This is a genomic window from Marinobacter aromaticivorans, from assembly GCF_002806975.1.
Lineage (GTDB): Bacteria > Pseudomonadota > Gammaproteobacteria > Pseudomonadales > Oleiphilaceae > Marinobacter > Marinobacter aromaticivorans.
Map to the genome: position 1 here is coordinate 1 of NZ_NIHD01000010.1, position 113,716 is coordinate 113,716.

Sequence of the window (113,716 nt, forward strand, 5' to 3'; positions counted from 1 at the left end):
GGCGCGTCACCGTGGTGGTCGGCAATCATCAGGCCGGGCTGTTCGCTGCCATCCACGCTGCCGTGCTGGTAGCGGTAGTGCCAGCCTTCCTCTGCCGCCAGCCGTTCAATAAACGCCAGATCGCTTTCCCGGTGCTGTACGCAGTATTCCCGTTCCTGGGGGGCACGCTTGAAATCAAACACGGAATCCACAATGCCCCGCTCTTCCAGCAGGGTGCGCAGGATGCTGTCTGTGGTTTGGGTCTGGAAGATGCGGCTGTTGTGCATCAACCCCAAACGCCACAGGGGTGGTTGAATCACAATCTCGTAGCGGGTGCGACGGTGGCCGGAATCGCCCCGGGCAAATTCGTTGACCACGCCGGTGAAGCGGCGAAGGGGCATGACATCCTGCCACACCACCAGATCGACTTGCTGCTCCAGAACTTCGGATGCATCTATGTCCGGGTCGGTGCTGGCCAGTTCAAGGCAACCATGGAAAAGCCCGGATAAACGTTCGGTCAGCGTGAAGCCAACAACGGCGAATAGATCAGAGGGGAGTTCGCCAACACGGGCGGTAAACTGCAGTCCGCTTGCCTGGGGCATGTCTTCGGTCCCTGAAGAAATGGTGTGTTAATCGCGCTCATCCTGAACGGAAGCCAGATTATAACCTCCAGATTCGGGAATGTAACCCCGCCGCGCAGAACCACTTAAAACATGAGAGGTTGACCACAGAAGCATTCTGCTTCAGTCTAATCTGGTTTCATTACGCAACCCAAGGGCAAGGTTGCTCCAGGTGACCTCGCGTCAGTTGCGTACCAACCATTTACAGGTAGAGGGAAACACCATGAGCCAATATCAGAATCGTGCCATTGTGCTAAAGCAGCGCCCCGACGGAGAAATTCAGGAAGGCGATCTGGTTATGGAAGAGCGCCCTGTGCGCAAACCCGAAGAGGGCGAAGTTGTTGCGCAGGTACTCTGGCTTTCGCTGGATCCCTACATGCGCCCCCGTATGAATGATGCCAAAAGCTATATGGACCCTATCGAAATTGATGAGCCCATCGTTGGCGAGAGTGTGGCGCGGATTGTGGAATCCCGGTCAGACAAGCTGAAAGTCGGTGATCTGGTCACCTGTTATTCTGGATGGCAGGAGTACGTAACCTTTCCCGCCGACGCGCCGATGGTTTACAAAATCCATCAAAAAGAAGGCGTTCCGGTGCAAGCATACCTTGGGGTTGCCGGCATGCCCGGCCGCACCGGCTACTGCGGTTTAACCTATGTGGGTAAGCCCAAACCGGGTGAAACCGTGGTGGTTTCTGCCGCATCCGGCCCTGTGGGCACAGTGGTTGGCCAAACCGCCAAAACCGTAGGTTGTCGCGTGGTTGGCATTGCCGGAGGCCCGGAAAAATGCAGTTATGTGGTTGATGAACTGGGGTTTGATGCCTGCGTGGATTACAAGGCCGGCAATCTGGAAGCCGATCTGAAAGCCGCCTGCCCGGACGGCATCGACATCTACTACGAAAACGTGGGCGGTGCTGTGACCAGAGCTGTTGCCCCGTTGCTGAATCCCGGAGCGCGAGTGCCCATCTGCGGTTTTGTCTCGGCTTACAACGCCAAAAGCACAGACAAAATAGAGACACCGTTCGATATTCTCAAACGCCTGGACCCGGTTCCGGAGCACCGTTTCTTTCTGGTGACCGAGTGGCAGGACAAGCACCAGGAAATCACCGATATTCTCACCAGTCGCATTGCTTCTGGTGAGCTTAAATACCGTGAAACGGTTGCTGAAGGCCTCGAAAATGCCGTTGAGGCCTTCAAGGGAATGCTCAAGGGCAAAAACTTCGGCAAGCAACTGGTTCACATAGCCGATTAACACGGAATGGCGTGTAACGCTGGGAAGGCTACTCCCCTATCTGAAGGAGCACCTTCCCGGTGTTTTTGTTCGCCTCCACATGTGCCATGGCCTGTTCAACCTGCTCAATGGGCCAGGTGCTGTCAATCACTGGCTCAATCTGGCCGGCAACCAGCAATGGCCACACATGGCGATACAGTTCCTGCATCACCCGCCCTTTATCTGCTACCGAACGGGACCGCAATGTAGAACCAATCAACCTGTGGCGCTTCATTAACATGATGCCCAGGTCCACTTCCGCGAATCGCCCGCCCATCAGGCCGATCAGGATTATTCGGCCGTCAGCATTCAGCACTCTCTGATCTTCCTGGATGTAGCCCCCGCCGACCGGATCCAGCACCATGTCCACACCACCCCAGCTCTTCACCGCATCCACAAACGAACCGTTCTTGCGATTCCAGATGCCGGTTGCACCCAGTTTGCGACAAACCTCCAGCTTTTCGTCATCACCGGCAGTTGCAAACACCGGGTTACCAAACGCCGTGGCAATCTGGATAACCGTGGTTCCCAGGCCACTGCCTGCTGCATGCAGCAACACCCGTTCGCCGGGCTGCAGATCGGCTTCCTGATAAAGGTTCAGCCAGGCCGTGGCAAACACCTCGGGAATAGCCGCGGCTTTTTTCAGGGAAAACCCCTTGGGCACCGGCAATACCTGAGCGGCGGGAACCACAACCTTGGTTGCATAGCCACCACCGGTAAGCAAGGCACACACCTCGTCGCCGGGCTCAAAGCCCGTTACCGCCTCGCCAACCGCTGCAATACGGCCGCTCACTTCCAGCCCGAGAATCTCGGATGCTCCCGGGGGTGGTGGGTAAACCCCGGCCCGCTGGGAAAGGTCGGCACGGTTCACAGCACTCCAGACAACATCGATTTCCACGTGATTTTCAGGCAGTTCCTCGAAGCCCGGGCAATCTTCCCAGACAAGAGAGTCACCGGTTATCTTGATTGCTTTCATCATGTATCAAATCTCGACACTGTTGCGTGTACAGTTATAAACAGGATATCTGTTGAGGATACCCCATGTAGGTGGGTCGTTGTAATGAGTATGTTTTCATAATCGCGAACAGGCGGTCAGGCCCCCTGGCGTTCCGGCGCGCCGCACACAATTCTTAGCGGTGTTGGCAGCCTGCGTCATTGGCAGAGGACAGGGGTATTCCGGGCTTTGGTCGTTCAGCCTGAAAACGGGGGCGGCCAAGGGAATGATCGCCGGAGACCTCAATCAGCACATCCGCGCGGCCTGGCAGTTTCTCAAGGCAGGATCGGGTTACCCGCTCATAATGCATAATGAAGCGAATCACTTCCTGATCACTCATGATGCGCGAATCCCGCTCAGCGTGCGCGGAGGTGTGTTCGCCTGTTTTTGCCGCCAGTTTGTGTTCCTGCAGGGTACGCCATTCCAGAACCCGCGACATCGACGGTGCCTTCAGCATAACCAGGCTGTCCAGCCTGGCAAAAAACGCCTGATACCTGCCTTTGAGGCACTGGTTCACATACCCTCGCCAGGTGCCCGCGGAATCCTCTTCCGCCTCCAGTGTATTGATAGGCTCGGCCAGAGCATTATCGTCTTCCGGCAGGGCACCAAGACACCAGCCTTCAATCAGAATAACCTCTGCCCTGCCATCAAAAACAGGCCACTCGTTCAAAGGCGCGCGGTCGTCACGGGACTTGTCAAACGCAGGAATACGGGTCTGATCGGCTGGACCAGCCGTTTGAAGCTGATCAATAACCTGCTCGCCAAGTGCCAGGTCGTGAGTTCCGGGCACCCCCCGGGTGATAAACAGCGGATGCACCTGCTCCGCGAGTGCCCGGCGCCCGGCTCTGGTAAGGTAAAGATCGTCCAGCGAAAAGCTGGCGGTCGGGCATTGCCAGTGATCGCACAGCAGCCTGGTCAGGAACAGCGCCAACGTGGATTTCCCCGTACCCTGGGCACCGTGAATGCCCACAACCACGGTTCGCTTTTCGGAGCGCCTTAACGCGACAATGTACTCAACCAGGGGCAGGATGGTCTGTTCTACGGTGGCCGCGTAATTGTCAGGAAGCCCTTCCTGTTTAATCAGGGCTTCGAGGGTTGGTTCAAGCTCACGGTCAGACACGTTAAGGTTCCCGTACTTGGTGAATCGGTTAATTGAGTATTTAACAGAATACCTACCACATGGGAGTATAGGCTTTTATGAGTAGCAACGATTTTCGTGTAGAACACCGCTACCTGGAACTCCCGGACAGTTTCTACACCCGCGTTCAACCCACGCCCCTCAAAGACGCAAAAATGGCGTGTTTCAACCACAAACTGGCGCATGAGATGGGGTTTCACGTTAGCAACGAAGCCGACTGGGCAAAAATTGGTGGTGGCACTGAATTGCTGGAGGGCATGGACCCGGTTGCCATGAAATACACCGGCCACCAGTTTGGCATGTACAACCCGGAACTGGGCGATGGCCGCGGCCTGTTGTTATGGGAAACCGTGGGGCCCGATGGCAGGCGTTGGGACTGGCACCTGAAAGGCGCCGGAACGACGCCCTACTCCCGCTTCGGGGATGGCCGGGCGGTTCTGCGCTCTACCATTCGCGAATACCTGTGCAGCGAAGCCATGCACGGGCTGGGCATCCCAACCACCCGCGCCCTGTTTATGGTCAGCGCCAGGAACCCGGTGCGCCGGGAGTCCATCGAAACCGCCGCCGCATTGGTGCGCGTAGCCCAGAGCCATATCCGTTTTGGCCACTTTGAATTTGCAGCACACCACGAAGGCCCGGAAGCCGTTAAGAGCCTGCTGGAGCATGTTATATCGCTGCACTTTCCACACCTGATTAAACTGCCCGAGGAAGAACGTCACGCACGCTGGTTTGAAGAAGTGGTGGAACGCACCGCCCGCCTGATTGCAGACTGGCAGGCAGTGGGCTTCTGCCATGGCGTGATGAACAGTGACAACATGTCGATTATTGGCGACACCTTCGATTACGGGCCTTTTGCGTTCCTCGACAATTTTGATGCCGGGTACATCTGCAATCACACGGATGAGGGCGGCCGCTACGCCTATAACCGCCAGCCCCAGGTGGGCTTTGCAAACTGCCAGTATCTTGCCAACGCGCTGTTACCGGTGATGGATGAAGACACCATTCGCAACGGCCTGCAGCGCTATGAAGCCGCCTACAACGGGCGCTTTTTACAGAACATGCGGGACAAGCTTGGTCTGGCGCAGGAAGACGAAGGCGACCTCCGCCTGGTCATGGACACCTTCAGCATGCTCGACGAGCACCGTATTGATTACACAGCTTTCTTCCGTGCACTTTCAAACCTTTATGACCACGGCCATGCGCCCTTGCGGGACCTGTTTGTGGATCGGCAGGTGGCGGACGAGTGGCTGGGGCGCTATGAGGAACGGCTCAAGAAAGAAACCCGCGCCCGGGACGAGCGGGAATACGAGATGCGCAGGGTGAACCCAAAATACATATTACGAAACTACCTGGCACATCAGGTGATCCTTGAAGCCCAGAACGGTAATTTCGAACCCATGAAGGAGTTGCTCAGGGTTCTGGAAAAGCCCTTTGACGAGCAGCCCAAATATGAAAAATACGCGGCCTTGCCGCCGGACTGGGGCAAACACATGAACATCAGCTGCTCCAGCTAATCAGGAGAAAACGGGAAGGAAGAACGGGAAGAGAGAACCGGGGGCCAGGGTTAAAAGTCTGGCCCCCGGGTTAATAGCCTAAGTAGCCTCAGACCGCTTTGGCCGCAATGATCTTCTCCTGCCACTCCACCGGGCCTGTCTGGTGAACCGATGTGCCTTTGGAATCCACCGCCACGGTTACCGGCATGTCTTCCACGTCAAACTCGTAAATGGCTTCCATGCCCAGTTCCGGGAAGGCGACCACTTCGGCATGCTTGATGGCCTTGGAAACCAGGTAAGCGGAACCACCCACGGCCATCAGGTACACGGCGCCAAATTCCTTGATGGCGTCGATGGCCACCTGGCCACGCTCGGCTTTGCCAATCATGCCGGTAAGGCCGGTTTTCTCCAGCATGGTGTGGGTAAACTTGTCCATACGGGTTGCGGTTGTGGGGCCCGCGGGGCCAACCACTTCTTCACGCACAGGATCGACCGGGCCCACGTAATAAATGAAGCGGCCTTTCAGATCCACCGGCAACTCTTCGCCCGCGTTGATCATATCCACCATTTTCTTGTGGGCTGCATCGCGACCGGTCAGCATCTTGCCAGACAACAGGATGGTTTCACCCGGCTGCCACTCTTTTACCTCTTCCGGTGTCACCGTATTCAGGTTAACCCGACGCACACCCTCACCTACTTCCCAGGTGATTTCCGGCCAGTCTTCCAGGCTCGGCGGTGTTTGCAGGGCCGGGCCAGTACCATCCAGAGTAAAATGCGCGTGGCGGGTAGCCGCACAGTTGGGAATGATCGCCACCGGCTTGTTTGCCGCATGAGTGGGGTAATCTTTTACCTTTACATCCAGAACGGTTGTCAGGCCACCCAGGCCCTGCGCACCAATACCCAGATCGTTCACCTTGTCGAACAGCTCAAGGCGCAGCTCCTCGGCACGGCTGGAGGCACCACGCGCCTGCAGTTCGTGGATATCAATGGGGTCCAGCAGCGACTCCTTCGCCAACTGCATGGCCTTCTCTGCTGTACCGCCAATACCTATACCCAGCATGCCCGGCGGGCACCAGCCTGCCCCCATCTGCGGCACCATTTTCAGAACCCAATCCACTACCGAATCGGATGGATTCAGCATGGCAAACTTGGATTTGGCTTCGGAGCCGCCACCCTTGGCCGCCACATGAACCTCCACCGTATCACCCGGCACCATCTTGTAGTGGATGATTGCCGGCGTGTTGTCTCCGGTGTTCTGGCGCTTGCCATCCGGGTCCGCAAGAATGGATGCACGCAGCACGTTGTCGGGATGCGAATAAGCACGGCGCACGCCTTCATTGATTACATCATCCAGCGGCATCTCGCAGTCCCACTGGACATTCATGCCGATATTCACAAACACAGTCACAATGCCGGTATCCTGACATAAGGGGCGATGGCCCTGGGCGCACATGCGGGAGTTGATCAGGATCTGCGCCATGGCATCCTTCGCCGCCTGGGATTCTTCCTTCTGGTAAGCCTCGTAAACACCCTGAATGAAATCTTTCGGGTGATAGTAAGAAATGAACTGCAGCGCGTCCGCTACGCTTTCAATCAGGTCATCCTGGCGGATTACGGTGGTCATAGGCGCCTCATCAGGTTGGTATCGTTAGGATAGGGTCGTCAAAAACAGGTGGCACAGTTTACCAGAAATTCGCGGGTGCGAGGGACCGGGCAAAAGGCGAAGCGCTATAGTCTTTTTTCAGAAGTCGAGTGCGCCGGCAAGCCATCGGGCGCCCTGTTCAATGAACCTCCCGCTGCGCCACGCGCATGCCATCACTCAGGCCGGAAGCCGGGTACAGGATCACGCGGTCACCAGGCTCCAGCCCCTTGATGACCTGGGCCTGCACACCGTTGTTGTGGCCAATTTCGACCTTACGCAGTTTCGCCCTGTCGTCTTCAACAAGAAACACGGCCCAATCCTGGCCTTCGCGAAACAGCGCACTGGACGGTACGATCAGCGCGTCGTCGTCTTCCCAGACAACAATCCTGGCTTCAACCCGGAATCCGTGGCCCAGGCCCGTTTGTGCCGGCCCGGCTTCATCAAAGCGAATGATTGTATTGACACGCTGCTCCTCAACACCGAGTGCGGAGAACTTGGTGAAGCCCCAGGGGTCAACCCGTGTTACCACGGCATCCAGGGTTCCCGGGCCACCCCACTTTTCGATGAGAACACGGTCGCCCGGGGCCACCTGCACAGCATCCGTTGACAGAAGCTCTAAGAGCACTTCAAGATCGCTGTCCACGTTGCCGACTTCCATGATGGCTGCTCCGACAGGAAGGGTGGTTTCGCTCTGCTGAATGATACGCAGCACCTGCCCGGTGATTGGCGCTCGAATAGGTATCTCATCGCTGTATCCCGCCTGGGCATTTACGCTACCGGGTTGTTGCTGGTCTTCGAACCCCATCAACTGAGCCCGCGCGTTTTCCAGCTCAGCCTGGCGTATTTCGATGGCGGCTTCAGCTGTGTCAACGGCAGCCTGGGTTGCGCGTGCTTCGTGAACCGCACGATCCAGCTCAACCTGGCTGGCTGTACCTTTCTGGTAGAGCGTCCGAACCCGCTCCAGGTCCGTCTCCGCCAGTTCCCTGTCTGCCATGGCCCGGTTGAGTTCAGCGCGGGCAAGACGCAGTGCGGCTGCAGCAGCAGCCTCTGCAGATCGTGCCTGTTCACGGCTGCGAACATCCAGCACCGCGGGGTTGGTAGGGCGCATTTGCGCAACAATGGTCTCGTTCTTTTTAACCGGATCTCCCGGGTCGACCTCCACACGCAGGAGGCGACCGGCAACAGGTGTTGAGATCACATAGGCGTCCCGCACACGGGTACGCCCTTCTTCGTCAATCGTTACCATCATGGCTTCCTTGGTGACAGTGCCGATATCAACCCTGACCGGGCGGGGCCAGAAGGCGAAAGCCAGAACTGCACCAAGGGCAACCACAGTCGCAACGGTCAGAACTGAACGGGATCGTTTGCGTGCCATGTGAATCTATTCTCCGGTTTTCAGGGCAATGATCATGTCTGCCCGGTCGATGTCCCGTTTCACCAGCCAGCCGGACGTTATGGCCGCCAAAACAACGGCTAACACCGCCATGCCATAACTCTCGGGGGTGAAAACAGCGGGGATTTGGTAGAGGTCCGTGCTGAAGCCAGCAGCAATGCCGAAAGACAAAAAGTAGCCAAGAATCGAACCAAGGGGCAAGGCAAGCAGCGTTACCACCGCAAGCTCGCCCAGCAACACGAAGGCGGTTTCGCCCCTGGTGAAACCGATTACCCGCAGGCTGGCGAGATCACGTGCCCGTTCCGCGTAGGCAATACGGGCGGAATTATACACGACACCAAAGGTGATGATGGCAGCGATAGCGGCCATGATGTAGCGCATGGCACCGGCACCTGTGTCCATCAGCTTCTGGAATGCAAGCCTCGCATCGGCCTTGAGACTGACCCCGGCAACGGTCGGCATATCCTTGAGCTTACGATAAATGCCCTCGCTGTGTGCTGCGTCGACCCGCAGATAGGCGCCCGAAACCCGGCTGGGCTCACGAAGCGCGCGATTGAGTGCCTCAAGTTCCATAAACGCAGGGGAGCCCAGCAGGGTCTCGGCGATACCGATCACCGGGATATTGAGTACCGGCTGGCGCCCTTCCCGCACATCCACGGTCAGGCTTTCACCTGGCGTAATGTCGAGGATGTCCGCAAGCGCACTGGCGAGGATCACACCCTCCTGGCGCATGACGATTGTCGCCAGATCCTTGTCCACGGCGCGATTGAGGCGAGGTTCCCTCACCAGACCGTTGATTGCTCCTCGATAGGTATTAAGCCCGTTACGCAGAATGGCGGGCACAACGCGAACCGGTTCAACTTCGATGACCCCGGGCATGCGCTGAAGCTCCAGGACAGTCTTGTCAGACATCACCTCGGTGAAGGTAACCGTTACGTCGCTACGGTCTACTACGCTGAATGCCAGGTCGATGGTGCGATCAAAACCGGAAAGAATCGAGATCATGCCGACCGACAGGGCCATTCCGGCGGCGATGCCGATAACCGCCCCGGCCATGCGCCCGGGCTGTCGTGTCAGGCGCCGCAGCACCATGCGGCTGGGCTGATCAAGCAGTTTGTTAAAGGAACGCCCTATCCGCCCCGAACGACTGTAATCCTGAGGCGCGGGTGGGCGCATGGCCGTGGCAGGCGTCAGCGCAAAGACGCCGCGCAGGACAATCAAACCGCCCGCCGAGGCTGCCAGAACACTCACCCCGAAACCGATCACAAAGGATGCAGGATCGAGTTGAAACACCAAAAAGGGGAACTTGAAGTACTCAAGATACACGCCAATCAGTGCCCGTCCGGCCGCGATACCGGCCAGGCAGCCGGCCAGGGCTCCGCCCACCGCAATGGCGAGAATCAATTTAAAATAGTGCGCCCCCACCTCAGCGTTGGTATAGCCAAACGCTTTCATCAGCCCGATTTGCTCACGCTCGGACTGAACCATACGCGAAACGACGATGTAGAGCAGGAAAGCCGCTACGGCCAGGAAGATTGGTGGCACGCCAGTGCTCATTGCCCGCAGGCCGTCGATTTCTTCGCTTATAAATCGGTTGGACTCATGATCTTCCAGTCCGTAGGCACCCAGCCCGCCATTGGCATCAAGGAGGCGGTCCACCGCATCAAGAACGGCCGCCTCTTCAGCGTTGCGGCCTATAGAAATAAGTGCTTGGTTGAAGGCGCCGTCCATATCGTAGGCGGCGGACAGTGCCGTACGGCTCATCCAGATGACGCCAAAACGACTGTCGTCAGGAGCCAGCTCACCAGGCGGGGTGGTATAGAGAAACTCCGGCGACCGCGCCAGCCCGACGATCCGAAACGTGCGACGGGCACCGTGCATAGTCGCTGAAAGCGTATCGCCGGGCTCCAGGCCATGGGCCTTCGCGAAGCCCTGGAGCAATAGAATTTCATTGGCTCGGTCGCTGTCGAGCCGGCGGCCAGCGCTCAGATAGACATCATTGAGCCTCGGCTCCCCGAAATCGGGTAACGAAACCGCTCGCGCCTGCAAGGGCAGATCCAGACCGGGCAGATCGATCAGCGCGCTGCCAACAACCCTCCCTTCGGCGGCAGAGACACCGGGAATGGCCGCCAGACCGGCGATCAGGCGGTCGGGAGCGCGGGTTACAGGGGCAAAAATATCCGCCAGCCGATAGCGTTCGTAATAGGTTTTGCGTGTTTCATCCAGGGAGGTAACGAGCCCCGTCATCATGACCAGCATCAGCACACCCACACCGATAACCGCGCCAATAGCGACAGCCTGACCCTTTATGCGCCACAGGTCGCGAAGCAGCTTACGATCAAGCGGGCTCATCTCTTGCTCACCAGTGGATTTCCTCCGGCGTGATCTTGCTCTTGTTGACGATCACCTCACGAATAGCCCCGTCGGCGAAATGGATCACCCGGTCTGCCATGGCGGCGGTTGCCGCGGCATGGGTGACGATCAGTACGGTCGCGCCCAGCCGCTCGTTCACATCTTTCAGTACTTTCAGCACGGCGCGGCCTGTCACACTGTCCAGCGCGCCTGTGGGCTCATCGCAAAACAACACCGCCGGCTGCTTGGCAACGGCGCGAGCGATCGCCACCCGCTGCTGCTCGCCCCCGGATAGCTGCGCGGGAAAGTGATCGGTTCGTGAGTGCAGGCCCACGAGGGCAAGCGCATCGTCCGGGTCCATGGGGTCATGGGCAATTTCGGTGACAAGCTCAACATTCTCGTGCGCCGTCAGGCCTGGCATCAGGTTATAAAACTGGAACACGAAACCAACATGATCCCGCCGGTAGCGCGTAAGCTGCGCATCGGAAAGCGCTGTCAGTTCCTGATCACGGAAGTACACTTGCCCGCTGGTAGCCCGATCCAGCCCACCAATGATGTTAAGCAGCGTGGACTTTCCGCTGCCCGAGGGGCCGAGCAGAACGATCAGCTCGCCCGCAGGAATCTCCAGATCAACCCCACGCAGGGCATGAACCGCCGCCGGCCCATCGCCGTAGACCTTGGTCAGACCCTTGATGCGGTAGGCGACAGCCCTCTCCTCATGCGACATTGCGAACATCGTACTTGCTTCTCCGTGTTGGCGAGCCTCAGGGTATCCCCATCAAAGTTGCGTGAGGCTCTCCAGATAAACCGGGTTCATTTGTATCGTTCAGCTATAGTTGAATGACACTGTTCTTAACAACCGGCAGAAAAACGGTATCATCCTAACCAAATGACAAAAACACGCCAGGAGATACCGTGACCGACTTTGTTCAAACCGAAATCAACAACCGGATTCTGACCGTTCGTATTCACCGCCCGGACCGAAAAAACGCCCTTACCCATGCCATGTACACAGCACTGGGCGATGCGATTGAACAGGCGGATGCAGATGACAACATACGCTGCGTAATGTTCACCGGCAACGAGGACTGCTTTACCGCCGGCAACGACCTGAGCGATTTCGCCAGCGGATTACCGGGCGCCTTTACCGAAACCCCCGTGGGCCGTTTTCTTTTTCTTCTGGCCAACGCGACCAAACCGGTAGTAGCCGCAGTGAACGGCCCGGCGGTTGGCATAGGCACCACCATGCTTCTGCACTGCGATATGGTGTTTGCTGGCACCAACACCGGGTTCAAAATGCCCTTTGCCAGCCTGGGCCTGTGCCCGGAAGGGGGCTCCAGCCTCCTTTTACCCTCCTGGATTGGCCGGGTACGGGCTGCGGAACTGCTCATGCTGGGTGAAACCTTCAGCGCCGATGAAGCGTTGCGCCTGGGGCTGATTAACCGGGTGTGCGAGCCTGCCGACACCGAAGCACAGGCCCGCGAAGCCTGCGAAAAGCTCGCGAGCCAACCGCCGGCGGCCATACGTGCCACCAAAAAGCTGCTCAACAGCCCCACTCACAAGGATCTGACAGACACCATGCTCGCCGAAGGCGAACTGTTTGCGGAGCGACTGAAATCCCCGGAAGCCGCCGAAGCCTTCGGCGCCTTTCTGCAAAAACGCCAACCGGATTTCTCGAAGTTCAAATAACGCCCCCGCCCGCCAGCAAGCCAGCCCTGGCGGGCAATTGATACATTTTGTAAAAAGCCCCGCATAAGCACTGCAAATGCTCGACAAACTGCGCCCGGCAAACTATTTTTCATGAAGATCAAGCTTCCCCCCTACAAAGTGCTTTGGGAGTTGTGCGAGGAGGATCCAAATAACAAGAATCACACTTTTGGCTGATCAACACTGGCCTTAGTGTCGCTATAGTCATAAGTACAGAAATTGGCTTGAAGCGCTGGCTACAATTTCAGACAACCGTTTATGCAGAACAGGCCACTGACACCGGGTTTACCGCATCAGACCGGCCCCGTTAGTTGCCGAACATAACGATAAAACAACAGGAAAAGGTTCCACCCATGTTCAAGAAAACTCTAATAAGTCTTGCCGTGGCGTCTTCCCTTGGGCTAACTGGCTGCCTCAGCGGCGGTGACGAAGGGGCGAATGCTGATCCGGAATATAAGATTTCCAATCCGGACATTGATGGTAAAACCTGGCCCGTTTTTAATGCGATCACCGGTGAACTACCCATTCCAAACGATCTGATTTTTGATTCGGTCGCCGGAGACGGAACATTCCGTGTCACAGATACGTCTCCCCCTGTAACCACCGCACTCAACTCAATCAGTGGTGCATCAACGGTTGCTCCAGCCGTTATAAGCTTCAATGGCCAGATTGATGAAGCCTCAGTAGATGCACGTGCATTTTTGCTAAAAGATCCCTCAGATCCAACCAAAGGGGTCATACCTAACCCCAAACAGAATGTTTTCCTGATTGAACTTGACTACGCCAGTGGCGATCCTGTTCGTGGTCTCAGTATTGGAGAACCACCAACGATTCCTCTGGCGGTTACCGCATTTATGGCCGCCGGAGGCGACCCTGAATCAGGTGCTGAGTTGGCTGGTTTGGCCATGTCCCCGGCGTACGAATCTGAGGTAGTGCAACTGGACGGCCAATCTGCTATCCGCATTAATCCTCTCAAGCCGCTGGACCCCCAAAAGCGGTATTTGGTTGTGGTTACCAAAGAAGTGCTGGACATTAATGGTGACCCCGTAATCCAGTCTCCCAACTACAACAACATTACGGATGAAACCCAGCCGTTGGGCACTGTGAGCCTTGCGCCAGTTCGTTCATTGGTAAACAAACTGTGGGAACCGACTGCCGCCAGCTACTTCCAGGTTACCAACGGTGCACGGCCAGACGACCCCTTAACCACCGATGATATTGCAATGACCTACAGCTTCACTACCTCGAACGACGAGAAGGTGTTGCAGTACATTGCCGAGCCGGCGGCCTGGTTTGCTGACCAGTTAACACTGTCTATCCGCGTCGCTGCCGCAACGGCTGTCGTAAGTGGTAAAGTCGACATGAACGATGACGGTGCTATTGACTATACCGACGTTAACCTTGCTGCTAACGGCGCTGTTGCCGGTTTCCCGGATGCCGACACAGCAGCCGCCCTGGGCGCCATCTTTGCTGCGCCACCTCCTAACGGTTGTGCTACCCTGACCGGCCAGATTGCAATCGACTGCGTGGGCTTCGCACTGGCCAATACACCATCGACAAGTGGCGGCTTTGCCGATTTACTGCCAACGCCACAATCACGGGCTGTGAGCCTTGATCTGACGGGCACCAACGATGTTACTCTGGTGTCGACACCCGTTGCTGGTATCGTTGATCCTCTTTCAGTGAACATTGTACAGGGCACTATTGAACTACCCTATTATCTGGGCGTCCCTTCCGGCTCCAACGGTTCGCCTCTGCAAACGGAATTCTGGAATGCGGACAACGGTCTTGCCGCCGTCATGAATCTGGCTTTCAAGTCTCTTGACTTGGCGATCCCCCAGGCCGATGAATCGGTTAGTGATGTTGTGAACTATATTTTTCCATTCCCGGAACTCACGGAAATGGTTGAAGTTCCATTATTGGTACTTTACCCGTCTGATGGCGATATAAGCGGTGGAACTGTTATTTTTCAACACGGCATTACAACTGACCGCAGTACTGCCTTGACCTTTGGCAGTGCGCTGGCTGATGCAGCCAAGGTTGCGGTTGTGGCCATCGACCAGCCACTACATGGTGTGACGCCTGCGTCACAGGCATCCCTGGAAGAACTGGCAACATCCCTGCTCGACGCCGGGCAGGATAATGGTTTGCCGTCAACACTGGCAGCATCTGATACTACGGTTGAGGCATTAATCGCCGGTCAGTTGAATTTGGGTTTTGTCATGTCAGCCACTGGGCAAGATGCAACGGCCGCTCAGGCAACCATCGATATTGTATTGACTGGTGGTACATCAGACTATCCCGATCTGGATCCTGTAATCGGCTATCTTGGCTCCGCTGAAAACACCGTTGCAAATGCTGGCAGTACTGTACCAGGCATTGCAAAAACCGAAGACGAACGTCACTTCGGATTCTACGCCAATGAAGCAAACCAACCAGTGCAGATGAACTTTGATCCCTCGGTTGCCGCGGGTGAGGACGAGTCAGGAAGTCTCTTCATCAACCTGAGCAACTTCCTGAATGGCCGTGATAACCTGCGCCAGGGTTCGGTTGACCTGATGAACCTGCGTGCGAGCCTTGGGGCCATAGACATCAACGGTCCGGCACCGGGTGGCACACTGGATACAGCCAAGGTGTATTTTGTAGGCCACTCCCTGGGCACCATCAACGGCTCACCGTTTGTGGCGGCATCCAACCAGAACCAGATCAATCTGGGTGTTCCCGGTTCGACGAAAACCAGCGATGACATTGTGGCGGCAAACCTCCTGACACCGGGCGGCGGTATTATACGCTTGCTGGAAAACTCTCCTGCGTTCGCTCCGAAAATTCTCGGTGGTCTTGCTGCCGCTGGTCTTGAGCAGGGTGATGCCAACCTGGAAACCTACTTTAACGTCTATCAGGCTACCCTCGACACAGTGGACCCGATCAACTTCTCGGACAACCATCTGAACGGAGGTTCACCTGCGGGAATCCTGCTGTCTGAAGTGATTGGAGATACGGTCATCCCGAACAGCGCCGAAGGCGGAAATACCCTGGGCAATGCCTTTGCCGCGCCGCTGGCGGGTACAGAGCCGCTGGCAACTACCCTGAACGCCTCGAAAACACGCGTAGATGGAACTCTGCCGGCAATCACCCGCTATACTGCTGGCACTCACAGCACACCGGTCTCGGCTGACGATCCGGCTGTGTTCGCTGAGATGGTGACACAGGCCGCGTTGATGATCAGCACCTCCGGGATTAGCACAACAGTTGTGGATACTGACGTGGTAGAGAACTGATCCTTAATAACAGGGGATGAAGCTCCATCCCCTGTCCCTGCAATACTTCACACAAATGAAATCAATCAGGAGGGGGATTTACCTCCCCCTCCAACCTCTCACACTACCGGGTACTCGCTGCAGTTGACCAACGCTGTTGCAGGGCCGTTATCGGTATCTGCAGATAGTTTCCTTGAAGAATACACTCCTTTATTCACCAGTAATCGTAAGTTCTCCCTGCGCAATCAGGTTCGCCTCAATGTCTTCCTCGTCAAACCAGATTTGCCGGTAGTTTTTCTCAGAGAAGCGCAGGCTTTGATCGTTGAAAAACGGTGACCGGGAATCCGTTGACTGAGAATAGCTTATTAGTCCATAAGCTTCTGGCCCTGTCTCCGTAAACTCGAGACCAAAATGCCAGCTGGTACCCCGAGCCATTCTCCAGCCCTCGCCTGGCACGTCAGACAGGCCAGCGGTATTGTCGATAACATTAGGCGCAACCCGGGGAAAACGAGTGTCCTCGGCAAAAGCATCTGTCACCACCCCAACCGCGTTAAAGGCACCATCCACCGATCCATCGCCACCATGCCACGGGAACGAAGGGCCAAGATCAACTGGCGTACCGCCACTCAGACTTCCACCGGCAAGCCCAGGCAGAGCTCCACCAGATGGCTGATAGTACTGGACAGAACCCAGGGTTGCATCGTAGGTAATCCCAACCTGATCCAGGGCCTTCAGACCAACGGCAAGTGCCTGCAGCATCACATCATCAGCTGTGCCGGCATTGTCGGTCGATGGGGTTGAAGGCGTGCCTACAGGATCATCCGGATCGAACGCGGCGGTCAGGTCCGAATCGAAATTGTTCCGGTAATTCGCAATGAATACCCTGAATACGTGAGCTCCCACACTGTCAACGTTGTAGAGCCCATCCCATGACTGCAAAACTTCACAGCCCTCATTTACAGTCCGCGAACCACCACCCGGAAGGTTAACCGGCGTTGTACCAATATCGGCACAGCGATTGCGAAGCTCATCGAGAAATTCATCAGCAAACCAGGCCCGGTTGTTATAGATAACGTTGATCAGGTCTATCGCATCAAATTTACCATCCTGGCCTGCAGGTTCGGGCGCTTTTGGCGATACTGGCCCGGTTGAAAGAGGGTTTTGCAGCATTGAAATGCCCAGCCTTGTGCGAGGTCCCAGCGGCGATTCCTCCGGGCCGAACAGCGGCGAGAACCCGGTCAGGAACTCGTCGGGATTGGTCGACCAGTAACTGTCATTGGAATTCTGAACCCAGTCCGCCCGCAGTAACTTCGGTTTGTTTTCATAGGGGACAAGACCATTACACTCGCCCTCCACCCAATCATCCCGCGAAGAATCACCATCCAGCAATGTCAAACCAGCCTGAAACAACTGATCATACTCAGGACTCACATTTCGTTTATAGGCAATAACGGCCAGCGCCTGTTTGGAGAGGTTTGGGACAGAGCTGCTGTCTATGTAGAAAGCATTTCCCTGATCGTCTGCGTAAGTCGAGTTTGTCCAGAAGGTTGTACCACAGTCGCGGAACACCTGCTGAAACTCATCCAGATTCTTTGCCCGGCTCATCTGTAACCAGGAATCCAGGAGTCTTGTTGTGCCAGCATTGGCATCTCTGTACGTGTAAGCTGTGCCCTTGTCTCCCCACTTGGGCAAACCGCCACCTGTAACAGCATTTGCTGACAACATAGGACCGTACTCGGAATAATAAAAGGTTCGCTCAAGAATCGTTGGCATTGGTGTTCCATTGGCAACTTCGATCTGGAACGTTTCCGAGGTGATCGGCTGCTCCTTCCCATCCTTAAGATAAATCAGATTATCGTCAGGCTTCAGAGTCAGTTCATAAAGTGTAAACCGACGACTGGTGGTGACGGTGTGAGACCAACCAAGATGCTCATTGAAATTGATCAGCGGAATCGCAGTTCCAAGCAGTCCTGCGCCCATTGTGTTGAGGTAACCGGGGACTGTCATTTGAACCTGATAAAGCCGGCGATGGCCTGTATATGGGAAATGCGGATTAGCAAGTAAAGCGCCTTTACCACTCGCAGACAATTCCTTACCAATGCCCCAGGCATTGCTGGCTAACCCCATATCCTGGAAGTCGTCAATTTGTTCCGCTTAGTCTGCGCACTGGCTACCACGCGCTGCGGAAGTTTAGCGTCACCAGTTGTTGAGTTGGATGCCACTGTTATCGGAACGGGAGATTCCTCAGGGGGAACAGCGAGGAACACTGCACCAGTTGCGAACAAGGCACCGCTGGCGTATTGGCCAACGATTCGGTAGTGGGCGAACAAATCCACCGGGGTAATCGATCTTACCCATGGCTGATCCCTGCACTCAGAGGGCAAGTCGCCGGGATCCGTCTCAGCAACGAACTTATTATAGCCCGCAGCAAACCCCTCAATCAGCGCTCTGGATTCAGCACTCAGTGCCGGAAATTCGGCTTTCGCGCCGCTCAGGATTCTCTGAGCTTTATAAGAAAAATCGTTGATGACATTAATGTCATCTGGTCCTGGCCCAAAAAACTTTGCGCGCTCACTTCTGGCTTTTACGATCGCCTCTGCCAAAAGACAAACATTATCCTGCGCCTGCGCATAGCCATGCCCAAACGCCGCGGATTTCAGGTTATCCGCTTTAATATGGGGCACACCCCCTTCGGTTCTCCTTATGGTCGCTTCCAGCTTGCCATCCGCCGGAAACAGGTTGGTGTCGAGCTCCGGCTCGGATGAGCCGGAAGATGAGCTGCTGCCATCAAAACAGCCGGTTAGCAGAGTGCTACCTAATAGTATAAGCACTGCACCACGCGATATTCCGGCGGCCCGTTTTTTCCAGGTTTTCATAGTGTCACCCTTATAGTTGTTTACCACGGGATTCGCCGTTACCGGCGACACTATTAAACCTAGCAGAAGGTCGAGAAAACTGAATCTCCATTCACGCCAATTCTTTAAAAATCATGTTTTCTGATTACCCTCTCCTATGGGCTGACCAATCCGTGTTGTTGCCGCGGGCGTTTTTTCAAACTTGATCGGAAACCCAATCTGCCTCTGCAACGTTCCATCCCCCCGATCAACCCCAATCACCATATCCCTGGCTTTCAGTTGCGGGTGCTCAGCCGCTTCCGCAATGGTCAGCACCGGTTCCACACAGGCATCCACATCGGCAAAAATTTCCTGCCATTGCGCCAGTGTTTTCTGCTTTATTTTTTCACTGAGCGCAGCTTTAAGCGCCTTCTGGTGCTCCGGGTTCTGGCTCAGGGCCAGGCTCTTCATCTCAGGCAACTCAAGAAGGTCACACAGCCTTGCGGAGAACTGGGGTTCCAGGCTGCCTACGGAGAGCCAGCGTTTGTCCTGGGTCTGGTAGTAATCGTAAAAAGACCCACCGTTCAGCAGGCTGGTTTCCGGCCTCTGTTCCTGGCCTCCCGCCAGGCAGGCTGCGCCGGCCATGCCATTAAGCGCAAAGGCGGCGTCGGTCATGCTGATGTCAACAAACTGCCCTTCTCCCGTCTGCTGCCGATGGATCACGGCGGCGAGTATGCCCATCACTGCGTGGTGGGAGCCACCCGCTACGTCAGCTATCTGGATGCCCATGGGGGGCGGGCCACTCTCGGCGCGGCCGCAGTGGCTGCTGACTCCGGCAAGGGAAAGGTAGTTTATGTCGTGCCCGGCACGGTCTTTGTAGGGGCCGGTCTGGCCGTAACCGGTGATGGCGCAGTAGATGAGCCCGGGGTTGACGGCCTTCAGGGTTTCATAGCCAATGCCCAGCCGGTCCATCACGCCCGGGCGAAACTGTTCGATCACTATGTCGTAATCCCTGACCAGTTCCAGGATCTTCTCTTTGCTGCCTTCCTTCTTCAGATTCAGTGCCAGCGATTGCTTGCCCCGGTTCAGGAACCCGTGGGCTGTACTCACACCTGCATCGTGGGGCGGCATTACGCGGGTAAGGTCCACCCTGTCTGGCGCTTCCACCCTTAACACCTCCGCGCCCATGTCTGCCAAAAGCATGGTAGCGTAGGGCCCCGGCAGCAGGGTGCTGAAATCCAGTATCTTCATCGAGGTCAAAGGACCCGCCATAATATTCTCCTTGCTGGTAACAGGTTGTTCTGCTTGTTTATCCGTTCCATGCTGCACGGTTTTGCAGTTGGCGCCAACTGTCTGTTGCGCCATTAACATTGGCCTTTTCTTACAGGCACTCCGGTTGCATTGTGGCTTGGGGGTTTTATGATAGGTCTCGTTTTCATGATATGGCGAATTCGATGTCTGATCTGACGGTTTCACGGCACTTTGTGCAGGCCGCCCTGGCTGGTGCAGAAAATCTGGGATTTGATACCAGGCAAATGCTGCGGGAAGCCGGTATATCCCCTGATCTTCTACGTATCGAGATGGCCAGGGTAAGCAGCGACCAGTTCAGCCTGTTAATGCAGATAATCTGGAACCGCATGGACGATGAATGCATGGGCATGGGGCCAAGGCGCGTGCGCACAGGCACCTTTGCCACCATGTGTGCCCTGGTGATCGATTGCCCAACCCTGGAAGCGGTTTACCGCCGCGCTTACCAGTTTTCCCGCCTGTTTGAGCCCATGGTGACCATGAAACTGGAAACCGACGGCGCGAAAGCGCGCCTAGTCAAGCACATTGAAGGCGAGATTCACGACCCCCATCACTTTATGCAGGAAAGCCTGCTGGTTATCTGGCATCGCCTGGGCAGCTGGCTTGTGGGGCAACCGGTGGAACTGGAGAAAGCACAGTTCGACTACTCGAGACCGCCCCATGGCGATGAGTACCGGCAAATTTTTCACTGCCCCCTGGAGTTTGAATCCGACTGCACGGCTTTAACGTTCGACAAGCGGTTTCTGTCTGCTCCGGTTATCCGTGACAAACCGGAAATGCTGCAGTTTCTGCAGACCTCACCAGCTGATCTGCTGTCCCGCCCGGACGCGAGCAATACGTTTACCGGTAAAATCAGGGCGCTTATTGGCCGGGATCTGTCAAAGCCGCTGCCGGATTTTGAATGGATTGCAGCGGAACTGCATACCAGCCCGCAAACACTCCGCCGCAGGCTGAAGCAGGAAAACACGTCGTTTCAGGAGATCAAGGATCTACTGCGCAGGGATATGGCCATTTACTTCCTCGGACGACAGGAACTGTCGATTAACGACATTGCGGCGAAAGTAGGGTTCACGGAACCCTCAACGTTCCACCGGGCTTTCAAAAAATGGACCGGCGTTACCCCGGGCGCCTACCGGGAAGGCGAGCGGGGTAACCTGAGGCACTAGGAACCCGAAGGGGCCTGCAATTTGCGGATAAGCTTTCCAAGAGTCTGCGCCACTTCTTCCACCTGGCTTCGATTTGGCGAGAGCTGAAACAAACGCGAGCCATCCCGTGGATCGTAAACCCAACAGGTCGCAATTGCCGGCTCACAGCCCCATTCTACCTGGGGGTTCACTCCGAAAACGGGAATCTGATCGGTTGTGCGTGTTGCACCACCGGAGCTGTTACGTCGAATCTCCTGAATGGAAATGGCGTCGTTGCCGGCGCTCAGGCGATATTCAATATCCGCAGGGCGGTCAAGCCTGACCACAGACTGATCCTGTCGCCAACCGGCAAGCCCCAACAGACTGTTGAGGTGCAGAACCAGAGCCTCACGATCGGAGTCTGCAAGATACAGTTTGCGCAAAGAGGCAAGTTGCTGGTCTCCAACCGGCTCAATAACGGCGATCCTGGTTCCTTCACCGTTTTGTGGTGTACGGGCTTTTTCGGCTCTCGCCCGTTCAATATCGGTAATCAGTTTCAGAGCATTCTGGTAATGACTGCCTTCAGCGCCGGCTTTGGTTACGTATGCTTCCAGCGCAGCCTGGGCTTCATTCAAGTGGGACGACTGCAGCATCACCTGGCCACGATAAAAGTAGTAATCAACGGGCTTTTCTGCCTCCAGGCGCTGCAACCGGTTGAGGTATTCACCGGCCTCACCCCAGCTTTCAGACGATACGGCTTCTTCTATTGCAAGCATCAGCCGACGGGCCTCATGCTCCGGTGCCAGTGCAGCAGCCTGCCCGGCAAACAGTGCGGAGGCGACAATCGCCACTCTGGCCAACCGGGGGGCCTTTAACACCCATGCCGGTAAACGATTTTTCCCAACACATACTGCCATGACACTCACTCCTGATCGTTATCTGCGCTCACTGCCTGGTCTTCCGAATCCACTTCTGCCTGATCGGTTATGGCTTTCGGCAGTTCTTTTTTTACTCTCACGCCAAGTTCAACAAACCGGTTAGCCTGGGAAATAAGATTGCCCCGGCCCCTGGTCAGCGTATTCATGGCAGAATCGTAGGTAACCTGTGCCGTCTGGAGTTGCCCGCCAAGGCGCTCCATGGCCTCCACAAACACCCTCAGTTTGTCATAAACAGCGCCAGCACGTTCTGCTATCAGGCGTGCGTTCTGGCTCTGGCGCTCATATCGCCAGATATTTTCAATTGTGCGCAAGGTTGCCAGCAACGTAGTAGGTGTTACTACAATAATCTTTCGCTCAAAGGCTTCTGCGAAAAGGTTCTCGTCCTGTTGAAATGCCGCCACAAAGGCCGGTTCTATGGGCATGAAAAGCAAAACAAAGTCAGGAGAATGCAAACCGCCCAACCGGCTGTAATCTTTCTCGCTCAACGTGCGAATGTGGCTTCGAACCGCTTCAACATGATTTTTCAAGGCCTCTTCGCGGGTAGTGTCTTCTTCCTCGATAACCCATTTCTGGTAAGCGAGCAACGACACCTTGGAATCAATCACCAGATTACGGCTATCCGGCAGATGCACAACCACATCCGGCCGGAGCAACTGGCTATCTGCATCCCGATAGCTGCCCTGGGTTTCGTATTCCACCCCCTTACGTAAACCGGATTTTTCCAGAACCCGCTCAAGGATAAGCTCACCCCAGTTGCCCTGGATTTTTTTATCGCCCTTGAGGGCCCGGGTCAGGTTGGCGGCTTCTTCTGTGATCTGCCGGTTAAGGTCCTGAAGCGACTTGATCTCGCTACGAAGAGCCTGCCGGTCCCGGGTTTCGGTGGTGTACACGTCTTCCACCCGTTTCCGGAAGTCCTGCAGCTGATCTCTGAAGGGGTTGAGCAGGGTATCGAGGCTTGTGCGGGTCTGCTGGGTGAAGCGTTCACTTTTCTGGTCAAAAATCCGGTTGGCGAGGTTTTCAAACTCCTGTTTCAGAGCATCCCGGTTGCGCTCCAGCAGAGCCAGCTTCTCAGCGGCAGAGCGCCGCTCTTCTTTCAGCATAACCTGCTGCCCCCTCATTACCGCCCGGGTTTCGCTCAACTCGGTTGCGAGTTCGTCAATCTTTGAACGCTGATAATCGCGCTCATTTAACAGCTCTTCGATGCGCCGGCTGTGAGCCGCCAGTTCAGACTGCAGGCCTGCAGCGCGGCTGTTAGCCCCTGCCTTTGTTAAAAACACCGCAACAAAAACCACAGTTGCCAACAGAAGGGTCGCCAATGCCGCCACCAATTCGGGCCGGGACACTACAAATTCGCTGATGGCCTCAGGCACAAACAAGACTCCTTTGTTTTTTTTGCGTTCATCCGGATTAACGTGAGCTTACACACACATTACATTCTATCGGAACATACCGGCCTTTTCTTTGCCGCTTTTTGCACTGGAACCCACGCACAGCGCGTATCACGACTGATTGGCAAATTGGTAATGCCGCTGAATCCAGCTCTGGACGCACAACGTAATATCCATTAGAAGTGTAGTAGTGAGTAGAAGTGTAATAGCAAGCGTGCCACTAATAGCATTGCCATTTTTTAAAACGGCTTCGAAGCCGACACTGGACCAATACGGGCAAACACAATGCTGAAAGAATTCTGGCGAAAGCTGGGCACAGAGTTTCGTGACACCAACTGCGCCGCCAATGAGTGTCGGGAAAGCATGCCCGGAGATTATGGCTCAGGTGAATTCCGCATTCTCCCTCACATTACCCATACCGGTGAATTTCATCTTGAACGCCTGACATCGCTGCTCAAGCACCGTTACGGTAAACAGCCCCCGGGTTCGGACACACCCTGCAGTGACGATGCTGTGCGCGATATGATCATGTTTGCCGCCCGTGTTCAGGACCAGGACATTCAAAGAGAGCTGCTGCTTTTTTATCTGAACTGCTCACCGATAATCCAGGAATACCTGCGATCCGATGAGATTCTTGGCACCAGTCACCTTTTCCCGCGCTGAGCCCTCTCAGGAGTGGGCAAGTCCTGTGCCTGGCAAGCAGCCCCTTAACCAACCGTAAAGTAAATACACACGTCAGTTGTTGTATACTCCGGCTCCGGACATTTTTGATGTAAACTTTCAGGCAGCCACATTCCTATCCATGTATGTGGCCGGCAACCGGTTCAGGGGTATTCATGGGTTCTAAACGATTGCGAGCTGGTCTGCCGGCATTTTCCGTTGTGGTACTGGCAGGCGCTGTTCTGCTGGCGGGGTGCTCGGCAGACAGGTACTTTATGGTTCCCAAATCCGATCTGAGTGAACTTGGCGCCTCGGTGCAAAGTCAGCGTGCAACGCTCGTGACCATGGAAAACAACGCTACGGTTCGGCATGAAAAGATTCTGGAACATAATGAAGCTGCAACACAGAAAGTACTGGAGGCCATTGCAACTCAGGTAGAGAAACCCTCTTGCCCCCCGGTCCCTGCGCAAACAACCTGCCCTGCTTCGGAGACATCAAAAGGCCGGGCCGACCGGCTGAAGGGTAAAGTGATTGTTGGTGAAGTAGAAAATTTTTATCTGGCAGGCCCGGGGCTGATCTACAAGGCGCGAATTGACAGCGGTGCGGAAACATCCTCCATTGACGCCCGTAACATTACCCGTTTTGAGCGCGATGGCCGCAACTGGGTTCGCTTCGATGTTCCGGTGCCTGGCACCGACGAGCTCGTAACTCTTGAAAAAGAAATATCCCGCCGCGTAAAGGTAATTCAGGCCAGTGCAGACGAGGCCGAGAGGCGCGTTGTTGTTGAGCTTCAGTTTTCCATCGGCGATCACCAGCAAGTGGCAGAATTCACTCTGGCAGACCGGAGCAATCTTTCCTATCAGGCTCTCATTGGCCGTAACATACTCCGGGACGTCATGCTGATTGATGTCGGCAAGGAATATGCCACGGAACTGCCCGAATCCATCCGCGCGGGCAATAATAACGGGGAGAAACAGTGAACAGCCCCTCGCGCTTACCCTTCTATATCGCTGTTTTTCTCCTTATCTCAGCCGGCATTTCACTGGCCGTATGGCGACACATTGAACTGGGAATTCCCTGGCTCACCGGCGAGCAGCGCCCGGTCTGGATGGTAGAGGCACGGGTTGATTTTAACGGCACGGGTGAACCTGTTGTAGCGAGCCTCAACGTTCCCGAACAGCCACCCGGGTTCCGTATTCTCACAGAGCAGGCAGCATCACCAGGCTATGGCTTTTCAATTATTGATAAAGCCGGAAGCCGGCGGGCAGAATGGACCAAGCGCGAGGTTGCCGGCCCACAAACCCTGTATTTCAAAGCCCAGTTTATTCCGGACCCGGACGCTGAACCCAGCCCACCGGCCCAGCCACCCAAAACCAAAAGGCTGTTCTGGGAAGAGCCCGAGGCAACCGCTGTGCGGGAGATTCTGTCCAAGGCTGAAGCACGCTCAAGCACCCCGGAAAGCATGACGAGGGAACTGATAAAGCTGATGCAGCCGGACACCCGCATTCAGAACACCACCCTGCTGGTGTCCGGAGAAAACTATCTTCAACTGCTCGTTGACATGCTCAACCACTCCGGAATCCCTGCAAGAACGGCGGATGGCCTGAAACTTGAGGACGCTCGGCGCCGGCAACAGTTAACACCTTTTCTGCAGATATATAACGGCGAACGCTGGCTTACCCTTAACCCGAAAACGGCCGCCCAGGGGGTTCCGGAAGACTTGCTGTTGTGGCGCCAAGGCTCGGAGTCGTTGCTTGATGTGGTGGGTGGCAGCAATTCCGAGATCAGTTTCTCCATGCTCCGGCAGACCATTCCCGCTCTTCAGCTGGCGGCGATGGAAGCCGACGACAACGGCCTGGGGTTCCTGAGCTTCTACGAACTCCCGATCGAAGAGCAGAGCATGTTCCGCATGCTTCTGCTGTTACCACTTGGCGCTCTGGTCGTTGCCTTTATGCGTATTGTGATTGGCATCAGAACGTCGGGCACCTTCATGCCCGTGCTGATTGCCGTTGCGTTTGTGCAGACCACGCTGGTACCGGGGCTTATTGCATTTTTATCCGTGGTTTCCATTGGCCTGCTGATGCGCGGGTATCTCTCCAGCCTCAACCTTCTGCTGGTGTCGCGAATTTCGGCTCTGATTATTCTGGTTATTTTCATTACGGCAGGCCTGAGTATTTTCGGTTACCAGATGGGGTTCAGTACCGGCATGACGGTCACCTTCTTCCCCATGGTTATCATTGCCTGGACCATTGAGCGTATGTCTATCCTCTGGGAAGAAGAAGGCGGCCAGGAAGTTCTCATTCAGGGCTCCGGCAGCCTGTTTGTTGCAATCTGCGCCTATTTGCTGATGAGTGCGCCCCTGGCGGGGCATCTCACGTTCAACTTCCCGGAATTGCACTTCACCATTCTCGGGTTGATTCTGTTGATGGGCCAATACACCGGCTACAAACTCAGCGAGCTCAGACGCTTCTCTCCAATGAAGGTCTACGACTGACATGGACTGGATCTCTCCACGCGTACTGAACCGGCTGGGCATGCTGAACATGAACCGGCGCAATGTGGACTATATCGCCCGTTACAACGAGCGTTCGTCTTACCCGCTGGTGGATAACAAACTTAAAACAAAGCTGGTGGTTGCCGAATATGGGGTAAAAACCCCGAGGCTATTGCAGGTTGTAAGGCACCAACATGAAATTTCCCGTTTCAGGGAAATGGCCGAAGAACTTGCAGGCTTTGCCATCAAACCCGCCAAGGGCTCCGGTGGCAAAGGCATTACCGTGATCACCGGTCGTGATGAAGACTATTTCGTAAAAGCCTCGGGCGCCCGTGTGGGAGCCTCTGTGCTGGAAAGACATCTCACAAACATTCTCGCCGGGCTCTACTCCCTGGCCGGTACACCGGATGTTGCCATTGTTGAAAACCTGGTGGAATCCGATCCGTCACTGGCCCGCTATTCCTACCAGGGCGTGCCCGATATACGCATCGTTGTGTTCCAGGGTTACCCCGTTATGGCCATGCTCAGGCTTGCTACAAAGGCTTCTGACGGCAAAGCCAACCTGCATCAGGGTGCCGTAGGGGTTGGTCTGGACATCGGAACGGGCAGAAGCCTGAACGCTGTGCAGTTTAATCGCCCTATTACACTTCACCCGGACACCGGCCTGGAGCTTGAGAACATCAACATTGATGCCTGGGACGAAATGCTGGAAATGGCGTCACGTTGCTATGAAGCAACGGGGCTGGGCTATATGGGTGTTGACCTTGTAGTAGACGCCAACGAAGGCCCATTACTGCTTGAGCTGAATGCGAGGCCCGGCCTTGCTATCCAGATGGCAAACGGTCGCGGCCTGCTGCCCAGGCTGCGCGCCGTTGAGAGCCTGAAACGCCCGCATTTCACGCCAGGTGAGCGGGCAAACTACGCGATGGAAACCTTCGCCAGGCTCTAAGCCACTGGTCAGAGACGCTCTGCGTTGCGTATTACATCTCCCCTCTGGCGATCAGCAATTTGCGCTCATGGGTAAGGCCTTTCAGCAGACCCCAGGTCATAATCAGCAGAATCACCGTAAACGGCAAACCTGCACTGACCGCAGATGCCTGGATGGCACCCAGTGCGTCCGTGCCTCCCCCGAAAATCAACGCTGCCGCAATGGCCCCTTCCATAACGACCCAGAACACACGCTGAGCAGTAGGTGCATCGGTTTTACCGCCGGCGGTTATGCTGTCGATAACCAGTGAACCGGAGTCCGAAGAGGTTATGAAGAACACAAGCACCAACACAATGCCAACGAAGGACAGAATACCCGTGAGGGGCAGGTTCGCGAACATCTGGAACATTGCAAGGGAGACCTCAGTGATTCCCTCCTCTGCAAGAACGCCAATGCCATTATCAATCTGCTCCAGTGCCGCGCCACCGAAAGAACTCATCCACACGGCCGTAATGAGGGTCGGGATGATGAGTACAGCCGTTACGAACTCGCGCACAGTGCGTCCCTTGGAAACCCGGGCGATAAACATACCCACAAACGGTGACCAGGAAATCCACCACGCCCAGTAGAACACAGTCCAGCCACGCAGCCAGGTTTCATCCTCCCGGCCAAACGGATTACTGAACGCAACAATGTTGGTCACATAACTGGAGGAAGTTACCCACAGGTTTTGCAGGATGCTCATGGTCGGGCCTGCGAAGATAACGAAAAACAGCAGGAGACCGGCCATGGACATGTTGATGTTGCTCAGTACCTTAACGCCCCCATCAAGTCCGCGCAGCACAGACACCAGGGCCACTGCCGTAACGCCAACAATAATGGCCATCTGAATGTTGATACCGGACCCTGTATCAAACAGATAATTCAGGCCGGAAGCGGCCTGCTGTGCACCGAAACCGAGGGACGTTGCGAGGCCGAAAATGGTTGCAACCACCGCGAGGGTATCAATGATGTGGCCAGGCCAGCCCCACACCTTGTCTTTCAGAAGCGGGAAAAAAGCCGACCGGATGGTCAGGGGCATATTCTTGTTATAGGCAAAGAATGCCAGTGAAAGAGCCACAATCGAGTAGACTGCCCAGGGGTGCAGACCCCAGTGATACATGGTTCCACCCATGGCAAGATTGCGGGCCTCAGGCGTGTTGGCAGCAACGTTGAACGGTGTACCGTACCAGCCAGTGTAGTATGCCACCGGCTCGGCAACTGCCCAGAACATCAGGCCAATGCCCATGCCTGCAGCGAACAGCATGGCAAACCAGGAGATAGTGGAGAACTCCGGTTTTGCATCCATACCGCCCAGACGAATCTTGCCGACCGGCATAAAAATCAACGCAAGGCACACAATGACGAAAATGTTGGCACTCAGCAAAAAGAACCAGTCAAAGGTTGCGATAATGTCGTTCTTGGTGCCATCCAGCAGTTCCTTGGCAGCCTCGGGAAACATCAGCGTGCCTATAACAAACACAACCACCAGTATTGCAGTGATTGGAAATACCGGTGCGTGCAGATCCAGCCCGAACGGACTGATGTTGTCCTGACCGGCTACGTAATCCGTTTGGTATTCGTCTTTAACTACGTCGCCCACGTGTTGGCGCCTCCTGATTCTGAATTTAGTACCGAAAACCCGTCATAACCCGGATTCCAACATTACAGGCGCGCCATAATAATGTTTTGAGTTCAAAACATCAAAATCGCGCCTTTTCAGTACAGCAGAGTTCAGCATAGACCAAAGTCTCTGATGCTGAAGCGCCACCGGGCGCTCTTTTGAACCGGAGAACCCGGAGAATCGGATATCAGTCGCCGGTCGTAACGTTATACTGTGCCCACAAGTAACCAACGATGACTCAATGTAGCCAGGGAGCCAAAACGGGATATTCATGGAGAAAACAACGACCTTTCCAGTGCGCTATTCAGCTTACGCCATCAGTATTGCAGGCTTTGTGGTGTCGACGGCTCTCAGCCTGCACTTTGAAGCCGGGTATATTGTTCCTTGCCTCTTCGGAGCTTTGGCCCTGCTCGGCACTTACGATGTGCTCCAACGCAAACATACAATCAGCCGCAATTACCCCATCGTCGCGCACATCCGGTACCTGTTCGAATCCATCGGCCCCGAGATCCGCCAGTACTTTATTCAGTCCGACAACGACGAGCAGCCGTTTTCGCGGGAGCAGCGCACCATCATCTATCAGCGCTCCAAGGACATACTGGATAAACGCCCCTTTGGTTCGCTTTTAAAAATATACGACGAAGGTTTCGAGTGGATAAACCACTCCTTGCAGCCCACCAAAATTCCCGACAGCAACTTTCGCGTGCAAATCGGTTCACGCTGTGCCAAGCCATACAGCGCAAGCGTTTTCAACATTTCGGCCATGAGCTTTGGTTCCCTCTCTGCCAACGCCATCCTGAGCCTGAACACGGGCGCGAAAATGGGCGGTTTCTATCATGACACTGGCGAAGGCTCCATCTCCCGCTATCACAGACAACCCGGGGGCGATCTGGTGTGGGAAATCGGCTCTGGCTACTTTGGCTGCAGAAACAAAGACGGTTCGTTCAACCCGGAAAAGTTCACGAAAAATGCCACGCTCGACCAGGTTAAAATGATAGAGGTCAAACTATCTCAGGGGGCAAAACCGGGGCATGGGGGCATACTTCCCGGTGCAAAGGTCACTCCTGAAATTGCCGAAGCCCGGGGCGTGTCTGTGGGCGAGGACTGCATCTCTCCTGCCCAGCACTCGGCGTTCTCAACACCCATTGAAATGCTGGAGTTTCTGGACCGGCTGCGCGTACTTTCCGGGGGCAAGCCGGTAGGCTTCAAACTCGCCATTGGCCACCCCTGGGAATGGTTCGCCATAGTCAAAGCCATGCTGGAGACCGGCCGCAAACCGGATTTCATTGTTGTTGATGGCGGCGAAGGCGGCACTGGCGCGGCACCACTGGAGTTTATCAACCGCATCGGCACACCCCTCACCGAAGCGCTGCTGCTGGTGCACAATACGCTGGTGGGAACCAACCTGCGCGAAGATATTTCCATTGGCGCGGCAGGCAAAGTCACCTCGGCTTTCAATATTGCACGCACTCTGGCGCTGGGGGCGGACTGGTGCAACGCAGCACGGGGCTATATGTTTTCACTGGGCTGTATTCAGGCACTGAACTGCCACACCGGTCGCTGCCCAAGCGGAGTTGCCACCCAGGACCCCAGAAGAAGCCGCAAGCTGGATGTAGAAGATAAAAGCAAACGGGTATACAACTTCCACAAGAACACTCTGGAAGCTCTGCAAAACCTCCTGGAAGCCTCCGGCCTGCGGCATCCAAGTGAGCTGGGCCCCGAGCACATTGTGCGCAGAGTGTCGAAGACAGAAGTGCACTCGTATATCAATCTTTTCCCGTTCCTGGCGCCCGGTGCCTTGCTGGAGGGTAAAACGGGCTATGCGGTGTTCGACAAGTACTGGTCGGAATCCAAGGCAGACAGCTTCGATCCACCAAAATTTATTCAGCAGCTCCGGGAAACCAAGCTCAGATAAAATTTGAGGGATGAAGATGCAAACCCTGTTTATTTTTGGTTTCGGCTAGTGTAGACTTCGCTCCCGCTAAGCCACTGAGATTCCTCTTTAAGTCTCATTGGCATACGCCGTCAAAGCAAAGCTTTGAAGAGGCAACAATTAGCATATCGGGGCGTAGCGCAGCTTGGTAGCGCACTTGCATGGGGTGCAAGGGGTCGTAGGTTCAAATCCTACCGTCCCGACCAGAATTCCCTAGAGAAGCCAGACACTTACACGGTGCCTGGCTTCTTTCGTTTCTGGCCCATCAAAAACAAATCCAATATATATCCAAAACCTTTATTTGCTGGCGGCCATTTGCAGAGCGATTCGGATGCCCTCACTCGCCTTACCGTTGCCGAGTTTTTGGGCGATCTCCCAGCTGGCATCGTCGATGTAAATGTTTCTCCGCTTGCCGCCCTCCATCTCCTGGGGGCGGTGTGCGGGGCGCTTAATTTCCGTATCTTCGGATGATTTCTTTTTCATTCAGTACACCCCAGTCTCTGATTTCGTACCAGCCCGATACATGGCCGGGGCTGCGCACATACTCAATAACAACGCCGTAGATTCGCTCCATGTCAGCCAGGTGCCGAACAAAGCTGTTCCGGCTCGTGCCCAGCTCTGCGCAAATGTCTGTGCTGTTCACGGATCTCGTTGCTATCATCCCGGCAATCCGGAGCCAGTCTGATGCGCGACCCCCTATTTTCTGCCTGGGGCGCATTGTTCTACCGAGGCTCATAGCCTCCGGCTCAATCGCTGCATTCAGATTTTCAGTGATCCAGGCGTTCAGCTTTTTGCCCTCGCTCTGCGCCTGCTTAACCCAGCGGGCCTTGTTCTCCCGCCGGGTTTCGAAGTGGATGGCTGAGGTTGGTGATTTCATAGCAATTTACCGCCCCGCAGGGCGGCTACCGATCAGTTGTACCAAGCCCAAAAATCCTGAACTCCGCCCTGGCTCATGAGGTAGTGAGCCCGCTCTTCGTCTTCTGCGCTGTCAGCTTCGACAAAATAGGTCAGGCCTGCATTTTCGCCCTCTTCTTCCAGCTGGAAACCTTCGCTAGCCAGAGAGCCGCGAACGTAGTCGATGTAGGCTTCGCTGTATTCGTCGAAAATGCGCTCGTTTTCTTTCTGCTCCGCCTCGCTTGCGGCAGGAACATCCAGAACTGATTGCTTCAGGGTTGCGAGGTACAGGGTAACGGTAGTAGTCATGATGTTTTCCTTTTAGGTCTCCGGTTCCGCCGGATCGGTGGGTTGATCTGCTCAACTCCATGATTAGTATTATACACACATAACTAAGGGGCGCAACACTTTTGTGTGTATATTTTTAAATTATTCTGCCGCCACCTCAACCCATCTGATTTCTTCGTGCCCAGAATCGTAATTGCTCGTCATTTTGGCGGTGGCGTGGCCTGCCAACTTCTGCGGATCAACGCCCTTATCCTTCAGGTTCTTGATGCCCAGCGCGCGGATCTCGTGAAACGTTGGCCGCTCGTTTTCCGGCACACCATCGAACAATTCGGACTCGTCCCGAGCCTCGGCAAATGCCCTGGTAATCATTTGCGGCTTAACCTGCGTCCAGTGATCCATCCCCGCCCTGTCTTTGATCTTGCGCTCCGGCCTGCGATGCACCAGGTACGGGCTGGCCAGATCATCACGGCAGCGCTTTATCACTTTGTCGAGCTTTGGCCCCACGGCAATGGCCAGGTACCCAGTATCGTATTTCTCGGTCTTTTCCTGCACCACGAATAGCCGCCCGTCCCGCACATCATCAAACCGCATCCGGGACACGTCACCGCGCCGCTGCAGCGTAATCAGCGCCAAATCCATGGCATTCTGCGCCCATCGCGGGCAGCGGGCATGTATCGCGTCGTACTGCGCCTGAGTGAGCCGTTGCCTGGCTTTCTTTTCCCTGCGCTTCAGCGTTGCCTCTGCAGGGTTGTCTGGCCTAAGTCCGCGACTCACCGCCACTCTGAACAGATCCACCGCCACCTGCCGAATCTGGTTTGCGGTTCGGGCTGAGTGATCTTCAAGCAGCTTCGCCAGATCCTGAACGTCCACATCTTCAACCGCGGTGTCGCCCATCGCCGCGATCAGCTTGCGCATCTGCACCTGGTACATTTCCAGAGTGCTCTTCTTGTACTCACGTTCTGGGGCGATATTCTCAAGCCACCACTTCGCATGCTGACGGACTGTCACCCGGCCAAGCACCTTGCCCACCAGATCGTTGTCCGGCATCAGCATTGCGTTCAGCTCTTTTGCGGCTGCGATAGCTGCGGCCCTGCTAACCCCCATCCCGTGGAACTTTCCGGTTACCGGATGGCGATACTGGTACGACTTGCCGCCGTTGCTCGAATACAGATTCGGTGGCAACGCCCTGTTCTTCGGTCTGCGTGGCCGTGGGCTCATGCTGCCAGCACCTTATTCACCAGCGGGTTGTTCGACACTTTCAGGCGGTCCAGGTCAACGTAATAGATGGTGCCGATACGCTGCCCAGGCAGCTCACCTTCTTCGATGCACTTTTTCAGCGTCTTCATGTCCGGCTCACTCCCCTTCTCAAAGTACCGAGTCCGGAACTGGGTTGCTTTCATGAGTTTCACGACTACTCCTCCTCCGGCGCTGGCCGTCGATGCTCAAACTGATACCGACATCCGCTGCATCGGTCATCGGACCAGTCAGTTAGTACACACGGTCGATTCGGTAAAATTGCTCTCTTTCCCGCCGGATGCGCGCACCGCCCTCGATAAAAGTGGATGCAATTAATGTTCGGCTGATAGCCGCCTCGATGATGGCGAGCACGAGGTTGGGGCACAAAATGGTCTGGCCTTGTCACTTCTCACCTCCCGCCCGCTCGATAAAAATCACTTTCGCACGTGCCGCTTCGGCCAAAAGAAGTGCGTCCAGGTGTTCGGAAAGCCGAGCCTTCAGCTCTTCGGTCAACTGCCTAGCGGGACTAAAGGGGGCCGGCACCGGTGCCAGATGGCTCACCGTCTCGGCTATCGCTTGTCGCAGCTGGGCATTGGTCAGAGTGCTTATCTTCTGGGTCGCTTGCTTACTTCTGCTCACTTTTCACCTCCAATTTCCCGGCTAACCCGCTTCATCAGGTCGCACTGCTCTTTGCTCTGGACTGGCGGGAAGGCAAGGAATAGCTCACCAAGTAGTGCGCGCACGCGCTCAAGCTCTCCCCAGGCCACGGTCTCCGCGTCCATCGCCGAGTCTTTTTCTGTGCGCGCCTCAGCAATCAGATCTTCAGCCTTATCCGCCCGGATATACTTCACCGCCTCGGCAGGATCACAGGCATAGGATGGCGCTGGATCGTCGCACCACACCATGCATGGCGCTCCGTCTACGTCCTCGCCCGGAATTAAGTAGATGATTTCTGGTGTTTCGGTCACTTCTCACCTCCCGCCCGCTCGGCATCCAGATCCATCCACTCAGTAATCCGCTCGCTCACTGGTTGCTCAAATTTCGTCGGCTTTCGTGGCCCGTTTCGCATGTAATTAACCAGCGATTCGCTGACTTCGCGGAAGTGCGTTACTCGTCCACTCTCATGCTTAACAAGGATTCCGTTCGGCGCTTTCCTGCTCGCTCTGCGAGGCTCCGGCAACCGATCCTCACACCTAACCCACCCATCAGCCTGGGGCGTGGTGGGGGTGGAGAGATTCATGGCCAGCTCGCAAATATCGATGGCGTATTGCCCCGAATTGATACCCATCTGTCGCACGGATTCCGGCACCTCATCATCTAACGTTGAGCGTGCAAAATTGGCGGCATTTTCAACAATGATTTTGAATAGCTTGTCCCATCCGCAGGGGTATGGGCACTCCGGCACGGCGGGCTGGGGCTGGGTGTAGAGCGCTCGGGTATCATGCTCTGGGCTACCATCACACTTTTCCTTCCAGCCTCTACTGCAGTCCATCCAGTCCGTTACGCCTATTTCACGCCACTGGTACACCGCCCTCGCACCCTGGCCACCCTGAGCGCGGGCAGCTTGCCACCCCATCCACTGCCCGTGATATATCTCGACATCCTCAAACCCGGCTGCACCTGGCAGCGCGTCGTATTGCTCGCTGATATCATTCCAGTAGATTCCTGCCGGTACCGGAAACCTCTGCTCAAACAATTCGCGCTCGCGAACCCTGGTTTCTTCGATTGGTTTTAGTTCGATGTTCATTTCTCGTTTCCTTTTGAGGCTCCGGCAATGACTTTTCCGTCCGGTCCTGCTTGGTCGATGATGCCTTGCCGCTGCATTGCTTCGATCATCCTCCACGCCCTGTTGTAACCCAGTTTCAGCTTGCGCTGGACGTAGGACACGGATGGCCGACCTCTTTCGATCACAAGCTGAACCGCATCTGAATAAAATGGATCTGTTGAGCCATCCTCATATGATTGAAGTTCGCTCACACCTCACCCCCAAACACCGTAAACCGGCACTGGCCCGAATCAATCGCCGCCCGTAGGCTCTCATCGTCTCCGAACTGGATCACCAGAGCCTTCGGAACCTCCATACCGAAAGCGTCCGTGATGTCTCCGGCCAGAATCAGGTTGCCCTGCGACTTTTTCGTGGCGTCACGAAAATGATCTGAACTAACAAGGTTTTGTTGACAGTTGCCAAGACTGCCTCTGGCATTCCACCCCATTCGCACCATGCGCCGAGCTTCCGGCCCAATGCTTTGTAAATGTTCCAGCTCGTACTCTTCAAACGTCATAACCACCCTCCCAGCCAATCGGCATCATGAAACCCGCAGCTCTGGCATGCCCACCCCCACCAAAGCGCTTTGCAATCTCGCTCACGTCCATGCCGGTATCCTTCGAACGCAGGCTAAACTTGCGGCCATCCGGTGTATCGAAGTAGCTGGCGGAAAACAGCTCACCCTCAGCCATGATGTTCCCGGCATCAGATGCAAACATGTAGGGCACGTTGGCCACCGGTACCGAGTAACCACAGATCATCATCCGGCGCTTGGTGGCTTTCAGGATGTCGTCCAAATCCTTGTTATGCTTCCGGCGTAGGGTTTGGCCCATGCGCAGCATGAACTCCAGACCCTCGTCGTCTTCCACAGCCGTGAGAATGTTTTTCCACACTTCAAAATCGAAGTCATAAGAGAACAGAGCGGCCGACAGCTCTCGGGTACCCTTTAGCTCGAACTTCCACAGGTCACGATCTTGGATGTAGTCGATCAACCGCGGGCGGTCCTCGTCTGGAAAGCACCAGTCCCATGTAATTGCAGCCCCAGAGCGGGCCATATCAAACTGACCGTGGACGCGCCCAGCATCAAGCAGTGGCTGAATATCTGCCTCAGCGGTTTTGTGGTGATCCAGAATCGTGACGCTCTTAGCCTGTGCAATGATCTGCTCCAGCACTGGCAGTTTGTAAGAGAAATCCACCAGCAGAACGTCATGGCCTGTGCAGTTCGGCGGGGTCTCGCCATAGGCTGCTGGCACGAACTCAGGGCGGCTATCGGCAAAGCGCAGCCATACAGCTAGGGCAGCCCCGAAACCGTCCGCACAGTTCGCGTGGTAGATGCACAGGGTTGGTTTGATTAGGGTCTTCATTCTGATTTTTCCTTTTGTGACATGTCACGATCTTTATAAACGAGCGAAAGCAGGTACTCGGTCTGGTCTGTAAAGCCCTTTTCCTTAGCCTGCTCCGCAATCACTGAACGCTCTATTGCGGACAGCCGCATCGTCAGGTTGGCCATACCAAGAATCTGGTCACGATGCTTCTTGCGAACTCTCTCATTCCGCTTGCGCTCTGCATCTGTCAGGGCCATGGCTATCACCTCCCATGGAACGCATCGTGTTTATCCAATGGCCTGCTGCTTACAACGCGCGAGCAGATCAGGGTCTGTCCGCCTCTCACCAGGGGCATCTCACGCGCCTGGCGGATCGCTCCGGACTCAGCTTCACGATCGCCTGCAGCCCTGAGATAAATGCTGCGTGTGGCTTTGATCTTCCGGGCTCCCGGAGCCCGGTAACCAACCAGAACCTTCCACGGCCATGGCTTCTCTGGGTCGATCCTCAGAGGGTGGTTATCTGACAGCTGGTACATGCTCAACTGATCCATCATGCGACTCCCGCTGCTAACGCCATTTCTCTAACGGCATAGTCTTTGTTCACTAAGCCCCGGGACTTGTTACCGACAACTGCTGAGTTGACCCAAACGGTTTTGTTGGCGAGCCGCCGAATATGCCCTCTGCGAAGATGCACACGAGGTGATCTGCCAGTGCCAGAGCGTCCACAAGATCCGTTGCCTTCGGCCTGCGCAATGGTTAGAACTTTGTAGGAATAGAATGGTGGCTTACCCTTGCCAGCCCGCTTCTTGTTGAGGCGCTTACGTCCGCTAGGTGCTTCAGATATTGTCGTATTAGAACAAGCCAGCGCACATAGCAGCTGAACCACCACAGATCGTACAAGCCGAACCATTAGCTGAAATTCCGAAAAAAGTTCTCGTACAGAATTATTCAAATCGGCGGTCACACTGCCGTGCGCTAAAGTTCCTTCCGCATAGTTATCTTGTATCCTCAAAGGGGAGAGGATCCACCTAGGTTCGGGGTCAACAACTTGTAAGAACGTAAGAGCAACAATTACATCGCTGTCGTCGCACTGAATGGCAAGTACGACATACTTATTAAAACCTTCACCAGGGAGACCCTCCCATTCGATGGCCATCGAGCTGAACGGCAACCGCTGACCATGCGCATATTTCTTGTATATCTGACGAAGATCATCGCCATCAGAAAACCCGGCTTCAGGAAGTACCATGCCACCCGGAGGCAGTCGAAATTTCACGCTGTCCTTTATTGCTCCCCGCAACTTCGCGGCCATCTCAGCCAGTGGGGTTTGCGGATCTAACTTATCGAGATCGGACAATAGCTCAGTCACAAAGTAGGTGTGATCCATCACATATCCCCCATCACAGCCAAAGCCTTTCGCCCTGCCTTCAGTAGCGCCTTGCGGTGGCTAATCTTCTCAATGCCCTTGGCATTCATGTGGTGCAGGGTTTCCGCGATTGTTGCCAGCGTTGCCACTGGGCTAGTCGTCGCACTCAGCATCAAACTGATTTCGCAGTCGCTGGCGGATGTGCCTATGACCTGCTCTGGTGTTTTGCTCACGCTGCTTTCTCCCGTTCTTCCAGATAATCCCTATTCGATTGCTGCCAAGTAGCCTTTCGGCTCTCGCTGTACCCGGGCCCCGCCATACGCTCAATCGTTCGCCGGTCATTGCACACCTGGGCGATAATCTCAGGCGGTGCGTAGTAGTAGTGCCAGAGCTCCACCGGGTCATCTGGCTTTCGGCCAGACCATGTTTGCGCGATCCATCCCATATCAAACACTTGGTCGGTGCGCTGGCTGCTTAGCACATCGGCGCGCAGCTCGTGGTAAGCGCCATCGATGTCGCCGATCTTGCGGGCCGGCAGGTCAAATGTTTGGCTTTCCATCCACATGGCCCCATCCGGAGCGCGACACAGCGCCCGCACACCGATCATCCAGTTGCGCGGGTGGCTCACCAGGTGATGTGCCAGATCCTCGCCCATGGGGCACCAGCCGCCCATACGCAGGTACGTTTGCGCCGTGGTGTACTGGAAGCCATCTTTTGGGCTCAGCAGGCCTTCCCATGTGAACAGGTGGCATGTGCCGAACAGTTTCTGATCCCGCGCTCGGTTGCTGTTGCGCTTGCGTCTGGGCTTAGCCATTACGCCACCTGCCCTATGTACCGATCAGCCACCAGAGACATGGCCTCAAAATCACCAGGCCACTGAATTTCAAATTTCTGGCGCGCCACAACGAAGAACAATTCACCGCGCTCGATAACTAAAGAGGCATTTTCCGGCACTTGCTCCTGAAGCTTTTCCAGCAGCTGCAGCACATCGGTGGGCTCTGGGGACTCTGCGCAAACCGTTTCACCATTCAGCCCGTTGTTCGGATAGCCAGAAAGATCGAGCATTTCCCGGCCCACACCGGTGAGCGACCAGCGCCCCGGGTTGTGTTTGGCGATCAGCCCGGCCTGTTTCATATTGCCCAGGGCTGCGCTCATCTGCTTGCGCGTTTCAAATTCCTCAAACTCCGCATGCAGATCGTTGGTGTGAGATTCCCCGTGTTGCTTCAGGTAGTGCAGGATCTGCATTTCCTGCACTGCCAGGGGTGAGTGGTTGTTAGCCATTACGCCAATTCCTCTTTTCTTTTCCTGGCGACCATTTTCAGCCTCGCCATCGTTATCAGTACGTCCATGCCGCCCTCAGGCAGGCTACCCATTGCCATCCACCGGTTAATCACCGCGTTTTCTCCCCGTGTGACAGCTACCAGGTTGTCAGGAGCAATGTTTGTTATATCCATGTCCCGGAACCGGACAATATGCCCTTTGGGCAATGGCCCGTTGTGCTCTTCCCAAACGATCACATGCACAAACCTCCAGTTTTTATAGCTCTGGCCCTTCGGCGCATCGTCTCGCACTTTGCGTTTGCGGTAGCCGTATGTATCTATAATTTCCGTGCCCACGGGCTGGTGGTTCTGGGGCAAATTCCCAGGCTTAAACCGGGTCTCGATTGAGCGCCCACCACTTACAAAGTTCGCGCCCTTGTTCCAGGTGTTGTGGCCCTTTCGGAAACACCCGGGCTTTTCTGCCGCCAGGTACTCTGAAGATTTCTTCAGGCCGAGAACCCGCCCGCGGTTTTTGATCGATGCATAAGTGCGCCCGAGCAGCTTTGCGATCTTCCGGTTTGATGTGTGCGGGTACAGTTCCCGCAGCCACTGGTCCTGCTGTGCTGTCCAAACCGCACTGTTCGTTCGAGCCCCCACGGCCTTAGCCCTTAATCTCAAGCATTTCGGGCATCTTGTGGCTGTGCCCGTACTCGATCTTGAGCTTGGCTGCGTCGTACACAAGCCGCGCGTTAGAGACGATCTCTTTGCTGACGGTTGTTACCGACTGCGCCCGCTTGATCTCGGTTTCCAGCGCCTCTCCTTTGAGGTTTGGATCGTTCAACCGCGCCAGCTGGTCAAACAGCGTTTCATTGAGATTACTCAGCCCCTTGGACATCACTCATTTCCTCCGTGGATTCCCGATCAATTTGTTTCAGCAGCTCCTCGGCATTTCGCAGAGCCGCCTGGTATGTGTTCTGAGCCGCAACGGCCATCTTTGCCATTGCGGCCAGGTCTTTCAGCACCTCGTGCAAATCATCTGCATGCCGGTTTTTGGCTGTTTCGATCACCAGAGGTACCTTGCGGAGCTTGTAACGCTCCACCTGGTCTTGCAGGTCTGCACCAGGCGTGAACACAGTTAGCAGCTCTTCGTCGCCTGGCCATATCAAGCCGTATGCATCAGCCATTGCTCACCTCCCAACGCTCCGCGCCATCCTGTTCGTTGCCGCCAACTGCCTCCCACTGGTTACCAGCCTCATCAACAGCGATGCAGCCCGGCACGTAGGCCTCCGGCCTTGGAAAGTCTTTGGCCCAGCCCGAAACATCGTTGCCAAACAGGACGACATACCCGCCAAACAGGCCCCGAACCTCACGGTAATTATTCGCTTGCTCTCTCCGGTTGCTCATGCCCGCTCCTTTTGCTTTCTCAGGTAAATTTCCTCCCGGTCTACCGAGATGGACCTGTCTGCAATCACCCCAAGCCGCACCTGAGCGCCCCGGTTTTCAAGCACTACTACTTTTGCGGTCTCTCCGCTGGCGGTTTCCATCACCACAGCTTCCCCGGGCAAGCGCGTTAGTATCAGCATCTCTATCCCCTGCTCAGGCGGCGCCTGGACCCGTTTGTGCATTAACGGCCCGCGGCCTGGATTGCATGCGCACCACGTTGCTCTGGCCTTCGGCTGGCGAAAACCGGAACCGGTTGTGCTCCACGAGCTTCATGTCGCACTTGATCTGAGCAGCAAATTGCATCAGCGAAATGATGGGCGTGTTGTCTGGCAATTCGATGGTGATCGTTCTCATGATTGTTCTCCTGGTTATGCGTAGTTGGCGCTGATTTGTTTGCGCCCGATGCGGCTGGCGGTCACTGGTGGCCGGGATGAGCTCACTGACGATGGCCGGCTGCGCATAGCAGGCACGGCAGCAAACACCAGCAGCGCCCAGGCAAGCATGCGAGCCCGGAACAGGCCCTGCATCCAGCCTTGGCTGATGAGGTCTACACGGCTGTGTGCGTGGAATTGGTCTTTGGCTTCGTCGAGGTGCCAGTTAACGGTGTCTGGCGAGATGCCCAGTTCCCGGGCGATTTCTTTGGCGCTCATACCTCTGGCCGCCAGCATGACGACTTCGGCGCGGCGTGGCGGTAAAAGCGTGTTGTCCGCCAGCTCTACGAGCATTCTTGGATAAGTTGGTTTTTGTCTGCGACCCATGCTGTTGTCTCCCTGATCAACGCTATGGGTAAAGATTACCTTTGGGTAAATACTCCAGTCAATACCTTTGGGTAAACTTTTTTGAAAAATATCTACCTGACTCGTTTCAATGAGTGTATTGCACCGAAAATATGAAGGATGCCGCAGGATTTACTGTCATCTGCCCGGCGGGCTGACGTAGGAGAAAAGGTTTTCTTAATGCATTATAAAACCGCCAGCATCATTTAACTGGCAGGGTATCAACAGTGCTGGCGATAGCGATATTTAGCGGCACTTGGATCTCACGTACTTGATGGCATCAGAGCCACCTGTCAGTTTAACCGCGAACTGAACCCGCCCCTCGCCGTACCATGAAAACTCTGCAATCATCGTGGGGTTCGTTTCCAGTCGCCGGATCACCTCCGCGCTATCATCAAACATTAAGAAGCGCGACCCATGATCCTGAGTGAAGCCATGGGTAATGATGTCGCCACTCCAAAGCACTTGAGCCTGGATTTCTGAATATTCATCGCGCAGATCGGCGCCGAGCATGTTTGGCGAAGTGGAAAATACAAAATAAGCCCACTCGTGATTGCTGCTGCAGCCGATAGCGAGCTTCATCGTGGTGTCATGATACGGAAATTGCATCGGCCACATAGGGGGTATATTTGCAGTTAGCACGTAAAAAGATTTGCGCCCGCGCATCTCGTCAAAAGCCCGCGTCTCTGACCATCCAGAAGGCAGGGTTGGGGGTTTAGGCGCCGGCGTTGAGTAGACCCGGGAGAAACACTCCTTCCGCTGGGCGGAATCGTCTATGGACAGGCATTCCGTCATATCAATTTCTTGGGCCGACAACTGGACTGAAGCTATTGATATGATTGCTGCAGCCGCCCAAACTGACCATCCTTGCATAATAAATCCCTTCCCTATCTTAGAACCGACCACCAAAAAACCCGGCCAATGACCCGCACGCTGGCGACCATCTCATCGGCTGTAATTTCTTCAACAGGATGCTCGCCGGCGTTTTGGCTAACGATCTTTAATCCACCGCCAGGCCTGCGATGCAGGTATTTAACACGCAACATTCCGCCGTGATCGATAGCGTATATTTCGCCGTCCCTAATTGTTGTGTCACCGGTGTCCACACCTACGCAGGTTCCGTCGGGCATAACCGGCTCCATGGAGTTGCCGCGAACAAATGCGCAAGCTGCATTTTCTTTCTGTACGCCAGCTCTGGCCAGTGTGGATTTCGCAAAGCGGAGTTTGGCCCCGTGATTCTCAACAACTTCCGTCTGGCCCGCGCCTGCTGCCAGCTCTACTTCCCGGAATAACGGCAACTCAACCTCATCGTCGTCCAGTGGTGTTTTACTGTCCCATGCATCCATCCGCCCGAAGAACTCCAACTCATCGGCTCGTTTGCCGCCGCTCTCCTTTGGCGTTCCGGTAAAAGCAACCCCAGGGTTTGCGCCATAATCCGAAAACCCCTCACGAACCTGACTTCCGATTGCTCTGTGCGCTTCATCCAGAACTATTGCTTGATCCAGCCATCCCTTGCGGAGACCCACACTTTCTTCTACATGCCGAGCGAACCCCTCACCAATGTTCTTTGTCCCCTTCAGGACTCTTGAAATGTAATCGGGCTGGCGGTCTATAGCGTCAGCTAGCGCCCGTTGTTTGCCGTCAAACTGGCTGCGAATTAACCGTGAAAGGTTGTCCCTGCGGACTTTATGAATATCCATTTTGCAAGGATATTTGGCGATTACTTTCTGGTAAATGTCCTGCGGGTTGACAGGATAGTTACCCGTGGGTAAATATAGCGCGCATGGACCCATTAAAAAGTTACCTCAACAGCCTAACGAGAGCCGACCAGGAAGCGTATGCAGCCGCATGCAACACCTCGCTTGGCTATCTCAGAAAGGCAATATCAACCGGGCAAAGACTTGGCGTCGAGCTTGTGGTTCGTCTCCACATAAATTCGGGCGGCAAAGCTAACGCCAGAGATATTCGTCCAGATGTTGACTGGGATCAGTTCAATCTGATTTCCCCGCCCCGCGGCGACGAGGCCGCCTGATGGTTTCCATTACACCACCCCGGCACAACTCAAATACCGAGGTGACTGGTGGTGGATATGTATACAGGTGTATGTGCAAGCGCGAGCTGCAGCGCAATAAGCAGCCGGTAAAGCTGGTAGTGCCGCCATTTGAAACTGGGAGATAGGGTCCCGGTGAAGAACGCCAGCAGCATGGGCCGAAGGATCCCGACCTTGCCGCCCCGGTGACCGTGCCGCCTGGCTCTCGTAAGGAGCCCGTATCTGGAAGGGTTACTTGCCCCGTTGTGGGAGCGGTAAAGCTGTAGCGATAGCCCTTCACAGATGCGCAGATCGGCTGGCGTCGTCGCATCAAGCATGTTGGCGAGTGAGTCCGGCCCGGCAGTGCATCAAAGCAATGACAGCTGTGAACTTGTAAAGCAATACGACCCCGGCCTCTGCCACCAGGTACGCCGGGGTTATCTCAAAAAAAGGCAAAACGTGACATGTCACGAAATGCAGTAGCTAAGCAAACCGACCCGGAAGCACCACGAAAGTGGCAAGTAATGCTGCCGTGGCCAGCCCGGGAACTGAGCCCGAACGCCAGAGTGCACTGGGCCAAGAAATCCACAATTGCGAAGCGCTACAGGCACGCCTGCAAGATTAAATCCCTGCAGGAGATCCAGGACGCAGCCTGGGATGTGCCAGCACTGCGTGACGTTGTCGAAGCTGGCGGACGAGTGCACCTGTTCATCGACTTCTACCCTCCAGACCGGCGGCACCGGGACGATGACAACGTAATCGCATCGTTCAAAAGCGGGCGTGATGGGCTGGCGGATGCACTGAAAATTGACGACAGCAAGTTTCGCATTCATCCGTTTTTCGATCCTGACCAGCCCATGAAGGGCGGCGGCGTGAAGGTAACGGTAACGGGCTGTATGCCCGCCGAAGGAGACAGGCAATGAAGGTCAACCCAGAAACCATGAGCTGGACAGCGCCCACCACCAACGTGGACGGCACTGAAATCACCTACGCCCTGGAATACGAAGTGGGGCTGGACCAGAAAGGAATTTTTTCGCCCATCGTCACCATCCCGGGCCAGCTGCAGCCGGATAACCGGTATACAGCCCCGATTGCTGACCTGCCCCTGGAGTATGGCGAGCACACGATTGCCCTGCGCAGCTTCGCAAAAGAGGCCCCGGATCGTGTGTCTGAGTGGTCTGAGCCGGTGACGTTTGTGCTGAGTGCGGAGATTCCCCGCGCCCCTTTGGATTTGCGGGTTACCTGAAGCGCTTCTGGCGCTGGCTGGTAGCCCTGTTTTGAGAAGTGAGAACCCAGAAACGAAAAACCCCGGCTCAAACGCTGCGGAAACAGCTCGCCGGGGAAAGTCTCAAGAGGTAGATATTATGACTGATCTGATTTTAAGCGGCAACCGGGAGCAGATCACAATGAGCAGCCGAGAGATAGCCCGGGTTGTTGAGTCTCGGCACGACAACGTGCGCAGAACCATCGAAACCTTGGCTGCCCGGCAGGTAATCCAACTTCCTCAGTCTGAGGAAGTTAAAAACCATCTTGGCCAGACCGTTCGTGAGTACATGGTGGGCAAGCGCGACAGCTATGTGGTTGTCGCTCAGCTCTCGCCGGAGTTTACCGCCAAGCTGGTGGATCGCTGGCAGGAGCTTGAACAGAAAGCAACCGCCTCCCTGCCCGACTTCACCAACCCCGCCGTAGCCGCCCGAGCTTGGGCTGACGAAGTGGAAGGCAAGCAGGCCGCCCTTGCGCAGCTTGAGCAGTCACGCCCTTATGTCGAGTTTGCCAGGCAGGTTGAAGTATCGCCTGGCGCAATATCCGTCGCCGAAGCCGCCAAGATCATCGGATCAGGCCAAAACCGGCTTATGGCTTTTCTTCGCCAGAAAGGCTGGGTGTCTCGCCGAAATGAGCCCTATCAGAGAGTCATCGAGGCGGGCTATCTGGACGTGAAGGTAAACCGCTACAACGACCCAGATAGGGGGCTCAAGGATTCCCTAACCACGCTTGTTACCGGCAAAGGTCTGCGCAAGCTGCAGCAGATGTGGGCAACTCAGCAATCTTTGGAGCTTCAGTAATGAGTCTTATGCTTATGGCTCAGGCCTTTGGCGCTCAAGTTGGCAATGCAGCCCGAAAGCTGGTGCTGCTGAAGCTGGCGGATAACGCCAACGACCAAGGCGAATGCTGGCCTTCCTACCAGTACATAGCCGATCAGTGCGAGATCAGCCGCCGCAGCGCAATGGATCACATCGAAGAGCTGTGCAAATCTGGGTTGATTCAGAAGCGCTCTCGAAAGGGGCCAAAGGGCAACGCCACAAACATTTATATTGTCACGCTTGGTGGTGAAGATTCTGCACCAGATGGTGAAAATATTGCACCACCTAGTGAAAATTCTGCACCACCTAGTGAAACCGTTGCACCACCCCCTAGTGAAAATTCTGCACCCGGAATCAGTCACTCTTTTGAATCTGTCAGTGAACCTGTCAGTGAACCTAAAGACCTTGTCGGCAAACCCGACATTTCTGCTGAGGTGATCGAGTACCTGAATCGTGCGGCAGGAAGAAACTTTCGTCCCGTTCAGGCGAGTATCCGACTCATACGAGCCAGGGCCAAGGAGGGCGCAACTCTGAGCGACTTCAAGGCGGTTATTGACCGCAAGTGTGCAGAGTGGGCCAGGGATCCCCGGTTCTCGCAATATCTTCGCCCCGCAACTCTGTTCAACGCAGAGAAATTTAATAACTACCTGGGCCAGCTCAACGCGCCCATGCCCGCGAAATCTGCGAATGACCGGCCCCGCCACTCCGGGTTCAGTGAAATTGATTACAGCAAAGGCTTGAAGCAGGGGGTGCCCGATGGGGTCGCTAATTTCTGAAGTACTCGGCGTGCCCGATGAGCAAATGGACAAAATTCTTGGCATCGATGATCGCCGGAATGGTCTTTGCGAAACGCACGGTGATTTCATTGATCGTCACCACAGCGGCAAAGGCCGCGCATCTGAGGGCTGGGCTGGTTGCCCGCAGTGCGCGGAGGAGAGGCACCAAGAGCGCATGAGGGAGGAAGAATACCAGCGCCAAATGGAACTTATGCGCCAGCGCGCCCGGCGCTTCGTTGCTCAGAGCGGTATCCCGAAACGCTTTTCCGGAAAATCCTTTGACACCTATCGCCCGGTGAACGGGAAATCCGCCAGCATCCTGCGCAAAATCCGCGAATACAGCGACATTGTAAGCAGCGGTGAGCACGCTGGACGCTCTCTGATCCTTCTGGGCAATGTGGGAAACGGAAAAACTCACCTCGCCTGCGCTCTGCTGGAGGACGTAATCCTTCGCACCTGCAAGCCCGGGCACTACTGGACGTTTGCCGAACTGGTCAGGGATGTAAAGGCCAGCTGGCGGAAGAATTCCGAAGAAAGCGAGCAGGATGTTTATGATCGCTTCGCCAATTCAGAGCTGGCTATTCTCGATGAAGTGGGCATGCAGAACTTCACAGATTTTGAACAGACTGTGGCTTACGAGGCGGTCAATGCCCGTTACCTACTGGAAAAGCCCACCGTAGTCATCACCAACCTGCCCGCCAGCGAGCTCTCTATCTGCCTGGGTGAGCGTGTTGTTGATCGCCTACGTGAGAGTGGCGGCAAGGCGTTTGATTTTGACTGGGATTCATACCGTAGCAAAGGCGCAGAACAATGACCCACTACCAGAAACGGCTGAAGGCCCGTGAAGCAGCCCGGGAGTACATGGCTGGTGCAAAGCTCCGCCGTGACTCCGAGCAGCTGGCGGATAAGGTTCTGGCCGCCAAGTTTGGATGCAACGAAGTAACGATAAAGCGGGTTAAGAACCGTCTGCCCGTAGGCGTTCTGGATGAGGACGACCAAAAGCTGATCCGCTTATGCGCCCGGGAAAAGGCCGAACTGGATCAGAAAATAATCCGACTGACCAAAGCCGCGCTCAGCCGCCAGTACCAGGTAAGCCAAGAGGCCATCAACATTGAGCTTGATCTGATGGGCTTTAAAAGCTCGAGGGTTAAGCGCAAGAAAAAGGCAACCACAGCATGAAGAAGCGTTCAGGGCCATCACTCAGAAAAGAGAAACGACCCCTGAAGCGCTGTCCGCAATGCAATGGCCGTGGCGTTGTGAAGCCGATGTTTTATGAGCTGCCCTGCGACTATTGCGGCCACTCCGGAATGGTGTGCAAGGAGACAGGCGAACCGCTGGCGGAAGATGAACTGAGGCTGCAGCTAACCATTCGCCTGAGGGAGCAGCGAGAAGAGAACGCCAAACTCCGCCAGCAGCTGGCGGACGTAATGGCAGACAGAAACGACAGGGGCTATGGCGCTGCCGGTGCCCGGTACCACGGAGACTGAGATGCTGAAGAAGGCAATCCCCATAAAATCAAAGCACGTGCGCGATGCAGCTCGCGGACAGAGCTGCACCTTGCAAATCGTTGGCGCGTGCAATGGCCAGTGGGAGACCACTGTGCTGGCCCACCTACCTGACGAGAGCCACGGTATTGCCCGCAAAGCGGATGATCTGTCCGCCTGTTTCGCGTGTGACGCCTGCCACTCTGTGATCGATGGCCGGGCCAAGTGGCCAGGGCTTGAGCGTGACTATCAGGATTGGTATTTGCGCCGGGCCCAAATCCGCACCTGGCGAGTGCTTTTGGACATGGGAGTTCTGAGCATTAAGGGGGTAGCGTGACAGATACCTACGCAGTTACACCGGAAGAAGATGAGGCATGGGCCGAAGCGGAAAGGCGCATGGAGAACATCGGGCCTAACGGCAATGACGGCCTGCACTACAAGGGTCAGGAGCCTGGAAGAATCGAAGGCCTTGAGGCCCGGGGCATCAAGTACGACAGCGATAAGCCCATGATGGATCTGATACCGCCGTTGATGGAGATGGAGGTAGCCCGGGTGCTGACAGCTGGTGCTCAAAAATACAGCCCGGATAACTGGCGTCATGTCCCTGATCTTCGTCGTCGGTACATCGCCGCAGCCAAGCGCCACATTAACGCGCTATCCCAGGGCATAAAGAGGGATGAGGAGACAGGCCTGCACCATGCCGCACATGCAGTTTGCTGCTTGATGTTCCTTGGCGAGGTGGAGCTTGAGACCTGAGCACATTGCAGCCAACCGCCTGATTGACATTGCCCTCACCGGCAACCGGCAGGCCTACAAGACAGAGCTCAACAAGATCAGAGCGGGGAGCAGTGATGTGGCTTATGACAACATAACGAGGATGGCGGCACGGCAGTTCAAGATGCAGACGCAGGATTGCAGGTATTTCAGCTGGCGGGCGGAGTGGGTAAATGAACGAAAGCAGAGAGCGGTCAATGAGTGAGCATCCAGACCCAGAGCGCTACTGGAAGCATAGGCGTGCTGGCTATTACTACGGGATGGCCTGGGCATTTGCACAAACGCCATGGTGGGCAGTAATTGAGTTGCTCAGCCCGGGCTCTCTATCAGCCATGGGCGCAGTCATAGGCTGGTCATACGGCATAAGCGGTACTCTGATAGTCAGCTACTACGGGGGCAACATGGCGCAGGAAGTAGCGAAAGCGAAATGGGGACGATGATGATACTCGATGCATTAACCGGCAAGGCCCTGCCCTATGTCGTCAGCGTGGTTGTGCTGCTGCTCTCAACGATGTCTGGAGTGATCTGGCTACTGATGCAGGAGCGCGACAGCCTGAACGAGAGCCTGGGCACACTGGAGCAGGCAAACAAGCAGTACACCGAAACCATCCAACTCAACGCCACAGATTACGATGCACTCCAGGCCGAACTCCAGTTGCGTGATTCCCTGGTATCCCAGGCACTCCAAGCCCAGCAGCAAGCAGAAAGGAAAGCCAATGAGACAGCCGAAAGACTGCGCAAGGCATTGCAGGCTGATGTCTGCGCTAACACTCGCCACCCTGATGCTGTTACTAACAGCCTGCGCCGCCAGCCCACCGGTAGTAAGGACGAAGACTGAGTATGTCTATCCGCCAGCTGCACTCATCCAGCCAACACCGGCACCCTATTACACCGGGAAGACTTGGGGTGATGTGGCGGAGCATTGTGTTCGTGTCGAGTCTGCGCTGGATCAATGCAACGCGGATAAAAAAACTTTGCGCGAGTGGAAATCTTCCGGAAAAACTTTGCGCGAAAAAAAATCAAAAGGTACTCCTGAGCCTTAGCGGCGTACGGGGGCGCGGAATCGCGGATTTCGAGAGTTTTTTGAAAATCATAGGGTTGTTGTTGGGGTCTGGCCGGTGAAGCAGGTAGTGCGGTTATCCAAAGCTGAACAACTGAGACGCTTGAACAAATCTGAGCTGGCAGAATTCTTCGGAGTTTCTGTTCAGGCGGTGGATGGCTGGTGCCGCCGGAACTGCCCGGTAATTGAGCGTGGCGCCCCAGGCAGGCCGTGGGCCTTTGATGCCGTCGAAGTGGCCAAGTGGCGGTTTGGTGTTAAGGATGCGCCGGAAGGTATCGACCCCGACGAGATGCTGCCCAGCGACCGCAAGGCCTGGTATGAATCTGAAACCAAGCGCCGAGCGCTCCAGGTGCAAGACCGTGAGCTTATCCCCGCGCAAGAAGTGGAGCGCGTAGTGGCCACAGCGTTCAGCGCCATTGCCCAGGGCCTGCGCAGTCTGCCAGACAACATCGAGCGCCGCACCGGCTGCACGCCAGACATCGTTGAGGCCATCGACATTGCCCTCGATGCCGAAATGGACGCGCTGGCGGACAAGCTCACTGAGCTGGTGGCGTTGGATCTTGAAGAAGAGGTAACACCCGCATGAGCAGCTATGGCGCCGCACTCCCGATCATAACCGCCGCTGCTGAAGCGTTCCGACCAGCCCGCCGGGTGCCAGTTGCTGACGGCGCGGCTGAAACCCTGCGCATCGTCCAGCCCGGCGGATACACAGGCTATTGGTCAGCAAAAGAAACTCCGTACATGATCGAGCCCATGAACATGCTGGCCAGCCGCAAGCATGAGGCTGTTGTGTTCGTGGGGCCTGCCAGATCTGGCAAAACCATGGGGCTGCTGGATGCCTGGGTGACCTACGCAGTCACCTGTGATCCCGGTGATATGCTTATTGTTCAGATGACGCAGGATAAGGCCAGGGACTACTCAAAAACCCGGATCGACCGAGCCATCCGCCACAGCCCGAAAATGGCCGACCTGCTCAGCCTGCGCGGGCAAGATGACAACACCCACGACAAGTTATTCCGGCACGGCATGTGGCTCAAGATCGGCTGGCCCTCTGCCTCGCAGCTGTCATCGAGCGATTACCGGTACGTTGCCCTGACCGATTACGACCGCATGCCGGACAACGTGGACGGCGAGGGCTCCGCCTACCAGCTTGGGCTGAAACGTACCACCACATTCCTCAGCCGCGGAATGTGCATGGTGGAATCCTCCCCAGGTAAGCCCATCACTGACCCTAACTACAGGCTCGAAACCGACCACGAAGCGCCGCCCGCTGGCGGCATTCTGGGCATCTACAACCGAGGCGACCGCCGCCAATCCTACTGGCCGTGCGTCCATTGCGGTGAGTTCTTCCGAGTAAAGCCGGGCCTTGGGCTGTTCGCGAGCCTGCCCAGTGAAAACGACCTGCTGAAGCTTGTGCGCAGTGCCGATCTGTCGGCCTTGGCCACCGAGCATGCCGTGGTGTTCTGCCCGCATTGCGGTTCCGGTGCCGATTCCCGCGAGAAGAACCGCATGCTGCAGGGCGGGCATTGGTTGCGTGATGGCCAGGAGATCAGCAAGTCTGGCCTGAAATCTGATGGCGGCATACATTCCAGCATTGCCAGCTATTGGCTTGGCGGCGCGTCAGCTGCTTATCAGTCCTGGAACAATCTCATCCTCCGGTATCTGCAAGCGCTGCGTAGCTACTCATCGGCAGGTGATGAAGAATCCTTGCGGGTAACCATCAACACAGACCAAGCCATGCCGTACCTGCCAATGGCCATCCGTGAGGAGTCACAGCGCGGCGAGCTAGCAGACATGGCCGAAGACTTCCCCCGGTACCAGGTACCAGAAAACGCCCGCTTCCTGATCGCCAGCGCAGACGTTCAGGGCGGCCAAAACTCTCGGTTTGTTGTCCAGGTACACGCATTCGGCCCGCACATGGAGCAGTGGCTGATCGACCGCTACGAAATTAAAGACAGTGGCCGCCCCGGCGTAGGCGGCGAGATGTCCCCAATTGATCCGGCAAGCTATCCGGAAGACTGGGACATGCTCACAGAAAAAGTCATCAAAGCGACCTATCGAACAACGCAAGAAGGGCAGGAGCTCCGGGTGCGCTTACTGGTTGCCGACTCCGGCGGTGAAGATGGCGTAACCGAAAATGCAAAACGCTGGTGGCGACGGTTGCGCCGTGAAGGCCTGGGCGACAAGGCCCGGCTTTACAAAGGCGGCAGCGCCGCAGGTGCGGCCATCCTGAAACGAACCCGCATAGGCAGCGAATCCCGTAAAGACGTACACCAGCTGCTGTGCAACCCCAACCTGCTGAAAGACGCGGTATTCAATGCCAGCCGAAGGGCGACCGATGGTAATTCGCGCCTGCATTTCCCTACCTGGCTGGGGGCCTACTTCTGGGACGAGATGCGGGCCGAAATCCGCGAGCCAAACGGCAAATACCGCAAAATTCGCAAGCGCAACGAAGCCATCGACCTTTGCGCCATGATCTGGGCGGGTGCCCTGCACCTGGGCGCCGACCGCATTAACTGGGACAACCCAGCGCAGCCCTGGGCCCGGCCCATCGAGCACAACTCCGAACGCGAAAGCTCAGACGAGCGCCGCGCCCGCCAACCCATACAAAAACAACGCCCGGCACCAAAGCCCCGGGGTATTGGAAAATCAGACTGGAGTGGACGACTGTGATTAGCGACCTGAACTGTGATACCGATACAGCGGTTGAGTTGCACCGAATCCTCACTGCATCGATTATCCGCGGCTTTGCGCTAACGGAATCAGCGGCAGCAGTGTTGGCGGATCAGATCACCGTAGAGATGCGCCGGGAAGCTGGCGGTGGCCCCATCTACATTCCAGGCCCAAACCGCGAAGCCCGTAACGCTAAAATACGCGCCGCCTTCCGGGGCAACAATCACGACGAGCTGGCGAAGGAGTTTAATCTCTCACGAAGGCAGGTTGAGCGGATCGTTAACCGCTGACTCTGCGACAACCCACACCTAAGAATGTAAAAATCCGTCTGGCAAAATCTGGCACCACGCAACCAGATTGGATAGCTTAAAATGACGACGCCGACAGCTTCAGAAATGCTCGCAAAATATCTGGCAGCAGAAGCTGCCGTTCTTCAGGGCCGCGATATACAGTTTGAGGGTCGCCGGGTTTCCAGATCCGACCTGCCCGACATCATCAAAGGCCGAAAAGAATGGGAGCAGCGCGTCATTGCCGAGCGCCGCCGCGCTTCTGGCGCTCCCACCTTTGGCGGCCTAGGCTTTTCCGTAGCGAGGCTGGACCAATGAGTAAACGCCCACAGCCAACAGTCACCGACCGCATTGTTAACTGGTTCAATCCTGTAAGCGGCCTGAAGCGCATGCAGGCCAGGCAGGTTCAGGCCTACTACGAAGCTGCAAAACCAGACCGCACCCGCAAGTTCCGGCGCGATACCGGGGGCCCAAACGTGCAAACGCAACAGGGGGCCGTCGCAATCCGCAACCAGGCGCGGCACTTGGAGCAAAACCACGATATTGCCCGGGGCATCCTGCGCACGTTAATGACTAACATCGTTGGCCCCAAAGGCATCGGAATAGAGCCGCAGCCCCGCACAAAAGACGGAAAAATTCACAAAGAATACGCCGCCGCACTACTGGAAGCGTGGCGCGACTGGCAAACAAAGCCTGATGTTACCGGTCAATACCACTGGGCCCGTATCCAGCGCATGCTGGTAAAGACCTGGTTGCGAGATGGCGAGGCGTTTGTCCAGCTGCTGAGCGGCCCCGTGCCTCTGCTGGATCACGGAACTAAAATTCCGTTTTCGCTCGAAATCTTTGAGCCAGACATGGTGCCCTACTCACTCAACGACACACGCCTGGGCATTCGGCAAGGTATAGAGCTCAACGCCTGGGGAAAACCAAGGGCGTACTGGGTACACAAGCAGCACCCCACAGACGGCATTGTGATGCTGTCCAGCAACAACACCAAACCTGTACCAGCAAGCCGGATCCTGCATATAGCATCAACCGACCGTATCGGCCAGATTCGTGGTGTGTCCGAATTTGCGAGCGTTATTACCCGGCTAGAAGACATCAAGGATTATGAAGAGTCCGAGCGAGTAGCCGCCAAAATCTCGGCCATGCTCACCGCCTACGTGAAGCGCGGCAACCCTGAAATGCTGGATCCGGATACCCTGCCCAGGGACAGCGAGGGCAACATTGCGCCCCGGGAAATCAGCATGCAGCCGGGCACGATCGTGGACACGCTGGAAGTGGGCGAAGAAATCGGCCTGATTGACTCCAAGCGCCCGAACCCGAACCTGATTACCTTCCGTCAGGGCCAGCTCAAAGCCTTGGCAGCGGGCGTAGGCGCAACCTACAGCAGCGTGGCCAGAGACTACAACGGCACGTTCAGCGCGCAGCGTCAGGAATTGATTGAGCAATGGAGCAACTACGCCACGCTTACAGACGAGTTTGTGGGCAACATCATTCAGCCGATTTGGGAAGCGTTTGTAAGGGCGGCTGCTCTTTCCGGCGTAGTCCCCGTACCCAAAGGGCTGAAAGAAGGATCTGCTGACGATGCTCTATTCATCGGCCAGTCCATGCCGTGGATTGACCCCCTGAAAGAAGCCAACGGCTGGGCCACCCTGGTACGCGCCGGCTTTGCCTCTGAAACTGAGGTCATGCGCAAGCGAGGCGTTAACCCGCTGGACGTGCTGGACCAGATCCAGAAGTTCCGGAACGATGCCAAGGATCGTGATCTCGTGTTTGATTCTGATGCAGCCTGGAAGGTCGTCAGTGAAAACATTTATTCGGACAGCTCCGATGAAGACTGAAATTGACGACAAGTTAGACTAAAACCGCGCATCAGCGCTTGGAACCATAGCAGCATCCAAAAACCAAGGGATGCTGTTATGCCTTCCAAGCACAACCCATTCTCGATCAAAGCCCTCGCCAACAATGCCGTCGAAATCTTCATTTATGGCGACATTGGCGACAGCTGGGACGACGAAAGCACTACTGCAGCCAGATTTGTAAAAGACCTGGCTGCCCTCGAAGCCGATGCAATCACGCTGCGCATCAACTCCCCTGGCGGCTCAGTAACAGACGGCCTCGCCATTTATAACGCCCTCAAGCGCCATCCTGCCACTGTAACCGTGGAGATCGACGGCATTGCAGCCAGCATTGCCAGCCTGATTGCCATGGCCGGCGACACGGTAAACATGGCCAGCAATGCGCTGTATATGATCCACGCGCCCTGGGGTTTCAGCATCGGCAACGCCAACGAAATGCGCGACATGGCAGACACCATGGACAAGTTTGCCAGCGCCATGGCTGAAGCTTACGCAGATGGTACAGGCAAAGAGGCTTCCGAGTTCATGGCCCTGATGTCTGATGGCAAAGACCACTGGTATACCGCCGCCGAAGCTGAAGCGGCTGGATATGTTAACCAGGTAACCGAAGCCCTTCCAATCGCAGCCAGCATCGAGAAAACGTTCGATCTCACCCGCTTTCCGAAATTCGCGAAGCAAGCACCAGCGGCAGCCGCCGCAATCAAACCAGAGGAACCAGCTATGCCTGATCCCGTAAAGAAGCCGGCGGCAGAACCGCAGGCCACGGCCCCTACTGAGCCCGAAATCCGCGCCAAGCTGCAGCAGGAAGAAACTGCACGCCGCGAAGGCATAAATGCAAAGTTCGACCTGTTCAAAGGCCGTGAAGACCTAGCGGAGCTGAAAGCTGCCTGCCTGGATGATTTCAAGGTAACTGCTGAGCAGGCTGGCGAAAAGATTCTTGCCAAGCTGGCGGAAGGATCTGAGCCAATCCAAGGCCGAGTGACCGTGGTTGAGGACGAGCGCGACGTTAAGCGTGCGGCTGCAGTAGAGGCCATCATGGCCCGGGCCGGTGTAAACGGCATCAAAGCGGATCGCAACAACCCGTACCGCGGTTACAAGCTCCTGGATATTGCCAAAGACTCTCTTGAGGCTTCCGGCTCCAGCACCCGCGGTCTCGACCAGATGAAGATTGTGGCCAACGCCTTTACTCAGGGCACCAGTGATTTCCCGGTGATCCTGGAAGACGCCATGCACAAAACGCTGCAGACCTCCTACGCCTCAGCATCTGACACATGGTCGCGCTTCTGCGCTACTGGCTCAGTAAGCGATTTCCGCGCCCATAGCCGCTACCGCCTGGGAAGCCTGGGTAATCTGGACAGCCTGAACGAGCACGGCGAGTACAAGTACAAGGCCATCCCAGACGGCGAGAAAGCCACCATTCAGGCAGACACTGTTGGCAACATCATTTCACTGACCCGCAAGGCGATTGTGAATGATGACCTGAGCGCCTTCATCGGCCTGGCCAACATGCTTGGTCGCGCAGCTGCCCGCACCATCGAAGCCACGGTCTATGCCCTGCTAGCGGAAAACAGCGGTAAAGGCCCAACTATGGACGATGGCAAGAGCCTGTTCCATGCCGACCACGGCAATATCGGCACCGCCGGCGGACTTTCGGTCGCAACCCTGGAAGCCATGCGCGTACTGATGGCTAGCCAAAAAGACATCAGCGGCAATGACTTCCTCGACCTGCGCCCGGCAAACCTGCTGGTACCCATGGGCCTTGGCGGCACAGCCCGCGTTATCAATAGCGCTGAGTACGACCCCGACACCAGCGGCAAGATGCAGCGCCCGAACATGGTTCGCGGCCTGTTCTCCGATGTGATCGACACCCCACGCCTGAGTGGTACCGGCTTCTACACCTTTGCTTCTCCCACGGAAGCACCGGTTATCGAAGTTGCATTCCTCGACGGCAACCAAGAGCCCTACCTCGAAATGCAAGAAGGTTTCGACGTAGATGGCACCAAGTACAAAGTGCGCCATGACTTCGGTGTGGCCGCGCTGGACTACCGTGGTGCTGCGTACAACGCCGGACAATAAGGAGAACTGACATGGCTACAAATTTCGTTCAGCCGGGTCAGGTTTTGACCCTCACCGCCCCTTCCGGCGGAGTAACTTCCGGCACTGGCAAGCTGATTGGCTCGCTGTTCGTAGTTGCGCTTCATGATGCTGCAGCTGGTGAGTCATTCGAAGGCCAGCTGACCGGTGTATGGCGCCTGCCAAAAACCTCAGCTCAGGCATGGACTGAAGGAGCTGCGATCTATTGGGACGGCAGCAAGGCGACTACTGCAGACGGATCAGGTTCAAACGCCCTGATCGGCCACGCAGCATCCGCAGCCGCAAACCCATCAGCCACCGGCCTGGTGCGCCTCAGCGCATAACCAGTGGCCTTTTACAGCGCCTTGTTTCGGCAGGGCGCTGCATAAAGGCCATTAAGCAAATAAGGGTCACAATGAACCGAGCATTGCTGAGATCACAACTCGAAAAACACGAAGGCCTGCGCCTGAAACCCTACCTGGACACTGTGGGCAAGCTGACAGTTGGCTATGGCCGAAACCTCGATGACGTTGGCATAACCCGCGACGAAGCGGATTTCATGTTGGATAACGACATCGAGGCAGTGGAGCGCCAGCTTGAGACCGTCTCCGAGTATCGAGCCCTTGATCCAGTGCGCCAAACCGTGATCGCGAACATGTGTTTTAACCTCGGATTTCGAGGCCTGATCGGATTCAAGAGAATGTGGGCCGCAATTGGGCAGGGCAACTACAAAAGAGCCGCTTCCGAGATGCTTAACAGCAAGTGGGCCCGCCAAGTAGGCACCCGTGCCACAGAGCTGGCGGACGTAATGCGCACCGGCAAAGTTAAAGCCCAGGAGCATAGCGAGTGACAAAGATATCGGACGCCTTGGATCACGTACTACCCCAGCCCCCACCTGCCCGGAGAATGAACCGCCGGGAGATCATAGGGCCGGTGGTGCTTGGTGCTCTGATATCAGCATTCGTTGCCATGGCAGGCATGCATGCCACTTACAAAGGCCAGCAGAAAGAAGCAGAGGTTGAGATTTTCAAGGTTGTCCACGCCCGCATGCAGGAGCTGGAAAAGAGCCTCGATAACGTCAAGGCCGACAATCTGAGGCTGACCGCCCAGGTGCTGGAGCTGCAAATGCAGTCTCGTTCAGAGATGAGCGCACACGCCTACTTCTCGGAGTTTCTGCGCAGCTTTCCGCGCCCGGCCTGGGTAAAAAAGATTGAAGTGGCCCCAGACGGTTCTGTTGAGTTCCCCGTTTACCTCATCAACACGCGATATGAGTACATGCACGGGATCACGAATAAACGCTTCCAGGGCAAAACCGCTGATGAAGTTTACGATCCTGCTATCTCTGAAGTCTTCCGGCAGTCGGATAAGGATGTATACCTGACCAAGGGCAGTATCACGAAGATCGAGCAATACCCGGCCAATTTTCGGAAGCCGGTATCGCCTAGTAACCCTACCAGGCCGCACCAGGTCATAAAGTTTTACATCCAGTTCCGAAGTGGTGAGGAATTCATTTTCGGCCAATCCACACCGGTGGAGGGCTCCGATGATTGACCTGGCCCGGGAAACTGCAGAGATCTGCATGGATATGTTCGGTGAGGGGATCATCTATAACGGCGAAGAAAAAAGAGCAATTGCCAACGTCGAGATGATTGAGCTCTCTGGATACGAGCAAGCGGTTGAGCAACGAATGACCATCAGCATTCTGACTGCGGACTACCCGGCGATCACACCTGGGGCGCTGGTTGAGGTTCGTAGCAAATCGTACCGGGTCGATCAACAGATGGAAACGCAAGACGACCCGAACATCATGGTGAAACTGGTGCTGCGATGAGCTACAGCATAAATACCAAAGACATCAGTAATGCCACCGGGCTGCTCCGGGGTGCAGTGCGCGCTGTTGAGAAGGCCCAGATGCGTGCGATCAACCGAACTGCCAGCAAAACACGCACAGCGGCCAGCAAGGCGATCCGGAAGGATGTCAGGCTCAAGGCCAGCTACGTAAACGAAAACCTGAAGGTAAGCCGGAAAGCATCAATCAACAACCCAGAGGCAGTTATCACTGGCCGTAAGCGCCCCACCCGCCTGGCCCGGTACGGTGCCAAACAAATGAGTCGTGTGGCAAAGCAGGCATCCGGCGATACGTCCCGCGGCATTGCCTCTGGCAGAAAGCAGGCCGGTGTATCCGTTGCAGTCAAGAAAGGCGGCAGCCGAAAAAAAATGCGCAAAGCCTTTCTGATCCCTCTGAAGGGCTCAAACGTCATGGGTGTTTTTGTCCGTACAGGGCGCGGCAAGAAAGACATCAAACACCTGTACGGCCCATCGGTTGACCAAGTGTTTCGTGCGGTTCGCACTGATCTGAAGCCACAAATCCGCCGCAACCTGGTAACCGAGTACGAGCGCCAGCTGGCCAACGCACTCAGGCAGGAGTTGAAACGATGAGCCGCGGAACCGAACTCACAGACAGAATCATGCTGGCCCTCTCCGAGATAACACTGGCTGGCGGCTATCAAACAGATGCGGGGCAGCGCGTAAAGCGAGGCAGGCCAGAAAGCCTGCAACTGAAAAGCTCTGATCTGCCCATGATTTCAGTCAGCACGGAAATCAACGCCCCCGAAGCCGTCAAGCCGCGCACTGTTCGCAAGCTACGCAGCGTTGAAATTGTCGGAATGGTCGATGCCGCCGACCGCGATTATGAGCCGGACCTGGACAGCCTTGATGAAGATATATCGATAGCGCTGGCAAAGCTCACCGGTATTGATGAGCTGCCGGGCACGCTGTCACTGGAAATCTCCGGCGGGGAGTACCGGCACCCCGATAGCGGATCAAACATAGCCGGCGTTACGCACACGGTCACGATTGGCTATGTGCTGACAACCAAACCCCAGCCATAAAGAGGAACATCACCATGGCATTAGTTTCCGAAACTCGCGGCTACAAAGGCCGTGGCCGCTTTATCCTCCGCCCCCTTGGTGGTGGCCGTCCATTTGAGCTTGGTAACGTGACCGGGTTCAGCGAATCCATTGAAATCGACCGCCAGGCCCGTCAGGACTACACCACTGCAGCCGGTGGCGAGTTGGACGTAAACGAAAACGTATCCACGTTTACCTTCGAGGCCACCTGCAACGACATCACTCCCAAGAACTTGGCTGCCGCGTTCCTGGCAAATTCTGAGTTGCTGGGTGACCAAGCTATCACCGGCGAAACCGTAAGTGTCTGGAGCGGCACCCGTGTAGGTTTCAAATACCTGCCTGATCCAGATCAAACCGTAACGGTTGAAACTACCGATGGTTCACCTGTGACTCTGGTAGAGGGTACCGACTACGACCGCACTCCCCACGGCATCCGCATCAAAGATGCGCCTACCAACATCACTTTTGCCACTCTGGACGAAGAGCTACAGGTCACCGTCAGCTACAACCGAAACCCGCAGTATCTGATCCAAGCTCTGGCGGCTGCTCAGCAAACCTATGAGTTGCGCTGGGAAGGCCTGAACGCGGTAGACGGTGGCAACCCGATGAGCGCTACCTATTTCCGCGTCAAACTGTCGCCCACCTCTGGCTTCCAGCGCCACGGTGGTGATGACTTCGCAGAGCTCGCGCTATCCGGAACTGTACTGGCGGACGAAACCCGCACAGGTGCCGGGCTGAGCCGTTTTGTCGAAATGGCAATGATCTAAGCCGGGAGGCGCTGCAGCAACATGGCCGGAGGAAACGACGAGCGCGTCAATCTATTGATTTCAGCCCTGGTGGACGGCCTCGAAAACGTGGCCGCCCTCTCAGGCGAGCTGAAAGAACTGGAAAAATCCGGCAAGGAGCAGGTTGAGGACAACACCAAAGACCTGCGCGAAGGCGCTGATGAAACCAAGGGGGTCATGGAAGGCCTTCGCGCCAACATCGGAAAAGTGGTTGCTGCAGGCGCAGCGCTCGGCGGTATTGCGGCAACCCTTAAATCCGTAAGCAGCGAAGCGGCTGCTTATGAAACCCGGATGAAAAAGCTGGAAGCCGTTGTTAACGCAACAGGCGGTGCAGCCGGTTATACAGCAGAGGAAATCCGTAGCCTATCCCAAGAGCTTGCGCTGGCAACGCTTGGCAGCGTTGAAGAATTTGAAGACGCCAGCGCTGCTCTGCTCACCTTCAAAAGTATTTCCGGAGAAGCCTTCGGCCAGGCTCTGGAGCTATCCAAAGACCTGGCTGAAGTCATGGGCGGTGATGCCGGCTCTGCTGCCCGGCAGCTTGGCCGCGCCCTGGAAGATCCCGCTCAAGGGCTCAACATGCTGCGTCGTTCTGGCGTGTCGTTTACCGATGCCCAGCGCGATGTCATCAACAGCCTGATGGAAACCGGCGAAGTCGCCGAAGCTCAAAAGATCATCCTTGAGCAGGTGGCCGCCCAGGTTGGCGGCGTTGCCCGCTCTATGGCAGACGGAACGCTGGATGGCGCCCTGGACACCTTGGGGCAGCGCTTTGAAGAGCTGAAAGTAAAGTCCGGCGAAGCCATTAATCCAGCTTTGGTGCAGCTGACCAACCAGCTTACCGGCGTACTGGAATCTCTGGCGGCAAACATCGAGGAGATCAAGCAAGGCGCAGAGATTGTTGGCTCCGTGGCCCTGACTGCCTTTGCCGTAAAAATGGCCGGTGCGGTGGCGACAGCAAACGTGAGCCTGACTGCTATGTCGGCTCGCCTGCTGGCCATGCCTGCCCAGATCAACGCGGCAGCAGCCAGCATGTCACGCCTGCAAAAATCCGTTGCCCTGGTTGGCAGCGCCTTTGTCGGCTGGCAGGTTGGCACCTACCTGAAAGATGAGTTTGTCGAGATAGAGCGCGCCGGCATAGCTTTGGCTGGCGGACTTACAAAAATGGCAGAGCGAGCGCGCTTTGCATTTGAGGTTTTAAACACGCCGGTCGATAGCAACACCCTGGAAAACATCAGCGCCGCATATGACCGCATGCAGGAAAAGCTGATTGAGATCGATAACACCTACGCCGATATGTTTGCTAATGCCGGCAAGGCTGCGGAATCACAAAAGAAGCTTGGCAAAGAGGGCGAGGACGCCGGCGAAAAACTCAAAAAAGGCGGTGACAAAGGCGCAGGCGGGCTCTCCGATCTTGAGAAAGAGGCGCAGAAAGCCAAGTTGTCGGTAATTGCACTCAACAAAGACCTGGGAAAACTTGGCCTTGATCCAGAGAAATACCGGTCCGGCCTGTCCACTATCGAAAGCGAAACCATCTCTACGTTTCAGAAAATCGTTAGCAGCACTCAGGCGTCCGGCAAACAAATAGCAGACTCATTTACCCAGTCGTTGTCTCGCGTCAGTGTCGATGCCATCCCACAGCTAACAACCAGCTTGAAGCAGGCGATGGATGATGGGCGTATTTCCGTTGAGCAATTTCAGAAGGCCAGCGAAGAAGCCGCTGATACATTCCAAACAAAATTCTCAGAGGCCATTGAAGCGGCCAATACCAAAGAAGGCCTGGCAGAGCTCCGAGAAAAGATTGAAGGCCTGAAGGATGCTGGCGAGATTGGAGCCGCAGGGGCCAACAAAGCGCTAGAAACAATTCGTAAGAAAGCCCTCGCCCTCGACGGCATTACGATTGACGTTGGCCTCAAGGACATCGCAAAAGATGCCGAGGAAGCCGGTGATGCAATTGACGATGTCGCGGACAAAGCTAAAAAAGCAAAAGAAGAAGCCGCAAAAGCACGCGATGAGTTCCGCGCAGCATGGGGGGACGCCTTCGGTGCCGCCCTAACCGCCGCCCGCACCGGCGTAACCCAGCTCAGCGCCGCTGCTCGAAACATGTTCGAGACCAAGATCAAGAGCAATGCGTTTGTAGAAGAGACTGTAAACCTACGCGAGCAGCTGGAAAAAACCACCGAGCAAGTGCAAAAGCTGGCAAAAGCCCAGCGCGCCACTATGAGCACCAAGCTTTCAGGCTGGTTCACAGACATTGCTCTCGCGGCTGCTGAGGTGAAAAAAGAGTATTACGAGCAGGCCATTGCACTGGAATCCTTAACCCAAAAAATGAACGCCGGCCAGCTCAGCATGCAAGACCTGGACTACTGGGCCGCCCGTGCAGACAGCAAATTCAACCTGCTCGACAAACAAACTCTCTCCGGTCTGCAAGGAGCAATCGATCAGGCCCGCAGCAAAATCGAAAGCCTGGAAAGCTCCGCCGAATCCACACTCAATTCGTTGAGTCAGAGGCTGGCGGAAATCCAGGGCGACACCGAACGCGCCCAGCAGCTGCAGTACGAAGCGGAAAAGAAGCGCCTAATCGAGCTCCAAAAGCAGGCCGCGCAAGAAGGTGCCGACAACGCCGCTGCAGACTACGGCAAGGCGCTCCAGCAACTCGAAAAAATCAACGCTATTGAGCAAAAAAGCCGTCGCGAAGCTGAAAACGAGCGCGAAAAAGAGGCGGCAGACCGCCAGGCTAGGCAGGAGCAGGCAGAGCGCGAGCGGCAGCAGTTCGAGCGCCAGCGTAGCCAAACCACAACATCGTCCCAAGCCCGCACCGAAACCGTCAAAACCGTCAACGTAAACCTTGGCGGGCGGATGGTGCGAGTGATCGCCGGCGACGAAGACAATCTCATTCGAGCACTGGAAAACGCACGGAGTACCGCGCTGTGAGTATCACGCTATCAGACGGCACCAACACCATAGAGCTGCCGCCAGAAATGAACTGGTCAGACCGTATATGGTCGCCAGTGGCCCAGAGCTTTACCCGGGGCCTAACCGGCAAGCCGATCATCATGTCAGATGCCAGCCAGTTCGGGCGCCCTATCACATTGGAGCCCCCCGGCTGGATGCTGGCAACCCTGGAGCCGCAGATCATCACCTGGCACAACACGCTGGAGCAAAAGCTCACGCTGAACTTCCACGGCGAAACTCATACCGTCCAGTTCCGCCACCACGATGGCCCCGGCTACGAAAGCACCCCAGTGCGCTATGTGATCGCGCCCGGCCCAGACCACAAAGTTATCCCCACATTCCGTTTCATCACCGTGGAGCCGTAACCCATGCCCATACAAGAACAGAACATTAAATTCCTGAAGTCGCAGGTGATGGGCGATGTGCCAGAGGGCGGCGGTGCAGCAACCGGTACCGAAATCCCTGATGGGGTGATGAACAACGTGTTCGAGGACATCAGCGACCTTGATCGCGCCATGGGTCGCTTCAACCTCCGCAAGCTGTTTCTTGCCGTCCGCACCCTGAGCACGGACCTGTTCGGTGGCGCGAAAACCGTTGTAACAGCCCTGCCCGAAGACGGCGCCATTGGCTACACCCTGTTTTCCACAAATGATCCGTTCGATACCCGGGAGCAGGCAGCCAGTCGGGTTGAAGCGTACCTGTTCAAAGGCCCCATGTGGCACGGCGCGCTATATGAAAACCACATAGAAGGCATGCGACAAATAAGAGTCATCCAACGCGAGGGCTCAGAGCTGCCGCCCCGAGGCCGCACACTAACGCTTGTGCAGAACGAAGGTTTGCCCGATGAAAAAGAGCAGTACGTACGCATAACGGAGGTAGAGGCCACGCTTCGGGTGTTCACTGACCCCTCATCCGGCAAAGATTTTGTTCGACTGATTGTCTCCATGGATCTATCCGATGCCCTCCGATTTGATTTTTCAGGGCATACGCCAAACATTGGCGATAATTACAACTACACAAATGGCGCTCGCCTTCGGGACACAACAGTAGCCGACGCGACAAGATATTTTGGGGCCCAAAAAACAGTTGCCGCTGCAGGCATTGGCGATAAAACAATCCGTACACAAAGCATGTTTACCCAGCTTGTCCCGGCCGCCCAGTCCGAAGAGCCTTTGGCCAACCAGCCGCTAAACCCTTCGCTGATCCAAACCATTGAGGCTGGCGCTCGCACAGTAGAGGTGCCCCAGCAAGCGCACACCCTGGCCCGTGACGTAACCCCGGAAAACCGCCGATATAACTGGATAGAGACCCTTGCCCCCGTGCCCGGCCCAGGCGCCTACAGCATCAGCTATATGGCCCAAGGCAACTGGTACACATTAGTCGATGACGGCGAAGGCGTGATAAGCGGTTCAGACCCCGGATTCGGCAGCGGAACCATTGATTATGTGACGGGTAACACCAGCGTTACACTCGGCGCCCTGCCAGACGCAGGAAGCCAAATCATCCACATATACGGCTCCCGCGTGCATTATGAAGTGCGCTCCGGCGCAGACTCTCTGGCTGTTGATCGCGTAGCAGTACCAATCAATCTCAATCACAACCCGGTAATTGCTAGCAGCCTCAGCATGACCTGGCCCGCCGGCGCCGACACACTAACGGCGACCGTGGACGCAACCGGCACCGTAACGGGCGCCGCAACCGGGCATATCGACCCAGGCAGCGGCGAGGGAGAAATCTATTTAACCAGGCTCCCAAACCGCGGCAGCGATCTGGCTATTAGTTACAACTGGTACGAGGCGGACGATCCCGGGCAAAGCGTATACAAGCGTGACCAGCCAGTACCCACCGGCAGCACCATAACGCTGCCAGATATACCAAAGCCCGACAGTCTGGCGCTTGAGCTCACAGTTACGGATCCCAAGAGTCGCGCCGATATCACGGTAATTGCCCGGGATAAAGCCGGCATCCTTACCGTACCCCCGCAGTTGGCAAAAAACTCAAGCTATCACCAGGTCGAAACTGAGCAAGCCATCGGCACAGTGAACGGCGCAACGGTCACTATCTCAACAATGGATATCCAGGTTAAGCGCAACATCTGGCTTGGCTTTGGATACGCATCTGCAAGCGCATAAGGGGCAATCATGCAAATCGACATCACCAAAGACGCGCTCGCCAGCTATGTAGTTGATGGCGTGACTTCTACCAGCCAGCCGGGGAGCACGATAGCGCCCCTGGACGAGCTGCAAGTTAGGCTGGCCCCGGGAATCACAGACGGCATAGTTCCGGATTCCGTGCGCTTCACTCTCGGCGGAAAAAGCTACGACGACCGGGCTGGCGGGATAGTCACCGACATAAACCCACAAACCGAAAGCGGGCTGGCGGCTGGCGTCATCGATTACGATGGCCGGCAAGCAACCATTAGCTTCTGGGAAGACGGCGAAAACACTGCTTTAAACGTAACCAGCCTGCTGACAATTTACGGCCAGTGGACGGCAACAGAAGGCTTTTTCCGCACAGCCAGCGCCCCACTCAAACCAGAGTCGCTACAGATCACCGGCGCCGCGGAAAACGGCACTCAGGTAGTTGCTACAGCGGATCAAAACGGCGAATTTACCCACGAGTGGTGCCAAGGCACCGTAAACTACACCTTCGGCACCGCCGCGGTAAGGTTCGGAAAGCTGGTGCCAGACGCCAGCCTAAGCCCCGAAGAAAAAGCAGAGCCCTGGTATGACGCCAACAACGTAGACGGCAGCGGAAACATCTACAAGCCCTTACCTATGGTGACCAGCAGCTTGCGCTACAACGCCGTAGCCTTTACCTACCTGCCACTGGACGCCAGCATAGTCGGCATCGATGCCGTGCGACTGCCCGCCGATGGCCGGGTGCCCATCTATCGCCCCGGCGATGTGGTTATGGTCATGCACCCACAAGACACAGCGCCACAAACCGTGGCCGCCGGCGACACCATCGCCACCCGCCCGAGGGTGGCATGGGTGCGCGTGATCGACGCCAACGGCGACAGCGTAACCGAGGGCTACAGCCTCGACCGCGCCACCGGCACAGTTACGTTTGACGATGTCACTGGCGTAGCCATGCCCGTAACCGTACGTCACACCGTGGGCGACTTGAGGTTGGTGGTGGATGTGCAAATCACCGGTGAAATCCAGCTATCCCGCGAACTGACCCACGACTACCCGGCCAATGAATCCATCGTCGCCAGCTGCTTGATACACGGCGACCGCCGCGCCCGAGTGGCTGCCACCTGGGATCAGAAAAATTGGGATGGATCGTGGAGCGACGCAATCAAGGGCGATGAAGCCACCGCAACGCTCAACCTGATCGACCACCCCATCACCGTCACCAACGAGGGGTGCGACACCGACCGCTGGCTACTCCGCTGCACCAACGCCAGCAGCAACAACTGGGAGCTCATCAGCGAGCGCCGAGGGCTTGTATGGCGCGGCGTTTACACCCAAAACGGTGACGACATAGCGCCCATCAACCCCCGCACCCGGGGTGAGCAAGGCCAAGGCGGAACGCCCTACATGGTCATCCCGGCAGCGGCCAACGGAGGCGGCTGGGAAACCGGCAACGTGGTGCGCATCAACACCGTGGGCGCCATTGCCGACTTCTGGATTGCTCGAGCTATACAGCAGTCCGAAGAGCCGTTGGACGATGGTGCAGACGGCTGTGAAATCTACGCCCTGGGCAACATAGATAGGCCATAGGAGGCAGTATGGACATATCACCAGCCCACGAAGCCGCGCGGGTGGAAGCCAGCCGCCTGCCGGCGCTTTACGCCAGCCTGGAGCTGCTAAAACAGCCCGACCCACAGGCCGCCCCGGCTACCCTGGAAATCTACGGCACGCCCCGCCCAGTGGCCGGCGACCCGCCCGGCGGCGCGCCCATCGTAACGCTGGAGCTTATACGCACCGCCGGCACCATCGATGACGAGCTGATCGAAATGCGCCTGGCCGTACCCATATCCGCCCAGATAGCCGGCGCAGACCCGGCCACCGGCACCATTCCAGAATGGGGCCGCATAAAACAGCCGGACGGCGCCTGGTGGTCAGACTGCAGCGTGAGCGTAGATGGCGGCACTGGTGAGCTACAGATGCCGCAAACTGGCACCGAGGGCGGAAGCCCCGTGGCCCGGCTTTTTAACGGGGCCACCGCACTAATCTCATCCGCAGTTTTCAGGGGGTAATCATGCAAATAACCGGCAACGCAACCACGGCAAGCGGTGACCCCGCGGACTTTGTGCGCATATTCTCCTGGCCAGATCAGGAGCTGGTCAGCACCGCCGTGCCTGCCGCAAACGGCGACTGGGCAGCAGAAATAGCAGCGACTGGCGACTACGGTATCACCTACATAGCCGCCGGCTGCCAGCCCATCACTCACGGCCCCTACTTTATCGAAGCTGGCGGAGCCTCTGACCCGCTACCGACGGTTATCGGCGAGGCCGCCGCTGGCGGATTTTACGCCGGCGATATCGAGGATGGCGGCAAATGGTACAAGTTGATTGTGGCAGATATAGAGGCCGATGTTTACGGCCTGAAGTGGATGGATCCACGAGGCGATTGGCCTCAGGCTGAGAGCAACACCGATGGCCCAGGCAACACGCTATCAATGGCTGGCGATGCCCGGTTTGAAGCCGGCAACCACTGCCTGGATTATCGCGGGGGCGGCTTTGATGATTGGTACATGCCGGCCCGTAGCGAGCTGCAGGTGATCTACGAAAATCTTGGGCATAACAAGACACCGCCAGTAGGATTTGAAAGCGGAAGCGCCCAGGCCTTTAGCTCCTCGGATTACTACTGGTGCTCGACGCAGTACTCGTCCGACAGCGCGTGGCGCCGCAGGTTCAGCGATGGCGACGAGGGCAACAGCTACAAGAACAGCACGAGCAGACGCGTGCGCCCCGTCCGCAGATTAGAATTTACCCCTTAATAATTTTCAGCAAGGGCTGTTATTTTGAGTAAAGTCAAAAAGTTACCGATATATCGCGCAGGCTACAGCCTAGTGATATTAGCAATGAAAGAAACAAAACAGTTTTCGTGGGATATGCGGCCCAAATAAACGAGAAATATAGTGATGTATGAGCCAAGCCCGCTGGAAGCGCCGGTAGCACTCCCTGGCAACTACACTCCGCCAGACATCCAGGAGCCCGTAGTTCTGTGCCAGCCTGCCACGGAAGGCCCGGTAGCGCTTGATCCTGTCATTTTGGCATTGGGCTATACGCCACCACCACTGACAGAGCCGGTGTTTCTGTGCGTAGATGTCAGCCGCCTAAGTGCAAGCCTGCCGCCGCCGGCGCCCGCTCTGCTCTCGTTTTCGGCCGCTGGCAGTCAGGCATACAGGGCGCATATAGACGCCGCCATTGCAGCGCCCACACTGCCAGTGTTGAGCCTGCAGGCCACCGCCCTCATGGCTTCCAGCCTGGCCTCCGTGGTCGCACCACCGCAGGCACCAGGGCTTACACTGCAGTCGTCGCTAAAGCAAAATCTGGATCTGCCGGATAACTCCGCAAAGCGCGTGAGCGAGCGCTACAAAACAAGCTCGCCAAAAACCGTTACCCCGCTGCAACTGCTCAACAACGACGGAAATCAGATCAGCGTGCCGCTGGCGCATCCGCACCAGCACGGGATAAGCCTGGGCAAATCGCTAACCGCCCCGGCATCCGAAATGATCCGGTACCAGGCCAGCGCCAGGCAATCGCATCAGCACGGGATACCGCTCACCGCCCGCACCGACGCCCAGCACGCTGAAGCCATCCGTTATCGAGCCAGCGCCCGAACCCGGCACACCCACGGCATAAAGCGCCACGGCAGCGCCGGCATCCCGCATGCGGAATACATGCGCCAGCGCGACAGCCTGAGAATGGCAGAGCAGCAGGCGGTGCCGGCAACCAAAGGCCTTAGCGTTGGCAGCAAAAATGCCTGGCCCACCGGCACCCGGCTAGAAATACGCTGGCAGCATGCCGCCAAGCCAGCGCCCGGCTACTGGTGGCCCGACTGGGCAGACGAGTACACCCCTCCGGGCTTTGTAATCGCTATACCCTGCGCCGGCTACCAGCCCCGCCCGCTCCGGTGCGAGGTTGTGCTGGGCACCGGCTATCCACCCCAGCCACCTTGCCCGACCGAGCCCGGCCAAGACACAATCATCATCCCCGTTCGGGAGGCATACCACGTGATAAACGAACTAACCCTGACAGAGCTAAACGGCACCCCCGTAGCCGCCGAAGATTTTTCAGCCAGCATCGATGCAGACTCATGGACCTGGAGCTGGTCAACCCGGATTCCGGCCTCAGCTTTGTCGCAAGTGCGCCCAGACAGCAGCACTCGCGTTGAGCTGATCGCAACAATCAACGGCGAGCCCCTGCGCGTACTGGTCGAAAATATCCAGCGGGAGCGGCGATTTGGTGAGTCATGGTTGCGAGTATCAGGCCGTGGCCGCGCCGCGTTTCTGGCGGAACCGCTGGCCCCGGTGATCCAGTACACCAACGATACCCCGCTCACAGCACAGCAAGCGCTGAACGCTGCCATGACAGTGAACGGCATACCCATCGGCTGGACACTGGATTGGCAGATAGAGGATTGGCAGATACCGGCGGGAATCTGGTCACACAGTGGCACCTGGATCGATGCCGCCAAGCGAATTGCCGAAGCGGGCGGCGCATACGTGCAGAGCCACTATACTGACCAGGTGTTGCGCATCCTGCCCAGATATCCGACCGCCCCCTGGAATTGGTCAAGCGCGGTACCGGACATTGCGCTGCCGGAGGACGTTGTCGAAGTAGAGGGTATAGAGTGGCAAGAGAAACCTGACTACAACGCGGTCTATGTCCACGGCGGCGATCAGGGTCGCGCAGATAGAATCATTGTCGGCACCAGCGGCGGCACCAACCCCGCGCCAACAATCGTTGACGAGCTAGCAACAGACCCAGCCATGACACGCCAACGCGGGCTTGCTTTGCTGGGCGACACCGGAAAGCAGGCAAGCATCAGCCTACGCCTGCCCGTATTGCCAGAAACCGGCATGATTCGTCCGGGCACATTGGTAGAGTATCTGGAGCAGGGCAACACCCGGCGCGGCCTAGTGCGCAGCCTCAGCATCAGCCACAGCCGCCCCGAACTCTGGCAAACCATTGGAGTAGAAACCCATGAGTAACCTGTATAAGCGCCTGCTTGGAATACTGCCTTCAGAACCGAGGGACAAAGGCCAGGTGATTGCAGTTAATCCAGATGGGGCAACCGTGGAGCTAGTGACCGGCGCTCGTGTGCGAGTGCGAGGGGATGCGCAAGTGGGGGATCATGTATTCATCCGGGGCCGGCAGATCGAGGGGCCAGCCCCGGCGTTGAGCGGGGTGGATCAAACGGTTTAGTCCCGCCCCAGAAGCTGGTCGCGCTCTTTATTGAGTCGATCGATCTGGCGGTCAGCAGTGTCGATTTCAGATTGGTACCGCTGCCGCTGTACTTCCGCACCCTCAGCCAGCGAACCCTCCCAGACCGCCCCGGCGATGTTGTTGTTCGCGCGCGCCCGGTCCCTGTCAAACTGCCTCAGAGCTGCATTCATATCACTGCGCGCACGTACCTTTCGCCGCTCCAAATCTCGTATTTCATTGGCTATTGCATGCAGCCGCCGGTCCACCTCCCGCTGCTTCATAAAGTCCTGGGCACCCTCGCTGACCATCGATCCGCCCTGTGACTTCGGAGCTCGCACCTCGATCTTTTGCGCATCGTCGCCGCATGGCTGGTCAGAAAAAACGGTCTGACCGTTAACTTTGCATTGGTATACCGCACCATGGCTGATTGCTGGCGCGGTGATTGCGATTAGTAATAGCGTCCTTTTGAGCATGTTATCCTCCTTTGATCGATACCTTAGCGCAGACCATAAAGCGCCGCTGTTAAAGACTGTAAAATAGCGCGACATTAGCGTGCTGATAAATTATGCCTGCGGGCATTTTGTGGCCACACCTTAGACATTGTTAGACATCTATAGACATTTGTGGGCGAGAACGTACAATCCAGCACTATATAAATCATGGCCTTACGTTAGCTGGCAGCACTCATAATGCTGGGGTCGGGCTCTCCGGCCTCAGCAATTCCCTGCCCCAACCCTTGCCAATATCCAATCCAAAACCGTAATGTAACCCTTTGATCTATAAGGGCCGTAATTCCCTATTTTCTACCCATGGCAGAAGGCAGGTTTTCATTGTATTTCATGACCTTACTGGCAGTGTCATCCATACATGGGGTGCAAGGGGTCGTAGGTTCAAATCCTACCGTCCCGACCAGAATTCCAAAAAAATCCAATCACTTGACGGTGGTTGGATTTTTTTATGCCTGAAGCCTTTTCGGGAATTCCATTTTGCCCCACTTTTGCCCCACCAATAAAAGAAAGTCGCCTGAATCAAATTTTTCAACTGCACCCGCACCTTGCCTTCCCCCAACAACTAAAGTAAAACCAAGCCATTCGAGTGGTTAGCAAGCCCCCATCCTAACCCGTACCAAAAGGCACGCACCGACACATCTTGTCGCTGGGTGCTTTTACGCTATGCCAGCAGCCAAAAAGCATTTACTTTGGAAAGGACATATCCGGTAATGAACAACCCCGAACAACAGTTCCTCAAAGCCCTCGACGATAAACTCTGGAAATCCGCCGACAAGCTGCGCGCCAACCTGGACGCCGCCAACTACAAGCACGTCGTGCTCGGCCTGATCTTCCTGAAATACGTATCCGATGCCTTCGAGGAGCGCCAGGACGAACTGCTGGAACTATTCAAAACCGACAGCGACGACAACATCTACTATCTGCCCCGGGACGATTTCAACAACGAAGATGAATACCAAAATGCGCTGAGCGACGAGCTGGAAGTATTGGATTACTACCGCGAAGCCAACGTGTTCTGGGTGCCCAAAGCCGCCCGCTGGAACACCCTGAAAGAAAAAGCCGTACTGCCCGTGGGCACCGTGCTCTGGCAAGACGAAGCCGGTAATGACGTTAAATTGCGCTCCGTCTCCTGGCTGATCGACAACGCCCTGGAAGAGATTGAAAAGCACAACAAAAAACTCAAAGGCATTCTTAACCGCATCAGCCAGTATCAGCTGGACAACGACAAGCTGCTGGGCTTAATCAACACGTTCTCCGACACCTCCTTCACCAAGCCGGTGTTGGATGGCGAGAAGCTGAACCTGCAAAGCAAAGACATCCTCGGCCATGTATACGAATACTTCCTGGGCCAGTTCGCCCTGGCCGAAGGCAAGCAGGGTGGCCAGTATTACACCCCAAAAAGCATCGTGACCCTGATTGTGGAAATGTTGCAGCCGTACTCAGGCCGGGTGTACGACCCCGCCATGGGCTCTGGCGGTTTCTTTGTTTCCAGTGACAAGTTCATTGAAGAACACGCCAGCGAGCAGCATTACGATGCCGCCGAGCAGAAAAAGCACATCTCTGTGTATGGTCAGGAGTCTAACCCCACCACCTGGAAGCTGGCGGCCATGAACATGGCTATCCGGGGTATCGACTTCAACTTTGGCAAGAAAAACGCCGATACCTTTCTGGACGATCAGCACCCCGACCTGCGCGCCGACTTTGTAATGGCCAACCCGCCGTTCAATATTAAGGACTGGTGGAGCGAATCCCTGGCCGACGATGTGCGCTGGAAGTACGGCACCCCGCCCAAAGGCAACGCGAACTTTGGCTGGCTGCAACACATGCTTCACCACCTGGCACCCACCGGCAGCATGGCTCTGCTGTTGGCCAACGGCTCCATGAGCTCCAACACCAACAACGAAGGCGAAATCCGCAAGCGCTTGGTAGAAGAAGACCTGGTGGAATGCATGGTCGCCCTGCCCGGCCAGCTGTTCACCAACACCCAAATCCCGGCTTGTATCTGGTTTCTGACCAAAGACAAATCCGGCCATGCCCCCCTCTCCCCTCGCGGGATAGGGGCCGGGGGTGAGGGGGTAAAACGCGATCGCCAGAAAGAACTCCTGTTTATCGACGCCCGCAACCTGGGCTTTATGCGCGACCGGGTACTGCGGGACTTCACCGTTGAGGACATCGCCAAAATCGCCGACACCTTCCACGCCTGGCAGCAATCTTCTCCCTCTCCCCTTGCGGGAGAGGGTCGGGGAGAGGGGGAAAGCGGCTACAGTGACATCGCCGGCTTCTGCAAATCCGCCAGCCTGGACGAAATCAAGAAACACGATTTTGTTCTGACACCAGGGCGTTATGTGGGCGCGCAGGAGCAGGAAGACGACGGCGAGCCATTTGCCGAGAAGATGGCGAGGTTGACCGGGCAGTTGCGGGAGCAGTTTGCTGAGAGTGACCGGCTGGAGACTGAGATCAAGCGGAATCTTGGGAGGCTGGGGTATGAGTACTGAGCTCATTTCTGCGCAATTATCAGAATATCTTCGATTCAAAAATGGCAAGTCTTCGCCTGATCGAGACGACGACGCACCGTTTCCAGTTTACGGGTCCAATGGACTCATAGGGCATGCAGACAAGATTAACTCTGACCAGAACACGATTATTATCGGACGTGTCGGGAGTTATTGCGGGAGTGTCCATTTTTCTGATAAGCCCTGCTGGGTATCGGATAATGCGATCATTTGTACCAGCAAGAACCCTGAAGATAGCTTGTTCTGGTATTACTTTCTGACATTCTCAGACTTAAACCAATATCGATCAGGCTCAGGACAACCGCTTCTCAATCAAGGCACACTTAACTCAATCTCGTGCGAGGTTCCACGGGCGCTTACTGAGAGAGTCCGTATTGGCGAACTTCTCGCCTCATTCGACAAAAAACAGGGACTCAACCACCAAATCAACCAAACCCTCGAACAGATGGCCCAGGCCATCTTCAAAAGCTGGTTTGTCGATTTCGAGCCGGTCAAAGCCAAGATCGCCGCACTGGAAGCCGGCGGCAGCGAGGAAGACGCCCTGCTCGCCGCCATGCAGGCCATTTCCGGCAAAGGCGAAGCGGAGCTAACCCGCCTCCAGGCCGAACAGCCCGAACAATACGCCGAACTCCGCGCCACCGCCGAGCTGTTTCCGTCGGCCATGCAGGATAGTGAGCTGGGAGAGATTCCGGAGGGGTGGAGAGTTAGTCACATTGGCGATGAGGTAACGGTTGTAGGTGGTGGGACTCCATCTACCAAAAACCCAGACTTCTGGGAGAGTGGCGAGATCAACTGGACTTCTCCGAAAGACCTATCAAATCTATCAGACAAGGTTCTCGTCAAAACCGAGCGCAAAGTAACTGAAGCAGGTCTTGCGAAGATTAGCTCTGGCCTGTTGCCAGTTGATACTGTGCTGATGTCATCACGGGCACCAGTTGGGTATCTGGCCCTCGCTAAGATACCCGTAGCCGTAAACCAAGGCTATATTGCGATGAAATGCGAAAAGGCTCTAAGCCCCGAGTTCGTTATTCAGTGGTGCGCGGCACACATGGACGAAATCAAAAGCAGGGCCAGCGGCACCACCTTCGCAGAGATTAGTAAAAAGAACTTCAAAATTATACCGCTAGTTATGCCTCAAGAATCACTGATTTCGGCTTACTCAAAACAAGTATCTTCGCTCTACGAAGCTATTGAGAATAACGTCAGGGAGTCGGATACCCTCGCAACACTGCGGGATTCCTTGCTACCCAAACTCCTCTCAGGCGAACTCTCGGTTACAGCTGCAGAGAATCAAATAGCAGAAGCCGCGGAGCCCGCCGATGTTTAAAATCAATCCCACCTCCAACCGCATCATCCCGCTAGAAGCCAAACGCTTCACCGAACTGGGTTTCACCGAACGCAAGCACCTGCAGGAATGGCTGGAAAACTACCCGCAAGCGCTGGCGCAAGGCGACGGCGAAGAGCTGTTGATAATCCAGAAGGAATTCGACGGCTTTGACGACACCCGCGAGCGACTGGATTTACTGGCTATCGATAAGGACGGCAATCTGGTCATTATCGAAAACAAACTCGACGACAGCGGCCGTGATGTGGTGTGGCAGGCGCTGAAATATGCCAGCTACTGCGCCAATCTGAAAAAACAGCAGGTGGTGGAGATTTTTCAGCGCTACCTCAACCAGAAAGCCCAAACCGAAGGCGGCGAGCCCGCCGATGCGGAGAAGCTGCTGCTGGAGTTTCTGCAGGCCGATGACCTGCCATCGGTTCAACTCAATACCCTGAAAAGCCAGCGCCTGATTCTGGTGGCCGCTCACTACCGCAAGGAAGTCACCAACACCGTGCTCTGGCTGAGCCAGTTCGGTGTCGACTGCCAGTGCTTTAAGGTGACGCCCTGGCAGGCCGGTGAAGAGCTGTTCCTGAATGTGGAGCAGATTATCCCCACGCCGGAAGCCTCTGACTTCATGATTGGTATGATGGCCAAGGAAGCTGAGGAAAAGAGCGCCAGCCAAGAACAAAGCCACCGGCACACACTACGCCAAGCATTTTGGGAACAGGCCCTGAAGGCCCTCAACCACAGCAGCTGCTCTTTGTTCAGCAATATCAGTCCTTCCAAAGATCACTGGCTGAGCGCTGGCTCCGGCGTCAGCTCCATGGCCTACCAGCTGATTTTCGGTAAAAGCGAAATACGGGTGGAGTTTTATATGTCCCGCGCTCAAGCGAGGCCAACCAGTTCGTGTTTGATCGACTGGCTGAGCAGAAGCAACGGATTGAAGCCACTTTTGGCGCAGAACTTACCTGGCAACCGCTGCCCAACCGCAAAGCCTGCCGAATTCTGTACGCTAAACCCGTGGACGGGTACGACAAGAACAACTGGCCAGAAATGATTCAGTGGCTGGTTAACCACATGATTTCGATGGAACAAGCGCTGAGCGGGCCGCTGGAGAAGATCAAGCAAGAACTGAAATACACCGACCTGAACAAAGAGCTGACTCAAGACACTGAATAGCTCCGAGTCCCCTGATCATGTTGAGCTTCAAACGCAGCGTGAGGCTCAAGAAATTACCAGTATGCAAAAAATGCATACCGCTAATATTGGACATGCCGAGAATTGCTAAAGAACTCTTAGCAGTTCAGTTGTTGCAAATTTTGCACATACTGCCAATGCCAAGGTGGCAGGAGCTATCCGGCATTTCCGGATAGTTTAAATCAAGAGTTGCAGATGCTCCGTTCTGGAACTCTTGATTAAAGAAAATCCGCAAACTCCCGAAGCTTTGAAACCGTTTGAGGCAACTGCTGCTTTTGCAGCGTTGCCAAAAACGTATCAACACTAAGCTGCGGATTCTTAAGCGCTGAACGCTGCGCCTGAAAAGCGCGGAAACACAATGTGGGTGCCATGTCGATCTGGTAAAGAATAAAGTCGTCCGGGTGAATTACTTCAATGTCGTACTGGTCAAGCGCTGCTTCGGGAAAATCTTTCTGGTTGAAGGTAACAATGGCGTTGGCGTTACAACGAATGGCCGCTGCCAGCACGTGGCGATCATCTGGGTCTGGAAGTTCCAGCCCCTCTATTAAGGGCTCGTACCCATACACTTTTGCATCGCGCACATGCCGGTCCATCAGCTCCCTCGCCCGCGTCAGGCTTTCCGGCGAGTGCTTTTTGGTTCTCAGCAGCGCATTAATCCATTCATCGTGGATATGATCCGTCCAGTGCGCCTTGAACAAGTCCGTCAATGCCAGGCGCATCAGCGCATCTCGCAAGGGCGCGGGATACAGCACACAGGCATCGTAAACGACGGCAAACTTGCTCATTTCCTGTTAGTACCCCATTCCTTCATCTTGGGAAAGTTCCGCCAATTCATCCAGCGCTGAGTGCCGTTGGCGGTCTACCTGCTCCTTGTAGCTCAATACGTCTTGCAACTTTACTCGCCGGTGAGCCCCCACCTTTCGAAACGGAATATCTCCTGCCTCCAGCAACTTCACGAGGAAGGGACGGCTAACATTCAATAGGTTGGCCGCGTCCTGTGTGCTGATTTCCTGATGATAGGGGATAAGACTGATGGCATTGCCCTGCGACACCTCCGCCAGCACATCCAACAGTATTTGCAGCACATGCCCCGGTAACACCAACTCGTCGGCCTCGCCGTTGCTGCCACGCAGCGAGAGCTGTACCCGGTCCACATCCGTGTACTTGGACAAGGTGCGGCTGGAAACTTTGGCCTGTTCAACCTCTGCCGCCGTTGGCAAATGCACAATTTTTTGAGCAGACATAGCGTCCTCCTGATATGCAAATGACAACTGTCTGGCCATACATTATGCCGCCCAAACGAAATAAACGAAACTAACGAAATAGACGATTTTGTTATAAGTAGGTGCAAGCTGTAGCTGTTTAGCCAGCTATCGACCATAATTTGACCTAGCTTATTGGAATTGCATGTATTTTCTTAAGCAATCAATCTTTGATGTATCCGATGAAAGTAAGGGAGTACGGGGTGACCGAAGATCAGTTGGAAAAACAATGCCTGGAATGGTTCGCCGAAGGTGGCTGGGAGATTGGCCATGGGCCAGACATAGCGCCAGACGGTGAAGCCCCGGAGCGGGCCGACTACCGGCAGGTATTGTTGCTGGCGGATCTTGAGGCTGCGATACAGCGCATCAATCCTCATCTGCCCCAAAGCGCCGTTGAACAGGCTGTGGCCGTGGTGCGCAAGCCGGAAAGCCTGGATGTGGTGATCAGCAACCGGGCTTTTCACCGCCTGCTGCTGGATGGCGTGCCGGTTGACTACAAACTGCCCAGAGCCTCCGATGACGAGAGCGACAAGGTGGTTCACGACCAGGCCTTTCTGGTGGATTTTGGTGATCTTGCCGCCAACCGTTTCCGAGCCATCAATCAGTTTACGATCGAAGGTTCCAAGCAGCTGCGCCGACCTGACATTGTTTGCTTTATCAACGGCCTGCCGCTGGCGGTGCTGGAGCTGAAAAGCCCCGGTGCCGAGAATGTGAATATCTGGGATGCCTACAACCAGATCCAGACCTACAAAGACGAAGTGCCCGAACTATTCGCCTACAACGAGGCCGCCATCATCAGTGACGGCTACCTGGCCCGGGTAGGCTCGCTTACCGCCACCCAGGAGCGCTACATGCCCTGGCGCACCATCAAGCATGAGGACGACAAGCCGCTGCTGGAATGGCAACTGGAAACCATGGTGCGGGGCTTCTTCGATCGGGAACTGTTTCTGGATTACATTCGCTACTTCGTGATTTTCGAGACGGATTCCGACAAGCTGATCAAGAAGATTGCCGGCTATCACCAGTTCCACGCGGTGCGCGAAGCGGTTAAAGCCACGGTGATTGCGGCGCAAGCGCCGGAGCATGGCCACTGGGCGAAAGAGAAGCGCGCCACCTATGGCGACGAAGTTCTGCCGGGCAGCAAGAAGGCCGGTGTAGTCTGGCACACCCAGGGCTCCGGCAAGAGTATTTCCATGTGCTGTTACGCCGGCAAGCTGCTGCAACAACCAGAGATGAACAACCCCACGCTGATTGTGGTCACCGACCGCAACGATCTGGACGGCCAGCTGTTCGCCACCTTCAGCGCAGCAAAGGAGTTGCTGAAGCAGGAGCCAGTGCAAGCCGATGATCGTGACACCTTGCGTCGGCTGCTGTCGGAACGAGAGTCCGGCGGCATCATCTTCACCACAGTTCAGAAGTTCGCCCTACTGAACGATGAAACCGGCCACCCGGTGCTTAACGACCGCCACAACATCGTGGTGATTTCAGACGAGGCTCACCGTAGCCAGTACGGCCTGAAAGCGACTCTCAAGAAAGACGGCATCTACAAATTCGGCTACGCCCGCCACATGCGCGATGCCGTGCCCAATGCCTCGTTCATCGGCTTTACCGGCACCCCCATCGAAAGCGAAGACAAAGACACACGCGCCGTATTCGGTGATTACGTGTCTATTTACGATATCCAGGACGCCGTGGACGATGGCGCGACCGTGCCTATTTTCTACGAATCCCGCCTGGCCAAGCTGGACATTAACCGCGACCTGATCGAGGAGCTGTCTGATCAGGTGGAGGAAGTGGTTGAAGACGACGAAGACCTTGGCAGTCGCGAGAAAACCAAAGGCGAATGGAGCCGGCTGGAGAAGCTGGTTGGTGCCGGCCCGCGCCTGAAGCAGGTGGCGGAAGACCTGGTAAACCACTTTGAAACCCGCTCCAGCACCATCGATGGCAAGGCAATGATCGTGGCCATGAGTCGGGAGATTGCGGTTCACCTGTATAACGAGATTGTCGCCTTGCGCCCGCAGTGGCACGACGACGATCCGGAAAAAGGCGCCATCAAGATAGTAATGACCGGCTCGGCATCTGATCGGGCCCTTCTGCAACCTCACATCTACAACAAGCAAACCAAGAAGCGCTTTGAAAAGCGCTTCAAAGATATGAACGACCCGCTCAAGCTGGTGATTGTGCGGGATATGTGGCTCACCGGCTTCGATGCGCCCTGCTGCCATACTATGTACGTGGACAAACCCATGAAGGGCCATAATCTGATGCAGGCCATTGCCCGGGTGAACCGCGTGTTCAAAGACAAACCCGGCGGGCTGGTGGTGGATTACATCGGCATTGCCAACGAGCTTAAACAGGCCCTTAAAACCTATACCGACGCTAAGGGCAAGGGCTCACCCACCCATAGCGCCGAGGAAGCCTACGCCTTTCTGCTGGAAAAGCTGGACATCATTCACGGGCTGTTCGCACCCGGCCCAAAGAACACAGGCTTTGACTACAGCGGTTTTGAAAGCGAACCCCATAAGCTTCTGGTACCCACTGCCAACTACGTACTGGGCCTGGAGGACGGCAAAAAACGCTTTTTAGACACGGTGCTGGCCATGAACAAGGCTTTCTCCCTGTGCGCCACCCTGGATGAGGCCCAGGCACTGCAGAAAGAAGTCGCCTTTCTGTCGCAGGTGAAAACGGCCATCACCAAATTTACCAGCGTGGACAAGAAGCTGACCGAAGAAGAAAAGAACACCGCCCTCAAGCAGATTCTGGACAACGCCCTGGTGGCCGAGGGTGTCACCGACGTGTTCGCCCTGTGCGGTCTGGATAAGCCCAACATCGGCCTGCTCTCTGACGAGTTTCTGGAAGACGTTCGGCAAATGCCCTACAAGAACTTTGCCGTGGAGCTGCTGGAAAAGCTGCTGAAAGACGACATCAAAGCCAAAACCCGCAACAACGTGGTGCAGGAGAAGAAATACGCCGACCGCCTGCAGGAGACACTGCGCAAGTACAACAACCGGGGCATTGAAACTGCTCAGGTGATCGAAGAACTGATCGCCATGGCCAAACAGTTTCAGGCGGAAGTAGAGCGTGATGAAGCGCTCGGCCTCAACCCGGACGAAGTAGCCTTCTACGATGCCCTGGCCAGCAACGAAAGCGCCGTGCGGGAGCTGGGCGACGAGACTCTAAAGAAGATCGCCGTCGAGATTACCGACAAGCTGCGCAAATCCACCACCGTGGACTGGCAGGTGCGGGAAAGCGTGCGGGCCAAGCTGCGGATTCTGGTGCGGCGGACCTTGCAGCGTTACAAGTACCCACCCGATAGGGCGCCGGCTGCGATTGAGCTGATTATGCATCAGGCGGAAGCGCTGTCTAACCATTGGACGCAGTAATGATTGGGAAGCTATCCGAACCCCAGCTGAGCTTTTCTAGGCTTCGGAAGCTTCAAATTTGCTTGTCGCGCCCGTCTCTCTGGTGTCCAGCCGTTCGCCATGATGTTCTTCCAATAGTTCGTTTGGCGCTTATCGTTTTTCCCGCGTGCGCGCGGGTTGCGCTTCGTTGTTAACCTGTACCTGGCTGCCGATGCTGGCCTGCTGAACGAAGGTCACTCTCTCCGGTTTTTTGTTATACACACTTGGAAAGTAGCCACACAATAGTAGTGTTAAATTATTCGACGCCTGTGCAACATGGCAGCCCAAGCATAAGCTGCGCTTAAAACTGCGCGAGGATTACACATGATTTTCGGAATCGCCTGGTTCGCAATGCTGTGGTTTGGCCTGATAATTCTCGCGCTGCTGGCCTCAATGGTATTTTTGCGGCGCCGGAAACGCGATGCCAGTGATGCGGTTCGAGAAGCGCCGGGCATTTCGGAACAAAACCAGGCCCGCCAGCAAGTACTTCAAAAAGTTCAGGGAATGCACGCCGCAACCGAAGGTCTCCAGGGTCGGGCCCGAATAAAGGCGTTGCGGCACTACATGGATACCCTGAGCGACGGTATTGAACTCATCTCGGAAATCCGCCCTCCAGCAAGTAACGGCCCCAAGGGCGAATGGGTGATTGCCCCCGGTTCAGAACCCAACCGCCGGATTCTTTATATTCACGGTGGTTCCTGGATCGCCGGCAGCCCCAAAAGCCATCGCACCATCACTGACCGGTTATCCAGGCTGGCCAATGCCTGCGTATTTGCCGTTGATTACCGACTCATGCCGGAAAACCGGTATCTGGATGGCATTATCGACTGCCAGCAGGCTTACCGCTGGATACTCGACAACGGCCCGGACGGCAAGGCACCGGCCAATTTTGTGGTGGTCGCCGGGGACTCCGCAGGCGGCAGTCACACCCTGGGGCTGATTGCCTGGGTACGAGACCAGGGGCTGCAACCACCGAATGCCGCTATTGCCCTGTCGCCTTCTACCGAACTCATGCTCACGTCCCTAGGCAAGCGACCCAACCTGAAAAACGATGTCATGCTGGGCCCAACCGTTGAGAAACTGGCACGGATTCCCCTGCCTCTTTTATGGTGGGGAACGGTTTTGGGCTTTCGGACATTGCCCTCCAACCCAATGGCATCGCCTCTGCGGGGCGACCTCCACAACCTCCCGCCAACACTGGTTCACGTGAGCGAATCGGAGCTACTGCTGGAAAACGCTCAACGGTATGTTGCAAAAGCACAAGCGGCTGGCTCGCCGGTGGAAATACAAACCTGGCCCGATATGGTTCATGTGTGGCATCTGTTCACACCCCTGTTACCGGAGGCAGAAGCAGCGTTTGAGCATATCGGGGAGTTTCTTGCGCGAGTGTAAACAGATGCCCGGGAACACGTAAACGTTCAATCTGCACCTGGCACGCCGTACATCTTTCAAGCTCACCCTTATTCCAAAAAACACATACCAAATCATTTTATATTCTTTCAGGGTTTAAGCTGACTTTGGTAAGTTACACCCCATCACTTCATTTGGTTCAGGGGATTGTCATGCCAAGTAAACTCAAAGGCCTGGTTACCGGTCTTGCGCTGGGCGCTTCACTTTTTGCACAACCGGCGGTGTCCGCCGACCGTGAGCTGCTTAACACCTCCTATGACATTGCCCGGGAACTGTTTGCGGCTTACAACGTACATTTCAGCGAGTACTGGGAAGAGCAAACCGGTGAAACGCTTGACATCAGCCAGTCTCACGCCGGTTCCTCAAAGCAGGCACAGGCCATTATCCAGGGTCTGAAAGCGGACGTAGCAACCTTCAATCAGGTTACGGACATTGATATCCTGCACACCCGGGGTGGCCTGATTCCCGAGAACTGGGCCGAGCGCCTGCCTAATAACAGCTCACCCTACTACTCCACCATGGCGTTTCTGGTTCGCAAGGGTAACCCGAAAAATATCCGGAACTGGGACGATCTGATTAAAGACGATGTCGCCCTGGTTATGCCCAACCCGAAAACCTCCGGCAACGGCCGCTATAGCTACCTGGCCGCTCTGGGCTACGCCCAAGACCGTTTTGGCGATGATCAGGAGAAAATAGACAGCTTCCTGCAGGATTTCCTTTCCCATGTGAAAGTGTTTGACAGCGGCGGGCGCGGTGCAACCACCACGTTTATTGAGCGTGAAATTGGCGATGTTCTGTTGACCTTCGAATCAGAAGTACTGAACCTGGCCGACCGTTACGACAATGGCGAATACGAAGTGGTAACCCCCAAGGTAAGCTTTCTGGCGGAATTCCCGGTTACCTGGATTGATGAGTACGTGAAGCAGAACAAAACCGAAGACCTTGCAAAGGCGTACCTTGAGCACCTGTACACCGAAGACGCCCAGCGCCTGCTGGCGGGCTTCAACTACCGGGTTCACAATGAGACGGTGAAGCAGGAAACTGCCGACCGCTTTCCAGAGGTGAAACTGTTGCCGATTGATGTTATTGCCGGCAGCTGGGAAAACGCCACCAAAGAGCACTTTGCCAGTGGCGGTAAACTCGACCAACTGCAACGTCGGCGGTAATTCATGTCCACGGCTAACCAGGCTGGCGCTGTAATTCCGCAGCGCTTGCCACGGATCGGAAACCGCAGCAAGCGGGTATTGCCGGGGTTTGGTCTGAGCCTCGGTATTTCGCTTCTGTTTATCAGCCTGATTTTGATGCTGCCACTGACCGGTCTGGTGATGGAAGTCTCTGCCATGAGCTTCGACCAGTTCTGGTTTGTGATCACCGATCCGCGGGTAGTCGCCTCCTACAAAGTCACTGCCCTTTCAGCATTGGCTGCTTCATTGTTTAACGGCCTCTTCGGGTTGCTTCTGGCCTGGGTGCTGGTGCGTTACGAGTTTCCCGGGAAACGGCTGATCGATGCGGTGGTTGACCTGCCGTTTGCTTTGCCAACAGCCGTAGCCGGTATCGTCCTCGCGACTCTTTTTGCAGAAAACGGCTGGTACGGACAATGGCTGAGCAAGCTGGGTATTGAAATCGCCTTCACCCCTGTAGGCATTGCAGTGGCCATGGCGTTCACCAGCCTGCCTTTTGTGGTGCGCACAGTTCAGCCGGTACTGGAAGAGCTGGCCCCTGAAGACGAGGAGGCCGCCGTCAGCCTGGGCGCCAGCGATGGCCTGGTATTTCGCCGGGTGATCTTTCCGGCTCTGTGGCCGGCGCTGTTAACCGGTGTGGCCCTGTCTTTTACCCGCAGCCTCGGGGAGTTCGGTGCCGTTATCTTTATTGCCGGCAATATGCCCTACGTGAGCGAAGTAACCAGCCTGATGATTTTTGTGCGCCTGCAGGAATACGACTACGCTGCCGCCAGTGCCATTGCCTCGGTGGTTTTGCTGGTATCCCTGGTAATGCTGTTCGCCATTACCCTGTGGCAGGCCCGGTACCTTAAACGAATAGAGGGGCGTTAACGCCATGCACAGCTCCCACTCTTCCCGACACCGCCGCGTTGGCGATAGCCCGGCCATCAAGTGGCTGCTGATCGGCACTGCCCTCGCCGTGGCTATCGGTTTGCTGATAGTGCCTCTGCTGGTGATATTTTTTGAAGCATTGGGAGCCGGCTGGGGCACCCTGGCAGACAACCTGCTGGACCAGTACACGCTGCATGCCATTGGTTTAACACTGTTTGTGGCCGCCCTTACCGTGCCGCTCAACCTGGTTTTTGGTACCGCCCTGGCCTGGCTGGTAACACGTTTCCGGTTTCCCGGGCGCAAGTTGCTGATCACGCTGATTGATATTCCCTTTGCGGTATCTCCGGTTGTGGCCGGCTTGCTGTACCTGCTGCTCTACGGCCGCAACGGCTGGGTAGGCGGCTGGCTTGTAGATTACGACGTGCAGCTGATGTTTTCCTGGCCCGGCATTGTAATGGTTACGGTGTTTGTGACCTGCCCATTTGTTGCCCGAGAGCTGATACCGCTCATGCAACAGCAAGGCAGTGAGGAAGAAGAAGCCGGTGTGGTGCTGGGCGCCTCCGGCTGGAGAATATTCCGCACCATTACACTGCCTAACATCAAATGGGCGCTGATTTACGGTGTGGTACTCACCAATGCCCGGGCGGTAGGCGAGTTCGGAGCCGTATCGGTGGTATCCGGGAATATCCGCGGGCAAACCAACACACTTCCCCTGCACGTGGAGCTGTTGTACCAGGATTATAATATTGTTGGCGCGTTTGCCAGCGCATCACTACTGGCTGGCATTGCCGTATTTACGCTGGCGGTTAAAGGTTTCGTGGAATGGCGGCAGACGCACACTCTGAACCGCCTGCAAACAGAGGAGACAGCGTAATGACTATCACAGTTGATGGCATCAACAAGCGTTTTGGCAAATTCCAGGCGCTGAACAACGTCTCTCTGGACATTCCTGAAGGTAAACTGACGGCCTTACTGGGGCCCTCCGGCTCCGGCAAAACAACACTGCTGAGGATTATTGCAGGCCTGGAATCCGCCGATAGCGGGCGAATCGCCTTCTCCGGTCAGGACGTGACCAAGCTGCATGTGCGGGATCGCAACATAGGTTTCGTGTTCCAGCACTACGCCCTGTTCCGCCACATGACGGTAGCCCAGAACATTGCCTTTGGCCTGGAGTCACTGCCCCGCAAACAGCGCCCCGCAAAAGCGGAAATCCAAAAGCGCGTGCGCGAGCTGCTGGAAATGATCCAGCTACCCCACCTGGCACAGCGCTTTCCGGCACAACTGTCTGGCGGCCAGAAACAGCGTGTGGCGCTGGCCCGATCCATTGCAACGCGGCCAAAAATCCTGCTTCTGGATGAACCTTTCGGTGCGCTGGATGCCAAGGTTCGCAAAGACCTTCGGCGCTGGTTGCGGAATCTGCATGATGAATTCCATTTCACCAGCATTTTTGTAACCCACGATCAGGAAGAGGCTCTGGAGCTGTCCGATCAGGTGGTAGTCATGAGCCAGGGCAATGTGGAGCAGGTTAACGAACCCACCGAACTTTACGCTCGCCCTGATAGCCGTTTCGTGTTCGATTTCCTCGGGCAGGTGAATGTTCTGTCTGGCGAGGTTAAACACGGCAGCTTAAGCCAGGGCAACGCCTGGGTAACCGTTCCGGGCATTCGGCATCAGGGCAACGCCCAGCTTTACCTGCGCCCCCACGAGGTGCGCCTGGCCACAACACCTGCCGCCCATGCCAACTTGCCGCTACGTATTGAAGCCGTCAGCCTGATTGGTTCGGAAGTGCGGGTTGAGTTGCGCCCGGAAGGCTGGACCAGCGAAAGTTCGGACAACATCTGGGAAGTCGGCATCAGCCATGCGGAGTTTAATCAGCAGCGCCCGACTCGTGGCGATCTGCGTTACGCAGTGCCAGAAGTCGGGCATCTGTTTACTGGCAAGGATACGCAGCCTACTACGGTCAGTTGGGCCGAAGCAGAATCACCACCTCGGGTTCGCTTGATTAAGTGAAGGTCACTGCCTCAGGCTCAACCACCGCCAATCTGTTACCATGCTCCAAACTCCCCAAATGAGAGGTGACCATGATGGATGCAACCAAGTTTTACATTAATGGTAAATGGGTAACGCCTGAGAGCAATCAGCAACTGGACGTTATAAACCCCTCAGACGAGAAAGGTTTCGCCACAATCACTCTGGGTTCGCAGGCTGATACGGACAACGCTGTCAGTGCCGCGAAAAAAGCGTTTCCGGCGTGGTCGGCCACCACCAAGGAGCAGCGAGTTGAGCTGCTGGAACGTTTGTTCGAAACCTACAAGGCGCGCGCGGAGGAGATGGCGCAAACCATCAGCCAGGAAATGGGCGCACCCATTGATCTTGCCCGCAGCGCACAGGTTGGCGCTGGTGCCGCACACCTGAAAAATACCATCCGGGCGCTGAAGTCGTTCAACTTCGAACACGCCCTTGGCGACCATGCGCCCGACAACTTCATTCTGCATGAGGCTGTTGGTGTCTGTGCGCTGATTACACCCTGGAACTGGCCGATGAACCAGGTGATGCTCAAGGTGGCTCCGGCACTTGCCGCGGGCTGCACGGTCGTTCTCAAGCCCTCCGAGATTTCACCCCTGTCGGCCATGCTTCTGGCCGAGATGATTGATAGTACCGGTTTTCCGGAAGGCGTTTTCAATCTTGTTAACGGCGATGGTGCCGGTGTAGGTTCGCAGCTTTCCCGACACCCGGATATTGATCTGGTCAGCTTTACCGGCTCAACCCGGGCCGGCAAGGCCATCACCATTGCCGCCGCTGATACCGTAAAGCGAGTCGGCCTGGAACTGGGCGGCAAAGGTGCCAATATTATCTTTGCTGACGCCGATGAAAAAGCAGTAGCCCGGGGTGTGCGCCACTGTTTCGCCAACTCGGGTCAGTCCTGTAACGCGCCTACGCGCATGCTGGTCGAAAAGTCTGTTTACAGACAGGCTGTTGAAACCGCAGCGATGATTGCCGGTAAAACCGACGTCGGCCTGGCAGGCAACGAAGGTCGGCATATCGGGCCGGTGGTCTCGGAGCAGCAGTTCCAGAAGGTTCAGGGTCTGATCAGAAAAGGGATCGAAGAAGGCGCGACACTGGTGGCGGGCGGCGAAGGCCGGCCAGAAGGTTTTGATACGGGTTATTTCGTCAAGCCAACCGTGTTCTCGGATGTCAAACCCGGCATGACCATCTGGAGCGAGGAGATATTCGGTCCGGTTCTGGCCATCACACCTTTTGAAACCGAAGAAGAAGCGGTAGAACTGGCCAACGACACACTCTACGGTCTCACCAATTACATCCAGACTGCCGATAAAGAGCGAGCGCGCAGGGTCGCCAGGCAGGTCAGATCAGGCATGGTGGAAATCAATGGCAAATCCGGCTCGGCCGGCTTCCCGTTCGGGGGCATGAAGCAGTCCGGAAATGGCAGCCGTGAAGGCGGTGTCTGGGGGCTGGAAGAATTCCTTGAGGTTAAATCCGTCACCGACTGGTAACAACTGCAGCGCCGTTGTGTAAAAGCTGGCCAAACGCCCCGGAGTTTCTCTTTGGAATTCCGGGGCGTTTGCCTTACACGCCCTTTATTACATCAATCCTGCCACGTGCCAGCCGTACCCTGCCCTTGCGCTCAAGCTCTTTCAGCAAGCGGCTGACAACTTCCCGGGCGGTCCCAAGCTCAACTGCCAGCTCCTGGTGGGTTATGTGTATGGGGCTGCGGCGCACCTGGAGCCATTCTTCAAGGCGCTCATCCATGCGGCGAAAGGCCACCTCTTCAACCAGCAGCATCAGGTCGTCGAGCCGACGCCCATACGACTCCATGATCCCCAGGCGAAAGGCCGCCGACTGGTCCATCAGCCGGTCAAACAGCCCCCGGGACACCATGGCAGCTTCGGACTCCTCTTCCACAAAGGCCTCGGCGCGGTAGCCATAGCCCGTCATCAGGCAACCAATAGACAGGGTGCAAATATCATCGGCACCCATGCGGTACAGTACGATGCTGTTGCCGGAGGCGCCCGTCATCTGGACTTTTACCGCACCACTGAGCATCAACGGCAAGCCCCTGCAGTGCTCGCCCGCGCGAAACAGGATTTTCCCCGGAGGAAAGCGCATAACCTGAATACTTTCCACAGCTTCCTTTTGAAGCTGCGGGGGCAAGGTTTGCAGAATACTGTGGTGCAACATGAATCTTCCTTGGGCGTTAAAATACAATACCAATGTGACTTTATCACTGAACTGGTTTGCGGTGAGCGCTAAAGTAGGAACCCTGGCCTCATACCAACACAGGAGAATGGATTATGAGCGTTAATATGGGTTCTGCAGACCGGATCATTCGTGCCATTGTTGGCATTGTACTTCTGGCATTGGTGTTTGTCGGCCCACAAACACCCTGGGGCTGGATCGGTATTGTGCCACTGGCAACGGCGCTGATGGGTAACTGCCCTGCGTATTCACTGCTGGGGATAAAAACCTGCAAAAAGCAGTAAGCTGATCCAGGTACAAAAAAAGCCGAAGTGACGGGGAATCGCTTCGGCTTTTTCGTTTGGAGGGTCTGTTTACTTTGCCGGGGCGTTAAGAACGTCCAGAACCTCTTCCAGTTCGATGATCATCTGCCGGATAAGCTGCTTGTACTGGGTGGTGTCGTCCTTCACCTCATGACTGCTGAGCTTCTGCTTGGCGCCACCAATCGTATAGCCCTGCTCGTACAGCAGGCTGCGTATCTGGCGAATGGTAATTACATCGGCACGCTGGTAATAACGGCGGTTACCGCGACGTTTTACCGGTGACAATTGCGGAAACTCTTGTTCCCAATAGCGCAGCACATGAGCCTTCACTGCACACAGATCGGCAACTTCACCTATTGTGAAGTAACGCTTCCCGGGAATCGCGGGGAGTTCGTTGTTATGACTGGGTTCCAACATACGCTTCTACTTTCTGTTTCAGTTTCTGTCCCGGGCGAAACGTAACAACACGTCGTGCGCTTATCGGAATCTCTTCACCGGTCTTCGGGTTTCGTCCCGGACGCTGCTTTTTATCCCGCAGGTCGAAGTTACCGAAACCCGACAGCTTCACCTGTTCGTTGTGGCTGAGTGCGCCTCTGATCTCATCGAAGAAAGCTTCTACCATTTCCTTGGCTTCGCGTTTGTTCAGGCCCAATTCCTCATACAAGCGCTCTGCCATTTCCGCTTTCGTCAAAGCCGCCATGTCTCAACTCCTCAGTGTTGCCCCCAACTCTTCCTTCAGTGCATCGATAACACTGTTGAAGAGCGAATGCACTTCATCTTCATTCAACGTACGTTCAGGATGCTGCCAGAACAAGCTGAGTGCCAGGCTACGATTACCCTCACCCAGGCTCTCTCCTTCATAGACATCAAACGCACGCAACGCCGTCAGTCGCTCGCCAGCGTGTTTTCGGGCGACACGCTCGACTTCGGTAAATGCGACATCATTACCAACAATAATAGCCAAATCACGCCGAACTTCCGGAAATTTTGAAATTTCTTTGAAATTAGGCACATATCCGGTAACGATCGAATTCAAGGATAGCTCAAACATCAGGATCGTGCCATTAAGTTCAAGATTTTTCTGAATTTGTGGATGCAGTGTGCCCAGCCACCCTACATGTTCACCATCCCGAAGGAGTTCAGCGGTCTGGCCCGGGTGCAACGCGGGGTGCCAACTGCCAACAAAGTCGATTTGAACGCCCAGTAAGCTGAACAGTCCTTCCAACTCTCCTTTTACATCAAAGAAGTCGGCATTTCTGCGACCATTCGCCCAGTTTTCCGGGTATTGGGTACCAACAACCACGCCGGCCAGCATGGGCTTCTGATCAATGCGCTGGTCGTCCTGCAAAAAGCGTAGGCCGGTTTCGAACAGGCGAATGCGCGGTTGCTGGCGGTTCTGGTTGTAGGCGACGGTTTTAAGCAACCCGCTCCAGAGGCTCGTGCGCATAACCGACAGATCTGCAGAAATCGGATTTGCCAGAACAATACCCTCACGCTCGGGATCTATCTGAGCCTGCACCCTGGGATCCACAAAGCTATAGGTGATCGCCTCCTGGTAACCATGGGAGACAAAGTAATTCTTGAGGGCCGATATCGGGCGCGTCGCTTCCGCATTCTCCCGCAAACCAAGAGAACCTGTAGGTTCCGTGACCGGAAGATTGTTGTAACCGTAGATGCGGCCGACCTCTTCAATGAGATCTTCTTCTATTGTGATATCCGGGCGAAAACTGGGCACAACAATCCGCCAGCCATCCTTCAGCAGCTTATCAATCTGCAAACCAAGCCGGATCAGGATTTCCTCAACCGTGGTGCGGTCAATATCCAGGCCCAGCACATCTGCCAGGCGCTTTGACCGCAAATCAATTGTCCGCTTTTCCGGCAGATGTTCGTGGCTGGTAACCTCAACAATTTCGCCGGGCTCGCCGCCCACGATATCCATCAAGAGCCTTGTTGCCCGCTCCATGGCGTCGCGGGCAAGCTCATAATCCACGCCCCGCTCAAAACGATGGGAAGCATCCGTGTGCAAACCATAATGGCGGGCCTTGCCGGCAAGGGCGATTGGCTCAAAGTAAGCAGACTCCAGCACCAGATCACGAGCCTTCTGGCTCACACCCGAGTGCTCGCCACCCATGATGCCAGCGATAGCGATGGGTTTTTCATGGTCAGCAATTACCAGAGTCTCACTTGTCAGCTCAACTTCCTGTCCATCCAGCAGCACCAGTTTCTCTGCCGGCTTTGCCATACGCACCACAATGCCCTTGCTGATCTCATCACGATCAAAGGCATGCATGGGCTGGCCCAGCTCGAGCATCACGTAATTGGTAACGTCAACGGCCGGATCAATTGAGCGCAGGCCTGAACGGCGGAGTTTCTCCTGCATCCACAACGGTGTTTTCGCCTGGAGATTCACATTGCGGAGAATACGCCCAAGATAGCGCGGACAAGCTTCCGGAGCATCTACACGAATATCCGGTACCTCAGAGTGCACAGCCTCAACCGGGTCAATTTCTGGCGCCTGGGCAACCAGGCTGTTCAGCACGCCCACTTCACGGGCAATACCCTTAACAGACAGGCAATCGCTGCGATTCGGCGTCAGATCCACATCAATGGCTACGTCATTCAGCCTGAGGTAATCGCTTACCTCTGCCCCTACTGGCGCATCCGCAGGCAACTCCATAAGGCCATCATGATTTTCAGACAACCCAAGCTCTGCTTCAGAGCATAGCATGCCTTCTGAAGCCTGGCCGCGGAGCTTTGCTTTACGGATTTTGAAGTCACCGGGCAACACCGCACCAACGACTGCGAAAGGCACCTTGAGGCCCTGGCGCACATTGGGGGCACCGCACACAACCTGAAGGGTCTGACTTCCATCATTAACCTGGCATACCCGCAGCTTGTCCGCGTCAGGGTGTGGCTCCACAGACACAACCTCGCCAACCACAACGCCCTGAAACCTGCCGGCCACGGGTTCGAAGCCATCGACTTCCAGCCCTGCCATTGTAATCTGATCCATCAGCTCCTGGGAGCTGATCTCCGGGTTAACCCACTCGCGCAGCCACTGCTCACTGAATTTCATGCTTATTGCCTTGTCCTGATGCGGTTCCGACTTTTGGTTTTGATGCCGTAGAACGCGGTGTTAACGGAATTGACGCAAAAAACGCAGATCATTCTCGAAGAACATGCGCAGATCGTTCACGCCATAGCGGAGCATGGCCATGCGTTCGACCCCCAGGCCAAACGCAAAGCCACGATACTCCTCGGCATCAATACCGCAATGTTCAAACACTTTCGGGTGAACCATGCCGCACCCCATGATTTCCAGCCACTTTATGCTGCCATCAGCCTCACGCCCCCACTCGATATCCACCTCTGCAGAGGGTTCGGTAAACGGGAAGTAAGACGGGCGGAAGCGTACCTGAAGATCACGCTCAAAAAATACCCGCAGAAATTCTTCAACTGTACTTTTCAGATCCGCGAAGCTGACATTTTTGTCCACCAGCAAACCCTCAACCTGATGGAACATCGGCGTGTGGGTCATATCCGAATCACAACGATACACCCGGCCCGGGCAGATCATGCGAAACGGCGGCTTGCCGGCTTCCATGGTGCGGATCTGTACCGGCGAGGTATGGGTGCGCAGCAAGGTACCCGGATTGAAATAGAAGGTATCGTGCATGGCCCGGGCGGGGTGATGGCCGGGGATGTTGAGCGCTTCAAAGTTGTGGTAATCGTCCTCAATCTCCGGCCCCTGCTCCACGGTATAACCAGCCCGGGAAAAGAACTCTTCGATGCGCTGCAAAGTGCGGGTAACCGGGTGCAAACCTCCCAGATTCTGGCCGCGACCGGGAAGGGTTACGTCAATGGATTCGCTGGCAAGTTTTTGCTCAATAGCAACGCGCTCAAGGTCGGCGCGCCTGGCGTTAATGGCCTGTTCAACCTGCCCTTTGGCCTCGTTAATCTTCTGGCCGGCAGCGGGGCGCTCTTCTGCAGAGAGTTTGCCCAGGGTTTTCGCCTGCTGGGTAATAACGCCTTTTTTACCGAGGTATTCCACACGAATTTGATCAAGCGCCTGCAGGCTGTCGGCTTTTTCTGCTGCCGCCAAGCCGTCCTGAACCAGTTGCTCCAGGTTTTCCATTGACCCTGCTCCAAACCAGAAATGAGGATTTCCAAAAAAAACGAAATCTTTAAACAAAAATAGGGGAAGAGCGTGCCCTTCCCCTATTCAATGGTGCCAGTCACGATGGACATCTGGGCCTGGCACCGGTTCGATTCGTAATCGATGAAAGAGCTAAGCGATCAAAGGGATGCTTTCGCCTTCTCAACCACAGCAGCAAAGGCCTGCTGCTCGTTCATGGCCAGGTCAGCCAGAACCTTACGATCAATTTCCACATTTGCCTTTTTCAGGCCGGAGATCAAACGGCTATACGACAGGCCGTTAGCCCGGGCGCCGGCGTTGATACGGGCAATCCACAGGGCGCGGAAGGCGCGCTTGCGGTTACGACGGTCGCGATATGCATACTGACCGGCTTTGATGACCGCCTGCTTGGCAACGCGGAATACACGGCTACGAGCACCGTAGTAACCCTTGGCCTGCTTTAAAACCTTCTTGTGACGACGACGTGCAACCACGCCACGCTTAACACGAGCCATACTTTAATCCTTCTACCTTGAAACCGTTGAGTGAGTAGTCCGTGTTACTTACGGAGCATACGCTTTACGGAAGCCACATCAGATTTGGCAACCAATGAAGTACCACGCAGCTGACGCTTACGCTTGGGGCTCTTCTTGGTCAGGATGTGACTGGTGAAGGCTGACTTGCGCTTGAAGCCGGTAGCAGTTTTCTTGAACCGCTTAGCCGCTCCACTTTTCGTTTTCATTTTCGACATTTTTTAAAACTCCGCATTCTGTTTTTAAATACATCAATGTGAACCTGAACGACAAAACCCCCGCCCAAGGCAGGGGATTCATCATTGAATCAGGCTCACTTCTTTTTGCGGGGGGCCACAATCATGGTCATTTGCCGGCCTTCCATTTTCGGCCGCATTTCTACCTGAGCAAGCGCCTCAACATCGGCTTCAATGCGCTCCATGAGCTTCATACCAATTTCCTGGTGTGCCATCTCACGGCCACGGAAGCGGATAGTGATTTTGCCGCGGTCCCCGCCTTCAAGGAAACGTATCAGGTTGCGTAGTTTTACCTGATAATCCCCTTCTTCAGTTCCTGGTCGGAACTTAAGCTCTTTGACTTGCGTCTGCTTCTGTTTTTTCTTGGCAGCGGCCTTCGCCTTTTTCTCGTCGAAGACCTTTTTGCCATAATCCATTATTTTACAGACGATCGGATCGGAATCTGTAACCTGCACCAGATCCAGGGTCGCCTCCTCTGCCATCTTGAGGGCGTCTGCGATCGGAACTACACCTACCTGGTTGCCTTCGGCATCAATCAGGCGGACTTCAGTTGCATCAATATTCTCATTGATTGGCGCCTTTGGAGTACGCCCACCCCGATTCGTTCGCTGTTTAATAGTTAAATCTCCGTCTTGATTCTGCCCTTGCGCTCAACATCATCTTTCAGAAGTTGTTCGAACGCTTCGAGCGATAGGGTTCCCAAATCTTCACCTTTGCGGGTTCTCACCGCAACGGCGTTGTTCTCGACTTCTTTATCGCCGACAACAGCAAGAAAAGGAACTTTGTTAATTGTATGCTCGCGGATTTTAAAGCCGATCTTCTCGTTTCTCAAGTCAGCATTTACCCTAAAGCCCAAAGAATCCAGTTTTTTCGCCAGATTCTGACAATAATCACGCTGGTTATCGGTAATATTGAGAATCGCCACCTGGGTTGGAGCCAGCCAGGTCGGGAAAGCTCCCTCGTACTCTTCAATCAGAATACCAATAAACCGCTCAAACGAGCCAAGCACGGCCCGATGCAGCATCACTGGCGTCTTGCGCTCGGAGTTGTCGGCAACATATTGTGCACCGAGGCGCCCGGGCATGGAAAAATCCACCTGGATAGTGCCGCATTGCCACACCCGCCCGATACAGTCCTTCAGAGAAAACTCGATTTTCGGGCCATAAAACGCACCCTCACCCGGCAGCAACTCCCAATCCACACCTTCGCGGTTCAGCGCTTTTTCCAGAGCAGCTTCGGCTTTATCCCATACCTCGTCGGACCCTACACGTTTTTCAGGGCGGGTCGAAAGCTTATACAGGATCTGATCAAATCCGAAGTCTGCGTAAACCTCGTGCAGAAGTTCAATAAACTTTGAAACTTCCGGCTGAATGGCATCTTCTTCGCAGAATATGTGGGCATCATCCTGGGTAAACCCACGAACTCTCATCAGGCCATGGAGTGCACCGGATGCTTCATTGCGGTGGCATGAACCAAATTCCGCAAGCCGCAACGGTAGATCCTTGTAGCTTTTCAGCCCCTGATTGAACACCTGTATATGGCATGGGCAGTTCATGGGCTTGATGGCGAAGTCGTGCTTTTCGGATTCCGTGGTAAACATATCATCACGGAACTTGTCCCAGTGGCCGGACTGTTCCCACAAACTGCGCGAGACCACCTGGGGCGTCTTGATTTCTTTGTAGCCATGCCGGTGCAACTTGGCCCGCATGTATTGCTCAATCTCCTGGTATACGGACCATCCGTCCGGGTGCCAGAACACCATCCCCGGCGACTCTTCCTGCATGTGGAACAGTTTCAGTTTCTTACCGATCTTGCGATGATCGCGCTTTTCCGCCTCTTCCAGCCTGTGCAGATAGGCCTTGAGATCTTTCTTGTTACCCCAGGCAGTGCCATACACCCGCTGCAACTGCTCATTGTCGGTATCGCCGCGCCAGTATGCGCCGGCAACCTTGGTCAGCTTGAAAGCTTTCAGTTTTCCGGTACTTGGCACATGGGGGCCACGGCACAGATCGATAAAGTCACCCTGGCGATAGAAAGAGAGATCTTCATCACCGGGAATATCTTCAATAATCCGGACTTTATACTCCTCCCCCATCTCGTCAAACAGCTTTACCGCCTCGCTACGGGAAAGCACCGAGCGGGATACCGGGATATCCTGTTTGGCCAGCTCTTCCATGCGCTTTTCGATCCTGGCCAGGTCTTCATTGGTGAAGGGCCGGTCGAACTTGAAGTCATAGTAAAAACCGTTGTCGACAACCGGCCCGATGGTCACCTGTGCCGACGGGAACAGCTCTTTAACGGCCATGGCAAGCAAGTGGGCGGTGGAGTGACGAATAATATCAACGCCCTCCTCATCCCGGTCTGTGATGATGGCCAGTTCGGCGTCGTGCTCTATCGAGTAACTTGTATCCACGAGCCTGCCGTCAACCTTGCCGGCGAGAGCGGCTTTGGCAAGGCCGGCGCCAATATCGGCGGCAACATCGTAAACGGTTACGGGCTCTGAAAAACTACGGTGACTGCCGTCCGGCAGGGTTATGACGGGCATGAAAAGCTCCTGTTGATGACTCAGCGGTGATCTATACCAGAGACCACATGTTGACGGCATTCCGCGACACAAACCGCGGGCCGTTTGGTGGCCGGAGTTTACCAGAAAAAAACCCGGCGGGTTAATGCCGGGTTTTGCTTAATGACTATCAGGCCGGGATGAATCTATTGACGCGAGGGCACAAAAGCCGGGCGCTCACCCTCCGCGGCCCTTCGCCGCAACTGGAGGAAAGCCAGCAGAGCAAGCAACAGCAACGCCGGAATGAACATCAGCTCTTTAGGCGGACGGGGGTTTGCCACCTGCACGGTGTCGATCGTCCAGCCAAAACTGAGCCCGGCTTTCTCGGCATCGCTGCCAAAGTTGACGAACTCGACATTCGCCACGTCATCTGCCAGGGAAACTTCCAGCCCTGCCGCCGCCAGCCGTTCCTCGGGCGAATCGCCTGCCGGCAAGGGCAGTTTTACGAACTTCGAGACATCTTCGCCGGACAACGACATGCCAGAGGCCTGCAGTATAATCGGCTGCCCTGCTGCAACTTCGTCTACGTGCTGCAGCAGTTCCGACCCTGGGCGATCGTTTGTGGGGGAATATATTTCATCCCACCAGAATCCTGGCCGGAACAGAGTGAACGTAATCAGCAACAGACCAATGGTTTCCCACCAGCGGGTCTTGGTGAACCAGAACCCCTGAGTGGCCGCAGAAAACACCAGCATGGCTGTCACCGCGCTGAACACGGTCACCAGTAGATCAAACCAGCCAGTCAGCCCGATGAGCAACAACTGGGTATTGAAGATGAACATGAATGGCAAAATGGCGGTTCGGATGTCGTAGGTGAAGCCCTGGATCCCCGTTCGTATGGGGTCCGCCCCCGAAATAGCCGCTGCCGCATAGGCCGCAAGCCCCACAGGCGGCGTATCATCCGCAAGTATGCCGAAATAGAACACGAACAGATGCACTGCGATCAGAGGCACCAGCAAGCCATTCTGCGCACCCAGGCTTACGATAACCGGCGCCATCAGGGTAGAGACCACAATATAGTTTGCCGTGGTAGGCAGCCCCATGCCAAGGATCAGGCTGATCACAGCGGTGAAGGCCAGCATAAGCAGCAGGTTGCCGCCGGAGATGAATTCCACAAACTGGGTCATCACCAGGCCAATACCGGTGAGCGTAACCGTACCAACCACGATACCGGCGGTGGCAGTGGCAACACCAATACCCACCATATTCCTGGCGCCGGTAACCAGCGACAGGGCGAGGTCTGTACCACCCTGTTTCAGACCGGTCAGGTAATGCCCACTGTTGTTAAAGAATGCCTTCAACGGTCGCTGGGTGACGATGATAAACACCATGAATACCGTAGCCCAGAAGGCTGACAGCTGTGGCGAGAAGCGCTCGACCGTCAGGCACCAGACCAGCACCACCACAGGCAACAGAAAATAGAGACCGGTTTTGACCGTGGGGCCAACGGGAGGCAGTTTTTCCATTATTGAATCCGGATCTTCCTCCTCCAGATCCGGAAAACGCGAGGCATAGCCTACCAGCCCAATGTAAATAGCCACCAACAGAGGTGTCAGCACCCACATGGCAGCATCGCCGAACACGTCTTTGGTCCAGCCAATTCCGTAATACACCGCAAGAGTCAGCACGCTCAACCCTAGCAACACCATTACCCATACCAGCATGCGCTGGGCGAGGGTCGGCTTGTCCAGGCGTTCAATACCCTTCATGTTGAGCTTGCAGGCTTCCAGATGAACAATGTAAATCAGCGCAACATAGGAAATCATTGCCGGCAGAATCGCGTGTTTTATCACTTCCAGGTAGGAAATGCCTACGTACTCAACCATAAGAAACGCTGCCGCGCCCATGATTGGCGGCGTCAGTTGGCCATTGGTAGAGGCTGCCACTTCCACTGCGCCGGCTTTGGTCGCGGGAAAGCCTACGCGCTTCATTAGCGGAATAGTAAAGGTGCCGGTTGTAACAACGTTAGCGATGGAAGAACCGGAAATAATGCCACTCAGCCCACTGGCCACCACTGCAGCTTTGGCGGGGCCACCGCGCATGTGACCAAGCATGGCGTAGGCCACCTTGATAAAGTAGTTACCTGCACCTGCGCGCTCAAGCAAAGCGCCAAACAGCACGAAAAGGAAAACAAAGCTGGTTGAAACACCCAGTGCAACACCGAAAACACCTTCCGTACCCAGCCACTGGTGCGAAGCGAGCTTGTTGAGGCTGGCTCCTTTGTGGGAGATAACATCTGGCATGTAAGGTCCGGCCAGGGAATAAATAATGAAAACACCCGCCACAACAGTGAGGGGCAGGCCCAGGGCGCGGCGCGTTGCCTCCAGAAGCAGCACCAGGCCAACCAGAGCAACCACCAGATCCTGGGTATTGGGGGAACCGGGGCGACTGGCCAACTGATCATAAAAAACAAAAAGATACGATGCAGAAAATGCCGCAGCCAACGCCAGGATCCAGTCATAGACCGGCACGGCATTTACGTGCCTGCCCCGGATCATGGGGAAGGCTGCAAATGCCAGGAACGAGGCAAAAGCGAGGTGAATGGATCGCGACTCCGTGGAGTTGAACACGCCAATTTCAAAGATATACGGCAACGGGGACGCTATCCAGAGCTGGAAAAGAGACCAGAGCAAAGGAACAACAAAAAGAATGATCGCAGCAGGCCCGGTTGCAGCCCTTCCACCGGATTCGGTCTGAAGAAACTCCTCAACCTTCTGCTTGTCGATACTATCCCCGGCTCTCGAGTCGCTATTGGTCATAGCAGAGTCCTGTCAGAGGGAAAGGGCAGATACATTAAAACTGCGGGCAGTCTCTGCCCGCAGCTGATTTCAATGCTGATAATCGACTTAATCGATCAGGCCAGCTTCTTTGTAGTACTTGGCTGCACCAGGGTGCAACGGGGCACTCAGAGCATCAGATACCATTTCTTCTTTCTTGAGATTGGCGAACGCCGGATGCAGGCGCTTGAAGCTGTCGAAGTTCTCGAACACAGCCTTGACCACCTCGTACACCACGTCATTAGGCACATCCGTTGAGGAGACAAAGGTCGCTGCCACACCGAAGGTGGTTACGTCGTTGTCAGAGCCACGGTACATGCCGCCGGGGATAACGGCTTTCCGGTAGTACGGGTTTTCTTCAATCAACTTTCTGGACGCCTTGTTGTCCACGTTAACCAGAACGCTGTCGCAGGATGTGGTTGCTTCCTTGATTGCACCGGAAGGGTGGCCAACCGTGTAGAAGAAAGCATCAATATTGCCATCGCACAGTGCCTGGGACTGCTCTGCTGCTTTGAGCTCAGCAGCCAGAGAGAATTTGTCCATGGTCCAGCCCATCTCGTCCATCAGCACTTCAGCAGTCGCACGCTGGCCTGAACCCGGGTTGCCCACAGAGACCCGCTTGCCGGCAAGATCTTCAAAGTTCTTGATGCCGGAGCCTTTGCTGGCTACAACGGTGAATGGCTCCGGGTGCAGGGAGAATACAGCCCGCAGATCCTTGTTGGGGCCGTCATCCTTGAACTGGCTGGTGCCGTTATAGGCATGGTATTGCCAGTCAGACTGAGCAACCGCGAGGTCCAGCTCACCCTGTCGGATCGCATTCAGGTTGTATACAGAACCACCCGTACTCTCTACAGAACAACGGATACCGTGCTCTTTACGATCCATATTTACCAGGCGGCAAATAGCACCCCCTGCAGGGTAGTAAACACCGGTAACGCCGCCGGTTCCGATGGTTACAAAACGTTGTTCCTGTGCGGTAACAGCTGTTGAGGCTGTGCCCAAACTGACAGCCGCTGCTAAAGCAAATGCGGAGGCTTTGAGTTTCAGTGTCATGTGAATTCTTCCTTATTTTCATCGTTATCATCAACTGCCCGACCAAGCAGGCGGGCAAGCGTCGCGCTCGTTTTAGAACATAGACCACTTCAGAGCATAAATAAAGTTTGGATTAGCTCGCTAACCAACTGAGCAGGCAACAAAAAAGCCCGCAGCGCGGGCTTTTCTGATGCCAGCGGCCAGTTCTTATTTCGCAGCGCGCGCTTTGGCAATCATCTGATCCGGCCGCAGCAGGAAGCGTGCGAGCGCCGGCAGCAGCCAGATTGCTCCGACCATGTTCCAGAGGAACATGAAGAACAGCAGGAAACCCATATCAGCCTGGAACTTGATTGGCGAGAATATCCAGGTCACCACACCAAGCCCGAGCGTCACGCCGGTAAACATGACGGCCTTACCGGTGGATCGCAGGGTTTCAAAGTAGGCATCCTGCAGTGTCTTGCCCTCCAGCAGATATTTTTCCAGCTTGCTGTAGATGTAGATGCCGTAGTCCACACCAATACCCACTCCAAGCGCAATAACCGGCAGAGTAGCCACCTTGATACCGATGCCGGACACAGCCATGATCGCCTCGCAGAGAATCGAGGTCAGCCCCAGAGGAATCACGATACACAGCACGGCCCGAACGGAACGGAAGGTCACAAAGCAAAGCAGACTCACCACACTGTATACCAGGATAAGCATCATATCCTTGGCATTCGCAATAACCTCATTGGTCGCCGCCTCAACGCCAGCGTTACCGGCCGCAAGCAGGAAAGTGTGCTCGTCGTTGCTGTTTGCTTCGGCAAAGGCCTCAACCCGCTCCACCACGGTTTCCAGGGTTTCTGCCTTGTGGTCTTCCAGGAATACCAGCACCGGAGTCAGGCTGCAGTTGGTATTGATCAGCCCCGATGGTGCCTCGCGGATAGACGCGTTGATGATGGTCTGGTTGCGGGAAATCTCATACCACTTCCAGTTACCTTCGTTAAGGGCCTTGGTTACAATCTTGGAGACATCGGCAAGTGATGCTGACGACTGAACCCCCGGGGTGTTCTGAAGCTCCCATTGCAGGGAATCCATAGCCCGCAGCACATTATACTGGGTACATTGCTCTTCCGGGGTTTTCACCATCACAACCAGCACGTCGGCACTGGTGGAATAGTTATTAATGATATAGGCGTTATCACGGTTATAGCGCGAATCAGCACGAAGCTCCGGCGCACCCTGATCGAGATCCCCTACCTTGAGCCCCTGCTTGTAGTAAAGCCCGAGGCCAAGACCGACCACGGCAATCAGCAATGAAATTGGTGCAACACCCGGGTGCGAGAGGTAAGACATGACACGCCATTTGCGATCCTGCTTTTCACCCTGCTTCTGCACATGCCGAACACCCCGCCTGGAAATGCCAAGGTAGGACATTATCAGCACATGGAGCACAAGATTCGTAATGATAACGAAAGCAACACCCAGGCCCGCAGCTATGGCCAGATCACGGATCACATCGATCTCGATAAAGAACAGCGTCAGGAAACCAAAAGCGTCGGAAATCAGTGCCAGCATGCCGGGAATGTAGAGTGCGCGGAACGCCAGCCGGGCAGACGTAATGGCATCAAAACCCCTGGCGGCCTCAACCGCCATGGCATTTACAATCTGTACGCCGTGACTGATGCCGATGGCAAAGACCAGGAAAGGCACCAGCACCGAATACGGATCAAGGCCATAGCCCAGCAGTCTGAGTGCACCCAGTTGTAAAAACACCGCAACAATCGATGTGAACACCGGCACCAGCGTGCCTTTGATGCAACGGGAGTACCAGAAGAGCAGCAGGGTTGTCAGCAGTATCGTAATACCGGCAAACCAGGCAATGGAGCCTATCCCTTCAATCAGGTCGCCAACTTTTTTGGCAAACCCTACAATATGGATGTCGATATTGGGGTTCTGGGCTTCATATTTGTCCCGGATTTTTTCTTCGAGCTGGCGGGAAAACGTCCCGTAATCCAACGGCTCCCCGGTCTCCGGATTCTTTTCGTACAGAGGGGCATACACGATAGTGGACTTGAAGTTGTCGGAGACCAGCCGCCCCACTTCGTTGGAGCGCAGAATGTTCTGGCGCAACTGCTCCAGGCTTTCCGGAGAGCCGTCATAGCCGTCAGGTATGACGGTGCCACCCTGAAAACCCTGCTCCGTTACTTCCACCCAGCGAACATTCGATGTCCACAGTGTTTTCAGGCCTGAGCGATCAACACCGTTAAGGTAGAAAACCTCATCGGTAATCTGCTTGAGTGTCTCCATATACTCTGCGGAGAAAATATCACCGGTTTTGGTTTCTACGGCGATGCGTACAAAGTTACCGAGGTTTTCCAGATCATCCCGGTGATCCAGCATGTTGACAATGTAGGGATGCTCAAGCGGAATCATTCGCTCAAAACTGGCATCCGGCTGAATTTTTATGGCGTTGTAGCCCAAAAACAACGTTAACAACAGAAAGCCGATGAGAATCACGGCCCTGTTGTTGAAGATCAGGCGCTCCAGAAAGGGTTCAGCCTTGGGCGTGGTCAGGTAGTGCTCACCCCTGTCATGGTTCGGGTTGGACATTCAAAAGCCCCTCTATTATTTTTTCGATTGTTGCCACATCAGGGCGTTATTGAAGGTTTTTGCCGCGACCGTCAGTAATTGTCGCGCCACTTTCGCCTACGAGAAGAAGATTGGTACCGGATACCGGAACGACGCTCATAAGGCCATCACGATCACTGCGAAAATATTCCCGGAACGACTCAGCGCCATTACCACTTACGAGAACCGTTCCCCCATTGCCCACCAGTATAATGCGCCCGTCATCTGCCACGGTTCCGTCGTTGAGCGTTGCACCGGCACTGTTCGGAACCATACGCCAATGGTTGCCCAAATCCGTTGAAAACAGCATATTGCCGCGCAGGCCGAAAGCGAGGATCTCGTTAACCTTCCCGGTTCCGATCACACCAAACAAAGACCCCTCGTAAGGACTCTCCCGCCGTTCCCAGGTATCCCCGCCATCCACGGAGACGTGGATTTGCCCGGCCTCACCGACCATGGCAAGCGCACCTCCGGTTACGCGGGTGATGCTGTTAAGGTGGAAGTTCTGGGCATTGTCAATCTTGGGTGCCCAGTCACTCCAGGTATTGCCACCATCCCGGGTTCGAAGAATCATGCCGTAAGCCCCCACAACAAATCCGTGCTGGTCATTTTCAAACCACACCCCCAGCAACGGGTTTACAGGGCCTATGTCCAGGTCGGACTGCATGTTTTCCATGGTAAAAAACAGATCATCCAGCGCCCATTCCAGGTCGCTCTTTTCCGACTCAGGTGCTTCCTCGATACGCTCTTCCAGCGCGGCGATCTGTTCTTCCTTGCTGGCGATGGCCAGCTCGGCAGCTTCAGTACCGGTCAGCTGGAGGCTCCAGTTCTCACCCGCATCCTCGGTGTGCAGCACAACCCCACTGTGGCCCACAGCCCAGCCCTGGGTTTCGGTCCCGAAGTTCACTGCTGTCAGGGTCACGGAGACAGGGACCTTGCCCTGTTCCCAGGATTTCCCGCCGTCATCCGAGTAAATAATGTGCCCCCTCTCGCCGACTGCGACGATCCTGTCGCCAGCGCGAACTGCGTCATTGAGGAGATTCTCGGGAGCCAGGTCTGTTTGCCGGGCCGGTGTTTCAATGATATCCGCAAGCGCGAACGCCGCTGGCGCGGACCAAATCATGGAAAGCCCGAGGCAGGCTGCCCCCAGAGTCTTGCACGTCAACCGTATAGCCATTCAGATTGCCTATTGTGTTATTTTAACTGTCTGTTTCTGGCCGGCAGCGCCGGCAATACTGATGTACCAGCACGCTTACCCACGCTTGCGTGCAGCCGGGTAAGCTCACGTCGGAAGGAATGCCCGCCTTAGCGAACACTTCGGCGGCGCAGTGAGGCTGGAGAAAAATAGCGCTTGTTCGGAACATCCTCTGTGAAGACCCGGGTATTGGGTTCTTCTGTGTCCAGGCCGAGCACGTGATAACGGCGGGCCTGCAGATCATGATAAACGTCCAGCACCGTCCACACACCTGGAAGTTCATAATAATTTTTGGCGATACCCATGGTTACGCGCCAAAGCTCGCCACGACCGTCATACTGGTCCAGCAGAACGGTGTTCCAGCTATCGGCGTCCACATAGAAACGGCGTTTGTGATAGATGTGTCGCGCCCCCTCCTTGAGATTTGCCTCAACCACATGAACGCGATGAAGTTCCCAGCGGGTAAGATCCGGATTCAGATGGGAAATCCCGAGTATCTCGGAATAAGGTGTGCCCTTTTCACCAATCCGGTAGTTATTGTAAGGAATATATACTTCTCTCATGCCCTCATACGACCAGTTATAACGGTCCAGGGCGCCATTGAAAATGTCTGTGTCGTCTGCTGTACGCAGGTTATCGGCTGCTGCAATGGGAGAGTCGTAACCAAGGTTTGGAGCCCTGCGAACGCGGCGCTGGCCGGCGTTATAACCCCAACCATTCCGGGGGTTGATAATCTGGTTCAGGGTTTCATGAACCAGGATTGCGCCGCCGGCGAGGCGGGGTGGAGACTGGGTAAACGAGAGGTAGTAGAAAATGATGTTATCGAGCTCATCCTCTCCGCCTTCCGGATTGTAAAAGTTGAAAAAGACTTCCTGTTGTGAAGTAACCAGCGAATAATCGCCATTGGCCTGTACTGCAACTTCACTGGAACGACGGGTGCCTGAAACCCCGCGCCAGCGGGTCAGGTGGTTCCAGATAACCTGCCAGGCTTTCTGTTCGTTATCGCCATGAAGAATCGGGAAGGGATAGCCACCGAAAGCGCCTTTCAGGCCCTCCCCGTCGCCCACAATCTCCGCATTCACGGCGTTTTTACGAACATTCTCGGCTACCCAGTCAGGTACGGCGTGGGTGCGGCGGGATTTATAAACCGGCACGCGAAAGCTGGCAGGATAAGTCTCCAGCATTGCGAGCACGCCATCGGAAAGATGCTCCGAATACTGGTCCTTGTTAGCCGCACTGATGGTGAACAGAACTTCGTCTGCCGGGAAGGGATCAATATGATGCTGCCCCGCGCCCTTATAACCGGCGGGAGGCTCAGTCAGACCTCCGGTCCATTCCGGAATTGTTCCGGCTTCATTGCCGGCCTTCGGCGAGCCAAACGGTGTGAGATCCTGGCCGAGGCGTGACGCTTCACCCGAAGAAACCGCAGCCCAGGAAAAGGAAGATGCTACCGAGAGGGCAAGCAGACCCCCGAGTATCGCACTCTTTTTGTAGTTCATTGTATAACCCTGAATTCGACTGGAAGCCAATAAGAGGCTTTTTTATTGTTACCTGATGGAAAGGCAGGCTTTCGAAGAGGTTAACCGATCTGTCAAGGTTGTCTATCGACCGAAAGTGCGATTTTGTATCCGGCTGTAATCCCGAATCCGGAACACAGCCGGATACGCCGCTCGCATCAGGCTTCGAGGCTCTTGTGGACCACTTCATACACATCGGCCGACAGCCCGGCCTTGTCCCGGATACGCTTCAGAGCCGAGTGCATCATTGCGCTGTATGCCGGGGCGAATTTTTGCCAGCGTGTCAGAGGAGTTACCAGGCGCGCTGCAATTTGCGGATTGCTGTCATCCAACCGGCAAACCTGATCCGCCAGGAACTCATAACCCGATCCGTCCGGGTTGTGAAAAGCTGCCAGATTCTGGCCGGCGAATACGCCAATGACAGAACGTATTTTATTGGGGTTCTTCCAGTCAAAGGCGGGATGATCCAGCAACGCCTTAATCTGCGGCAGTTGCCCTGCCCGATCACTGGATGACTGCACCGAAAACCATTGCTCCACTACCTGGGGGTCATCCTGGAAGCGCTCGTAAAAGTCTGCAAGAGCCCGGCTCCGTTCTGCAGCGTAATCGGAATTGACCAGAGCGCGCAAAGCGCCCATGCGGTCCGTCATGTTATCGGCTTCCTGGAACTGCTGCACAGCCAGGTCCCGGCCAGCCTCGTCGTTTATCATCAGCAACCATGCCAGCGCCGTGTTTCTGAGGCTGCGGCGGGCAATTGACTCCGGCGTAATCTCATAACCTCCCGCCCCGGTATTCCGGTGATAGCAGGCAATCAGCTCATCCCGCAGTGACGTGGCGATGTGCCTCAGCACCTGGTCGCGAGCGCGGTGAATCGCAGCGACATCCGGGCTGCTCGCCAGTTCAATAAGATAGGCTTCGGAAGGCAGCTGCAGCATTTTCGCCACCAACGCCTGGTCAAGCACTGAATCACCGAGCAGGGTCCGGTATGCCTCCACCAGGCGCGGCTCAATCCCGGCATCCTCTGGAGCGCCAACTATCGACTGGATTACATCAACGGCAAGGCGCTGGCCGGCATCCCAGCGATTGAAGCCATCCGGATCATGGCTCATTAAAAACACCAGCTGCTCGCGACTCCAGGGGTACTCCACCCTCACCGGCGCTGAAAAGTGCCTTAGCAATGACGGAACCGGCCTCTCAGCCAGCCCGTAAAATTCAAAGGTATGGCTGGCATCGGTCAGCTCGAGAACCCGCTCGGTCGGGGCACTGCCAATGTCATCTGCGGCATCAAGCTGAAGAGGCAGGGCGTCTCCCTCTGTGCCCAGCAGGCCCAGAGCAAAAGGAATATGCTGCGGTTTTTTGTTTGTCTGGCCCGGGGTGTCCGGCACCGACTGTTGAATTGTGAGGCGATAGACCCCCTGCTCCGGGTCATAGTCGTCTGACACTGTGAGCACCGGTGTGCCTGCCTGTTCGTACCACAAACGGAACTGCGTGAGATCACGACCCGACGCATCTTCCATGGCTTTCACGAAATCGTCGGTGGTGACTGCCTGGCCATCGTGACGCTCGAAATACAGATCACTGCCCTTCCGGAACAGGTCCGGCCCGAGCAGCGTGTGTATCATGCGCACAACTTCTGCACCTTTTTCGTAGATAGTCAGGGTATAGAAGTTGGATATTTCCATGTAGGAAGCCGGGCGTACCGGGTGCGCCATGGGGCCGGCGTCTTCAGCAAACTGCGCCGTGCGAAGCAGGGTTGCATCTTCTATCCGCTTTACAGTGGGCGAGCCCATATCGGCAGAGAAGGTCGAATCCCGGAATACGGTAAACCCTTCTTTAAGGCTCAACTGGAACCAGTCACGGCAGGTTACCCGGTTGCCGGACCAGTTATGGAAGTACTCGTGGGCAACGATAGCTTCGATGCGCTGGTACGCGAGGTCGGTGGCGGTTTCCTGGCTGGCCAGCACACAGGAGGAGTTAAAAATGTTCAGGCCCTTATTTTCCATGGCCCCCATATTGAAGTCATCCACCGCAACAATCATGAAGATATCCAGATCGTATTCGCGACCATAGACCTCTTCATCCCAGCGCATGGAGCGCTTGAGGGAATCCATGGCATGCCCGCACTTTTCGGCATTGCGGGGCTCAACATAGATGCGCAAGTCGATGTCCCGGCCGGAACAGGTTGTGAAGGTATCCCGCTTTTCCACCAGATCACCCGCCACCAGGGCAAAAAGATAGCTTGGCTTGGGAAACGGGTCTTCCCAGGTCACGAAGTGGCGACCGTTCTCAAGATCGCCTTGCTCTACAGGATTGCCGTTGGACAGCAATACCGGATAGCTACTCTTGTCCGCCTCAATACGGGTGCGGTAACGGGCCATCACATCGGGTCTGTCCGGGAAATAGGTAATGCAGCGAAAGCCTTCTGCTTCGCACTGGGTGCAGAACATGCCGGATGACTTGTACAGGCCCTCAAGCCGGGTGTTGTTCTGGGGCTCAATCCAGGTGACCACCGCTAATTCGAACTGCTCCGGCACCCCGGCAATCACCAGCTGATCACCCGTGTCTTCGTAGTCACCGGCAGCAAGTTCTTTACCATCAAGAGCCACGTGCTCAAGTTTCAGGCTGTCGCCATCCAGCGTTAAGGGTGCCGACACCTCGGAAGATTCCGGGTTACGACGCACCCGGAGCGTACTGTGCACTCTTGCGCCGTTATCGAAGAGCTCGAATCGAAGATCCATCGTATCCACCAGATGTGCGGGTACTCTGTATTCGCTCAGATGGATAGTTTTCGGCTGATTGGTACGCATTGATTGCCTCCAGGTTTCGCTGCTTCCAGGTGGCCCCGAACGGACCAGCCAGGAATTATCAGAACGGGCGGGTAGCGGGCGCTCTATGCACCCATTACCCGGAAACGGACTTCATAACCGGTAAACTTGCGAATATTGATCACACCGGTGTCGAGAATCAGATACTGGCCCTTGATGCCTTCAAGAACCCCCTGCACTTCCGGCGTTTTGTCCAGGTTATGGGTTTTGATTTTTTCAGGCCATGTGTGCACGGGGTAACTCAGGCCAACGCCCTGCTCGTCCACCTCACGAATGGCGTCCTGGCCGTGTTCTTCCCGTAAAGCGGCAACATCATCCGCAATCAGTGCCAGTATTCTCTGCCGCTCCTGCTCAAGATCCAGTTCCGGAACATCGCCCTTGAGCATGGCACGCCAGTTTGTGCGGTCCGCTACGTGGGGTTTGCAGGCCACTTCAACCAGACCGGAAAGGTGACGGGTAGCCACTCTGAACATGGGAATCGCCTCAACCGCACCCTGATCAATCCAGCGGGTCGGTACTTGCGACCCACGGGTAATACCCACCTTCAGGCCGGATGAGTTGGCGAGATAGACCACGTGCTCAATCATACAGTGGGTTTCACCCCACTCGGGCTCTCGGCAGGTGCCCAGGTGGTAGTGGCACTTTTCAGGATTCATAATGCAACTGTCGCAGGCCGCGAGCCTGCGAAAACAGGGATAACAAAAGCCCTGGTTGAAGCTCTTCTTCGTTGTGCGGTCGCAATGAATGCAACGAATTACGCCCTCATAATCAAAGCGCAGAAACTCGCCGATAAGCTCATTCAGCGCCACTCGCTCATCGCCTACAGCCAGCTCATAAGATACAGGGTTTTCGGCATCTGCCGGCATTTTCCGGAGCCGCCCTTTGATGTCTACACGATCGCTCAAGACTTGACCTCAACAAACTGCCCGGGATCAACGTTATTGCTGCCGGCCTGACCGCGCTGGACGCTGGGGTCACAGGCAGTGCCCGCCTTGCTGCCACGGTCGAGATAACCCACCCGTTCCTGTTCCGGAATGCCGTGCAGGTTCTCATAGTAAATAACGGCTTCCAGGCTGATCTCCCGTTGCTGAGCCGTCAGCTTGCGGCCATCCGGCCACTTCCCGAGTTCAATGGAGCGTTTCAGGCTTTGATAGACAGCCGGGTCAAGCCGCTTGATAAGTTCTTCGTAGGTCATCCGGTCCTCCTGAAAAAACCTTCATAAAAATGTCGAGGATTCGTTTGACAGATGCAAACGATAATGATTATCATTGCCCCACCAAATGACGACGGTCGTATCATTTGGTCTCTCTCATCAGGAGCAACTCGCTTCTTTAACGCCCCACTTCTGGTGGGGTTTTTTTATGCTTGCTTTTTTTTGCGCACCGGCAATAGGGCGGCCAGAGCCAGGCCTGCCACGAAGCCACCCAGGTGCGCTTCGTTGGCCATGCGCCCCATACCCAGCATTTCCGGCAGGGGTGTAAACCCGATTACCATCCATACCACTGCAAAGGTAACCAGTGCCGGCGGAAACTGGAACCTCGGTTGTGTTCGCTGGCTCAGCCAGCAGTAGCCGAGAATGCCATAAACAACCCCGGAGAGACCGCCGAAAAAAGGCCCGGAAACCAGGTATTGCAGCCCGTTGGACAAAAGACTCGTAACGACAAAAAGTACAACCAGCCTGCCGCGACCGTCGAACCATTCAATCTGGCTACCCAGAAACCACAGCATCACGGAGTTGAAAATAATGTGAGTCCAGCTGAAGTGCAGAAAATCCGGTGTGAACAACCGCCAGACCTGACCACTGGCCAGTGTTGCAGAAAGTGCATCAACGCGCTCTGCCATGCTGCCCCAATCGTAAAACCGGGGATCAACGATCAGCAGGCTGGCGGTAAGCTGATTACTGCCAAGGCCGGTGAGCCATGCCATGACCAGGCCTACTATGATAATCCCCAGCACCAATGGTGCATGACGCGGAGAAGGTTGCCAGCGCCCTGCTACGAAAACCGGCGAGCGATTCTGCTGCTCCACAGCCTGGCGGATTTCGGGTTCAGTAAGAAACCGGTCCAGGGCCTCCAGCACAGGTTCGGCGTGCTCCGGATTCTCCAGCCATAAAACCTGGAAATCGCCCTCGGCGCTGATTCTGTGCGGAACTCCCCGGTTTTTCAGCCATTCGCTGAATCCGCTCAGGTTAATGCTGGAATCCAACTGTTTTACGCGGTACACAATCCAATTTGCCTCACAAGGTATACAGACTGAAGCTTACCCGCCCGTTAGCGGGCAACGCTGTCTTCGCTGGTGGGGTAATCCGGGGAATCCCGATGATCCCGAACCACATTAACCCAGACAAACTTATCCCGTGAAAGTGCCTTCTCACCATCCATTCTGTACGCAACCAACTTTCCATATTTAACCGCACTGAAATCAATGCAGGCCACGTTGGATTTAAGTGGAGCGGGTTCACTGTCCATCCAGTAATGCCCAACAAATACCGGAGGTGCATCCAGCGGATAACTGATCAGTTGCTTGCGCTCGTCATCGGTGAGAACCCTGCTCGCCACTTCCGGAGGCAGTGGGTCCGGCTGGAAAACCACGTCCGCATAGGTGCGTGGGTTATCAGCCCAGAACTTGGTACGGAAAAACTCCCGCACGTAACCATCACGCCCGGTGATCGTCATACCCCGGGGAAGACGGAGGTCCGTGCCCCGTAACAGGGTATCCATAACCTGCCCGGCGAAGGAATCGATGGCCGCTGATGCATGGAGGAAATCCTCATCAATGCAGGCACCGCCCTGCACCTGCTTGAATTTCTCGATGAGCTCACTGTCCCAGCATGCGTGTACTGCACGAAAATCCTCTTCTTCGATAAACAGCGGCATGGTGTAAAACCACTCGAGAAAATCGTTCCACTCGTAGGGATAGGCCTCAAACTGCTCAAGCGTTTCGCGAATCAGCCGGTCGTGACGGGGCGTATGCTCACGCAGCCATGTCTTACCGCTTCCCGCCCGGGCCCGGGTGCAATAACCCAGCGCGTTATACTCGTGATTACCCATCACAATCCGCGCCGAGCCCCGTTCGACCATACTTCTTACGAGGTGGAGCGCCTCACGGATGCGCGGGCCGCGATCAATGATGTCGCCAATAAAGACAGCCTGCCTGCGGCGATGTTGGTAAACCCCGTTCACCTTGGTGTAACCCATCTGCTCCAGCAGCATTGCGAGGGTGTTCGCACAGCCATGGATATCGCCGATGATGTCGTAACCACGACTTGCGTTCTGTTTGTTTCCGGCCATGATCAACTCGCTGCTATTTCACTTGCCCAGCCAAGCTTGTCACGGCAGGTAGCATAGAAATTGTGGTCTGTAGGGTGAATCAGCCGGATTTTGAAGGGCTTTTTGGCGATGCGGATGATGTCTCCCGGCGCACAGGCGATATTCATCTGGCCATCAAAACTGATTTGCGGGTAGGTTTCGTTGGTTTCGCCCACCACCAGTTTTATTTCGCTCTTTGCATCCACCACAATCGGACGGCTACTGAGCGTATGGGGGAACATGGGCACCAGCACTATGGCATCCAGCTTGGGATGCATAATAGGGCCTCCGGCAGACAACGAGTAGGCCGTTGAGCCGGTGGGCGTGGAAACGATCAGACCGTCCGAGCGCTGGCTATAGACAAAATGGCCATCTATATATAAATCAAATCCAATCATACGGGTAGACTTGCCCGGATGCAGCACTACATCGTTCAGAGCCGTTCCGAAGCCCAGTGGTTGTCCGTTGCGCTCAACGTTGCCATCAAGCAGAAACCGTGATTCCTCAATGTATTCGCCTGCAAGTACCTTCCCCAGACGCTCCTCAAGATCCGAAGGCGAGATATCCGTGAGAAATCCCAATCGGCCACGGTTTACACCGAGTAACGGAATTTTCGATTTTGCCAGTTCCCGGGCCGCACCCAGGAGGCTCCCGTCACCCCCGACCACGATTACAAGATCACAGATTTCACCCAGGAGCTTCTTGCTGGCAACTTGCAAGCCGTGGCCGGGCAACATGCTGGCGGTGTCTTCCTCAAGGATAACGTGGTAGTGATTGGCGATCAGATACTGTTTAAGCTGGCGCAAGGTTTCAACAACTTTCACGCTGCCCATGCGGCCGATAACGCCTATATTTCTGAAATAATCCATTAAGCTTCCTGTGGTGTCGGAATGGGACGACAGCGGCCGAGCCCGCCAGCACCCATATCAATCTGGCCTACAGTCTAACGAAAGTCGCCCCGATACTGAAAAAAGATCTGCAGAGCCCCGGCAAGCCACGCTCACGACTTCAGGACCGATGCTTCTCGCACCGATCATCAAGCCCGGGCCGGAAGTCACTGGGCTGGCTCACCCGCAACAGCGGTTCACCACAGACATCCCCGTTCTCAAGCGAATGGCCGCACACCGGGTGTTCGTAATGCGCAAGCCATTGACGATAAGAGGGCTCATTCATGCCACAACGTTCTGCGGCGTAGGCTGTGGGGTTACCAAAATAGGTTTCGATGGCCTCGTAAGGCAGAGTCAGGTGGCCAACTCCCGGGTGATAGGCAACCAGAAAAACAGCCTGGGTCTTCAGATAGCTCATAACGGTGTTATCCAGTGGCTCACGATGCCGAAGATCATGGGCTTCCTGTTCAAGCGCAACAATCTTTTCGTCACGGTGCTCCAGCTCACGCTTTTTCCGGTCCAGCTGCTCCCTTAGCAGCACCAGTTCCGCTGTCACATTGGCATCGTCGCGATCCTTCCGGACGCTCCCGTCGGCCACCTGTTCCTGCATGGTCAGATACTGCTGGTTACGCTCTGCCAGGCGTTTTTTCAGTTGTTCGTTGTTCAGGCGTTGGCGCTCGTATTTCTGGGCGAGATCGTCAATCTCATGGTGCAGGGCTTTGATCTCCAGCCTGTGTTCACGCTGCACCTCGGTAAGCATATCCCGATGCACGCTTTGCAACGTCTTGATGCGCAGGCGCTGTTCCCGGATCAACTGGGCCAGGCGCGCACGGTCAGTTTCGGTACGGGCGTCATCCGCCAGAACAGCCTCGCTTTGCCCGGCGCGAAGTACAGGTATGTTTTCGTCTTCCGGCTCTACCTTGCGAAATTTAAGCGTATTGGCATTAACAGCTTTGCGAATCACCTGGAAATGATTGTTGCCAGGAGTCATGTCCGGATCCCAGAGCTCGCTGGCGTAACGGGGTTCCGGGCACTGGCTGCGGCAGACCAGGCGAATGGCACCGCCTCCCATGTCCGGCCCCTTGGCCCCGAGGCGCGCGAGTTCTTCAATCGGCAGGTTCCAGCTGCTGTCTGCCCTGCCCTCTTCATCAAACCAAATACGAAAGAATACAAGGGCCTGGACCAGAAGATCGCTACTCAGATCCACCAGAACAGCTTTTACATCGGTTTCAGCAAGGTCCGACAAACCCACATAACCGTCCAGGAAGGCGCCAAACTCACTTGCGCGCATCTGGCGGGCTACCTGGTTACCTTCGATAAAA

Annotated in this window: 118 protein-coding genes, 1 tRNA gene and 2 pseudogenes (1 of these 121 cut by a window edge); 57 read left to right on the top strand and 64 right to left on the bottom strand. The window is 55.7% G+C overall.

All coding sequences use genetic code 11. The features are described 5' to 3' along the window. A partial coding sequence (locus tag CDH48_RS14070; RefSeq protein ID WP_264754771.1) for a contractile injection system protein, VgrG/Pvc8 family occupies window positions 1-581 on the bottom strand: 581 nt, incomplete at its 3' end. 241 nt (window positions 582-822) lie between these two features. Between CDH48_RS14070 and CDH48_RS14075 the strand changes: the two genes are divergently transcribed. Continuing rightward, window positions 823-1,848, top strand: coding sequence for an NADP-dependent oxidoreductase (locus CDH48_RS14075; RefSeq protein WP_100689383.1), 1,026 nt, complete (start codon window positions 823-825; stop codon window positions 1,846-1,848). A 28-nt stretch (window positions 1,849-1,876) separates the two neighbouring features. Here CDH48_RS14075 and CDH48_RS14080 read toward each other — a convergent pair whose 3' ends face one another. Continuing rightward, entirely contained in the window at window positions 1,877-2,845 is a 969-nt protein-coding gene (locus tag CDH48_RS14080; RefSeq protein ID WP_100689384.1) for an NAD(P)H-quinone oxidoreductase, read from the bottom strand. Window positions 2,846-2,996: 151 nt separating this feature from the next. Next, on the bottom strand, window positions 2,997-3,980 hold the full coding sequence (locus tag CDH48_RS14085) for a hypothetical protein (RefSeq protein WP_227521095.1): 984 nt from the start codon (window positions 3,978-3,980) through the stop codon (window positions 2,997-2,999). Between the two features lie 77 nt (window positions 3,981-4,057). Between CDH48_RS14085 and CDH48_RS14090 the strand changes: the two genes are divergently transcribed. Continuing rightward, on the top strand, window positions 4,058-5,512 hold the full coding sequence (locus tag CDH48_RS14090; protein ID WP_100689386.1) for a protein adenylyltransferase SelO: 1,455 nt from the start codon (window positions 4,058-4,060) through the stop codon (window positions 5,510-5,512). 88 nt (window positions 5,513-5,600) lie between these two features. Here the strand turns inward: CDH48_RS14090 and CDH48_RS14095 are convergent, their stop codons facing one another. The 4 genes from CDH48_RS14095 to CDH48_RS14110 form a co-directional block, all read right to left on the bottom strand. Continuing rightward, window positions 5,601-7,115, bottom strand: coding sequence for a fumarate hydratase (locus CDH48_RS14095; protein ID WP_100689387.1), 1,515 nt, complete (start codon window positions 7,113-7,115; stop codon window positions 5,601-5,603). Between the two features lie 157 nt (window positions 7,116-7,272). Beyond that, window positions 7,273-8,508 (bottom strand): efflux RND transporter periplasmic adaptor subunit, encoded by a 1,236-nt coding sequence (locus CDH48_RS14100; RefSeq protein ID WP_100689388.1) that lies wholly within the window; start codon window positions 8,506-8,508, stop codon window positions 7,273-7,275. A 6-nt stretch (window positions 8,509-8,514) separates the two neighbouring features. Continuing rightward, window positions 8,515-10,878 carry an ABC transporter permease gene (locus CDH48_RS14105; RefSeq protein WP_100689389.1) on the bottom strand — a complete coding sequence of 788 codons (2,364 nt, stop codon included), beginning with the start codon at window positions 10,876-10,878 and terminating at the stop codon, window positions 8,515-8,517. 7 nt (window positions 10,879-10,885) lie between these two features. Further along, window positions 10,886-11,614 carry an ABC transporter ATP-binding protein gene (locus CDH48_RS14110; RefSeq protein ID WP_227521096.1) on the bottom strand — a complete coding sequence of 243 codons (729 nt, stop codon included), beginning with the start codon at window positions 11,612-11,614 and terminating at the stop codon, window positions 10,886-10,888. 179 nt (window positions 11,615-11,793) lie between these two features. Here CDH48_RS14110 and CDH48_RS14115 point away from each other — a divergent pair, with 179 nt between their 5' ends. Together CDH48_RS14115 and CDH48_RS14120 are read left to right on the top strand one after the other, a co-directional pair. After that, the gene (locus CDH48_RS14115; protein ID WP_100689390.1) at window positions 11,794-12,567 is read left to right on the top strand and encodes an enoyl-CoA hydratase; all 774 of its coding nucleotides are present in this window, start codon (window positions 11,794-11,796) and stop codon (window positions 12,565-12,567) included. Between the two features lie 371 nt (window positions 12,568-12,938). After that, window positions 12,939-15,863: a hypothetical protein gene (locus CDH48_RS14120; RefSeq protein WP_100689391.1), complete on the top strand. Its 2,925-nt coding sequence runs from the start codon at window positions 12,939-12,941 to the stop codon at window positions 15,861-15,863. A 189-nt stretch (window positions 15,864-16,052) separates the two neighbouring features. On the opposite strand, the gene CDH48_RS14125 is transcribed toward CDH48_RS14120, so the two are convergent. The 3 genes from CDH48_RS14125 to CDH48_RS14130 form a co-directional block, all read right to left on the bottom strand. Further along, on the bottom strand, window positions 16,053-17,969 hold the full coding sequence (locus tag CDH48_RS14125) for a penicillin acylase family protein (protein ID WP_227521097.1): 1,917 nt from the start codon (window positions 17,967-17,969) through the stop codon (window positions 16,053-16,055). Beyond that, window positions 17,960-18,718, bottom strand: a complete 759-nt coding sequence (locus CDH48_RS19430) for a penicillin acylase family protein (protein ID WP_227521098.1) — start codon at window positions 18,716-18,718, stop codon at window positions 17,960-17,962. Before CDH48_RS19430 ends, CDH48_RS14125 begins: the two co-directional genes overlap by 10 nt. Before the next feature lie 111 nt (window positions 18,719-18,829). Beyond that, complete coding sequence (locus tag CDH48_RS14130) at window positions 18,830-19,948, bottom strand: CaiB/BaiF CoA transferase family protein (protein WP_100689516.1); 1,119 nt, start codon at window positions 19,946-19,948, stop codon at window positions 18,830-18,832. A gap of 182 nt (window positions 19,949-20,130) precedes the next feature. Between CDH48_RS14130 and CDH48_RS14135 the strand changes: the two genes are divergently transcribed. Beyond that, the gene (locus CDH48_RS14135) at window positions 20,131-21,150 is read left to right on the top strand and encodes an AraC family transcriptional regulator (protein WP_100689392.1); all 1,020 of its coding nucleotides are present in this window, start codon (window positions 20,131-20,133) and stop codon (window positions 21,148-21,150) included. Here the strand turns inward: CDH48_RS14135 and CDH48_RS14140 are convergent. Together CDH48_RS14140 and CDH48_RS14145 are read right to left on the bottom strand one after the other, a co-directional pair. After that, window positions 21,147-22,025 (bottom strand): hypothetical protein, encoded by an 879-nt coding sequence (locus CDH48_RS14140; RefSeq protein ID WP_227521099.1) that lies wholly within the window; start codon window positions 22,023-22,025, stop codon window positions 21,147-21,149. The two genes, CDH48_RS14135 and CDH48_RS14140, sit on opposite strands and share 4 nt — an antisense overlap. Window positions 22,026-22,030: 5 nt before the next feature. Beyond that, window positions 22,031-23,416 (bottom strand): DNA recombination protein RmuC, encoded by a 1,386-nt coding sequence (locus CDH48_RS14145; RefSeq protein ID WP_188437772.1) that lies wholly within the window; start codon window positions 23,414-23,416, stop codon window positions 22,031-22,033. A gap of 303 nt (window positions 23,417-23,719) precedes the next feature. On the opposite strand from CDH48_RS14145, the gene CDH48_RS14150 reads away from it, so the two are divergent. From CDH48_RS14150 to CDH48_RS14165, 4 genes are all read left to right on the top strand, one after another. Further along, window positions 23,720-24,097, top strand: coding sequence for a hypothetical protein (locus CDH48_RS14150; RefSeq protein WP_100689393.1), 378 nt, complete (start codon window positions 23,720-23,722; stop codon window positions 24,095-24,097). A 173-nt stretch (window positions 24,098-24,270) separates the two neighbouring features. Then, window positions 24,271-25,074, top strand: a complete 804-nt coding sequence (locus CDH48_RS14155; protein WP_100689394.1) for an ATP-dependent zinc protease family protein — start codon at window positions 24,271-24,273, stop codon at window positions 25,072-25,074. Next, entirely contained in the window at window positions 25,071-26,588 is a 1,518-nt protein-coding gene (locus tag CDH48_RS14160) for an inactive transglutaminase family protein (protein ID WP_100689395.1), read from the top strand. Before CDH48_RS14155 ends, CDH48_RS14160 begins: the two co-directional genes overlap by 4 nt. Window position 26,589: 1 nt before the next feature. After that, window positions 26,590-27,537 (top strand): alpha-L-glutamate ligase-like protein, encoded by a 948-nt coding sequence (locus CDH48_RS14165; protein WP_100689396.1) that lies wholly within the window; start codon window positions 26,590-26,592, stop codon window positions 27,535-27,537. 31 nt (window positions 27,538-27,568) lie between these two features. Here CDH48_RS14165 and CDH48_RS14170 read toward each other — a convergent pair whose 3' ends face one another. After that, window positions 27,569-29,158, bottom strand: coding sequence for a BCCT family transporter (locus CDH48_RS14170; protein ID WP_100689397.1), 1,590 nt, complete (start codon window positions 29,156-29,158; stop codon window positions 27,569-27,571). A 292-nt stretch (window positions 29,159-29,450) separates the two neighbouring features. Between CDH48_RS14170 and CDH48_RS14175 the strand changes: the two genes are divergently transcribed. Both CDH48_RS14175 and CDH48_RS14180 read left to right on the top strand, forming a co-directional pair. Then, window positions 29,451-31,094, top strand: a complete 1,644-nt coding sequence (locus CDH48_RS14175; protein WP_100689398.1) for an FMN-binding glutamate synthase family protein — start codon at window positions 29,451-29,453, stop codon at window positions 31,092-31,094. 147 nt (window positions 31,095-31,241) lie between these two features. After that, window positions 31,242-31,318, top strand: a tRNA-Pro gene (locus CDH48_RS14180). Between the two features lie 91 nt (window positions 31,319-31,409). Here the strand turns inward: CDH48_RS14180 and CDH48_RS19105 are convergent. The 27 genes from CDH48_RS19105 to CDH48_RS19110 form a co-directional block, all read right to left on the bottom strand. After that, on the bottom strand, window positions 31,410-31,595 hold the full coding sequence (locus CDH48_RS19105; protein WP_157807835.1) for a hypothetical protein: 186 nt from the start codon (window positions 31,593-31,595) through the stop codon (window positions 31,410-31,412). Next, entirely contained in the window at window positions 31,561-31,989 is a 429-nt protein-coding gene (locus tag CDH48_RS14185) for a hypothetical protein (RefSeq protein ID WP_100689399.1), read from the bottom strand. The genes CDH48_RS19105 and CDH48_RS14185 overlap by 35 nt, the downstream gene beginning before the upstream one ends. 32 nt (window positions 31,990-32,021) lie before the next feature. Then, window positions 32,022-32,315: a hypothetical protein gene (locus tag CDH48_RS14190; protein WP_100689400.1), complete on the bottom strand. Its 294-nt coding sequence runs from the start codon at window positions 32,313-32,315 to the stop codon at window positions 32,022-32,024. 120 nt (window positions 32,316-32,435) lie between these two features. Beyond that, window positions 32,436-33,512 (bottom strand): phage integrase Arm DNA-binding domain-containing protein, encoded by a 1,077-nt coding sequence (locus CDH48_RS14195; protein ID WP_100689401.1) that lies wholly within the window; start codon window positions 33,510-33,512, stop codon window positions 32,436-32,438. Then, on the bottom strand, window positions 33,509-33,703 hold the full coding sequence (locus tag CDH48_RS14200) for a hypothetical protein (protein WP_100689402.1): 195 nt from the start codon (window positions 33,701-33,703) through the stop codon (window positions 33,509-33,511). Before CDH48_RS14200 ends, CDH48_RS14195 begins: the two co-directional genes overlap by 4 nt. Window positions 33,704-33,932: 229 nt before the next feature. Next, window positions 33,933-34,169: a hypothetical protein gene (locus CDH48_RS14205; protein WP_100689403.1), complete on the bottom strand. Its 237-nt coding sequence runs from the start codon at window positions 34,167-34,169 to the stop codon at window positions 33,933-33,935. Beyond that, window positions 34,166-34,498 carry a hypothetical protein gene (locus CDH48_RS14210; RefSeq protein ID WP_100689404.1) on the bottom strand — a complete coding sequence of 111 codons (333 nt, stop codon included), beginning with the start codon at window positions 34,496-34,498 and terminating at the stop codon, window positions 34,166-34,168. The genes CDH48_RS14205 and CDH48_RS14210 overlap by 4 nt, the downstream gene beginning before the upstream one ends. Beyond that, a complete protein-coding gene (locus CDH48_RS14215; RefSeq protein WP_100689405.1) occupies window positions 34,495-35,277 on the bottom strand; it encodes a DUF551 domain-containing protein in 783 nt (260 codons plus the stop codon). Before CDH48_RS14215 ends, CDH48_RS14210 begins: the two co-directional genes overlap by 4 nt. Next, window positions 35,274-35,507, bottom strand: a complete 234-nt coding sequence (locus tag CDH48_RS14220; protein WP_100689406.1) for a DNA translocase FtsK — start codon at window positions 35,505-35,507, stop codon at window positions 35,274-35,276. The genes CDH48_RS14215 and CDH48_RS14220 overlap by 4 nt, the downstream gene beginning before the upstream one ends. Beyond that, window positions 35,504-35,812, bottom strand: coding sequence for a hypothetical protein (locus tag CDH48_RS14225; protein WP_100689407.1), 309 nt, complete (start codon window positions 35,810-35,812; stop codon window positions 35,504-35,506). The genes CDH48_RS14220 and CDH48_RS14225 overlap by 4 nt, the downstream gene beginning before the upstream one ends. Further along, entirely contained in the window at window positions 35,802-36,659 is an 858-nt protein-coding gene (locus CDH48_RS14230) for a DHHA1 domain-containing protein (RefSeq protein WP_100689408.1), read from the bottom strand. The genes CDH48_RS14225 and CDH48_RS14230 overlap by 11 nt, the downstream gene beginning before the upstream one ends. After that, window positions 36,656-36,877, bottom strand: coding sequence for a hypothetical protein (locus CDH48_RS14235; RefSeq protein WP_100689409.1), 222 nt, complete (start codon window positions 36,875-36,877; stop codon window positions 36,656-36,658). Before CDH48_RS14235 ends, CDH48_RS14230 begins: the two co-directional genes overlap by 4 nt. 5 nt (window positions 36,878-36,882) lie before the next feature. Beyond that, window positions 36,883-37,173 (bottom strand): hypothetical protein, encoded by a 291-nt coding sequence (locus tag CDH48_RS14240; protein ID WP_157807836.1) that lies wholly within the window; start codon window positions 37,171-37,173, stop codon window positions 36,883-36,885. Next, on the bottom strand, window positions 37,170-38,006 hold the full coding sequence (locus tag CDH48_RS14245) for a hypothetical protein (RefSeq protein ID WP_100689411.1): 837 nt from the start codon (window positions 38,004-38,006) through the stop codon (window positions 37,170-37,172). Before CDH48_RS14245 ends, CDH48_RS14240 begins: the two co-directional genes overlap by 4 nt. Then, window positions 38,006-38,218 (bottom strand): hypothetical protein, encoded by a 213-nt coding sequence (locus CDH48_RS14250; protein WP_100689412.1) that lies wholly within the window; start codon window positions 38,216-38,218, stop codon window positions 38,006-38,008. The genes CDH48_RS14245 and CDH48_RS14250 overlap by 1 nt, the downstream gene beginning before the upstream one ends. Next, window positions 38,215-38,799 (bottom strand): hypothetical protein, encoded by a 585-nt coding sequence (locus tag CDH48_RS14255; RefSeq protein ID WP_100689413.1) that lies wholly within the window; start codon window positions 38,797-38,799, stop codon window positions 38,215-38,217. Before CDH48_RS14255 ends, CDH48_RS14250 begins: the two co-directional genes overlap by 4 nt. Next, window positions 38,799-39,266 (bottom strand): hypothetical protein, encoded by a 468-nt coding sequence (locus CDH48_RS14260; protein ID WP_100689414.1) that lies wholly within the window; start codon window positions 39,264-39,266, stop codon window positions 38,799-38,801. Before CDH48_RS14260 ends, CDH48_RS14255 begins: the two co-directional genes overlap by 1 nt. After that, on the bottom strand, window positions 39,266-39,901 hold the full coding sequence (locus CDH48_RS14265; protein WP_100689415.1) for an HNH endonuclease signature motif containing protein: 636 nt from the start codon (window positions 39,899-39,901) through the stop codon (window positions 39,266-39,268). Before CDH48_RS14265 ends, CDH48_RS14260 begins: the two co-directional genes overlap by 1 nt. A 4-nt stretch (window positions 39,902-39,905) precedes the next feature. After that, window positions 39,906-40,139, bottom strand: a complete 234-nt coding sequence (locus CDH48_RS14270; protein WP_100689416.1) for a hypothetical protein — start codon at window positions 40,137-40,139, stop codon at window positions 39,906-39,908. After that, entirely contained in the window at window positions 40,120-40,428 is a 309-nt protein-coding gene (locus CDH48_RS14275; protein WP_100689417.1) for a hypothetical protein, read from the bottom strand. The genes CDH48_RS14270 and CDH48_RS14275 overlap by 20 nt, the downstream gene beginning before the upstream one ends. Next, on the bottom strand, window positions 40,421-40,648 hold the full coding sequence (locus CDH48_RS14280) for a hypothetical protein (protein WP_100689418.1): 228 nt from the start codon (window positions 40,646-40,648) through the stop codon (window positions 40,421-40,423). Before CDH48_RS14280 ends, CDH48_RS14275 begins: the two co-directional genes overlap by 8 nt. Continuing rightward, entirely contained in the window at window positions 40,645-40,827 is a 183-nt protein-coding gene (locus tag CDH48_RS14285; protein WP_100689419.1) for a carbon storage regulator, read from the bottom strand. Before CDH48_RS14285 ends, CDH48_RS14280 begins: the two co-directional genes overlap by 4 nt. 13 nt (window positions 40,828-40,840) lie before the next feature. Next, on the bottom strand, window positions 40,841-41,041 hold the full coding sequence (locus tag CDH48_RS14290; protein ID WP_100689420.1) for a hypothetical protein: 201 nt from the start codon (window positions 41,039-41,041) through the stop codon (window positions 40,841-40,843). A 14-nt stretch (window positions 41,042-41,055) separates the two neighbouring features. Then, on the bottom strand, window positions 41,056-41,445 hold the full coding sequence (locus CDH48_RS14295) for a response regulator transcription factor (protein WP_100689421.1): 390 nt from the start codon (window positions 41,443-41,445) through the stop codon (window positions 41,056-41,058). A 264-nt stretch (window positions 41,446-41,709) separates the two neighbouring features. After that, complete coding sequence (locus tag CDH48_RS14300) at window positions 41,710-42,336, bottom strand: hypothetical protein (protein WP_100689422.1); 627 nt, start codon at window positions 42,334-42,336, stop codon at window positions 41,710-41,712. Window positions 42,337-42,350: 14 nt separating this feature from the next. Then, window positions 42,351-43,163, bottom strand: coding sequence for a S24 family peptidase (locus tag CDH48_RS19435; protein ID WP_227521100.1), 813 nt, complete (start codon window positions 43,161-43,163; stop codon window positions 42,351-42,353). Between the two features lie 361 nt (window positions 43,164-43,524). After that, a complete protein-coding gene (locus CDH48_RS19110; RefSeq protein ID WP_157807837.1) occupies window positions 43,525-43,830 on the bottom strand; it encodes a hypothetical protein in 306 nt (101 codons plus the stop codon). 126 nt (window positions 43,831-43,956) lie between these two features. Here CDH48_RS19110 and CDH48_RS14315 point away from each other — a divergent pair, with 126 nt between their 5' ends. The 34 genes from CDH48_RS14315 to CDH48_RS14475 all read left to right on the top strand — a co-directional run bounded on the left by CDH48_RS14315 (window position 43,957) and on the right by CDH48_RS14475 (window position 70,589). Next, a complete protein-coding gene (locus CDH48_RS14315; RefSeq protein WP_100689424.1) occupies window positions 43,957-44,415 on the top strand; it encodes a RusA family crossover junction endodeoxyribonuclease in 459 nt (152 codons plus the stop codon). After that, window positions 44,412-44,738, top strand: coding sequence for a hypothetical protein (locus tag CDH48_RS14320; protein WP_100689425.1), 327 nt, complete (start codon window positions 44,412-44,414; stop codon window positions 44,736-44,738). The genes CDH48_RS14315 and CDH48_RS14320 overlap by 4 nt, the downstream gene beginning before the upstream one ends. 118 nt (window positions 44,739-44,856) lie before the next feature. After that, complete coding sequence (locus tag CDH48_RS19115; protein ID WP_157807838.1) at window positions 44,857-45,555, top strand: phage antirepressor KilAC domain-containing protein; 699 nt, start codon at window positions 44,857-44,859, stop codon at window positions 45,553-45,555. Next, a complete protein-coding gene (locus CDH48_RS14330; RefSeq protein ID WP_100689426.1) occupies window positions 45,555-46,349 on the top strand; it encodes a conserved phage C-terminal domain-containing protein in 795 nt (264 codons plus the stop codon). Before CDH48_RS19115 ends, CDH48_RS14330 begins: the two co-directional genes overlap by 1 nt. Then, on the top strand, window positions 46,330-47,163 hold the full coding sequence (locus CDH48_RS14335) for an ATP-binding protein (RefSeq protein WP_100689427.1): 834 nt from the start codon (window positions 46,330-46,332) through the stop codon (window positions 47,161-47,163). The genes CDH48_RS14330 and CDH48_RS14335 overlap by 20 nt, the downstream gene beginning before the upstream one ends. Next, a complete protein-coding gene (locus CDH48_RS14340) occupies window positions 47,160-47,528 on the top strand; it encodes a hypothetical protein (RefSeq protein WP_100689428.1) in 369 nt (122 codons plus the stop codon). The genes CDH48_RS14335 and CDH48_RS14340 overlap by 4 nt, the downstream gene beginning before the upstream one ends. Further along, window positions 47,525-47,836: a hypothetical protein gene (locus CDH48_RS14345; protein WP_100689429.1), complete on the top strand. Its 312-nt coding sequence runs from the start codon at window positions 47,525-47,527 to the stop codon at window positions 47,834-47,836. The genes CDH48_RS14340 and CDH48_RS14345 overlap by 4 nt, the downstream gene beginning before the upstream one ends. 1 nt (window position 47,837) lies before the next feature. After that, window positions 47,838-48,170 (top strand): nuclease domain-containing protein, encoded by a 333-nt coding sequence (locus CDH48_RS14350; protein WP_100689430.1) that lies wholly within the window; start codon window positions 47,838-47,840, stop codon window positions 48,168-48,170. Beyond that, a complete protein-coding gene (locus tag CDH48_RS19220; RefSeq protein WP_198515507.1) occupies window positions 48,167-48,589 on the top strand; it encodes a dATP/dGTP diphosphohydrolase domain-containing protein in 423 nt (140 codons plus the stop codon). Before CDH48_RS14350 ends, CDH48_RS19220 begins: the two co-directional genes overlap by 4 nt. Beyond that, entirely contained in the window at window positions 48,579-48,812 is a 234-nt protein-coding gene (locus CDH48_RS14360; RefSeq protein WP_100689431.1) for a hypothetical protein, read from the top strand. Before CDH48_RS19220 ends, CDH48_RS14360 begins: the two co-directional genes overlap by 11 nt. Further along, window positions 48,805-49,047: a hypothetical protein gene (locus CDH48_RS14365; protein ID WP_100689432.1), complete on the top strand. Its 243-nt coding sequence runs from the start codon at window positions 48,805-48,807 to the stop codon at window positions 49,045-49,047. Before CDH48_RS14360 ends, CDH48_RS14365 begins: the two co-directional genes overlap by 8 nt. Beyond that, complete coding sequence (locus tag CDH48_RS14370) at window positions 49,035-49,445, top strand: DUF2570 family protein (protein ID WP_100689433.1); 411 nt, start codon at window positions 49,035-49,037, stop codon at window positions 49,443-49,445. Before CDH48_RS14365 ends, CDH48_RS14370 begins: the two co-directional genes overlap by 13 nt. Further along, entirely contained in the window at window positions 49,390-49,650 is a 261-nt protein-coding gene (lysC, locus tag CDH48_RS19780; RefSeq protein WP_455429681.1) for an Rz1-like lysis system protein LysC, read from the top strand. Before CDH48_RS14370 ends, lysC begins: the two co-directional genes overlap by 56 nt. A 120-nt stretch (window positions 49,651-49,770) precedes the next feature. Continuing rightward, window positions 49,771-50,253: a DUF1441 family protein gene (locus tag CDH48_RS14380; RefSeq protein ID WP_157807839.1), complete on the top strand. Its 483-nt coding sequence runs from the start codon at window positions 49,771-49,773 to the stop codon at window positions 50,251-50,253. After that, window positions 50,250-52,340 carry a phage terminase large subunit family protein gene (locus CDH48_RS14385; protein ID WP_100689436.1) on the top strand — a complete coding sequence of 697 codons (2,091 nt, stop codon included), beginning with the start codon at window positions 50,250-50,252 and terminating at the stop codon, window positions 52,338-52,340. The genes CDH48_RS14380 and CDH48_RS14385 overlap by 4 nt, the downstream gene beginning before the upstream one ends. After that, window positions 52,337-52,630 carry a Mor transcription activator family protein gene (locus CDH48_RS14390; RefSeq protein WP_157807840.1) on the top strand — a complete coding sequence of 98 codons (294 nt, stop codon included), beginning with the start codon at window positions 52,337-52,339 and terminating at the stop codon, window positions 52,628-52,630. Before CDH48_RS14385 ends, CDH48_RS14390 begins: the two co-directional genes overlap by 4 nt. A gap of 81 nt (window positions 52,631-52,711) precedes the next feature. After that, the gene (locus tag CDH48_RS14395) at window positions 52,712-52,945 is read left to right on the top strand and encodes a hypothetical protein (protein ID WP_100689438.1); all 234 of its coding nucleotides are present in this window, start codon (window positions 52,712-52,714) and stop codon (window positions 52,943-52,945) included. Next, entirely contained in the window at window positions 52,942-54,471 is a 1,530-nt protein-coding gene (locus CDH48_RS14400; protein WP_100689439.1) for a phage portal protein, read from the top strand. The genes CDH48_RS14395 and CDH48_RS14400 overlap by 4 nt, the downstream gene beginning before the upstream one ends. Before the next feature lie 78 nt (window positions 54,472-54,549). Beyond that, window positions 54,550-56,565, top strand: a complete 2,016-nt coding sequence (locus tag CDH48_RS14405; RefSeq protein ID WP_100689440.1) for a ClpP-like prohead protease/major capsid protein fusion protein — start codon at window positions 54,550-54,552, stop codon at window positions 56,563-56,565. 11 nt (window positions 56,566-56,576) lie between these two features. After that, window positions 56,577-56,906: a DUF2190 family protein gene (locus CDH48_RS14410; protein ID WP_100689441.1), complete on the top strand. Its 330-nt coding sequence runs from the start codon at window positions 56,577-56,579 to the stop codon at window positions 56,904-56,906. 71 nt (window positions 56,907-56,977) lie between these two features. Beyond that, on the top strand, window positions 56,978-57,412 hold the full coding sequence (locus tag CDH48_RS14415) for a glycoside hydrolase family protein (protein WP_100689442.1): 435 nt from the start codon (window positions 56,978-56,980) through the stop codon (window positions 57,410-57,412). Further along, window positions 57,409-58,113 carry a hypothetical protein gene (locus tag CDH48_RS14420; protein WP_157807841.1) on the top strand — a complete coding sequence of 235 codons (705 nt, stop codon included), beginning with the start codon at window positions 57,409-57,411 and terminating at the stop codon, window positions 58,111-58,113. Before CDH48_RS14415 ends, CDH48_RS14420 begins: the two co-directional genes overlap by 4 nt. After that, window positions 58,106-58,393: a hypothetical protein gene (locus CDH48_RS14425; RefSeq protein ID WP_100689444.1), complete on the top strand. Its 288-nt coding sequence runs from the start codon at window positions 58,106-58,108 to the stop codon at window positions 58,391-58,393. The genes CDH48_RS14420 and CDH48_RS14425 overlap by 8 nt, the downstream gene beginning before the upstream one ends. After that, window positions 58,390-59,001, top strand: a complete 612-nt coding sequence (locus CDH48_RS14430; protein ID WP_100689445.1) for a phage tail protein — start codon at window positions 58,390-58,392, stop codon at window positions 58,999-59,001. The genes CDH48_RS14425 and CDH48_RS14430 overlap by 4 nt, the downstream gene beginning before the upstream one ends. Next, the gene (locus tag CDH48_RS14435; protein ID WP_100689446.1) at window positions 58,998-59,453 is read left to right on the top strand and encodes a hypothetical protein; all 456 of its coding nucleotides are present in this window, start codon (window positions 58,998-59,000) and stop codon (window positions 59,451-59,453) included. The genes CDH48_RS14430 and CDH48_RS14435 overlap by 4 nt, the downstream gene beginning before the upstream one ends. Before the next feature lie 14 nt (window positions 59,454-59,467). Continuing rightward, a complete protein-coding gene (locus CDH48_RS14440) occupies window positions 59,468-60,238 on the top strand; it encodes a phage tail tube protein (RefSeq protein ID WP_100689447.1) in 771 nt (256 codons plus the stop codon). 21 nt (window positions 60,239-60,259) lie between these two features. Then, window positions 60,260-63,184 (top strand): phage tail length tape measure family protein, encoded by a 2,925-nt coding sequence (locus tag CDH48_RS14445; protein WP_100689448.1) that lies wholly within the window; start codon window positions 60,260-60,262, stop codon window positions 63,182-63,184. Then, window positions 63,181-63,570 carry a hypothetical protein gene (locus CDH48_RS14450; protein WP_100689449.1) on the top strand — a complete coding sequence of 130 codons (390 nt, stop codon included), beginning with the start codon at window positions 63,181-63,183 and terminating at the stop codon, window positions 63,568-63,570. Before CDH48_RS14445 ends, CDH48_RS14450 begins: the two co-directional genes overlap by 4 nt. A gap of 3 nt (window positions 63,571-63,573) precedes the next feature. After that, entirely contained in the window at window positions 63,574-65,337 is a 1,764-nt protein-coding gene (locus tag CDH48_RS19225; RefSeq protein ID WP_198515508.1) for a hypothetical protein, read from the top strand. 9 nt (window positions 65,338-65,346) lie between these two features. Continuing rightward, window positions 65,347-66,933, top strand: a complete 1,587-nt coding sequence (locus CDH48_RS19230) for a hypothetical protein (RefSeq protein WP_198515509.1) — start codon at window positions 65,347-65,349, stop codon at window positions 66,931-66,933. Between the two features lie 8 nt (window positions 66,934-66,941). Further along, window positions 66,942-67,412, top strand: a complete 471-nt coding sequence (locus CDH48_RS14460) for a hypothetical protein (protein ID WP_100689450.1) — start codon at window positions 66,942-66,944, stop codon at window positions 67,410-67,412. A gap of 2 nt (window positions 67,413-67,414) precedes the next feature. Next, complete coding sequence (locus tag CDH48_RS14465; protein ID WP_100689451.1) at window positions 67,415-68,155, top strand: Lcl domain-containing protein; 741 nt, start codon at window positions 67,415-67,417, stop codon at window positions 68,153-68,155. Between the two features lie 144 nt (window positions 68,156-68,299). Then, on the top strand, window positions 68,300-70,375 hold the full coding sequence (locus CDH48_RS14470; protein WP_100689452.1) for a hypothetical protein: 2,076 nt from the start codon (window positions 68,300-68,302) through the stop codon (window positions 70,373-70,375). Next, entirely contained in the window at window positions 70,368-70,589 is a 222-nt protein-coding gene (locus CDH48_RS14475; RefSeq protein WP_100689453.1) for a hypothetical protein, read from the top strand. The genes CDH48_RS14470 and CDH48_RS14475 overlap by 8 nt, the downstream gene beginning before the upstream one ends. Here the strand turns inward: CDH48_RS14475 and CDH48_RS14480 are convergent. Continuing rightward, window positions 70,586-71,062, bottom strand: coding sequence for a DUF4124 domain-containing protein (locus CDH48_RS14480; RefSeq protein WP_157807842.1), 477 nt, complete (start codon window positions 71,060-71,062; stop codon window positions 70,586-70,588). The genes CDH48_RS14475 and CDH48_RS14480 overlap by 4 nt on opposite strands. A gap of 746 nt (window positions 71,063-71,808) precedes the next feature. Here CDH48_RS14480 and CDH48_RS14485 point away from each other — a divergent pair. The 4 genes and pseudogenes from CDH48_RS14485 to CDH48_RS19590 all read left to right on the top strand — a co-directional run. Continuing rightward, on the top strand, window positions 71,809-73,593 hold the full coding sequence (locus CDH48_RS14485; protein WP_100689455.1) for a class I SAM-dependent DNA methyltransferase: 1,785 nt from the start codon (window positions 71,809-71,811) through the stop codon (window positions 73,591-73,593). Next, window positions 73,583-74,938, top strand: coding sequence for a restriction endonuclease subunit S (locus CDH48_RS14490; RefSeq protein ID WP_100689456.1), 1,356 nt, complete (start codon window positions 73,583-73,585; stop codon window positions 74,936-74,938). The genes CDH48_RS14485 and CDH48_RS14490 overlap by 11 nt, the downstream gene beginning before the upstream one ends. 643 nt (window positions 74,939-75,581) lie before the next feature. After that, a pseudogene (locus tag CDH48_RS19585) lies at window positions 75,582-75,743 on the top strand (DUF4268 domain-containing protein); the annotation flags it as partial. Between the two features lie 98 nt (window positions 75,744-75,841). After that, window positions 75,842-75,979 (top strand): annotated as a pseudogene (locus CDH48_RS19590) (DUF4268 domain-containing protein); the annotation flags it as partial. A 371-nt stretch (window positions 75,980-76,350) separates the two neighbouring features. Here CDH48_RS19590 and CDH48_RS14500 read toward each other — a convergent pair. Continuing rightward, on the bottom strand, window positions 76,351-76,917 hold the full coding sequence (locus CDH48_RS14500) for a PIN domain-containing protein (protein ID WP_100689457.1): 567 nt from the start codon (window positions 76,915-76,917) through the stop codon (window positions 76,351-76,353). A 6-nt stretch (window positions 76,918-76,923) separates the two neighbouring features. Next, window positions 76,924-77,376 (bottom strand): helix-turn-helix domain-containing protein, encoded by a 453-nt coding sequence (locus tag CDH48_RS14505; RefSeq protein ID WP_100689458.1) that lies wholly within the window; start codon window positions 77,374-77,376, stop codon window positions 76,924-76,926. Window positions 77,377-77,597: 221 nt separating this feature from the next. Here CDH48_RS14505 and CDH48_RS14510 point away from each other — a divergent pair, with 221 nt between their 5' ends. The 7 genes from CDH48_RS14510 to CDH48_RS14540 all read left to right on the top strand — a co-directional run bounded on the left by CDH48_RS14510 (window position 77,598) and on the right by CDH48_RS14540 (window position 87,771). Beyond that, window positions 77,598-80,777 carry a type I restriction endonuclease subunit R gene (locus CDH48_RS14510; RefSeq protein ID WP_100689459.1) on the top strand — a complete coding sequence of 1,060 codons (3,180 nt, stop codon included), beginning with the start codon at window positions 77,598-77,600 and terminating at the stop codon, window positions 80,775-80,777. Between the two features lie 342 nt (window positions 80,778-81,119). After that, window positions 81,120-82,187, top strand: a complete 1,068-nt coding sequence (locus CDH48_RS14515) for an alpha/beta hydrolase (RefSeq protein WP_100689460.1) — start codon at window positions 81,120-81,122, stop codon at window positions 82,185-82,187. 170 nt (window positions 82,188-82,357) lie between these two features. Continuing rightward, the gene (gene cysP / locus CDH48_RS14520) at window positions 82,358-83,371 is read left to right on the top strand and encodes a thiosulfate ABC transporter substrate-binding protein CysP (RefSeq protein WP_100689461.1); all 1,014 of its coding nucleotides are present in this window, start codon (window positions 82,358-82,360) and stop codon (window positions 83,369-83,371) included. A gap of 54 nt (window positions 83,372-83,425) precedes the next feature. Then, a complete protein-coding gene (gene cysT / locus CDH48_RS14525; protein WP_227521102.1) occupies window positions 83,426-84,256 on the top strand; it encodes a sulfate/thiosulfate ABC transporter permease CysT in 831 nt (276 codons plus the stop codon). 4 nt (window positions 84,257-84,260) lie between these two features. Next, on the top strand, window positions 84,261-85,130 hold the full coding sequence (gene cysW / locus CDH48_RS14530) for a sulfate ABC transporter permease subunit CysW (protein ID WP_100689463.1): 870 nt from the start codon (window positions 84,261-84,263) through the stop codon (window positions 85,128-85,130). Then, window positions 85,130-86,266 carry a sulfate/molybdate ABC transporter ATP-binding protein gene (locus CDH48_RS19595; protein WP_100689464.1) on the top strand — a complete coding sequence of 379 codons (1,137 nt, stop codon included), beginning with the start codon at window positions 85,130-85,132 and terminating at the stop codon, window positions 86,264-86,266. The genes cysW and CDH48_RS19595 overlap by 1 nt, the downstream gene beginning before the upstream one ends. A gap of 71 nt (window positions 86,267-86,337) precedes the next feature. Next, entirely contained in the window at window positions 86,338-87,771 is a 1,434-nt protein-coding gene (locus CDH48_RS14540; RefSeq protein WP_100689465.1) for an aldehyde dehydrogenase family protein, read from the top strand. A gap of 73 nt (window positions 87,772-87,844) precedes the next feature. On the opposite strand, the gene CDH48_RS14545 is transcribed toward CDH48_RS14540, so the two are convergent. After that, window positions 87,845-88,456: a Crp/Fnr family transcriptional regulator gene (locus CDH48_RS14545; protein ID WP_100689466.1), complete on the bottom strand. Its 612-nt coding sequence runs from the start codon at window positions 88,454-88,456 to the stop codon at window positions 87,845-87,847. A 113-nt stretch (window positions 88,457-88,569) separates the two neighbouring features. On the opposite strand from CDH48_RS14545, the gene CDH48_RS14550 reads away from it, so the two are divergent. Continuing rightward, window positions 88,570-88,758, top strand: coding sequence for a YgaP family membrane protein (locus CDH48_RS14550; protein ID WP_100689467.1), 189 nt, complete (start codon window positions 88,570-88,572; stop codon window positions 88,756-88,758). Window positions 88,759-88,827: 69 nt separating this feature from the next. On the opposite strand, the gene CDH48_RS14555 is transcribed toward CDH48_RS14550, so the two are convergent. From CDH48_RS14555 to CDH48_RS14650, 20 genes are all read right to left on the bottom strand, one after another. Further along, complete coding sequence (locus CDH48_RS14555) at window positions 88,828-89,193, bottom strand: MerR family transcriptional regulator (protein WP_100689468.1); 366 nt, start codon at window positions 89,191-89,193, stop codon at window positions 88,828-88,830. Continuing rightward, window positions 89,174-89,476 (bottom strand): integration host factor subunit alpha, encoded by a 303-nt coding sequence (gene ihfA, locus CDH48_RS14560; RefSeq protein WP_071264800.1) that lies wholly within the window; start codon window positions 89,474-89,476, stop codon window positions 89,174-89,176. The genes CDH48_RS14555 and ihfA overlap by 20 nt, the downstream gene beginning before the upstream one ends. Window positions 89,477-89,479: 3 nt before the next feature. Next, window positions 89,480-91,852, bottom strand: a complete 2,373-nt coding sequence (gene pheT, locus CDH48_RS14565; protein WP_100689469.1) for a phenylalanine--tRNA ligase subunit beta — start codon at window positions 91,850-91,852, stop codon at window positions 89,480-89,482. A 60-nt stretch (window positions 91,853-91,912) separates the two neighbouring features. Then, a complete protein-coding gene (gene pheS / locus CDH48_RS14570; RefSeq protein WP_100689470.1) occupies window positions 91,913-92,911 on the bottom strand; it encodes a phenylalanine--tRNA ligase subunit alpha in 999 nt (332 codons plus the stop codon). A 161-nt stretch (window positions 92,912-93,072) separates the two neighbouring features. Further along, window positions 93,073-93,426, bottom strand: coding sequence for a 50S ribosomal protein L20 (gene rplT, locus CDH48_RS14575; protein ID WP_100689471.1), 354 nt, complete (start codon window positions 93,424-93,426; stop codon window positions 93,073-93,075). A gap of 44 nt (window positions 93,427-93,470) precedes the next feature. Further along, window positions 93,471-93,662 (bottom strand): 50S ribosomal protein L35, encoded by a 192-nt coding sequence (rpmI, locus tag CDH48_RS14580; protein ID WP_100689472.1) that lies wholly within the window; start codon window positions 93,660-93,662, stop codon window positions 93,471-93,473. A 95-nt stretch (window positions 93,663-93,757) separates the two neighbouring features. Continuing rightward, a complete protein-coding gene (gene infC, locus CDH48_RS14585) occupies window positions 93,758-94,297 on the bottom strand; it encodes a translation initiation factor IF-3 (protein WP_100689473.1) in 540 nt (179 codons plus the stop codon). Window positions 94,298-94,299: 2 nt separating this feature from the next. Beyond that, window positions 94,300-96,225: a threonine--tRNA ligase gene (thrS, locus tag CDH48_RS14590; RefSeq protein WP_100689474.1), complete on the bottom strand. Its 1,926-nt coding sequence runs from the start codon at window positions 96,223-96,225 to the stop codon at window positions 94,300-94,302. Between the two features lie 164 nt (window positions 96,226-96,389). Further along, window positions 96,390-99,002 (bottom strand): TRAP transporter permease, encoded by a 2,613-nt coding sequence (locus CDH48_RS14595; protein WP_100689475.1) that lies wholly within the window; start codon window positions 99,000-99,002, stop codon window positions 96,390-96,392. Between the two features lie 87 nt (window positions 99,003-99,089). Then, complete coding sequence (locus CDH48_RS14600) at window positions 99,090-100,073, bottom strand: TAXI family TRAP transporter solute-binding subunit (protein ID WP_100689476.1); 984 nt, start codon at window positions 100,071-100,073, stop codon at window positions 99,090-99,092. Between the two features lie 186 nt (window positions 100,074-100,259). Continuing rightward, window positions 100,260-102,644 (bottom strand): efflux RND transporter permease subunit, encoded by a 2,385-nt coding sequence (locus CDH48_RS14605; RefSeq protein ID WP_100689477.1) that lies wholly within the window; start codon window positions 102,642-102,644, stop codon window positions 100,260-100,262. A 46-nt stretch (window positions 102,645-102,690) separates the two neighbouring features. Then, window positions 102,691-103,839, bottom strand: coding sequence for a WD40/YVTN/BNR-like repeat-containing protein (locus tag CDH48_RS14610; protein ID WP_100689478.1), 1,149 nt, complete (start codon window positions 103,837-103,839; stop codon window positions 102,691-102,693). A 128-nt stretch (window positions 103,840-103,967) separates the two neighbouring features. Beyond that, window positions 103,968-105,356: a DUF1329 domain-containing protein gene (locus CDH48_RS14615; protein ID WP_100689479.1), complete on the bottom strand. Its 1,389-nt coding sequence runs from the start codon at window positions 105,354-105,356 to the stop codon at window positions 103,968-103,970. 176 nt (window positions 105,357-105,532) lie between these two features. Beyond that, window positions 105,533-108,181 (bottom strand): aminopeptidase N, encoded by a 2,649-nt coding sequence (gene pepN, locus CDH48_RS14620; protein WP_100689480.1) that lies wholly within the window; start codon window positions 108,179-108,181, stop codon window positions 105,533-105,535. Window positions 108,182-108,264: 83 nt separating this feature from the next. Then, window positions 108,265-109,065 carry a DUF2797 domain-containing protein gene (locus tag CDH48_RS14625; protein ID WP_227521104.1) on the bottom strand — a complete coding sequence of 267 codons (801 nt, stop codon included), beginning with the start codon at window positions 109,063-109,065 and terminating at the stop codon, window positions 108,265-108,267. 35 nt (window positions 109,066-109,100) lie between these two features. Then, window positions 109,101-109,394, bottom strand: coding sequence for a YeaC family protein (locus tag CDH48_RS14630; RefSeq protein WP_100689482.1), 294 nt, complete (start codon window positions 109,392-109,394; stop codon window positions 109,101-109,103). 164 nt (window positions 109,395-109,558) lie between these two features. Beyond that, the gene (locus tag CDH48_RS14635) at window positions 109,559-110,422 is read right to left on the bottom strand and encodes a rhomboid family intramembrane serine protease (protein WP_100689483.1); all 864 of its coding nucleotides are present in this window, start codon (window positions 110,420-110,422) and stop codon (window positions 109,559-109,561) included. A gap of 47 nt (window positions 110,423-110,469) precedes the next feature. Then, window positions 110,470-111,489: a metallophosphoesterase gene (locus CDH48_RS14640; RefSeq protein WP_100689484.1), complete on the bottom strand. Its 1,020-nt coding sequence runs from the start codon at window positions 111,487-111,489 to the stop codon at window positions 110,470-110,472. Window positions 111,490-111,491: 2 nt separating this feature from the next. Beyond that, entirely contained in the window at window positions 111,492-112,376 is an 885-nt protein-coding gene (locus CDH48_RS14645) for an NAD(+) kinase (protein WP_100689485.1), read from the bottom strand. Window positions 112,377-112,515: 139 nt separating this feature from the next. Then, window positions 112,516-113,716 carry the 3' portion of a coiled-coil domain-containing protein gene (locus CDH48_RS14650; protein WP_100689486.1) on the bottom strand. Its footprint extends 44 nt past the window's final position, so only the last 1,201 of its 1,245 coding nucleotides appear in the window; the start codon falls outside the window, past its right edge — the gene reads right to left on this strand; it ends in the stop codon at window positions 112,516-112,518.

Coding starts and splice junctions, on each gene's coding strand:
- CDH48_RS19430 (WP_227521098.1), bottom strand. CDS start 18,718: ATGAAAACCTGGAAAAAACGGGCCGCCGGAATATCGCGTGGTGCAGTG.
- CDH48_RS14080 (WP_100689384.1), bottom strand. CDS start 2,845: ATGATGAAAGCAATCAAGATAACCGGTGACTCTCTTGTCTGGGAAGAT.
- CDH48_RS14415 (WP_100689442.1), top strand. CDS start 56,978: ATGAACCGAGCATTGCTGAGATCACAACTCGAAAAACACGAAGGCCTG.
- CDH48_RS14490 (WP_100689456.1), top strand. CDS start 73,583: ATGAGTACTGAGCTCATTTCTGCGCAATTATCAGAATATCTTCGATTC.
- CDH48_RS14315 (WP_100689424.1), top strand. CDS start 43,957: ATGTCACGAAATGCAGTAGCTAAGCAAACCGACCCGGAAGCACCACGA.
- CDH48_RS14340 (WP_100689428.1), top strand. CDS start 47,160: ATGACCCACTACCAGAAACGGCTGAAGGCCCGTGAAGCAGCCCGGGAG.
- CDH48_RS14165 (WP_100689396.1), top strand. CDS start 26,590: ATGGACTGGATCTCTCCACGCGTACTGAACCGGCTGGGCATGCTGAAC.
- lysC (WP_455429681.1), top strand. CDS start 49,390: ATGCTGTTACTAACAGCCTGCGCCGCCAGCCCACCGGTAGTAAGGACG.
- CDH48_RS14260 (WP_100689414.1), bottom strand. CDS start 39,266: ATGGCTAACAACCACTCACCCCTGGCAGTGCAGGAAATGCAGATCCTG.
- CDH48_RS14140 (WP_227521099.1), bottom strand. CDS start 22,025: ATGGCAGTATGTGTTGGGAAAAATCGTTTACCGGCATGGGTGTTAAAG.
- CDH48_RS14545 (WP_100689466.1), bottom strand. CDS start 88,456: ATGTTGCACCACAGTATTCTGCAAACCTTGCCCCCGCAGCTTCAAAAG.
- CDH48_RS14290 (WP_100689420.1), bottom strand. CDS start 41,041: ATGAGAACGATCACCATCGAATTGCCAGACAACACGCCCATCATTTCG.
- CDH48_RS14475 (WP_100689453.1), top strand. CDS start 70,368: ATGAGTAACCTGTATAAGCGCCTGCTTGGAATACTGCCTTCAGAACCG.
- CDH48_RS14110 (WP_227521096.1), bottom strand. CDS start 11,614: ATGTTCGCAATGTCGCATGAGGAGAGGGCTGTCGCCTACCGCATCAAG.
- CDH48_RS14150 (WP_100689393.1), top strand. CDS start 23,720: ATGCTGAAAGAATTCTGGCGAAAGCTGGGCACAGAGTTTCGTGACACC.
- CDH48_RS14365 (WP_100689432.1), top strand. CDS start 48,805: ATGAGTGAGCATCCAGACCCAGAGCGCTACTGGAAGCATAGGCGTGCT.
- CDH48_RS14470 (WP_100689452.1), top strand. CDS start 68,300: ATGTATGAGCCAAGCCCGCTGGAAGCGCCGGTAGCACTCCCTGGCAAC.
- CDH48_RS14595 (WP_100689475.1), bottom strand. CDS start 99,002: ATGACCAATAGCGACTCGAGAGCCGGGGATAGTATCGACAAGCAGAAG.
- CDH48_RS14195 (WP_100689401.1), bottom strand. CDS start 33,512: ATGAGCCCACGGCCACGCAGACCGAAGAACAGGGCGTTGCCACCGAAT.
- CDH48_RS14400 (WP_100689439.1), top strand. CDS start 52,942: ATGAGTAAACGCCCACAGCCAACAGTCACCGACCGCATTGTTAACTGG.
- CDH48_RS14485 (WP_100689455.1), top strand. CDS start 71,809: ATGAACAACCCCGAACAACAGTTCCTCAAAGCCCTCGACGATAAACTC.
- CDH48_RS14320 (WP_100689425.1), top strand. CDS start 44,412: ATGAAGGTCAACCCAGAAACCATGAGCTGGACAGCGCCCACCACCAAC.
- CDH48_RS14105 (WP_100689389.1), bottom strand. CDS start 10,878: ATGAGCCCGCTTGATCGTAAGCTGCTTCGCGACCTGTGGCGCATAAAG.
- CDH48_RS14330 (WP_100689426.1), top strand. CDS start 45,555: ATGAGTCTTATGCTTATGGCTCAGGCCTTTGGCGCTCAAGTTGGCAAT.
- CDH48_RS14445 (WP_100689448.1), top strand. CDS start 60,260: ATGGCCGGAGGAAACGACGAGCGCGTCAATCTATTGATTTCAGCCCTG.
- CDH48_RS14095 (WP_100689387.1), bottom strand. CDS start 7,115: ATGACCACCGTAATCCGCCAGGATGACCTGATTGAAAGCGTAGCGGAC.
- CDH48_RS19230 (WP_198515509.1), top strand. CDS start 65,347: ATGCAAATCGACATCACCAAAGACGCGCTCGCCAGCTATGTAGTTGAT.
- CDH48_RS14480 (WP_157807842.1), bottom strand. CDS start 71,062: ATGCTCAAAAGGACGCTATTACTAATCGCAATCACCGCGCCAGCAATC.
- pepN (WP_100689480.1), bottom strand. CDS start 108,181: ATGCGTACCAATCAGCCGAAAACTATCCATCTGAGCGAATACAGAGTA.
- CDH48_RS14395 (WP_100689438.1), top strand. CDS start 52,712: ATGACGACGCCGACAGCTTCAGAAATGCTCGCAAAATATCTGGCAGCA.
- CDH48_RS14280 (WP_100689418.1), bottom strand. CDS start 40,648: ATGAGCAACCGGAGAGAGCAAGCGAATAATTACCGTGAGGTTCGGGGC.
- CDH48_RS14410 (WP_100689441.1), top strand. CDS start 56,577: ATGGCTACAAATTTCGTTCAGCCGGGTCAGGTTTTGACCCTCACCGCC.
- CDH48_RS14540 (WP_100689465.1), top strand. CDS start 86,338: ATGATGGATGCAACCAAGTTTTACATTAATGGTAAATGGGTAACGCCT.
- CDH48_RS14385 (WP_100689436.1), top strand. CDS start 50,250: ATGAGCAGCTATGGCGCCGCACTCCCGATCATAACCGCCGCTGCTGAA.
- CDH48_RS14090 (WP_100689386.1), top strand. CDS start 4,058: ATGAGTAGCAACGATTTTCGTGTAGAACACCGCTACCTGGAACTCCCG.
- CDH48_RS14245 (WP_100689411.1), bottom strand. CDS start 38,006: ATGGATCACACCTACTTTGTGACTGAGCTATTGTCCGATCTCGATAAG.
- CDH48_RS14605 (WP_100689477.1), bottom strand. CDS start 102,644: ATGTCCAACCCGAACCATGACAGGGGTGAGCACTACCTGACCACGCCC.
- CDH48_RS14430 (WP_100689445.1), top strand. CDS start 58,390: ATGAGCTACAGCATAAATACCAAAGACATCAGTAATGCCACCGGGCTG.
- CDH48_RS14175 (WP_100689398.1), top strand. CDS start 29,451: ATGGAGAAAACAACGACCTTTCCAGTGCGCTATTCAGCTTACGCCATC.
- rpmI (WP_100689472.1), bottom strand. CDS start 93,662: ATGTCGAAAATGAAAACGAAAAGTGGAGCGGCTAAGCGGTTCAAGAAA.
- CDH48_RS14155 (WP_100689394.1), top strand. CDS start 24,271: ATGGGTTCTAAACGATTGCGAGCTGGTCTGCCGGCATTTTCCGTTGTG.
- CDH48_RS14335 (WP_100689427.1), top strand. CDS start 46,330: ATGGGGTCGCTAATTTCTGAAGTACTCGGCGTGCCCGATGAGCAAATG.
- CDH48_RS14295 (WP_100689421.1), bottom strand. CDS start 41,445: ATGGGTCGCAGACAAAAACCAACTTATCCAAGAATGCTCGTAGAGCTG.
- CDH48_RS14615 (WP_100689479.1), bottom strand. CDS start 105,356: ATGAACTACAAAAAGAGTGCGATACTCGGGGGTCTGCTTGCCCTCTCG.
- CDH48_RS14350 (WP_100689430.1), top strand. CDS start 47,838: ATGCTGAAGAAGGCAATCCCCATAAAATCAAAGCACGTGCGCGATGCA.
- CDH48_RS14275 (WP_100689417.1), bottom strand. CDS start 40,428: ATGGCTGATGCATACGGCTTGATATGGCCAGGCGACGAAGAGCTGCTA.
- CDH48_RS14120 (WP_100689391.1), top strand. CDS start 12,939: ATGTTCAAGAAAACTCTAATAAGTCTTGCCGTGGCGTCTTCCCTTGGG.
- CDH48_RS14460 (WP_100689450.1), top strand. CDS start 66,942: ATGGACATATCACCAGCCCACGAAGCCGCGCGGGTGGAAGCCAGCCGC.
- pheS (WP_100689470.1), bottom strand. CDS start 92,911: ATGGAAAACCTGGAGCAACTGGTTCAGGACGGCTTGGCGGCAGCAGAA.
- CDH48_RS14235 (WP_100689409.1), bottom strand. CDS start 36,877: ATGGCCCTGACAGATGCAGAGCGCAAGCGGAATGAGAGAGTTCGCAAG.
- CDH48_RS14135 (WP_100689392.1), top strand. CDS start 20,131: ATGTCTGATCTGACGGTTTCACGGCACTTTGTGCAGGCCGCCCTGGCT.
- CDH48_RS19595 (WP_100689464.1), top strand. CDS start 85,130: ATGACTATCACAGTTGATGGCATCAACAAGCGTTTTGGCAAATTCCAG.
- CDH48_RS19225 (WP_198515508.1), top strand. CDS start 63,574: ATGCCCATACAAGAACAGAACATTAAATTCCTGAAGTCGCAGGTGATG.
- CDH48_RS14225 (WP_100689407.1), bottom strand. CDS start 35,812: ATGACGTTTGAAGAGTACGAGCTGGAACATTTACAAAGCATTGGGCCG.
- CDH48_RS19105 (WP_157807835.1), bottom strand. CDS start 31,595: ATGAAAAAGAAATCATCCGAAGATACGGAAATTAAGCGCCCCGCACAC.
- CDH48_RS19115 (WP_157807838.1), top strand. CDS start 44,857: ATGACTGATCTGATTTTAAGCGGCAACCGGGAGCAGATCACAATGAGC.
- CDH48_RS14555 (WP_100689468.1), bottom strand. CDS start 89,193: ATGTTGGAACCCAGTCATAACAACGAACTCCCCGCGATTCCCGGGAAG.
- CDH48_RS14505 (WP_100689458.1), bottom strand. CDS start 77,376: ATGTCTGCTCAAAAAATTGTGCATTTGCCAACGGCGGCAGAGGTTGAA.
- pheT (WP_100689469.1), bottom strand. CDS start 91,852: ATGAAATTCAGTGAGCAGTGGCTGCGCGAGTGGGTTAACCCGGAGATC.
- CDH48_RS14270 (WP_100689416.1), bottom strand. CDS start 40,139: ATGTCCAAGGGGCTGAGTAATCTCAATGAAACGCTGTTTGACCAGCTG.
- CDH48_RS14075 (WP_100689383.1), top strand. CDS start 823: ATGAGCCAATATCAGAATCGTGCCATTGTGCTAAAGCAGCGCCCCGAC.
- CDH48_RS14600 (WP_100689476.1), bottom strand. CDS start 100,073: ATGACACTGAAACTCAAAGCCTCCGCATTTGCTTTAGCAGCGGCTGTC.
- ihfA (WP_071264800.1), bottom strand. CDS start 89,476: ATGGCGGCTTTGACGAAAGCGGAAATGGCAGAGCGCTTGTATGAGGAA.
- CDH48_RS14230 (WP_100689408.1), bottom strand. CDS start 36,659: ATGAAGACCCTAATCAAACCAACCCTGTGCATCTACCACGCGAACTGT.
- CDH48_RS14125 (WP_227521097.1), bottom strand. CDS start 17,969: ATGGGGTTAGCCAGCAATGCCTGGGGCATTGGTAAGGAATTGTCTGCG.
- CDH48_RS14100 (WP_100689388.1), bottom strand. CDS start 8,508: ATGGCACGCAAACGATCCCGTTCAGTTCTGACCGTTGCGACTGTGGTT.
- CDH48_RS14425 (WP_100689444.1), top strand. CDS start 58,106: ATGATTGACCTGGCCCGGGAAACTGCAGAGATCTGCATGGATATGTTC.
- CDH48_RS14500 (WP_100689457.1), bottom strand. CDS start 76,917: ATGAGCAAGTTTGCCGTCGTTTACGATGCCTGTGTGCTGTATCCCGCG.
- CDH48_RS14185 (WP_100689399.1), bottom strand. CDS start 31,989: ATGAAATCACCAACCTCAGCCATCCACTTCGAAACCCGGCGGGAGAAC.
- rplT (WP_100689471.1), bottom strand. CDS start 93,426: ATGGCTCGTGTTAAGCGTGGCGTGGTTGCACGTCGTCGTCACAAGAAG.
- CDH48_RS14515 (WP_100689460.1), top strand. CDS start 81,120: ATGATTTTCGGAATCGCCTGGTTCGCAATGCTGTGGTTTGGCCTGATA.
- CDH48_RS14640 (WP_100689484.1), bottom strand. CDS start 111,489: ATGGCCGGAAACAAACAGAACGCAAGTCGTGGTTACGACATCATCGGC.
- CDH48_RS14255 (WP_100689413.1), bottom strand. CDS start 38,799: ATGGCTAAGCCCAGACGCAAGCGCAACAGCAACCGAGCGCGGGATCAG.
- CDH48_RS14370 (WP_100689433.1), top strand. CDS start 49,035: ATGGGGACGATGATGATACTCGATGCATTAACCGGCAAGGCCCTGCCC.
- CDH48_RS14285 (WP_100689419.1), bottom strand. CDS start 40,827: ATGCTGATACTAACGCGCTTGCCCGGGGAAGCTGTGGTGATGGAAACC.
- CDH48_RS14610 (WP_100689478.1), bottom strand. CDS start 103,839: ATGGCTATACGGTTGACGTGCAAGACTCTGGGGGCAGCCTGCCTCGGG.
- CDH48_RS14240 (WP_157807836.1), bottom strand. CDS start 37,173: ATGATGGATCAGTTGAGCATGTACCAGCTGTCAGATAACCACCCTCTG.
- CDH48_RS14625 (WP_227521104.1), bottom strand. CDS start 109,065: ATGCCGGCAGATGCCGAAAACCCTGTATCTTATGAGCTGGCTGTAGGC.
- CDH48_RS14405 (WP_100689440.1), top strand. CDS start 54,550: ATGCCTTCCAAGCACAACCCATTCTCGATCAAAGCCCTCGCCAACAAT.
- CDH48_RS19435 (WP_227521100.1), bottom strand. CDS start 43,163: ATGGATATTCATAAAGTCCGCAGGGACAACCTTTCACGGTTAATTCGC.
- CDH48_RS14130 (WP_100689516.1), bottom strand. CDS start 19,948: ATGGCGGGTCCTTTGACCTCGATGAAGATACTGGATTTCAGCACCCTG.
- cysP (WP_100689461.1), top strand. CDS start 82,358: ATGCCAAGTAAACTCAAAGGCCTGGTTACCGGTCTTGCGCTGGGCGCT.
- CDH48_RS14630 (WP_100689482.1), bottom strand. CDS start 109,394: ATGACCTACGAAGAACTTATCAAGCGGCTTGACCCGGCTGTCTATCAA.
- CDH48_RS14190 (WP_100689400.1), bottom strand. CDS start 32,315: ATGACTACTACCGTTACCCTGTACCTCGCAACCCTGAAGCAATCAGTT.
- thrS (WP_100689474.1), bottom strand. CDS start 96,225: ATGCCCGTCATAACCCTGCCGGACGGCAGTCACCGTAGTTTTTCAGAG.
- CDH48_RS14550 (WP_100689467.1), top strand. CDS start 88,570: ATGAGCGTTAATATGGGTTCTGCAGACCGGATCATTCGTGCCATTGTT.
- CDH48_RS19110 (WP_157807837.1), bottom strand. CDS start 43,830: ATGCTTGATGCGACGACGCCAGCCGATCTGCGCATCTGTGAAGGGCTA.
- CDH48_RS14645 (WP_100689485.1), bottom strand. CDS start 112,376: ATGGATTATTTCAGAAATATAGGCGTTATCGGCCGCATGGGCAGCGTG.
- CDH48_RS14345 (WP_100689429.1), top strand. CDS start 47,525: ATGAAGAAGCGTTCAGGGCCATCACTCAGAAAAGAGAAACGACCCCTG.
- CDH48_RS14300 (WP_100689422.1), bottom strand. CDS start 42,336: ATGCAAGGATGGTCAGTTTGGGCGGCTGCAGCAATCATATCAATAGCT.
- cysW (WP_100689463.1), top strand. CDS start 84,261: ATGCACAGCTCCCACTCTTCCCGACACCGCCGCGTTGGCGATAGCCCG.
- CDH48_RS14440 (WP_100689447.1), top strand. CDS start 59,468: ATGGCATTAGTTTCCGAAACTCGCGGCTACAAAGGCCGTGGCCGCTTT.
- CDH48_RS14465 (WP_100689451.1), top strand. CDS start 67,415: ATGCAAATAACCGGCAACGCAACCACGGCAAGCGGTGACCCCGCGGAC.
- CDH48_RS14435 (WP_100689446.1), top strand. CDS start 58,998: ATGAGCCGCGGAACCGAACTCACAGACAGAATCATGCTGGCCCTCTCC.
- CDH48_RS14215 (WP_100689405.1), bottom strand. CDS start 35,277: ATGAACATCGAACTAAAACCAATCGAAGAAACCAGGGTTCGCGAGCGC.